The following is a 112,748-nucleotide window of genomic DNA, read 5'->3' on the forward strand; positions in this document are numbered from 1 at the left end:
TCGCTCGGCTGGTGCCTCGGTCCAGCTCGTGGCGAAGGACGGTCCGTACGCCCAGCTGCGGTTGCCCTCGGGCGAAATCCGCAACGTGGACGTCCGCTGCCGCGCCACGCTCGGCGAGGTCGGCAACAAGGACCACCAGAACATCAACTGGGGCAAGGCCGGCCGCATGCGGTGGAAGGGCAAGAAGCCCACCGTCCGCGGTGTCGCCATGAACCCCGTTGACCACCCGCATGGTGGTGGTGAGGGTAAGACCTCCGGTGGTCGCCACCCGGTGAACCCGGCTGGTAAGCCCGAAGGCCGTACCCGCCGCCGTAAGCCAAGCGACAAGCTCATCGTCCGGCGTCGTCGCACCGGTAAGAAGCGCTGAGCAGGAAGGGAGTGAAGGATGCCTCGCAGCCTTAAGAAGGGCCCCTTCGTTGACGACCACCTGCTCAAGAAGGTGGACGTTCTCAACGAGTCGGGCAAGAAGACGGTCATCAAGACGTGGTCCCGCCGGTCCACGATCATCCCGGACATGCTGGGTCACACCATTGCGGTGCACGACGGCCGCAAGCACGTCCCGGTGTTCGTGACCGAGGCGATGGTCGGGCACAAGCTGGGCGAATTCGCCCCGACCCGGACCTTCAAGGGCCACATCAAGGACGACCGGAAGTCTCGCCGCCGCTAAGGCGCCGAACTAGGAAGAGCAAGGGGAAGCAGCGATGAACGCCCGTAACGATGCTGAGGCGCAGGAGTTTCCGCGCGCCGTGGCTCGGGCTCGCTACGTCCGCGACACGCCGATGAAGGTGCGCCGCGTCGTCGAGCTCATCAAGGGACGTAACGCCCGCGAGGCCCTGGCCGTGCTCCAGTTCGCGCCGCAGGCCGCAAGTGAGCCGGTCGCGAAGGTGCTCGCCAGCGCCATGGCCAACGCCGAGAACAACCTGTCCCTGGACCCCGACACCCTCTGGGTTTCGGTGGCCTACGTGGACGAGGGTCCGACCCTCAAGCGTTTCCGCCCGCGTGCCCAGGGCCGCGCGTACCGGATCCGCAAGCGGACGTCGCACATCACCATTGAGGTGGAGTCGCGTCCGAAGAAGACCAGCGCGAAGGGAACCCGGTAGTGGGCCAGAAGATCAACCCGCACGGCTTCCGGCTGGGGATCACCACCGACTGGAAGTCCCGCTGGTACGCAGACAAGCAGTACGCCGAGTACGTCGCGGAAGATGTCAAGATCCGCAAGCTGCTCAGCAAGGGCATGGAGCGTGCCGGCATCTCCAAGGTGGAGATCGAGCGGACCCGTGACCGGGTGCGCGTCGACATCCACACCGCACGACCGGGCATCGTCATCGGTCGTCGTGGTGCCGAGGCGGACCGCATCCGCGGTGAGCTGGAGAAGCTCACCAAGAAGCAGGTCCAGCTGAACATCCTCGAGGTCAAGAACCCCGAGTCGGACGCGCAGCTCGTGGCACAGGGTGTCGCCGAGCAGCTGTCCAACCGCGTTGCTTTCCGCCGCGCGATGCGCAAGGCCATTCAGTCGGCCATGCGTTCGTCGCAGGTGAAGGGCATTCGCGTGCAGTGCGGCGGTCGCCTGGGCGGCGCCGAGATGTCCCGCTCGGAGCACTACCGCGACGGCCGCGTGCCGCTGCACACGCTCCGCGCCAACATCGACTACGGCTTCTTCGAGGCCCGCACCACGTTCGGCCGTATCGGCGTGAAGGTGTGGATCTACAAGGGCGACATCGTCGGTGGCATCTCGGCCAAGCGCGCGCTCGACGCGGCCCCGGCTCAGGCCGACCGCGCCGCCCCGCGCCGCGACCGTGGCGAGCGTCCGAACCGGGCCCGCCGCTCCGGTGCCAGTGGCACCACCGCGACGAGCACCGAGGCCGGTCGTGCCGCAGCTGACGCTTCGGCGGCCAGCGAGGCTCCGGCTGCTGCAGAGAAGACGGAGAGCTGAGTCATGCTCATCCCGCGCAGGGTCAAGCACCGCAAGCAGCACCACCCCAAGCGGTCGGGTGCTGCCAAGGGCGGCACGAAGGTCACCTTTGGTGAGTACGGCATCCAGGCTCTCGAGCCCGCCTACGTCACCAACAGGCAGATCGAGTCCGCTCGTATCGCCATCACGCGTCACATCCGTCGTGGCGGCAAGGTCTGGATCAACATCTTCCCGGACCGCCCGCTGACGAAGAAGCCGGCCGAGACCCGCATGGGTTCCGGTAAGGGTTCGCCGGAGTGGTGGGTCGCGAACGTCAAGCCGGGTCGCGTCATGTTCGAGATGGCCTTCCCGAACGAGCAGGTGGCCCGCGAGGCTCTTCGCCGCGCGATCCACAAGCTCCCGATGAAGTGCCGCATCGTTACGCGTGAGGGTGGTGAGTTCTGATGGCAGCGGGTACCACCGCTTCCGAGCTGCGTGAGCTCACCGAGGAAGAGCTCGTGCTGCGTCTGAAGGAATCGAAGGAAGAGCTGTTCAACCTTCGCTTCCAGATGGCCACGGGCCAGCTCGACAACAACCGGCGTTTGCGCACGGTCCGGCACGAGATTGCCAGGATCTACACCGTGATGCGGGAGCGGGAGCTCGGGCTCTCCGCTTCGCCGGAATCCACTGGTGAGGGTGCGGCATGACCGAAAGCAACGAAGTCCAGACCGAGAAGCGCAACGACCGCAAGGTCCGCGAGGGCCTCGTCGTGTCCGACAAGATGGACAAGACGATCGTGGTCGCGCTCGAAGACCGCAAGAAGCACCCGCGTTACTCCAAGATCATGCGCTCCACCACCAAGGTGAAGGTGCACGACGAGGAGAACGCGGCGGGCATCGGCGACCGCGTCCTGCTCATGGAGACCCGGCCTCTGTCGGCGACCAAGCGCTGGCGGCTCGTCGAGATCCTCGAGAAGGCCAAGTAGTCCTTTCTAGACAGACCGAGCCCGTCGGGTCGGAAATCCGGCGGGCCAGGAATGGTCAAGGAGCAGTAAGTGATTCAGCAGGAGTCGCGACTTCGTGTCGCCGACAACACCGGTGCGAAGGAAATCCTTTGCATCCGTGTTCTCGGTGGCTCGGGCCGTCGCTACGCGGGGATCGGCGACATCATCGTCGCCACCGTGAAGGACGCCATCCCCGGCGCGAACGTGAAGAAGGGTGACGTCGTCAAGGCCGTCATCGTTCGCACCGTCAAGGAGCGTCGTCGCGCGGATGGCTCGTACATCCGCTTCGACGAGAACGCCGCTGTGCTCATCAAGAACGACAACGAGCCGCGCGGTACCCGCATCTTCGGCCCGGTCGGCCGTGAGCTGCGCGACAAGAAGTTCATGAAGATCATCTCGCTGGCTCCGGAGGTGCTCTGACCATGAAGGTGAAGAAGGGCGACACGGTCGTCGTTATCGCCGGCAAGGACAAGGGCGCGAAGGGCAAGGTCATCATGGCCTACCCGGAGACCGGCAAGGTCCTGGTCGAGGGCGTCAACCGGATCAAGAAGCACACCAAGATCACGCAGACCCAGCGGGGCGCGCAGTCTGGTGGCATCGTGACCCAGGAAGCCCCGATCAACGTCTCCAACGTGATGGTGGTCGACTCGGACGGCAAGCCGACCCGTGTTGGTTACCGGACGAACGACGAGGGCAAGCGGGTCCGCATTTCCCGTCGTAACGGGAAGGACATCTGATCATGACCACCGCAGAGAAGATCATCCCGCGGCTCAAGACGCGCTACCGCGCTGAGATCACCGGCGAACTGCAGAAGCAGTTCAACTACGCCAACGTGATGCAGATCCCGGGCGTTGTGAAGGTTGTCGTCAACATGGGTGTCGGCGACGCCGCCCGTGACGGCAAGCTGATCGAGGGTGCCGTCAAGGACCTCTCGATCATCACCGGCCAGCGCCCCGAGGTCCGCCGGGCCCGCAAGTCCATCGCGCAGTTCAAGCTGCGTGAGGGCATGCCGATCGGCGCGCGCGTCACGCTGCGCGGCGACCGCATGTGGGAGTTCCTCGACCGTCTGCTGACGATCGCGCTGCCCCGTATCCGCGACTTCCGCGGCCTCTCGGGCAAGCAGTTCGACGGCAACGGCAACTACACGTTCGGTCTGAACGAGCAGTCGATGTTCCACGAGATCGACCCGGACGCTATCGACCGGCCTCGCGGCATGGACATCACCGTCGTCACCACCGCCACGAACGACGAGGAGGGCCGGGCGCTGCTGAAGCTCCTGGGCTTCCCGTTCAAGGAGAACTGAGTCGATGGCCAAGAAGGCGTTGATCAACAAGGCCGCGAAGAAGCCGAAGTTCAAGGTCCGGGGTTACACCCGGTGCCAGCGTTGCGGCCGCCCCCACGCGGTGTTCCGCAAGTTCGGCCTCTGCCGGATCTGCCTGCGCGAGATGGCTCACCGCGGTGAGCTGCCTGGCGTGAGCAAGTCCAGCTGGTAATTCAAAGCTCCATTACTTCGCTGTAGGCCCGCACACGACCGTCCTGTCCCTCCCTCCGGGGAGGGCAGGTCTGGACCCTGAGCCGGTGAACCGCAGCGAGAAAGGTTGACCAGGTCACCATGACGATGACCGATCCCATCGCAGACATGCTCACTCGTCTGCGGAACGCGAACTCGGCGTACCACGACAAGGTCGTGATGCCGCACTCCAAGATCAAGGCGAACATCGCCGAGATCCTCAAGCGTGAGGGCTACATCAGCTCCTACCGCGACGAGGACGGCGAAGTTGCCAAGAACCTCGTGGTCGAGCTGAAGTACGGCCCGAACCGGGAGCGCAGCATCGCCGGCCTCCGCCGCGTGTCGAAGCCGGGTCTGCGCGTGTACGCGAAGTCCACCGGTCTGCCGCGCGTGCTCGGCGGCCTCGGCGTCGCGATCATTTCGACCTCTGGCGGTCTGATGACCGACCGTCAGGCCAACAAGGCAGGCGTGGGCGGAGAAGTCCTCGCCTACGTTTGGTAAGGGGGAGTAGACATGTCGCGCATCGGTAAGCAGCCGATCATTGTCCCCTCCGGGGTCGACGTGAACATCGCGGGCCAGGACGTCAGCATCAAGGGCCCCAAGGGTCTTCTGACGCTGACGATCGCTGAGCCGATCAGCCTGGAGAAGGCCGAGGACGGCACTCTCGAGGTCAAGCGCCCGAACGACGAGCGCCGCAACCGCGCGCTCCACGGCCTGTCGCGCACGCTCGTGCACAACATGGTCGTCGGCGTGACCCAGGGTTACGAAAAGAAGATGGAAATCCACGGCGTCGGTTACCGCGTCGCGCTCAAGGGCTCTGAGCTCGAGTTCGCGCTCGGTTTCTCCCACCCCGTCAAGGTCGAGGCCCCCGCGGGCATCACCTTCGCGGTGGAGACCCCGACCCGTTTCTCCGTCTCGGGTATCGACAAGCAGCTGGTCGGTGAGGTTGCCGCCAACATCCGCAAGCTGCGCAAGCCCGACCCGTACAAGGGCAAGGGCGTTCGTTACTCGGGCGAGAAGATCCGTCGCAAGGTCGGAAAGACGGGTAAGTGACATGAGCGAGTCGACTGTTACGAAGCGCAAGCCGGTGGGCAAGGACATCTCCACCAGGCGTCGTGTTGCGAAGGCCCGTCGCCACTTCCGCCTCCGCAAGAAGGTCAGCGGCACCGCCGAGCGTCCGCGCCTGGCCGTGCACCGTTCGTCGAAGCACATCACCGTGCAGATCATCGACGACCTGAAGGGCCACACGATCGCGGCGGCTTCCTCCATGGAGGCCGACGTCCGTGCCCTGGACGGCGACAAGAAGGCCCGTGCGGCCAAGGTCGGCCAGCTGGCCGCGGCCCGCGCCAAGGACGCCGGCGTCACGGCGGTCGTGTTCGACCGCGGTGGCAACGCGTACCACGGCCGGATCGCTGCTCTGGCGGATGCCGCTCGCGAGGCGGGGCTGGAGTTCTGACAATGAAGATCACTGGAATTGAGAGGGACGCCTGATGCCAGGACGTACGCGTCGCGAAGGCGGCGGGGGCGAGCGCGGAGAGCGCCGCGACCGTCGTGACGGCGGCCGCGGCGGCGCGGCCCAGGAGAAGACCCCCCACCTCGAGCGCGTGGTTGCGATCAACCGCGTCTCCAAGGTGGTCAAGGGTGGTCGTCGCTTCAGCTTCACCGCCCTCGTGGTGGTCGGCGACGGCGACGGCATGGTCGGCGTCGGCTACGGCAAGGCCAAGGAAGTTCCCGCGGCCATCGCCAAGGGTGTCGAGGAAGCGAAGAAGAACTTCTTCCGCGTGCCTCGCATCGCCGGCACCATCCCTCACCCGATCCAGGGTGAGAAGGCTGCTGGTGTGGTCCTGCTGCGTCCGGCCTCGGCCGGTACCGGTGTCATCGCGGGTGGCGCTGTGCGCGCCGTCCTCGAGTGCGCCGGCGTGCACGACGTGCTGTCGAAGTCGCTCGGCTCCGACAACGCGATCAACATCGTGCACGCGACCGTGGCTGCCCTCAAGGGTCTGCAGCGTCCGGAAGAGGTCGCGGCCCGTCGTGGCCTGCCCCTCGAGGACGTCGCCCCCGCCGGCATGATCCGCGCTCGCGCGGGCCAGGGGGCATGACCATGGCTCAGCTGAAGATCACCCAGGTGAAGAGCACCATCGGTACCAAGCACAACCACCGCGAGTCGATGCGGACCCTCGGGCTCCGCAAGATCCGTCAGTCGGTCGTGCGTGAGGACACCCCCCAGGTGCTCGGCCTGATCAACGCCGTGCGTCACCTGGTGGTTGTTGAGGAGGTCCAGTCGTGACCATCAAGATTCACGATCTGCGTCCCGCCCCCGGCGCCAAGACCGCCAAGACCCGCGTTGGTCGTGGTGAAGGCTCCAAGGGCAAGACCGCCGGCCGCGGTACGAAGGGCACGGGCGCTCGCAAGAACGTCTCGCCGCGCTTCGAAGGTGGCCAGATGCCGCTGCACATGCGGCTCCCGAAGCTCAAGGGCTTCAAGAACCCGTTCCGCACCGAGTACCAGGTCGTGAACGTCTCCTCGATCGCTGCCTCCTTCCCGGAGGGTGGCTCGGTTGACGTTGCTGCTCTGGTCCTCGCCGGGCTGGTCCGCAAGGGCTCGCTCGTCAAGGTGCTCGGCGACGGCGATGTCAGCGTCAAGCTGGACGTCTCCGCCAACAAGTTCTCCAAGACCGCTGTGGAGAAGTTGGCTGCTGCTGGTGGGTCTTCCACCGTGGTGTGACGTTCGGTCAGAACGTGACTGAAGGGCCCCAGGACTCGTCCTGGGGCCCTTCAGCGTTTGTGGCGGGGGTCAGCTCAGCACTGGAAGCGGCGCTCAGCCGAGATCGCGCTCTTCGGGCCGGTGCCGTCCCGCCACTGCACGAGCGTGCGGTACGTGTAGTGGCCGGAGCCCGAACAGTTGAACGACGCGACCGCGCTGCCCGGACCGTTGTAGTGGGCGCGGCCGTAGACCTCCCAGGTCCAGCCGAATCGCTGGATGTAGACGTCGACGCTCTGCGGGCAGTCTCCCCAGCCCTTGCCGTGCACCCAGCCACCGCCCGAGGTGGGAGCGTCGGCGTTGTGGCAGGCCAGGATCTCCGCGGGGATGGACGTGGACGTTTCTGCCGTGGCGGCACCGGCCATCGCGGTCATGAGTGCCATCGCGGCACCCGTGGTCGCGGCCAGTTTGACGAAACGACGAGACATGGTGATTTCTCCTGTCTTTTTGGGTCGCCAGTTACGAATTGAGGCAATAGCAAACAGACCCAACGGGCGTGTTTGAAAATCCGCCCGTCCGGCGTGCTTTTGCCAACCCCGAGGAATCAGCGCACAGCTGTGCCTCGGATCAGGACGACCGCGTGTTGCCAGAGCGCATCGGGTGCGGTCTGGTTACGGGAATGTGCAAGGCAGAGCCAAGGGCGTGCACGTCAAACGGTGCACTACCGGTCTGCGCAGCCGGTTCACCAGCTATAACGGTCTGAACCCCGGTGGCAGCATCCGGCACGGGCGGTGCCACACGGCAGCGCCGACGATTGTCCTCTTGACGCGCGAACGCACGATTTGAGCCCCCCAGCCCCATACTTTCCATCTGCGGGAACGTCTCAGAACTGCCCCGTTCCCGTAAGCGAGGCTAGGGGATCTGAGAATCCGACACAACCCCCCGCTTTAATCCACGCCTAAAGCGGCCAATCTGCCGCCTGGAGAGCCGTGAGGTTGCGGAGGCCGGCCGCGGGCGGTATTTGCGGCGCGGCCGAGGGAAGACGGTCGTGTCGTGGGAGCGATCCCACGCCGATCCCCCTTGTGTCGCGGCCGGCCGCGTTGGACGAGGCCGGCATCAACTGTGTCTGGGTGAGTGCACCCGTTCGCGCTCGGCGTAATCGCTGCTCGTAGCACGGAATCAGGCAGTTCACTCGTCCGGATGGCGTAGCCGGGTAGTGAGAGATCAACCGTCAGCAACCTGTGATTGGCCACTGGGTACGACCAGGTCGAGGGGGACTGTTAGTGTTGCGGGCTGAACCCGGATGTCCTCCGGGTCGCTTGGTCGTGGCTACCTACCTCGGCCTGCCATCTACCGCATGTGCCGGTCCCTGGGGGTCGGCAACGCTCAGGAGGTTCGCGTGCTCGGCGCATTCCGCTCGGCTCTCGCGACGCCGGATCTACGCAAGAAGATCCTGTTCACTCTCGGGATCATCATTGTGTACCGGCTTGGTGCGACCATGCCCGCGCCGGGCGTGTCCTTCAAGAATGTGCGGGCCTGTGCCGAGCAACTTGAAGGCCAGAGCATCTACTCGCTGATCAACCTGTTCAGCGGCGGCGCGTTGCTGAACCTCTCCGTGTTCGCGCTGGGCATCATGCCCTACATCACCGCGAGCATCATCATTCAGCTGTTGACCGTGGTGATCCCGCGGTTCGAGCAGTTGAAGAAGGAGGGGCAGGCCGGTCAGGGCAAGCTCACGCAGTACACGCGGTACCTGACGATCGGGCTCGCGATCCTGCAGTCGACCGGTCTGGTGGCCCTCGCGGTGCGCGGGCAGCTGTTCGGTGAGTGCGACCAGGACGTCGTCCCGAACAAGGACAGCATCTTCACCCTCATCGTGCTGGTCGTCACCATGACCGCCGGTACCTCGGTCATCATGTGGCTGGGCGAGCTGATCACCGAGAAGGGCATCGGCAACGGCATGTCGTTGCTGATCTTCACCGGTATCGCGGCCCGGATCCCGGCCGAGGGCAAGAACATCTGGGACAAGGACGAAAGCCGGATCACCTTCATCCTCGTCTGCGTCGCCGCTCTCGTCATCATCGCGAGCGTCATCTACGTCGAGCAGGCTCAGCGCCGCATCCCGGTGCAGTACGCCAAGCGCATGATCGGTCGCCGCATGTACGGCGGCACCTCGACGTACCTTCCTCTCAAGGTGAACCAGGCCGGCGTCATCCCGGTCATCTTCGCCTCGTCGCTGCTGTACCTGCCGGACCTGATCGTGCGCCTGACCCAGGGGTCCTCCAACGAGACGAACTGGTTCTCGACGTTCGTCTCGACCTACCTGGTCAAGCAGTCGAGCTGGGTGCACATCGCCACGTACTTCATGCTGATCGTCTTCTTCACGTACTTCTACGTCGGCATCACGTTCAACCCGGACGAGCGTGCTGACGAGATGAAGAAGTTCGGTGGCTTCATCCCCGGCATCCGTCCCGGTCGCCCGACCGCCGAGTACCTCAAGTTCGTGCTGGGCCGCATCACGCTCCCCGGCTCGCTCTACCTCGGCATCGTGGCGATCCTGCCGAACCTGTTCCTGGACCTCACCAACGAGGGCCAGAACCAGAACTTCCCGTTCGGCGGCACCGCGGTTCTGATCATGGTCGGTGTCGGTCTCGACACCGTGAAGCAGATCGAGAGCCAGCTCATGCAGCGCAATTACGAAGGGTTCCTCCGCTAGATGCGACTCGTTCTCGTTGGCCCGCCCGGTGCGGGCAAGGGCACCCAGGCTGAGGTTCTGAGCCGCAAGCTCGGCGTGCCGCACATCTCGACGGGCGACCTCTTCCGGTCACACATCAGCAACCAGACCGAGCTCGGGCTGGAGGTGCAGAGCATCCTCGACGAGGGCGCTCTCGTGCCGGACTCCATCACGAACGAGATGGTGCGCAAGCGCTTGGCCGAGTCGGACGCGGTGGACGGGTTCCTGCTCGACGGGTTCCCGCGCAACGTCGCGCAGGCCGACAAGCTGGGTGAGTTCCTCGCTGTTGACGACCACGCGCTCGACGCGGTGCTGGAGTTCAGGGTCGACGAGGACGTCGTGGTGGAGCGGTTGCTGGCGCGCGGGCGCACGGATGACAAGGAAGAAGTCATCCGGCACCGGCAGCAGGTGTATCGCAACGAGACCGCGCCGCTGCTCGACTACTACGCGGACAAGGTCATCTCCATCGACGCGGTGGGTGACATCGGCGAGATCAGCGAGCGGGCTCTCTCGGCGCTGCACGCGCTGCGCGGCGAGAAGTGAGCGTTGGTGGACTGCTCGACCGGTTTCGCTCGGTCTTCTCAGGTACTTCAGGCAGTGAACGCATGATCGAGATCAAGACCCGCGGCCAGCTGGAGGCCATGCGCGCCTCCGGCCTGGTCGTGGCGCGCGCCCTTCGCAACGTGGTCGACGCGGTGAAGCCCGGTGTGTCCACTTGGGACCTCGACGAGATCGCCGAGCAGACCATTCGCGACGCCGGCGCCATCCCGTCGTTCAAGGGCTACCACGGCTTCCCGGCGAGCATCTGCGCGTCGGTGAACGAGCAGATCGTCCACGGCATCCCCAGCCGCAAGCAGGTGCTGGCCGAGGGTGACCTGATCTCCATCGACTGCGGTGCGATCCTCGACGACTGGCACGGCGACTCGGCCGTCACGGTCGGCGTCGGCGAACTGTCGCCCGCGGACCACAAGCTGTCCGAGGCGACCAGGCTGTCGATGCTCGCGGGCATCGAGGCCGCGGTGCCGGGCGGCCGGCTCACCGACATCTCGTTCGCCATCGAGTCCTCGGCGATCGAGTCGGGCGAGCGCGACGGCATCGAGTACGGGATCGTCGCGGACTACGGCGGCCACGGCATCGGCTCCAAGATGCACATGGACCCGTTCCTGCCGAACTTCGGCAAGCCGGGCAAGGGCCCGCGGCTCAAGGTCGGCATGGCCATCGCGATCGAGCCGATGCTCACGCTCGGCACGGACGACTCCCAGGAGCTGGAGGACGGCTGGACCGTCATCACGCTCGACGGGACCCGCGCCGCGCACTGGGAGCACAGCGTCGCGATCACCGAGGACGGTCCCTGGGTGCTCACCGCGCCCGAGGAGTGACCTGAGCTTTGCAGCAGCCCCGTTCGCCGCATGCGGTGAACGGGGTTTTTCGTTTGTCACGGCGGATACGGTGTGGGTGGCGAACGAGTTCCAATGCTTGGGGGCATTGTGCGGGTCACCCGTTTCGTCCTGTCCGCTCTGCTGATTCCACTTCCCGGCTGTGCTGTCTCCAAGCCGGCCACCGACCTCACCTACCAGGACGTCCCGGCGGACCGGATCGCCGACCGGATCTTCCTGGCCGACTCCATCGCCGCCGTCGAGCGGTGCCGGCCGCCGTTCGACGACATGCGGATCATCCGGCCGGACTTCGTCAGCCCGCCGCCACCGGCCGACGGTGGCTGTGGTGGCGAGGCCCGGGTCGCCGCCGGCCGGGAGTACGTCGCCGCGGTGACGCGGATCACGGACCTGCACGCCGCCGTGGCGCGCGAGTGGCAGGCGCGGCTGGGTTCCGGTCCGGAGGTCGCGCAGAAACGCGCGACCGACACGACGCTGCTGCACTGCCTGCGCCGGGAGGGCTTCGCCCAGCGCGGGCCCGGCGACCCGAGTCTGGAGAGCTACGGCGTCGGATCAGGGGATCTCGCGCTCGACAACGCAGCTCAGCAATGCTCTGACGACACCGGCTACGGCACCCGGATCGCCGCTCAACGCGCCCGCACGCTCAAGTCGGTGCTGGGCACGTACGAGTTCCAGATCACCGAGATCGGGAAGCTCCGGCCGCTGCTGGCGAGGTGTGCGCGGCCCCGGGACTGACCTGGCCGGGCCCGATTTGGGTTGCCGGAGTGAACTGCGTACACTGGTCAGGTGGCGCACCAGTCGCGCCGGTTCTGTCATGCCCTCGCAGGTGAGATCGAACCGGGGTGGCGCGCGCCCAAAGGTTATTATCACCGTCACGAAACGCGGAGGACATGGGCAAGAAGGACGGGGCCATTGAGGTCGAGGGCCGCGTAGTCGAGCCGCTCCCCAACGCGATGTTCCGAGTCGAGTTGGAGAACGGTCACAAGGTGCTCGCGCACATCAGCGGCAAGATGCGACAGCACTACATCCGCATCCTCCCTGAGGACCGGGTTGTCGTGGAGCTCTCGCCCTACGACCTGTCCCGCGGGCGCATCGTCTACCGCTACAAGTGACCTCCAGTAGCAGGAGATCTCAGGCGTGAAGGTCCAGCCGAGCGTCAAGAAGATCTGCGACAAGTGCAAGGTGATCCGCCGTCACGGCCGGGTCATGGTGATCTGCGAGAACCTGCGCCACAAGCAGCGCCAGGGCTGAGCAGCTCCACCACGCGCTCGTCGAGATCTTCGCCGACGCAGTAACGAGAATCTCCTCGCACCTACCGCACGCAGGGCTTCCAGTGTGCGGACACCCCCGGATTCCAGGCCGGGGCCGGGACACCGGCTGTGAGAGCAGCCGGAACGACATAGCGAGTCAGTCACCGGAATTGGGCGAGGAGCAGACCTGGAAGTAAACGACAGGAGTTAACCGCCACATGGCACGACTCGCTGGCGTCGACCTCCCCCGCGAAAAGCGGATGGAGATCGCGCTCACCTACATCTTCGGCATCGGTCGTACGCGCTCCAAGGAGCTGCTCGCCGCCACGGAGATCTCCCCGGACCTCCGGGTGAAGGATCTGTCGGACGACGACCTCGCCAAGCTGCGGGACCACATCGAGACGAACTACAAGGTCGAGGGTGACCTTCGCCGTGAGGTTCAGGCCGACATCCGTCGCAAGATGGAGATCGGCTGCTACGAAGGTCTTCGGCACCGTCGTGGCCTGCCCGTTCGCGGACAGCGCACCAAGACGAACGCCCGTACCCGCAAGGGTCCGAAGAAGACCGTCGCCGGCAAGAAGAAGGCCGGCAAGAAGTAAGACCTCGCGTCTACTGCCCTCGACTTAGGAGTTCTGTCAAGAAATGCCACCCAAGTCCCGCACGGGCGCCGGGGTCAAGAAGATCCGGCGCAAGGAAAAGAAGAACGTCTCGCACGGCCAGGCGCACATCAAGAGCACGTTCAACAACACCATCGTGTCCATCACGGACCCGCTGGGCAACGTGATCAGCTGGGCGTCCGCCGGCCACGTGGGCTTCAAGGGCTCGCGCAAGTCCACGCCGTTCGCGGCGCAGATGGCTGCCGAGAACGCCGCCCGCAAGGCCGCCGAGCACGGCATGCGCAAGGTGGACGTGTTCGTCAAGGGTCCCGGCTCCGGCCGTGAGACCGCGATCCGTTCGCTGCAGGCCGCCGGTCTCGAGGTCGGCACCATCCAGGACGTGACCCCGCAGCCCCACAACGGCTGCCGCCCGCCCAAGCGGCGCCGGGTCTGAGGCACGGGGAGGAGTAAGCACAAATGGCTCGTTACACGGGACCTGCGACGCGCATCTCGCGTCGCCTCAAGGTTGACCTCGTCGGTGGGGACCAGGCGTTCGAGCGCCGCCCCTACCCGCCCGGCCAGCACGGCCGCGGTCGGGTCAAGGAGTCCGAGTACCTGCTGCAGCTCCAGGAGAAGCAGAAGGCTCGTTACACCTACGGCGTCCTTGAGAAGCAGTTCGTCCGCTACTACAAGGAAGCGGTTCGCCGTCCGGGCAAGACCGGCGAGAACCTGCTCCAGATCCTCGAGGCTCGCCTCGACAACGTGGTGTACCGCGCGGGCCTCGCCCGCACGCGTCGCCAGGCTCGCCAGCTGGTCAGCCACGGGCACTTTCTGGTCAACGGCCACAAGGTGAACATCCCGAGCTACCAGGTGTCGAAGTTCGACATCATCGACGTGAAGCCGAAGTCCATGCCGACGCTGCCCTTCGAGGCTGCTCGCGCGTCCTTCGGTGACCGCCCGATCCCGGCTTGGCTGCAGGTCGTCTCCTCGAACCTGCGCATCCTCGTGCACCAGCTGCCCGAGCGCGCGCAGATCGACACGCCTGTCACCGAGCAGCTCATCGTCGAGCTCTACTCGAAGTGATCCTCTCGGAGGGGCGGTTCGCCGTCCCTCCGGTCGGGTCCCGCATCGGCGCGAAGGGTGTGCCGAGTGCGTTTGCCGGTCTCCGCGACCGGCGTCTTGACGGCGTCAAATAGCGGGCGTCGTTGTAGGAAGGAAGAATCCAGTGCTGATTTCCCAGCGCCCCTCGCTCGCCGAGGAAGCGGTCTCCGAGACCCGTTCCCGGTTCGTCATCGAACCGCTGGAGCCGGGCTTCGGTTACACGCTCGGCAACTCGATCCGCCGCACGCTGCTCTCGTCGATCCCCGGTGCTGCTGTCACGAGCATCCGCATCGACGGCGTGCTGCACGAGTTCACCACGGTTCCCGGGGTGAAGGAGGACGTCACCGACGTCATCCTGAACCTCAAGGAGCTCGTCGTCTCGTCCGAAGAGGACGAGCCGGTGACCATGTACCTGCGCAAGCAGGGCCCCGGTGTGGTGACCGCAGGCGACATCGTGCCTCCGGCCGGTGTCACCGTGCACAACCCCGACCTGCACATTGCCACCCTGAACGGCAAGGGCAAGCTGGAGATCGAGCTCGTCGTCGAGCGCGGTCGCGGCTACGTCCCGGCTGTCCAGAACAAGCAGGCGGGTGCCGAGATCGGCCGCATCCCCGTCGACTCGATCTACTCGCCGGTTCTCAAGGTGACGTACAAGGTCGAGGCCACGCGTGTCGAGCAGCGGACGGACTTCGACAAGCTGATTCTCGATGTGGAGAGCAAGCCCTCGATCACCCCGAGGGACGCGGTTGCCTCCGCGGGTAAGACCCTGGTTGAGCTGTTCGGCCTCGCTCGCGAGCTGAACATCGACGCCGAGGGCATCGAGATCGGCCCGTCGCCGGCCGAGGCCGACACCATCGCCGCGTTCGCGATGCCTATTGAGGATCTGGACCTCACGGTCCGTTCCTACAACTGCTTGAAGCGGGAAGGCATCCACACCGTCGGCGAGCTGGTTTCGCGCAGCGAGGCGGACCTGCTGGACATCCGCAACTTCGGTGCGAAGTCGATCGACGAGGTCAAGATGAAGCTCGTCGGTCTCGGCCTCGCGCTGAAGGACTCACCTCCTGGATTCGACCCGTCCGCCGCCGCTGCCGACTACCACTCCGGTGACACGGGCTGGGGTGCTGGTACCGGTCTGGACTCCCACGACGACGGTCAGGACTACGCGGAGACCGAGCAGCTCTGACGCTCGTTTCAGAGCAGAGGATCTCTTTAGTTACTACAGGAGCAAGCGATGCCCACCCCTACCAAGGGCCCCCGGCTCGGTGGGTCTCCGGCGCACGAGCGGCTGCTGCTCGCCAACCTGGCGACGGCGCTGTTCCAGCACGGCCGGATCAAGACCACTGAGGCCAAGGCGAAGCGGCTGCGTCCGTACGCCGAGAAGCTGATCAGCAAGGCGAAGGCCGGCGACCTGCACAACCGTCGCGAGATCATGAAGACGATCCGCGACAAGGACGTCGTGCACAAGCTGATCGCCGAGATCGGTCCGTTCTTCAGCGACCGTTCCGGTGGCTACACCCGCATCACCAAGACGCTGGCGCGCAAGGGCGACAACGCCCCCATGGCCATCATCGAGCTGGTGCAGCAGAAGCTCGTCTCCACCGAGGCCGAGGCTGCGCGCAAGACCAAGTTCGCCAAGGACGAGAAGCCGGCCGAGGCCGCCGCTGTCGTCGAGGCCGACGAGACCAAGGCCGAGGACGCTGTCGAGGTTGACGGCGAGCCGACCGCTGAGGCCGTCGAGGCCGAGGAGACCGCTGACGAGAAGGCCGAGTCCAAGAAGGACGAGTCCTGATCAGTACGTCTGCTGACGAGCCCGTCGTTCCCGCTTCCGGGGACGGCGGGCTCGTTCGTGTGCGCCTCGACCTCGCCTACGACGGGACCGAGTTCTCCGGCTGGGCTCGTCAGCCTGAGCGCCGCACGGTCTGCGGCGTCCTCGAGGACACCATGTCGATGGTGCTGCGCGAGGACGTGCAGCTGACCGTCGCCGGGCGCACCGATGCCGGGGTGCACGCCTCCGGCCAGGTCGCCCACGTTGATCTGCCGTCCACTGTGGATGTCGCAGGGCTGCCTCGCCGGCTGGCCCGGGCGTTGCCCACGGATGTGCGGGTGTTCTCCGCTCGCGAGGTGCCTGCCGCATTTGATGCGCGGTTCTCGGCGTTGCGGCGGCACTACGAATACCGGGTCTCGGATGCTGCTTCCGGAGCGCATCCGTTGCGGCGGTTGGACACGCTTGCCTGGCCGCGCCCGCTCGACGTCGACGCGATGAACGCGGCGGCGGCGTTGTTGCTGGGGGAACACGACTTTTGCGCGTTCTGCAAGCGGCGCGAAGGCGCCACGACCATCCGGGAACTGCAGCGGCTCGAGCTGCTGCGTGGTGCGGATGGCGTGATCACGGCCTTCGTGTCCGCGGACGCGTTCTGCCACTCGATGGTCCGCTCGCTCATCGGCGCGCTGCTGGCCGTCGGGGAGGGGCGGAAGGGGATCGAGTGGCCGGGGTCGCTTTTGTCGCTCCACGGGCGCGCCAGCGGGGTCACCGTGGCTCCGGCGCACGGCTTGTGCCTGGTGCGGGTGGACTTTCCTGACGACGCCGAGCTCGGGGCACGGGCTGAGGCGACTCGGAAGGTGCGGACGCTCTCTCGTTGAGCCAGTCTTCCCGGCTCGGTGCTCTTCCCGGAAAGGGAGGAGCCCCCGGCGGGGGGACCGGGGGCTCCGAGGGGTGGGACGGTTGCTCTAGATGTCCAGCGTCCACGAGTTGATGAAGCCCGTGTCCTGGCGGTAGAGGTCGCGGACCCGCAGCTGCCAGGTGCCGTTGGCGTCCTCGGTCGACACGTTCACCGGGTAGGTGGCGTTGACGTCGTCCGCGCTGTCGCCACCGTTGGAGACCTTGAGGAGCTTCACCGCGCCCGAGGGGGCGATGAGAGCGAGTTCCAGGTCACCGCGGTAGCTGTGCTTGATGGCGACCGTCACGGAGCCCGTGCCGCTGGCCTTGCCGTTGCAGTCGGCGACGGTGATCGACGACGTCACGGACGAGGCGTCCGGGATGGCCGTGTCGGTGTCGTTGGTGACGGCGGGGCACTGGCCGGGCGGGTTGCCGGGGGCGGTGCCGGTGATGTGCAGCAGCTTGTTCGGCGAGCCGGCGCCGGGGTTCGTGACGACGTCGGAGGTGGCGTTCTCCACCAGAGCGTCGCGGACCTGCTGCGGGGTCGCGGTCGGGGACGAGGCGAGGAACACGGCCGCGGCGCCCACCACGTGCGGGGTGGCCATCGAGGTGCCGCTGATGGTGTTGGTGGCTTCGTCGTTGGTGAGCCACGCCGACGTGATGTCGCGGCCGGGCGCGAAGATGTCGACGCAGGTGCCGAGGTTCGAGAATGACGAACGGCCGTCGGTGCGGTCGGTCGAGCCGACCGTGATGGCCTCGGGGGTACGGGCCGGCGACGTGTTGCAGGCGTTGCCGCCGTTGTCGTTGCCCGCCGCGAGGCCGTAGGTGACGCCGGCGGCGATGGAACGCTTCACGGCGTCGTCGACGGTCTGGTTGGCGCCGCCGCCGAGGGACATGTTGGCCACCGCGGGCTTGTTCGCCGGGTTGTTGTTGACCTGCTCGGTGACCCAGTCGATGCCGGCGATGACGCCCGCGAACGAGCCGGAGCCCGCGCAGTTCAGGACTCGGACGGCGACCAGCTTCACGTCCTTGGCGACGCCGAACTTCGTACCGCCGACGGTGCCCGCGACGTGGGTGCCGTGGCCGTTGCAGTCGGTCGCGTCGTTGTCGTTGTCGACGGTGTCGCGGCCGTGCACGGCGCGGCCGCCGAAGTCGCTGTGGCTGATGCGGATACCGGTGTCGATGATGTACGCGGTGACGCCGGCGCCCCGGTTCGGGTACGTGTAGCTGTTGTCGAGGGGGAGCGCACGCTGGTCGATGCGGTCCAGGCCCCACGACGGGGTCGGGGTCTGCGTGTCGGAAGCGTGGACTTCGCCGTCCTGCTCGACGTAGGCGACTGCCGGGTCCGCGGCGAGGAGCTTGGCCTGGGCCTCGGAGATCTGTGCGGAGAAACCGCGCAAAGCGGACTTGTAAGTGTGCTTCACCTTCGCGCTGTACTTAGCGCTGAGGTTCTCGACACTGGCCGTGCTGAAGTCCTTCAGCACGACGATGAAGTTGTCCTTGACCGCGTTGGCCGCACCGAGGTTCCGAATCTCCCCCTCGGGCGCAGCGGTGGCGGAGACGGACGACAGTGCGAGCGCTGTGCTCGCCACCAGTCCGATTCCAGCCGCTCGTCTGACCCACGATTCTCCCATAGCAGCGTGCTCCCTCGTCGCAGGGTCGTGCAGGTGAGAGTTTTCTTAGTGGCGCGGACGGATTTCGCACAAGAAGGTCCACGAAACAACCTTCGATTGGCGAATCAACAGTTTTGGGGTTTCTGTGAATTAGTTGGTGCCGCTGAGCTATGGACAAAACAATTGCGCCCCGAACGATGAACGTTCGGGGCGCAAATTCGTGAGCGTCTCAATCGCCTCGGCGTACCGCTCCGAGGATCTGCTGCTCGGTCGGGGTGGTGTACAGGCGCAGGTGCGCCCACATGTCCTGACCCATCGCGATGACCTGGTCGTCCTTCAGCTGGGTCAGCTGCTGGAACATCTGCGGCCGCAACCGCCACATCTGACCGGCCAGCTGCGCCTGCCCCATCGGGAGGCGCTGCAGCAGCACGAGGTCCGCGTTGTTCGCCGTCGACGAGGCCTGCGGGTGCAGGTACGGCAGCACGTACATGGTGGTCTGCCACGCCGCACGGGGCGGGAACAGCTCCTGCGGCACGTGACCGCCGTCGTGGATGACCAGCAGCGGCATGTCCTCGGTCGGCCGCGGCAGGTCCGCGGGCGACAGGCGGCGCAGCTGCACCAGCTGGGACGGGCGGCCGTCCGGGCCCTGGCCCGCGGCACGCACGACCGGCTGCCAGGCCTGCGGGCGGCCGGTCGCGATGATGATCCACGCGCCGGTCGCCATGGCCCGCAACGCGATCTGGCGGGCCAGGTACAGGCCACCGACGACCACCATGCGGGTCGGCGTGGGGCGCAGCACCGACACCGAGAGCGGTTCGCCCTGGGTGCCCTGGCCGAGCATCATGCCGCCGCGGTCGCCGCTGGGGCTGACCACGTCCAGCATGTTCGGCGACACCAGGAACTCCGGTGCCACGGCGCCACGGCCGCGCGAGTCGAGCAGGCGGGACGAGGTCATGCCACACCTCCCAGCGGCAGCGTCGCGGCGAGACCCGCGAGCTGCATGCCCTTCAACGGGGTCAGCGTGATGTCGAGCTTGTCGCTCAGCTTCGTCAACTGGTCGTCCGCGCGGTCCAGCTCGTTCGGCGTGCGGGCGCTCACCCGCACCAGGCCGCGCAGCGAGACCTGGCCGTCCTCACGGGACGGTGAGATCGACATCGCCAGCGTCGAGGACAAGGCGCGCACGCCGGTCAGCGAGTTCAGGTTGCCCTTCAGGCCCTTCGACGGCCAGCCGGTGATCGCGTAGCTCGCGTGACCAACGCCACCCGCGGTGACGCCGGACCACTTCTCCCGCAGCGACACGGGGTTCGTGTTGCCGACGGCAGCGGTCAGCTCGGCCGAGGAGATCGCCGCGCGCAGCAGTTCGTCCGAGTCGAGCGGGCGGATCGTCACGCCCGCGGACTCCAGGGCGTTGCGGACCCGGGACAACGCGCCGATCAGCGCGCGGTGCGCACCGACCACGCCGCCGCCACGTTCCCTGATCGCCTCGCCGCAGCGGCGCGGGTCCAGCCGCACCGTGATCCACGTGGTGCGCCGGGCCGCCGCGGGCAGCGGGCCGAGCACCTCCATGTACGAGCTCAGTGCCGGCGACGTCGGCGGGAGCGCCGCGCTGCCGGGGTAGCAGTGCCAGATCACGGTGATCGCGTCCAGGACGACGCCGCGGTCCTCCAGGCAGGGCGCCAGTGCGCCGAGCGGCAGCGACGGGGCCGAGCCGATCGCGGAGATCAGCGGCGGGGTCGGGTCGACCAGCAGCACCGCCGTCCACACGCCGTCGTGCCACGACAGCGCGAGCGGGCGGCGTTCGTGGTCGACGCCCTTCGCGATCACCAGGTCCGGGATCGCCAGCCGCAGCAACGCGACGCGCGGGTCCTCGGGACCGAGCACCTGCATCTCGTCGTCACCGGGTGTGGACTCCTGCGGTTCCGTGCGCTTCGCGGTGCGCGCGTGCGAGCGGAAGCTGAAACGGAGCCGGACGCCGATCCACTGCGTCAGCCAACGACCACGCGATCGGGTGAATGCCAGGATCAGTGCGATCAAGAGCACAGCGCCGGCGATCGAGACCGAGACGACGTTCAGCGCGCCGGCGGCGGTCTTCACACCGGCGATCGTGAGCACGAGGAGAGCGATCGCCAGACCGACCTCGATCGTCACTACGTTGGAGACCGGCAACGAGCCGAGGCTGGCACCGGAGGCTCTGCGGCGGACACGCCCGACCGGACGCGGGGGCACAGGTGCCTGCTGGCCAGGACCCGCAGGTCCCTGCGGCCGTGCCATCCCTGGGTTGGGCCGGGGCGGATGTGGAGTGGTGACGGACATCCGTTGTGGTCTCTTTCCCCTCGATGGTCGGTGGGCTTGGCGAACCGGCCCACGGAGCAACCTGCGTCCGGCTATCCTGCCGAACCGTACCGCGACTGGGAGAGCAGCGAGCCGAGAATGGCATCAACACCCACCACCAAGTCACAGGTCCAGGCCTACCGATTCGTCCTGCAGCGGATGCAGTCCGCGCTTGTCCGCAGAGACGCGGTCATGCTGCACGACCCGATGCGCAACCACTCGCGCGCGACAGCGGTGGGTGTGGTCCTCGGCGTCGTCGGTCTGCTGGGCTTCATGGTGTTCGGTCTTTTCAAGCCGTCACCGCGCCTGGACGACCAGACGCAGATCGCCATCAGCAAGGAGACCGGCCAGGTCTACGTCGTCGACGCGTCTCCCAAGAGACTCATCCCGATGACGAACCTGGCGTCGGCCCGGCTGCTCTGGTACTCGCGCAGCAACCCGGACCAGCAGCAGGGTGGCGGTGACGCACCCGGTGGCACGGCGGGCGGCACGGAGCAGCAGGCGGCCGGTGGTACGCCGAAGCTGGTGAGCGAGTCGGCGCTGGCGAACCTGCCGCGCGGCAGGCTCACCGGTCTCCCGGACGCGCCGGACGTGCTGCCGAAGCCGAACCTCCGCATCGACGCGCAGTGGTCCGTCTGCGACACGCTCGACCTGGACGAGTTCCGCGAGAACCAGGCGGCGGAGAACCAGATCAAGACCTCCGTGATCGCCGGCGTGAGCAGTGGCAACGCCGAGCTGGGCGACGAGGCCGTGCTGGTCCAGCAGCGCACGGGCGCCAAGAAGGCCTACCTGATCTACAAGAAGCCCAACAGCCTGCGTGACATCTCGTCGTCGACCGTTCGCGCGGAGATCGACCTGAAGAACGACAAGGTGCTGAACGCGCTGCGGCTGAAGGGCAAGCAGCCGCGGGCGATCAGCACGGCGATGCTGAACGCGATCCCCGAGGTCGCTCCGATGATCGCGCCGGTCATCCAGGACCAGGGCAAGCAGGCGACGTACGTCACCGAGACGAAGGTGAACATCGGCGAGGTCGTCGAGGTGAACCTGACCAACACCGCGACGTACATGGTGGCGCTCAAGGACGGCTTCCAGGAGGTCGAACAGACCGTCGGCGACCTGCTGCGCTGGTCGTACTCGAACAACCAGAAGTCGATCCCGCTCACGCCGAACGCGATCGCGGACCACAAGGACCCGTCGAGCCCGCTCAAGCTCGAGTCGTACCCGTCGAAGATCCCGACCACGCTCGAGGCGAACCCCGGCAACACGGTCCTGTGCCTGGGCTGGAAGGCCGACAACTACACGGAGCAGACCAAGGCGGAGCACACGGCCGTCACGATCGGCTCCGCGTTGCCCGGCCCGAAGGAGATGACCCCGGTCCAGCTGAACGCGGCCGGCGCGGCGGGCGAGATCATCGACCAGTTCCTGATGCTCCCGGGCAAGGCGGGCGTCGTGCGGGCCAGCCAGGGCAAGGGTGACTTCGGCACCGGTCCGGTGCAGATCATCACCGGTCGTGGTGTCCGCTACGGCGTCCCGGACGCCGGCACGGCGTCGGCACTGGGTCTCGACGGGAACTTCCCGCCGGCACCGAACCAGATCCTGAGTCTGTTGCCGATGGGACCGCAGCTCAACAAGAACGAGGCGAACCGCAGCTACGACGCGATCAAGACCACTGACGGCACGATCAAGGATCCGCAGTCCACTCAGAAGTAGCGGAACCGCTTCGGGTGCATCACCGTCGAATGCAGACAAAAGCTCCCGAAGGTGTCGTAAGGGGACAGCCGTGGCCGGTCGCATTTCCGTCGATCCCGAGTGGCTCGAGCAGTACGCCGATCGGATCGACGGCACGACGGACGATCTGAGGCGGGTGCGGGACACCATGAAGGCGTCCCCGCTGCGCCCGGAGGCGTTCGGAGAGATCGGCAGAACGCTGGGCAACGCCCAGGGCTACGCACGCGCGGCCGAGCTGCTCAACTCGCAGCTCGCCCGTGCCTGCGACACGCTCGACGCGGCGGCAAAGGGGCTGCACGCCGTGGCCAAGCAGCACGGGCACCACGACGAGGACAGCCTGCAACTGATCAAGAAGGCCGATCGGCGGTAGGGGGAGCTGTGGTGGCCAAGGACGGCAGGCAGATCGCGGCCGAGGTAGGTCCCGAGCTCGACTTCCTCTCGCAGGTGAGTCGCAAGCTCGGTGTCGTGGACCTCGTGCACGACTTCTTCGACCCACTTGTGGGTGACTGGAACGACCTGAGCGAGGAAGCCGAACGCTGGCGCAAAGCCGCGAAGGTGACCGAGGCGGTCAACAAGCACATCGCGGGGCCGCTCGGCGGCGTCGACGCGCGGTGGGAGGGCAAGGACGCCGACGCGTTCCTCGACCACATGCGCAAGGTGGGGCTCGCGGGCGGCGACATGTCCGACGCGATGAACGCGATGGCGGAAGCGCTCGAGGAGACCGCCGACGGGGTTCGCGGCATCGTGCAGGACATGGCGCACGTGCTGGCCGACGCCGCCGACTCGGTGTCCGGCACGGCGGCGTTGCCCCTGGAGGGCGATCAGCGCGCCATCAAGCACATCGAGGAGCTCAAGGACCCGGTCCGCGAGCTGTACGAGTCGGCACGGCAGGTGCTGGAGGCGTTCCTCAAGCTGTGCGACGGGGTGTCCGGTGAGGCCGGGAACTTCGCAGCGGTGCGGATGGAGCACAAGTACCCCGAGAAGAACTGGACCTACGCGCCGCCGGCCAAGCCCGAGTCCAGGACTCCGGAGCCGGCCAAGGCGTCCGACACCGCCACCGCGGGCAAGGGTGGCGGCGGTACTCCGGTCGGTGGCGGCGGTGGCGTCGGCGCCGGTGTGGGTGGCGGAGTGGGTGGCGTCGGTTCGGTCGGTGCTCCCGCCGCGGCCGCGCAGCCCATGCAGTTCGGAGGCGCTACCGGCGTCGCTGAGCCCGTGCCACCGGCGGAGAAGGGTGGTGCGGCGGCCCCTGCCGCCGCGGGCGCTGGCGGCCGTCCTGGAGGCGCGCCCGGCGGTGCCCCGATGATGGGCGGAATGGCGCCGATGATGGGCGGGCAGGGCGGGCAGCAGGGCGGCGACAAGGAGCACAAGGCCAAGATGCGGCTCACCGGCTCGATCGACGACCTGCTGGGCAAGCCCAAGAAGGCGTCGCCGAAGGTGATCGGCGAGGACTGAGCACAGAACGAAGAGGCCCCCGCTGAACAGTCAGCGGGGGCCTCTTCGTGAACGGGCTAGACAGTGCTGCCGCGCTTGCGGTTGAGCGAGTTGCGCACGAACAGCGTCAGCATCAGCAACGCGACACCGGCGCCGATGCCGGACAGCGCCACGATGATCGGCGGCCAGTCGTAACCGGCCGGTGGAGTCACCGCGGTGTTCAGCGTCTTCGGTTGCGGCGCCTTGAACCCGGCTGCCTCGGCGGGCAGCACGGCCGTCAGCGCGGCGACCGGGTTGATCATGCCGTAGCCGATCTTGTTGTCCCGTCCGGACACGTTGCCGGGGTGCAGCGCGGTCGCCTTCAGCCGCTCCATCACCTGACGGGCCTTCAGGTTCGGGAAACGCTCCCGCACCAGCGCCGTGATGCCGGAGACGTACGGCGCCGCGAAGCTGGTGCCCTTGATGTCACCGGAGGTCTGCGCGGTGACGTTCGCGTTCGTCAGGCCCTGCACGCTCTTGGGGTCGACCGAGATGATCTCCTCGCCCGGTGCGGCGATGGTGACCCACGGGCCCCAGACGCTGAAGGTCGACACCGCGCCCGAGCGGGACAGCGACGCGACGGAGATCACGTCGTCCGCGAACCACGCCGGTGACGAGACCGACTTGACCTCGGCCGGGTCCAGGTTGTTGTTCTGCTCGGCGCACCCGGCGCCGTTGTCGCTGATGTTGCCGGCCGCCGTCACGATCACGGCGTCCTCGACGTCCACGGCGTACCTGATCGCGGCCTGCAGCGCCTGGTCGTCGGGGCCGAAGCCCTTGGGCCCGCCGCAGTTCGTCAGCGAGATGTTGATGACCTGCGCGCCCGCCTTCGCCGCGCGGACGATGGCCTGCGCCAGCGTCTTCACCTTGCCCGCGGTGGCGCGCTTCTCGTTGTTCGCGTCGCCCTTGAACTCGTACCGGTCGCTGGTCTGGCGGATCGCGAGGATCGTCGCTTCCGGTGCGGCACCGACGAAGTCGCCGTCGGTCTTCTGCGCGGCGGCGACGCCGGCCACCTCGGTGCCGTGGCCGTCGCAGTCGTCCGTGCCGTTCTTGCCGCCCGAGTTGTCCACGTACTCACCGGACGGGACGACGCGGCCGCCGAAGCGCTCGTTCCGCGGGTCGACACCGGTGTCGATGATCGCGATCTTCTGGCCCTTGCCGGTCGCGAACGAGTGCGCCTGCTGGAGGTTCAGGTGGACCTGACCCCAGGGCATGTACTCGATCAGGTTCGCCTTGGTGTCCGACTCGACGCAGCCCTTGTTGGTGCGGTCGTACTTGACGTCCGGCTTGCCGTCGTCGTTCGGCGGGGCGGTGCCGGGCGGCAGCGGCGGCGGCACGGAGTTCGGCCGGGCCGCGTTCGACGCGGACGACGAAGGTTGCTGGGCGGAGGCGGTGGGTGGCAACGCCCCCGTCAGCAGCAGCAGTCCGGCGGTCGCTGCCGCCGCAGTGCGCCTCATGCCGGTCCTCATAGCGAGATCAGGCCCCTGAACACCGAGTACATGTCCATCACGGCCAGCGCCAGCGGCAGCACCGCGGCGATCAGGATCGCCTCGATGATGTCGACGGTGCGGCGCAGCGGCGGCGAGAACTTCTGGCCGGGGAACACGACGCCGAGCACCAGCGCGCCCGCGCCCAGCACCAGCAGCGTGCCGAAGACGAACGCGATGCGGTTGAACTCGGACGAGCCGATCAGCCAGCCGATCAGGATGCCGGCGCTGGCGAGCATGCCGGTGGACAGCAGTGCCACGGCCTGCGCGCCGTTCGCGTACACCCGGCCGCGCATCATCAGCACGATCGCGACGACCACGCCGTAGATCGGGCCCCAGATCGTGTCGGCGCCCGAGGCGACGATCGCGGCCAGCGCGGCCACCACACCGGTGCCGATGATCATGCCGGTCAGGTACTCGTGCGCGACGGCGGTGCGGCGCTCGATCACCGCGTACTCCGGGAAGCCGGTGTCCTCCTTGAGGTCCTCGGCGTTCGTCGGCACGACGGGCGGCGGGATCTTGGCCAGCTGCAGGGTCAGCCTGGGCAGCATGGACATCGCGGCCAGCGCCACCGCACCGGTCCCGGCGGCGACACCGGCGAGCGGGTGCTCGACGAACGTTGCGACGAGGAACGCGAGCGCGACGATCGTGCCGCTGGTCGCCGCGGCGATGAACACCGTGACCCCGTGGCCGATCAGCAGGATGCCGCCCCACGCGAAGATCATCATCAACGCCGAGGCGAGCAGCATCTTCGGGCTGAACCCGACACCGGGCACCGCGTGGAAGCCGGCGACGAACGCCATCGGCAGCGAACCGCACGCGGCGATCAGCACACCGGTCGACGCCGCCTTGTACGCCCGCGCGATGGTCGCGCCGGTGGCGAGTGCCGCGATGGCGGCGACACCACCCGCGATCGCGGCGGCGAGCCCGCTGCCCTTGCCGGCCTCGGTGATCGGGCCGGACAGGAACAGCGCCACCGCCGAGGCGATCAGTGCGAGCGCGCCCGCGAGGTGACCGAACTTCTGCGCGGTCTCCTTGGTCCACGGCCGGAACGAGTCCGGGTCGGACTCCGCGATCGCGTCGACGACGTCGTCGTACAGCGGCGGTGGCGGGTTCTCGTTGCGACGGCGCAGTTGCAGAAGCTCACCGTCCACGACGCCGAGCGAGGCCAGCGTGCGAGCCGGGTCGAGCGGGCTGTCGCCGAGCTTCGCGAGGCACCAGCCGCCGTGCCGGACACCACCGTCCGGAGTGGCCTCTCTGGCCATGTCCAGCAACATCGGCAGGAGGTCGGCCACCGCCACGTCGGCAGGCAGCGCAACGTCGATACGGGTTCGAGGTGCCACCACCGTAACCCGGCTGAACACCGTCGTACCGGTCGCCACCAGGGCCCCCTAAGTCAGATCAGCGCTTATGAACAACGGCCCGACCCTATTGGTCCACTCGGACGCGTGCCGGGCGGCCCTAGTATGGCCGCACCGGCGCCTTCCGCACGTGGTCTTCGCGGAACACGTTCGACTGGGTTTTTTTCCGACCCACCTTCGTCGCGTGCCCGGATGCGCAATAGTGTCGGTTGCTACTGGTGGCGTAACGAGAGTCGAAGAGGTGCCTGTCAGTTGAGCACGCTGCAGTTCAAGCGAACGGCACGCCTTGCTGCTCCCCGGCCTCCCGGCGGCGAGGTCCACCTCGAGCCGCCACCCGAGGTCCCCCGGATCATCCCCGGCAACATCATGATGAAGGCGATGCCCGTCGTCATGATCATCGCGTCCGTGGGCATGATGGGCATGATGCTGTTCCTCGCGCCGCGGCAGCCGGCGGCGATGATCATGCCCGGCATGATGATGATCTCGACCATCGGCATGATGGCGAGCGGCATGGGTTCTGGCAAAGGCCAGAAGAAGGCCGAGATGAACGAGGACCGCAAGGACTACCTGCGGTACCTCGGCCAGATGCGCGACCGCGCGCGCGAGGCTGCCGACGAGCAGCGCGCCGAGCGCGAGTGGGTGCACCCGGACCCGCAGATGCTGTGGTCGCTCGCCACGACCCGCCGGATGTGGGAACGCCGTCAGAACGACCCCGACTTCTGCCACCTGCGCGCCGGTCGCGGCTCGCAGCGCCTCGCGACCCGCCTGGTGCCGCCGCAGACCGGTCCGGTCGAGGAGCTGGAGCCGATCGCGACGCTGGCGCTGCGCCGGTTCGTGCGCGCCCACTCGCTCGTGCCCGAGCTGCCGATCTCCATCGCACTGCGCGGGTTCGCCGCGGTCGGCCTGCTCGGTGAGATCGAGGACCGCCGCGACGTCGCGCGCGCCCTGCTCGCCCAGCTCGTCACCTTCCACGCCCCGGACGACCTGCTGATCGCGGTCGTCAGCGCGGGCCGCACCAAGCAGCTGTGGGAGTGGGCGAAGTGGCTGCCGCACGCGCAGCACCCCACCGACATCGACGGCATCGGCCAGCGCCGCATGATGGCGAACTCGCTCGCCGAGATCGAGGCGATGCTGGACGAGAACCTGCGCGACCGGCAGCGGTTCACCCGCAACGCCCCGCCGCCGCCGGACCAGCCGCACATCGTGATCGTCATCGACGACGGCGACATCAGCCGCGAAGAGATGATCATTCTCGAGGAGGGTCTGGTCGGCGTCACGCTGCTGGACCTGTCCGAGTGCCTCGGCAACCTGACCGCCCGCCGCGGTCTGCGCCTCGTCATCGAGAACAACCAGCTGGGCGCCCGTTCCGCGAGCGGTGTGGAGTGGTTCGGCGCGCCGGACCGGCTGTCGGTCGTGGAGTCCGAGGCGCTCGCCCGCAGGCTTTCGCCGTACCGCATGGGTGCGGCCGGTGAGGCCGGTGGCGACAGCGGCGAAGACCCGTTGGCGATGAGCAACAACCCGCCGATCCTCGAGTTCATGGGCATCCCCGGCGACCCGATCACGTTCGACGTGCAGGCGGCGTGGCGGCCACGGCCGAAGAGGGACCGCTACCGCATCCCGTTCGGCATCGGCGAGCACGGCCAGTCGGTCGAACTCGACATCAAGGAAGCGGCCGAGGACGGCATGGGCCCGCACGGCCTGTGCATCGGCGCGACCGGTTCCGGTAAGTCGGAGTTCCTCCGCACCCTGGTGCTGGGCCTGCTGGCCTCGCACTCGTCGACGGCGCTCAACATGATCCTCGTCGACTTCAAGGGTGGTGCGACGTTCCTCGGTCTGGACAAGGCACCGCACGTCGCCGCGACGATCACCAACCTCGCCGGCGACCTCAGCCTGGTCGACCGGATGAAGGACGCCATCGCGGGTGAGGTGTCGCGTCGCCAGGAGGTTCTGGCGAAGGGCAACTACAAGAACGTCTGGGACTACGAGAAGGCCCGTGAGAACGGTGCCCAGATCGACCCGCTGCCGGCGCTCTTCATCTGCATCGACGAGTTCTCCGAGATGCTGACGGCGAAGCCGGACTTCATCGACATCTTCCTCCAGATCGGTCGCGTCGGCCGGTCGCTGCAGATGCACATGCTCCTCGCGTCGCAGCGACTGGAAGAAGGCAAGCTGCGCGGCCTGGACACGTTCCTCTCGTACCGGATCGGCCTGAAGACGTTCAACGCGGCCGAGTCGCGTGCGGCGATCGGTGTGCCGGACGCCTACGAGCTGCCGCCGATTCCGGGCTCCGGCTACCTGAGCGTGCAGGGCATGCCGCTGACCAGGTTCAAGGCGCTCTACGTCTCGGGCACCTACCGGCCGTCGGGCATGCAGTCCGCCGGTGAGTCGGTGGCCGTGCGCAGCGACAAGCGCCCGCGGTTCTTCGTGCCGGACTTCATCGAGATCCCGAAGGAGCCGGAGCGGCCGATCGAGCCGGTCAAGGTCGAGGCGCCGAAGAAGGAAGACGCGAACGAGCCGACACAGCTCGAGCTGATCGTCGACCGCCTCGTCGGCCAGGGCCCGCCCGCGCACGAGGTGTGGCTGCCGCCGCTCAACGAGCCGCCGACGATGGACACGATGCTGCCGCCGCTCGACGTGACGCCGGACCGCGGTCTCACGTCGCCCGGCTACGCGGCCAACGGCACGCTGCAGATCCCGGTCGGCGTGGTCGACAAGCCGTTCGAGCAGCGCCGCGACCTGCTGTGGGCGGACTTCTCCGGTGCCGCCGGTCACGGCGCGGTCGTCGGTGGTCCGCAGTCGGGCAAGTCGACGCTGCTCAGGACGATGATCGCGTCGATGGCGCTGACGCACACGCCGCAGGAGGCGCAGTTCTTCTGCATCGACCTCGGTGGTGGCACGCTCGCCTCGATGGAGGACCTGCCGCACGTCGGTGGGTTCGCCGGTCGTCTCGACGTCGACAAGGTCCGCCGCATGGTGGCCGAGCTGCAGACCCTGATCACCGAGCGCGAGCTCCGCTGGCGCGACCAGCGCATCGACTCGATGGGCGAGTTCCGCGCCCGCCGGCGCCGCGGTGAGATCAAGGACGACAACTTCGGTGACGCGTTCCTGATCGTGGACGGCTGGATGAACTTCCGCCAGGAGTTCGAGATGGTCGAGCCGCAGGTCCAGGCGCTCGCCGCGCAGGGCCTGTCCTACGGCGTGCACGTGATCGTCGGCGCGAACCGGTGGGCGGAGATCCGGCCAGCCATGAAGGACCTCCTCGGCACGCGCTTCGAGCTGCGGCTCGGTGACCCGAGCGAGTCCGAGATCGACCGCAAGGTCGCGGTCAACGTGCCGCCCGGTCGTCCCGGCCGCGGCCTGACCGGTGACAAGCTGCACTTCCTCACCGGTCTGCCGCGCATTGACACCTCGCAGGACCCGACGACGATCTCGCAGGGTGTCCAGGACCTCGACGCCAAGCTCAACCAGGCGTGGCAGGGCCCGCGTGCCCCGCAGGTCCGGATGCTGCCCGACCTGCTCGACTACGCCCAGTTCATGGCCCAGGTCCAGCAGGTCAACCCGAACCGCGGCCACCTGGTCCCGGTCGGCGTCAACGAGGACGAGCTCGCGCCGGTCTACATGGACTTCGACGCGGACCCGCACTTCTTCGCGCTGGCCGACGGCGAGTCGGGCAAGACGAACCTCCTGCGCACGATCGTCCGCGGCATCATGACGAGCTACACCTCGTCGGAGGCCCTGATCCTGCTCGCGGACTTCCGCCGCACGATGCTCGGGTTCATCGACACCGACCACCTGCTCAGCTACGCGGTGTCGGGCACCCAGCTCACGCAGAACGTCCAGGAGATCAAGGGCTCGCTCACCAAGCGCATGCCCGGCCCGGACGTGACGCAGGAACAGCTGAGGAACCGTTCCTGGTGGACCGGTCCCGACGTGTTCGTCGTGGTGGACGACTACGACCTGGTGGCCCCGCAGGGTGGTGCGAACCCGCTGCAGCCGCTGGCCGAGTTCATCCCGCAGGCCAAGGACGTCGGTCTGCACATCATCCTGGCCCGCCGCATGGGTGGTGCGTCCCGCGCGATGTACGACCCGGTCCTCGGCAAGCTGAAGGAGATCTCGGCGCCGCTGTTCGTCGGTTCCGGTTCGAAGGAGGAGGGCAACATCGTCGGCAACCTCAAGCCGTCGCCGCAGCCTCCTGGCCGGGGCACGATGGTGACCCGCAAGCACGGTCAGCAGCGCATCCAGTACGCCTGGATCTCGCCCGAATAAAGGCACTGCGTCCTCGTGGGTGGTCTCGCCGATCCGGCGGGGCCACCCACGTTTCGTTTCCGGGCAGAAAAAGTAAAAGGGCCCGCAGCCGAAGCCGCGGGCCCACCGAACAGCAGGGGACTGTCCGGTTCCCCCCAATGACCGGATTTCCTTCCTGGACGACCCACTGGGGAGGGGCGACCAGGGAGGAGGCCGACGATCGTGACACCCCCCAAACTTGCTGTTGTCACTTTCGTCGTCCGGCTGAGCACTACTTTGCCCGGTGCTGCTCACACTTCGGTCACACTGAGTCCACGCCCCTGCACTCGACGCTGCGTCACGCCGCGGAGAGGGGCGATGTGCGAGTCGAGTACCGCGTGCTGGGGCCGTTGGAGGTACTGCTCGACGGCGCCCCGGTCGGCGTTCCAGCCGGTCGATGTCGCGTGCTCCTCGCCACACTCCTGTTGCGTGCCAACGAGTTCGTTCCGCTGCACGAGATCGTCGAGCGGATGCGGGACGGATCGCCGCCGAGCGCTGGCCGGGCGGCGTTGCACATGGTCGTCACCCGGCTGCGGCAGGCGCTCGGCGCGGCCAACTGCGTGCACACCGGTGCCGGTGGCTACGCGGCCGTCGTCGAACCTGGACAGCTGGACCTGCTGCGGTTCCGCGAGCTGGTGCGGGCCGGCGACTTCGCCTCGGCGACGGGGTTGTGGCTCGGTCCCGCGCTGGCGAACGTCTCCTCGGAGGCGTTGCACCGCGACGCCGTGCCGGATCTGGTGGAGGAGCACCTGACCGCGCTGGAACGACGGATTGACGCCGACCTCGCCCAGGGCGTGGCGGCGGAGCTGGTGCCCGAGCTGCGGACGCTGTCCACACAGCACCCGTTGCGGGAGGTGTTCTGGGCGCAGCTGATGCTCGCGTTGCACCGCAGCGGTCAGCAGGCGGACGCGCTCGCCGCATTCCGCGAGGTCGTGGCCGTGCTGGACGAGCAGCTCGGCGTCACGCCGGGCCCGCGGCTGCGGGAGGCATAGCAACAGGTGCTGACCGGTGACGTGCCGGTGCACCACGTGCCGAGGCAGCTGCCGACGGCGTTGCCGCACTTCGTGGGCAGAGGACCGGAACTGGACCGGCTCGACGCCGTGCTCTCCTCCCCGGAGCGGGTCGCGGTGATCAACGGCAGCGGCGGCATCGGCAAGACGTCGCTGGCGGTGCAGTGGGCGCACCGGATGGCCGGCCGGTTCCCGGACGGTCAGCTCTACAGCGACCTGCGCGGGTTCGACCCGACCGGCGCGCCGGTGAACCCGAACAGCGCGGCCCGCGACTTCCTGCTGGCCCTCGGCGTGCCGGCCGACCAGATCCCGGTGGGCATCGAGGCGATGCTGCAGAGCTACCGGGCACTGCTGTCCCGGCGCAGCTTGCTGGTGCTGCTCGACAACGTGCGTGACCTGGCGCAGGTGCGGCGGCCCTCGGGTTCGTGCACAACGAACTCGGCCACCACGAGGAGGCGGCGATCTGGGCCGTGCGAGCCCGCGACATGTTCCTGGAACTGGTGCCGGACGAGCGCGACACGGCGGTGGCCTCGAACCGCGACACGCTCGGCAGCGTCTACCGCGCCCTGGGCCGCTACGAAGAGGCCGAGGCGAACTACCTCAGGTCCGTGGAGCTGCAGGAAGCGTTGTCCTACCGGCACTATAAGGCGGACACGCTGGTGCGGCTGGCCGACCTGAAGCTGGAACTGGGCGAGCTGGACGCGGCCCGCGGCTACTACCACGCGGCGCTCGACGTCTACGACGATCTTGGCTTCGCCAAGGCGGACGACGTGCGGGCGCGGCTGGCTCGCATCAGCTGAGAGGCCGGTCCCGCCGTGGTGAAGAGGGAGGTAACCGCGGTTGGACCGGCCACCAGAAGGGTCGCTGATGGTGCTCACACTTCGGTCACATGCTGCTTGGATCGCTTGAGGAGGGAGGACACCATGGGCGCCGAGTACCGGGTTCTCGGGCCGTTGGAGGTGCTGCTCGACGGCGCTGCGGTGTCGGTACCGGCTGGACGGTGTCGGGTGTTGCTGGCGACGTTGTTGTTGCGTCCCAACCACTTTGTGTCCGCGGACGAGCTGGTGGAGCGGCTGTGGGACGGTGAGCCGGTGGCGCCGGACCGGGCTTACAAGACCTTGCAGATGGTCGTGGTCAGGCTGCGGCAGGCGTTGGGCACGGCGAACTGCGTGCAGACCTCCCGCGGTGGCTATCGAGCTTCGGTCGATGTATCTCAGCTCGACTTGCTGCGCTTTCGTTCCCTGGTCTCTGCCGGCGATTTCGCTGCTGCCGTTGGGTTGTGGCGCGGACCGATGCTCTCGGACGTTCGGTCCGACGCGGTGCACCAGCACGACGTGCCGCCGGTGACCGAGGAGTGGCTGCTGGCGCTGGACAGGCGAATCAGTGCCGACCTGGACCGAGGTCTCGCCGCAGATCTGGTCGCCGAGCTGCGGTCGTTGACGGCCCAGCACCCGTTCCGGGAGACGTTCTGGGGTCAGCTGATGCTGGCGCTGGCCCAGTCCGGTCAGCAGGCGGCAGCCCTGGCCGCGTACCAGGAGATCCGCTCGTTGCTGGCTGACGAACTCGGTGTTGATCCAGGGGCGGAACTGCAGGCGGTGCACCAACACGTGCTGTCAGGTTCGGTGCGGGTCCGTGGCCCGGTGCCCCGGCAGCTGCCGACCGCAGTGCCGCGGTTTGTCGGACGGTCCTCTGAGCTGCGCGGCCTCAGCGATCTCGCTGGCGGCGACGCTTTGATGATCGTCGCGATCACCGGCACCGCAGGTGTCGGCAAGACGACCCTGGCTGTGCACTGGGCCCGCGGTGTTGCCGACCACTTCCCGGATGGCCAGCTCTACGTGAACCTGCGCGGGTTCGACCGTCACCGCGATCCGATGGCGCCCGGTGACGCTCTCAGTCGCATGCTCGAAGCCCTGGGCGTTCTTCCCGAACGCATCCCAGCCGACCTCGAAGCCACCTCGGCGCTGTATCGCAGCATGATCGCCGACCGTCGCATGCTGGTGGTCCTCGACAACGCCCGCGACGCCGAGCACGTCCGTCCGCTGCTACCGGGACCGTGCCCGTCCCAGGTGCTGATCACCAGCCGTGACCGCCTCACCGGCCTGATCATCACCGAGGGCATTCAGCACCTCGCGCTGGACGTGCTGAGCCACGCCGAAGCCCACGCCTTGCTGGTCGGTCGACTGGGCGCCGAGCGGGTGGGCGCCTCCGACGAGCTGATCAAGTGGTGCGGTGGTCTCCCGCTGGCCCTCGCGATCGTGGCGGCCCGTGCAGCACAGTCCCCGAGCCTGCCGCTGTCCGCGCTGGTCGCCGAACTGGCCGACGAGCGCACTCGCCTCGACACGTTGGACACCGGTGACGCGGCGACCAGCGTCCGCACCGTCTTCCAGTGGTCGTATCAGCAGCTCAGCCCAGTGACCGCGCGGATGTTCAGGCTGATCGGCGTCCATCCTGGCCCGGACATCACCGTGCCCGCCGCGAGGAGCCTGGCCGGGTTGTCCGCCGACGAGACGCGCGAGTGTCTCAGGGAACTGGTCCGCGCGAACCTGCTGGTCGAGCACGTGCCGGGCCGGTTCACGTGCCACGACCTGCTGCGCGTCTACGCCGCCGATCGCGCTGCCGCAGAGGAGCCTTCCCAGGCCCGCGATGAGGCGGTTGAGCGGATGTTCGACCACTATCTGCACACCTTGATCCACATCGATGTCGAGTTCAACGGGCGCGAGCGGTGGCTCGATCTGATGCCGAGGCCAGCGCCCCACGTGGCATCGGAGAGCTTTGTCGAACGCGATGCTGCTGATGAGTGGTTCCAGGCCGAGCGCGCGGTGTTGCGTGCGGTGCTGGCACAGAGCGATCACCATCGCTTCGACCGTCACACCTGGCAGTTGACGTGGTTCGGGTTCGACCTGATCGACAGGGATGGCCGGTGGCAGGACTGGCTAGCTGTGCTGCCACCGGCTGAACGGGCGTCAGCGCGCCTTGGCGAGGCTGACAGGGCCGCGAAGTTCGTGTTCTTCGAGGCAATAGCCTTGGGCAGGCTCAATCGCTTCGACGAGAGCGTCGAGCGCTTCGAGGCCAGCAGCCGTGCGTATGAGGCACTGGGCCGGGTGCCAGAACAGGTGCGGGCGCAGAACGGGCTTGCCTGGGCTCTGACCTTGTCGGGGAGGCCGAACGAAGCCCTGGAGATCACCCGACAGGCGCTCGAACTGCAGCGCGGTGACGCCAGCGCGACGGATGCGCGGATCGCAATGGCTGTCCAACAGGTTGCCTGGGTTCTTCTGCACCTCGGTGAGTACGCGGAAGCACTCGAGTACTGCGCCGAATGGGAGTCGCTGGCGGGGGACGAGGCGAGCGAGGGGTGGCTGGGTCAGGTGAGCTTTGTGAAGGGGCAGGCATACCTCGCGCTGGTCGACTACCCGGCTGCGCTTGCGGCAGTGAACAGGGCGTTCGAGGCTTTCCAACGGGTGGGTTCCTGGATGGATCTCAACTTCACTCGGGGGCTTGTTGGCGATGTGCACCTCGGCCTCGGCGACGTCGAGGAAGCACGCCGATGGTGGATCGAAGCTTTGATGGCCTCCGAAGTCAACCAGCACCCGTTCGCGCAAGAGCTGCGAGAAAAGCTCGCTTCACTGCCCTGACCAGGCCGGAAAGTGGTGTGCGGTGCTGGTGGCCCCCCAGGAACTTTGCCACCAGCACCGCTGGTGAGAACTCTTCCTGATGCCGCTCACACTTTGCTCACACCGCGATCACGCCCTGTTTAGACTGCCTATGACCTGGGGGGATGTGTGCGAGCCGAGTACCGCGTGCTGGGGCCGTTGGAAGTGCTCCTCGACGGCGCGCCGGTCGAGATTCCGGCCGGCCGGTGTCACGTGCTGCTCGCCGCGCTGCTGCTGCGGCCCAACCAGTTCGTGTCGGTGGACGAACTGGTCGACCAGGTGTGGGGCAGCGAACCGCCCGCCGCTGATCGCCGCGCGCGCAAGACGTTGCAGATGGTGGTGCGGCGGCTGAGGCTGGCCCTGGGCGAGGCGGACTGCGTGCTTTCCCGTCCAGGCGGTTACCAGGCCGCGGTCGATCCCGACCAGCTCGATCTGCTGCGTTTCCGCGCCTTGGTCGGCTCTGGTGACTTCGGCGCGGCCTCGGCCCTGTGGCGCGGACCGGTGCTCGGCAACGTGCCGTCCGAGCGTCTGCACCGCGACGAGGTGCCGCGGCTGGTGAACGAGCGGCTCACGGTGTTGGAGCGGCGGATCGACGCTGACCTTGAGCGCGGGTTCGCCGGTGAGCTGGTGGCCGAACTGCGGTCGCTCGTCGCCGAACACCCGCTGCGAGAGCCGTTCTGGCGGCAGCTGATGCTGGCGTTGTACCGATCGGGCCAGCAGGCCGAGGCGTTGAGCGCGTACCAGGAGGTGCGGACCAAGCTGGTCGAGGAGCTCGGAGTCGACCCCGGCCCGGCACTCCAGGAACTGCACCAGCAGATCCTGCGGGCTGAGGTGTCCCCCGGCGTACGACGGCAGGTGCCGCGCCAACTGCCGGCCGGTGTGCGGAACTTCGTGGGCCGCGCCGAGGAGCTCGCCCTGCTCGGCAAGTCGTCGGGCGTCACGGTCGTGCACGGCGTCGGTGGAGTCGGCAAGACGGCTTTGGTGCTGCGCTGGGCCCGTGAGGCGCGCGAGGACTTCCCGGACGGCGATCTCTACGTGAACCTGCGCGGCTTCGATCCCGAGGCGCAGCCGCTCGATCTGTCGGCCGCGGCCGAGATGCTGCTCATCGGGCTGGGCGTGGACGAGATCCCGGTCGGAGCGGATGCCCGGCTCGCGTTGCTGCGCACCACGTTGGTCGACCGGCGGCTGCTGCTCGTGCTCGACAACGCCGCGTCGCCGCGCCAGGTGCTTCCGTTGCTGCCGGGCGCGGCGCGTGTGCGAGTGGTGATCACCAGCCGCAACCAGCTCCGTGCGCTCGTCTCACAGCACGACGCGACCACGATCGGACTGCAGCAGCTGGAGTTCGATGCGGCGCGATCGTTGCTCGCGGCTGTGCTCGGGGAACGGAGGCTCGATGCCGACCCCGAGGCCGCGCGCGAGATCGTCGAGAGGTGCGGTGGATTGCCTCTGGCGCTTCGAGTCTTCGCTGAACGGGTGTCGCGGTTCCCGGACACGCCGCTGCGGGAGTTCGTCGATGAACTGGAAGCCGCGCGGCTCGACGCGTTGAGCGACTTCCAGGACGTCGACCTGCGCGCGGTGTTCGGCTGGTCGTACCAGGCACTCGATGAACAGTCGGCGCGGATGTTCCGCCTCCTGTCCGTGCATCCTGGACCTGACTTCGACGTCAGCGCCGCGGCCGCGCTTGCTGATGTGTCAGTCGCTCAAGCGCGCCGGCTCTTGGAGCGGCTGGTCGCAGACCATCTGGTGCAGTCGCGATCGCCGGGTCGCTACGACATGCACGACCTGCTGCGCGCTTATGCGACCGAGCTGTGCGAGCACGACGAACCAGCCGCGCTGCGAGTCATCGAGTGGTACGTCCACACCCTCGAAAACGCCGCGTTGATCGAGAACGAGCGAGCGCTGGTGCGCGCCGACGAAGTCACATCGGGTGTGGTGCCGCAGGACTTCGCCTCGCGATTCGACGCGATGGTCTGGGTCCGGCACGAGTGGGAGAACCTCCGGGAGGTCTTGTTCGCGGCCGTTGCACGCGGGTGGACACGGCTCGCACTGATGATCCCGACACACCTTGAGAGATACCTGGTCTACAACCCGACACGCTGGTCGGAGGCTGTCGACATGTTCGAGGCCGTTCAGACCTTTGGGACCGCCCGTGAGCAGGGATTTCTGCTGCTCAAGCTGGCTAGCCTCTACACCGACGTCGGACGTCTGGACGACTCGTTGACCTGCTTCGACGATGCGCTGCGGTTCGTGCGCGAGTCGGGCGAACGAACTGCCGAGGCCGCAGGGCTGATCAACCAGGCTGTTCTCTACCACCAGTTGGGCCAGCCAGAGAATTCACTCGAGAATCAACGGCGTGCAGCCGAGATCGGTGTCGAGCTCGCGGACCGGTATCTGGAGAGCATCGCTCGCGCCAACATCGGATACTTCCTCAACCTTCTCGGTCGGTTCGAGGAGGCCATCGAGGAAGCCGAACGCGCTGTCGTCGTTGTGACCGAGCTGGACGACGAGTACTTGATCGCGAGAGTGCACGCGTTGCACGGCAGGGCGCTAGTTGCCCTTGGCAGGTGCGACGAAGCGCTTGGTCGGCTCGGCCCCGCTGCCGAGACCATGGTCAAGTTCGGTGACACCTCCAACGCAGCTGAGGCGCAGGAATATCTGGGCGAGGCACTGCTTGGCGTGGATCGGCTCGAGGAGGCCGCCGTCGCGTGGCAACGTGCGATCGACCTGTGGCGTGATCTTGGCAGCGACCAAGCGGAAGAGCTCACAGCCCGCCTGGCCGACCTGAGGTAACCGGGCACAAGAGCGACAGCCCCCAGGCTGTCCGTCGCTCTCGTACCCGGCCGATCCCCACGTTGCCAAAGCGCGCTCACACTTCGCTCACACAGTCCACGATGGACGAACCGGAGAAGGCGAGATGAACGTCGAGTACCGCGTCCTCGGACCGCTGGAGGTGCTGCGCGACGGCGTACCCGTTCCGGTACCGGCCGGTCGCGGGCGCGTGCTGCTGGCGATGTTGTTGTTGCGGCCCAACCAGTTCGTGTCGGTGGACGAGCTGGTGGACCGGCTTTGGGACGGCGCACCGCCCACCGTCGACCGTGCGCACAAGACGTTGCAAATGGTCGTGCGGCGGCTGCGACTCGCGTTGGGCGACGCGAACTGCGTGCGCACGACGACCGGTGGCTATCTCGCCGAGGTCGAGGAGAGCAGCCTCGACCTGGCCCGGTTCCGGCGCCTCGCCGCCGAGGGTGAGTTCGCGGGTGCGCTGGCCTGCTGGCGCGGGGCGGTGGTCGCGGACGTCGACTCGCCGCACCTGCAGCGCGAGGACGTGCCGCAGCTCGTCGAGGAACGGCTTGTGGTGACCGGGCGGCGCATCGATGCCGATCTGGCCCGCAGGCGGGGTGCCGAGCTGGTCGACGAGCTCCGGGCACTGACCGAGGAGCACCCGTTGCGCGAGGGGTTCTGGGCGCAGCTCGTGCAGGCACTTCACCAGGCGGGCCGGCCGCAGGAGGCCCTCGAGGCGTACGAGCAGATCCGCGACCACCTCGCCGACGTGCTGGGGGTCGAGCCTGGCCAGCCGCTGCGTGAGGTGCTTGGCTCAGCGGCTCGCACCGGCGTGCCGCGTCAGCTGCCCACACCGGCCGCGCACTTCGCCGGGCGGGAACGGGAGCTGGCCCGGCTCAACGCGGTAGCCACGGGTGGTGCGGCGGTGGTGATCACCGGGATCACTGCGGGCATCGGCAAGACCGCACTGGCCGTGCGCTGGGCACACGACATCGCCGGTCGGTTCCCGGACGGTCAGCTGTACGCCGACCTGCGCGGCTTCGATCCCGCAGCGGAGGCTCCCGCCGAGGTGCTGGCCGGGTTCCTCGGTGCGTTCGGCGTGCCCGGTGAGCGCATCCCGGCCGACCTGCCGGAACGTGCCGCGCTCTACCGCAGCGTCGTCGCCGACCGCCGGGTGCTCGTGCTGCTCGACAACGCCCGTGACGTCGAACAGGTCCGCCCACTGCTGCCCGCCGGCCGGGGCTGCCTGGCCGTCGTCACGAGCCGCAACCGGTTCACCGGCCTGGTCGTCCGCGAGGGCGCGGTTCCGGTGACCTTGAACCTGCTCGACGACCAGGCCGCCGTCGCCCTGCTCACCGCCAGGCTCGGCGACGAGCGCGTGCGGTCCGAGCCAGACGCCGTCGCCGACCTCGTGGCGCGCAGTGGTGGCCTGCCGCTCGCACTCGCCGTGCTGGCCGCCACGGCGGCAGGCGATCCCGGTCTGACGCTGCGCGCACTGGCCGAAGAGATCGTGTTGAGCAGCGTGGAGTCGGTGTTCGCCGCTTGCTACCGCCGACTCGACGCCGCGGCTGCGCGGCTCTTCCGGTTGCTCGGCCTCGCAACCGGTCCGGACATCTCCCTCGATGCCGCCGCCGCGCTCGACGGCAGGCACCGCGCGGAGGTCCGCAAGTCGTTGCACGACCTCACCCGCATGCACCTGGCCAACGAACGCACACCTGCCAGGTACGCGTGCCACGACCTGCTGCGGGGGTACTCGCTCGCCAGATCAGAGGCCGAGGACACCGCCGCTGAACGCGACGAGGCCGTGCGACGCCTTCACGCCGTACTGACCTAGTTCCCCAGCTCCCGCACCAACACCCGGATCTTGTCCGTGAGCGCCGAGCGGCCGCGCTCAGCGAGGACCAACGCCTCGCGCGCGTGTGTCAGGGCTTCGTGCCGGTGTCCCGCGCGCTCGAGGATTTCTGCGCCGTGGAACAGGATCTCGGCCTTCGTCCCGCTGCTCGGGTAGGCGGGGCGTTCGGCGGAAAAGAGATCGCGGTAGACGCGCACCGCCTCGTCCAGGTCGCCCAGCCCGGCGTACGCCTGGGCGAGCGTGTCCCGTGCCGCCGGCATTGCCGAGCTCCCTGGATCGAGAGCGGCGAGCGCCGCGTTCGCGACGGTGATCGCACCGGCGTGGTCGCCTCTGCCGATGAGTGATCGGGCGAGGCTGTTCATCGACGTCGCGCGCCCGGTGTCGTTGCCGACGATCTGCCACTGCTCGACGGACTCGCGGTAGTGCCGCAGCGCCTCGTCGCGACGTCCCTGCCAGAGATAGGTGCTCGCCAGCTCGGCTTCGGTGACGGCGACGCCTCGATCGTCCCCGATCTCACGGCGGATGCGGAGCGCTTGCAGCAGCACGCGCAACGCGTCCTCGTAGTGGCGCATGTTCTTGTGCGCGACTCCCAGCGTGTGCAACGCGACGGCTTCGGCGTGCCGATCGCGCAACCGCCGGGCAGCGCTGAGCGCGATCGTGTAGATGCGGAGGTACTCGTCGGTCGATCCCAGGATCTGCAGGTAGCCCAACATGGAGTACGGCAGCTTCCACGCGTGTTCGAGGTGTTCCTCGGCCAGGGCGAACTCGCAGAGCTCGATCAACAGGTCGTGTTCCTGCCGGCACCACGTCAGCGCGACGAGCCGGTCGCCCAGCTCGACCGTCTCGACCACCGCCTCGCGTTCGGTCAGCGTCTTCTCGTGGCGATTCGGGCGAATGGCGCGTTCGGCGTTGTCCACCGAGTGCAGGTGGTGGTCGAGGAACCGCACGACCGCGTCCCGCCGCAGGTCGGCGGTCTCCTCGGCGGCGGCGCGTTCGCGGGCGTGCAGCCTGAGCAGATCGTGCTGCGCAAACCGTTGGGGCGCATGCTCTTCGACGAGATGAGCCCGTGCCAGCGTGCGCAGGAGCTTCAACGCCTGGGGACTAGGCACCCCCAGCAGCGCACCGGCGGACATCGGCGTGAAGTCGGCACGCGGCGATAACCCGAGCACCCGGAACATCCGCCGTTCCTCCGGTGCGAGTGCCGTGTAGGAGAGGTCGAACGCGGCACGGACCGCCGCCTCCTGGTCGCCGCCGATCTCCAGCTCGGCCAGCCGGTCCCCGGTGCGGAGCTGATCGACCAGATCACGCACGCCCAGATGCGGCTCACCCGCGAGCATTGACGCGGCGATGCGCAACGCCAGCGGCAGGCAGGCGCACAACCGCGCAAGTTCGGTGACGGCCTCAGTCTCTGCCCCGGCGCGATCCGCGCCGATCACCTTCTCCAGCAGCTGCACCGCCTCGTCCAGCGGCAGCACGCCCAGCTTCAGCACCTTCGCGTCGTTCAACGCCACCAGACCGCGCAGGTCGGACCGGCTGGTGATCACGACGACCGATCGGCCTCCCGCGGGCAGCAGCGGCCTCACCTGCTCTGCCGCACGGGCGTTGTCGAGCAGCACCAACACCCGCCGGTCGGCGAGCAACGACCGGTACGCACCGATGCGCTGTTCGGTCTCGTCGGGAATCTCCTTCGACCCCAGCCCCAGCCCGCGCAGCAACTGACCGAGCGCGTCGTGCGGGGTCACCGGCTCCTCGCGGTCGTAGCCACGCAGGTTGACCGCGAGCTGCCCGTCCGGGAACCGGTCCCGCACCCGGTGCGCCCAGCGAACGGCGAGGGCGGTCTTGCCGACCCCGGCCGAACCCGCGATGGCCGAGATGACGACCGCCTGCCCGGCGGTACCGGTCGGCAGCAGCCGGTCGAGCCGGGCGAGATCATCGGTGCGTCCCGTGAAGCGCGCGAGATCAGCCGGTAGCTGCCGAGGCACCGCGGTGTCCTGACCCGGTGTGCTCAACGCGGGCTCTGCCCGCAGGATCGACTGGTGCAGGCCGCGCAGCAGCCCGCCGGGATCGATGCCCAATTCGTCCGCCAGCAGCTCGCTGACCTCGCGGAACGCCTCCAACGCCGCCGCCTGCTGGTCCGCGCGGTACAGCGCGACCATCAGCTGCGCCCAGAACCGCTCCCGCAACGGGTGCGCGGCGGTCAGCGCCCTCAGCTCGGGCACCAGTTCAGCCGCCATGCCGCCGTCGAGGTCGTGCTCGATGCGCTCTTCCACCACCACGAGTCGTTCGTCGGCGAGCCGCGGCACGTCCTCGAGATGCAGGGCGTCCGAGACGACGTTCGTAAGCGCGGGGCCGCGCCACAACGCCAGCGCAGCGTGCGGGTCTTTGCCGGCCAACGCCCGGAATCGCAGAAGATCGAGGTTCTCGACGTCAGCGAGATACCCGTTCGTGGTGGTGGAAACGCAGTTCGCCGGCCCGAGCGCCTGTCTGAGCCGCGTGACGGTCATGTGCAACGTCTTCGTCACACGATCGAGGGATGGCGGCGAGCCGTCCCACAGGCGCTCAACGAGCTCGTCGACGGACACGAACTGGTTGGGCCGCAACAACAACGTCGCCAGCAGCACTCGACCTTTGCCGGCGGGCACGGTGACCGGCTCGCCGTTGTAGAGCACTTCCAGCGGCCCCAGCACCCGATATTCCGCCCCCAGCACACCCGGAGTCTATGAGGACGGCAACCCGCAGTGCCTGTCCGGCGTGCTGGATCCGGCAGGACTTCGGCACACTGTGAGTGAATGTCAAATATCTTGATCGCCGAGGTCGGAGGGGGTGATCGTTCGGTGAACGTCGAGTTCCGGGTGCTCGGCCCGCTGGAAGTGCTGCTGAACGGGGAACCGGTTTCCGTCCCGGCCGGTCGCGGCCGCGTGCTCCTGGCGACGTTGCTGTTGCGCCCCAACCAGTTCGTGTCGATCGACGAGCTCGTCGATCGGCTGTGGGACGGCGAGCCGCCGACGGTCGACCGTGCCAACAAGACGTTGCAGACGACCGTTCTGCGGTTGCGGCAGGCGCTGGGGCCGGCGAACTGCGTCCGCACGACGGCCGGTGGCTACCTGGCCGAGGTGCGACCGGGTGAGCTCGACCTGCTGAGGTTCCGTGAGCTGGTGCGGGCCGGTGACTTCGCCTCGGCGACGGAGCTGTGGCGCGGTCCCGCGCTGGCCAACGTGGCGTCGGAGTCGCTGCACCGGGATGAGGTGCCGCGCCTCGAAGAAGACCGTCTCGCGGTGCTGGAGCGGCGCATCGAAGCCGATCTGGATCGAGGTCAGGCCGCTGAGCTCGTGGCCGAGCTGAGTGCGTTGACCCAGCAGCATCCGTTGCGGGAGCGGTTCTGGGCGCAGCGGATGTCCGCGCTCTACCACGCGGGACGCCAAGCCGAAGCGCTCGAGTCCTATCGCGAGATCGCCGCGTTGCTGGCCGACGAGCTGGGGGTCGATCCGTCACCCGAACTGCGTCAGCTGCACCTCGCACTGCTCAACGGCGACGTCGCCCCGGTGGAACGGCCCAGGCAGGCGATCTGTCAGCTGCCACCCGACACCGCGAGGTTCGTGGGGCGCGAGACGCTGTTCCGCCAGGTGGAAGCCAAGCTCACCGCACCGGGCGAGAGCGTGCCGGTGCTCGTGCTGAGCGGCGCTCCCGGCGTGGGCAAGAGCGCTTTCACGATCAGGGCCGCGCACCGCCTGCGTGATCGTTTTCCCGACGGCCAGCTGTTCGTCCGGCTCAACGGCGCCGGCGCCGCACCCCGCGACCCGGCCGAGGTGCTCGGCGAGCTGCTGGTGGCCCTGGACGTGTCGGTCACCGGCATGCCCGACGGCCTGGAAGCCCGCACAGCGACCTTCCGCGCCCAGTTGGCCGACCGCAAGATGCTGGTCGTGCTGGACGACGCGGCCGGTCCTGAGCAGGTCAGGCCGCTGCTACCAGGCACTCCCGGCTGCGCCGTGCTGGTCAGCAGCCGGCAGCGCCTGGTCCAGATCGAAGGCGCGCACAGCCTGCGGCTGCCACCACTGGGCCGCGAGGACGGGTTCGCGCTGCTGGCAGGTGCCATCGGCGAGGCACGGGCGGCCACGGATCGGGCCGCTGTCAGCGCCATCGTCAACGCGTGCGGCGGCCTTCCGCTGGCCCTGCGGGTTGCCGGCGCCCGGCTCGCCGCGCGTGAGTCGTTGCCGCTGAGCTCGCTGGCCAGGCGGTTGTCGGACGAACGGCGGCGGCTCGACGAGCTGACCACAGGCGACCTGGAGATCCGGGCGACGTTCGGCCCGAGCTACGAGGCTCTGCCCGCTGACGCGGCAACCGCTTTCCGCAGGCTCGGTCTGCTCGGCGCGACCGACGTGGCGTCCTGGACCGTCGGCGTCCTCGCGGGCGGTGACGGTGAGCGGCTCGTCGAACGGCTGGTGGAGGCGAACCTGCTCGACGAGGTCGGTCTCGATGCGACCGGCGAACCCCGCTACCGCATGCACGACCTGCTGGCGGTTTACGCCGCCGAACTGGTTCGTGGGGAAGACGAGCAGGTTGTGACCACAGCCCTGCGTGACTACGTCGAGGTGCTGCTGACGCTCGCCGATGACGCGGCCCAGGACTGGTTCGCCGCCGATGACACGCCGAAGCGTCCCATCACGCGGTCAAAGGTGCTGGACTCCGCTGAGATGGACCGCCTGACCGAGAGCAGGGGGAAGTGGCTGCTCGCCGAGATGGTCAACATCGACCGCGCGATCACCTCCTGTCTGGACCACAGCTGGCTCGAGGAGGCGGAGAACCTGATGCACCGCGCCCTCGTCTACCTCGACATCTACCTCTCGCATGAGCGGATCCTGCAGTTGTGCGGACTCGTTCGAGACAAAGCACTCGCCGAAGGCCACGAGCTCATCGCCTGGCGTTCACATCTGCGGCTGACGAGTCAGCTGGTGACGAAGGGCGTCACCGAGGAGGTGCTCACCGCGTACCAGCGATGTGCGGACGGGTTCGAGGCCGTCGGTGCCGAGGCCGAGCTCGCGGTCGCGCTGGGAGCGGTGGCGTATTACACGATGCTCCACACCGGACAACCACAACTCGCGGTCGCCGAACGCGCGGTGGCCGCCGCACGCGCGAGCGGCGAGCAGCGGACTCTGGTGAGCGCGTTGCGTGAGTTGGGCACGATGCTGGCGACCGAACGGAGCTACGAGGACTCCGTCCGGGTCTTGGACGAGGCATTGGTGTTCACCCGCGAGATAGGCGATCCCAACGACCTGGCGATCGTGCTCAACCGCATCGCGTCGAGTGCCCTGGCCGACGGTGATGTCGATCGAGCGAGCGCGACGAGCCGCGAGGCGCTGGACCTGATGACCGGCCTCGGTGACGACCGGGGCACTGCGTACTGCACGGTGCTGGTTTCCCAGGTCGACCTCGCTCTCGGCGATGCGAGCGCCGCGCTGGTCGGTGCGGAGAAGGCCTTGAGCGTCTTCGAGACACTGGGTGAACGGCGCGGTTCCGTGCGCGCGCTTGCCTCGATGGCTGAGGCGGAGCTGGCGCTCGGCCTCGTCGAGAAAGTGATCGACGTGGCATCGGCGGCCCTGGAGAACTACGCCGATGCGGGCGACGCTGCTGCTGAGGAACGACTGCGGGTCGCACTGGCCGCGGCTCGCAGAAGGGCCTGATCGGTGAGCGTCGAGTTCCGGGTGCTGGGCCCGGTGGAAGTGCTCGTGAACGGCGAACCCGTCTTCGTGCCTGCTGGCCGTTGTCGGTTGCTGTTGGCGACATTGCTGTTGCGCCCCAACCAGTTCGTCTCGGTGGATGAGCTGGTTGGCCGGTTGTGGGACGGCGAGCCGCCAACCGCTGACCGCGTGCACAAGACGTTGCAGATGACCGTGGTGCGACTGAGACAGGCGCTCGGCCCGGCGAATCGCGTGCGCACGATGAGCGGCGGCTACTTGGTCGAGGTGGAACCGGGTGAGCTGGATCTACTGAGGTTCCGGGAACTGGCGCGGGCCGGTGACTTCGGTGCGGCGATCAAGCTGTGGCGCGGGCCGGCGTTCGCGAACGTGGCGTCGGAGTCGTCGCACCGGGATGAGGTGCCGCGCCTCGAGGACGAGCGTCTCGCCGCGCTGGAGGGGCGGATCGACGCGGACCTGGAACACGGCCGGGCGGCCGAGCTCGTGGCCGAGTTGAGTGCCTTGACCCAGCAGTACCCGTTGCGGGAGCGGTTCTGGGCGCAGCGGATGTCCGCGTTGTACCGCTCGGGCCGGCAGGCGGAGGCGTTGGAGTGCTATCGCGAGATCGCCGCGTTGCTGGCTGACGAGTTGGGTGTCGATCCGTCACCGGAGCTGCGTGAGTTGCATCTGGCGCTGCTCAAGGGCGAAGTGGCTCCGGTGGAGCGGCCTCGACAGGTGATCTGTCAGCTGCCGCCCGACACGGCGAAGTTCGTGGGGCGCGAAGGACTTTTCGATCAGGTGGAGGCGAAGCTCGCCGCGTCGGACGACTGCGTGCCGGTGGTGGTGCTGAGCGGCGCTCCTGGTGTGGGCAAGAGTGCGTTCACGATCCGGGTGGCGCACCGGCTGCGTGATCGGTTCCCCGATGGTCAGCTGTTCGTCCGGCTCAACGGCGCCAGCGCGGCTCCGCGTGATCTGACCGAGGTACTTGGGGAACTGCTGGTCATTCTGGGTGTTCCGCACACTGCAATGCCGGATGGTCTGGAGGCGCGCGCTGCTGCGTTTCGCGCCCAGTTAGCCGATCGCAAGATGCTGGTGGTGCTCGACGACGCAGCCGGTCCGGAGCAGGTAAGGCCGCTGCTACCGGGCACTCCCGGCTGCGCCGTGCTGGTCAGCAGCCGGCAACGTCTGGTCCAGATCGAGGGTGCGCACGGCCTGCGGGTGCCGCCGCTGGGCGCCGAAGACGGAAGCTCCTTGCTATCGAGCATCATCGGTGAGTCTCGGGCGGGTACCGACCAGGCCGCTGTCGGTGCCATCGTCGAAGCCTGCGGTGGTCTGCCGCTGGCCCTGCGGGTTGCCGGCGCCCGGCTCGCCGCGCGCGAGTCGTTGCCGCTGAGCTCACTGGCGAGGCGGTTGTCGGACGAGCGTCGTCGGTTGGACGAGTTGGCCACCGGTGATCTGGAGGTCAGGGCGACGTTCGGGCCGAGCTACGAGGCTCTGCCCGCCGATGTGGCGACCGCTTTCCGCAGGCTGGGCCTGCTTGGCGCGACCGACGTGGCGTCCTGGACGGTCGGCGTGCTCGCGGGCGGCGATGGTGAGCGGCTCGTCGAACGGCTGGTGGAGGCGAACCTGCTTGACGAGGTCGGACTCGACGCGACCGGCGAACCGAGATACAGGCTGCACGATCTGCTCGCGGTGTACGCGGCCGAGTTGGTGCGCGGCGACGACGAGCGTGTCGTGGCCGCAGCTCTGCGTGACTACGTCGACCTGTTGCTGACGCTCGCTGCCGAAGCGACCAGTCTCTGGCTCGTGACGGACGACCTGCCGCCGCGTCCTGTCACGCCGTCCAGCGCACTGGATCGCTCTGAGGTCGAGCGCCTGACCAGCCGTCCGCAGACGTGGTTGCTCGCGGAAATGATCAACTTTGACCGGGCCATCGTCCACTGTCTGGAGCACAACTGGGTCGAGGCGGCCGAGAACCTGTCGCACCGTTCGTACACCTACCTCGATACCTTCCGCCCCCACGAACGGGTCGTGGAGCTGCTCGCCCTGGTTCGAGACGCGGCATTCGCCAAGGGCGACCAGTTGATCGGGTGGCGTTTGCACTTCAAGGTGCAGTTGCAGCTCATGACGCGCGGTGTCACCGACGCGGCGCTCACCGAGCTATCGCGTTGTGCGGACTGGTTCGAGGCCGTCGGAGCTCAGGCTGAACTCGCGGTCGTGCTGGGAGCGCTGGCCTACTACAGCATGGTCCACACCGGACTCCCGCATCTGGCGATCGCAGAACGTGCGGTGGTCGCCGCACGAGAGAGCGGGGAGCGGCTCGTGCTGTTGAGCGCACTGCGTGAGCTGGGCACGATGCTCGCGACCGAAGGGCGCTACCCGGACTCGGTGCGGCTCATGGACGACGCGTTGGCGCTCAGTCGCGAGCAGGGCGAACCGCAGGAGATCTCGATGACGCTGAACCGGATCGGCACGAGTGGGTTGGCCCATGGCGATGTCGAGCGCGCGAGCGCCGCGAGCCGCGAGGCGTTGGAACTGATCGCCTCGACTGGTGAGGAACGCGGCACCGCCTACTGCACAGTCCTGGTGGCCCAGGTCGATCTGGCTCTCGGGGATGCGAGTGCCGCGTTGATCGGTGCGGAAAAGGCTCTGGACCTCTTCGAGGTGCTGGGCGAGCGGCGCGGGAGCGTGCGCGCTCTTGCTGCGATGGCTGAGGCAAATCTCAGGCTAGGTCTCGCTGACAGGGTGATCGAGGTGGCGACCGCTGCGCTGGAGAAGTACGCCGATGCGGGCGATGCCGGGGCTGAAGAGCGCTTGCGGGCCGCGTTGGCGGCTGCACGCCTGAGTGAATGACCTTTGCCATCCGTGTCGTCCGGGCGTGCCGCATCGGGTAAGCATGTGCCCGGAAGAGGGGAAGGTGCATGAGCCTGCACGTCGCGGTCGACTTCGGCACGTCGAGCACCTGCGTTGCCATTTCGGCGCACGGCCGGGAGCCGCAGGTCGTCGTGTTCGACGGCCAGCCGCTGGTCCCGTCCGCCGTGTTCGCCGCGGCCGACGGCACGTTGTTCGTCGGTCAGGAGGCCGAGCGCCAGGCTGCTGTCGACCCGGCCCGCTACGAGCCGCACCCGAAGCGCCGTGTCGACGAGGGCGAGTTGCTGCTCGGCAATTCTGTGCTGCCCGTTGTAGACGTTGTGCGGGCGGTGCTGACCCGCGCGGTCGGCGAAGCGCGACGCGTTGGCGGCGGAGCGCCGGTCGATCTGCTCGTGCTGACACACCCGGCGGACTGGGGCACCGTCCGCACCCGCGTCTTGATCCAAGCGGCGCGAGGGCTCGGCCGTGAACTGGTGCTCGTGCCAGAACCGGTGGCTGCTGCTGTCTTCCATTCAGCGAGCCACTCCATCCCCGACGGTGCTTCGCTCGCCGTGCTCGACCTTGGCGGCGGCACTGTCGACGCGAGTGTGGTGACGCGCACAGGTAAGAGTTTCCGGGTGCTCGCCACCAAGGGTGACCCGACCTTCGGTGGCGCCGACGTCGACCAGGTGCTGCTGGAGCACGTCGGCGGGCTGGTGTCAGCCAAGGACCCCGAGGCGTGGCGGCAGCTCGTCGAAGGCCGGGAGATGGCCGATCGGCGCAAGCGGCGGGTGCTGCGGCAGGACGTTCGGGGAGCCAAGGAGACGTTGTCGAGGCACGCCTACACAGATGTGCCGATGCCGCCACCGTTCCCAGACGCGCACGTGACGCGCTCTGACCTGGAACAGTTGATCACTGCGCCGCTCAGTCGGGCGGCTGCGCTGGTCGGCGCTGCTGTCAGGGACGCCGGCCTCGCTCCCCAGCAGCTTGCTGGCGTGTTCCTGGTCGGCGGGTCGAGTCGGATCCCGCTCGTGGGGCGTCTGGTGCACGAAAACACCCGTGTGGTGCCGATCAGCATCGACCAGCCGGAGACCGTGGTCGCCCGCGGCGCGTTGCGGGCAGTCAGCCTCGATCCGGAACGGACCGGGGGCGTGGCACCGCAGGGCTCGCTTCAGGCACCGCCGACGGGTGGTCCGGGGGAGGTGACCCACAACCTTCGGGTGACCGACGATGCGACCCGCAAGATCACTCGACGGATCACGCCGCCGCCCGTCGGCCAGTTCCCGTCCTCGTTCCCCTCTGCGTCGCAGCCTCTGAACAAGAAGAGCAAGGCACCGCTGTTCGTCACCATCGGTGTCGTGGTGGTGCTCGCCGCAGCCGGTGTCGGTGGCTACTTCTGGCTGAACCGCGAGAAGAGTCCGCAGCAACCGAGCGAGTCGAGCAACCAGATCGCCGTCTACGACTACAGGTTCACCCGGCCGGACGGCTGGGAGCAGACCGGCGGCGCCGCGACTGATCGACAGGTGCTTTTGCAACCGATTGACCGCAAAACTGTCGAGGGCAAACAGCCGGAAGCGCGCATTGCTGTGCAGGAGCAAACACTTCTCTACGACAGCGACAAGGATCGGGTTCGCGCGCTCACTGAACTGCGCAAGATGTACGAGGAACGCGAAAGCAAACAGGAGAAGGTCGACAACTTCACCGATAACACGATATTCGCGGGCAAGCCTGTTGTTCACTATCGCGAAGTCGTCCAGGACACCGGCGTCGACTGGTACATCCAGTTCGCGGGCAAAGTGCAGGTGAGCGTGGGTTGCCAGGCGGCGGAGACCGCGAAGGACCAGGTTCGCGCCGCCTGCGAGCAGATCGTCCGCTCGTTGGTCATCAAGTCGTAGTAGCAGCATCAGGGGAGTTGTCGATGTCCGCCAACGAAGCTCTTGGCCGGTTCCGCGCCGATGTCGGAGCCGCCGTCACCCGTGCCCGTCGTGCCGCCGGTGAGATCGGGGAACGCAACGCCAAGCTGCGGGAACGCACCCGTGATCTTGCTGTGCAGGCGCGCGAGCGTAAGGTCGAGCCTGGTGCTCAGGCCACCGCCGCCGACGTCCGCGAGGCCGCCAAGGGGTTCCGCACCGACCGCGGTCTGCCTGTCGAACAGGTTCCGGACGCAGCCGAGCTGACCACGCCGGCGCCAGCTGAGACGGTGATCCCAGAACCGCCGAACACTCTCGGTTCTGCCGCTGTCGCCGGTCCGAGTGGTCAGCTTCCCCGTGTGAGTGACGATGACGAGGACTTTTCGCAGTCGCGAATCCTCTACTGAACCCTGGTTTCACCCGGAACCGTTTACTAGAGCAACTACTTCGAAAGAAGTCGCGACAGGGTGGAACCGACGTGGCAGGGTCCTCGTCGGAAGAGGCGTACGAACCAAGAAGTACGACCTGAAGTTCTCTGAAGGGGGCACCTCTCGTGAGTCAGTTTACGGTTACCACTGCGGACCTCGACGCGCTGGCGAAGTTCATCGGCGACACCAGCGACCAGATTCAGGGCCAGGCCCGGACTGTTCGCGACGCCGCGTCGGGCGTGGCCTCTGGGTGGGCCGGCTCCGCCGCCAACGCGTTCCAGCAGCTGATGGAGCGCATGGACGACGACGTGCGCAAGCTCGACGAGGCCCTGCGTTCCATCCAGGAGCAGATCGCGAGCAGCGCCGACGTCTACGCCCGCAACGAGCAGGAGCAGGAGGAGTCGGTTCAGAGCATCTCGCACCGCCTCTGACCTCGATCCACAGCCAATCGCTCGACACATTCAGACTTACGTAGGGGAGATTAAGCAATGATCAAGGCGTCTTTTGCGGAGATCGCGGCTGCGGCCACGACGATCTCGGGTTCGTCGAAGCAGATCGACGAGCTGAACGACCAGCTCCACTCGAAGGTCACCTCCACGCTCGCGAACTGGGAGGGTGGCGCGGGTGAGGCCTACCAGGCCGCTCAGAAGAAGTGGGACGAGGCCTCCGCGGACCTGAACCGCGTTCTCGCGGCGATCGGTGTCGCTGTGCAGCAGGCCAGCGAGGCCTACCAGCAGGCCGAGCAGCAGAACCTCACCCGCTGGTGAACCCGCAGCGGTAGAGTTCGACCCTAGCTAGACCCTCGCGAGCCCCGGAACCACGTGGTCCGGGGCTCGCGTATGTCCGAGGGTGGGTCCGTTGGAGGGGCCGTTTTGGTCCCCGAGCCACCCATCCGGTATCTTCTGACGTTGTTGTGCGGTAGCTGGCGCCCGTGTGTGCCGCGCCTGTCTCGGTACCTCCGCTTGGTTCGTCCAAGATCGGTCTGGGGCAACCGCCGCAGTGACCCCAGACGCAAGTGACGACGAGGTAGATCCGTGCGCACGTACAGCCCGAAGCCCGGTGAGGTGACCCGCACCTGGCACGTGATCGACGCCCAGGACGTGGTGCTCGGCCGGCTCGCCACCCAGGCCGCGACGCTGCTGCGCGGCAAGCACAAGCCGACCTACGCTCCTCACGTTGACACTGGTGACTTCGTTGTCATCATCAACGCGGACAAGGTCGCGCTGACCGGCGCGAAGCGGGACCAGGCGTTCCAGTACCGCCACTCCGGTTTCCCCGGTGGTCTGCGCAAGCAGTCCTTCGGTGAGCTGCTGGACACGCGTTCGGACCGGCTGGTCGAGAAGGCGATCAAGGGCATGCTGCCCAAGAACCGCCTGGGCCGTCAGATCGCGAACAAGCTCAAGGTCTACAGCGGACCGAACCACCCGCACGCGGCCCAGCAGCCGCAGGCCTTCGAGATCAAGAAGATCGCCCAGTGAGCGACGAACACACCGAGGAAGTTCCTGTGACCACCCCTGAGAACGAGACCCCCGAGGTCGAGGCCGAGGTTGTCGAGGCGCCGGAGGCCGTTGAGGCTGAGGTCGTCGAGGCTGAGGCCCCTGAGGCCGAGGCCGCCGAGGCTGAGGTCGTCGAGGCCGAAGAGGCCTCCGCGCCGGTGGTCGTCGCTCCGCAGCTGAACGGCGCTGCGCACCTCGCGCAGACCGTTGGCCGCCGCAAGGAGGCCGTCGTTCGCGTTCGCCTGGTGCCCGGCACCGGCAAGTTCACGCTGAACGGCAAGACGCTCGAGGCGTACTTCCCGAACAAGGTGCACCAGCAGCTCATCAGGGAGCCGCTCGTCACCACCGAGAAGCCCGAGACCTTCGACGTGATCGCCAACCTGCGTGGCGGCGGCACCACCGGCCAGGCCGGTGCGCTGCGTCTCGCCATCGCGCGTGCGCTGATCGCCGTCGACTCCGAGGACCGCCCGGTGCTGAAGAAGGCCGGCTTCCTCACCCGTGACCCGCGGGTCAAGGAGCGCAAGAAGTACGGTCTGAAGAAGGCCCGCAAGGCGCCTCAGTACTCCAAGCGTTGATCTAACGCAGCAGCTGTACCTGCGGGAGCAGCAGTTCAACACGAACTGCTGCTCCCGCAGTGTTTTCCGGGTCTTTTAGGCCGCCTCGTAGTGTCCATTTCGGAGGATCCATGGCCCGCCTGTTCGGCACCGACGGAGTGCGTGGTCTCGCCAACGCCGATCTCACCCCCGAGCTCGCGATGTCCGTCGCCGCCGCAGCGGCACGAGTGCTCGCCGAGCACGACCATTCCCATCGTCCGGTCGCCGTCGTCGGCCGCGATCCCAGGGCGAGCAGTGAGATGCTCGACGCCGCCGTCACCGCCGGCCTCACCTCGGCCGGTGCGGACGTGCTGCGCGTCGGCGCGCTGCCCACGCCCGCCGTCGCCTACCTCGTCGCCGCGCTCGGCGCCGACATCGGCGTGATGATCTCCGCCTCGCACAACGCGATGCCGGACAACGGGATCAAGCTCTTCGCCGCGGGCGGCCACAAGCTGCCCGACGAGGTCGAGGACGAGATCGAGCAGCTCATGGGCACCGGCTTCGAGCGCCCGACCGGTGCGGCGATCGGCCGCGTGCGTGATGTTCCCGACGCCGAGACCCAGTACGTCGAGCACCTGCTCAAGGTCACCCCGCACCGCCTCGACGGCCTCAAGGTCGTCGTGGACTGCGCGAACGGCGCCGCGTCGGTGGCCGCGCCGGACGCCTACCGCCGGGCCGGCGCCGAGGTGATCGCGATCAACGCGACCCCGGACGGCCTCAACATCAACGCTGCTTGTGGCTCCACTTACCTCGACGTCGTCTCCGCCGCCGTCCGCGAGCACGGTGCCGACCTCGGCATCGCGCACGACGGTGACGCGGATCGCTGCCTCGCGGTGGACGCCGAGGGCAACACCGTCGACGGCGACCAGATCCTCGCTGTCCTCGCTCTCGCGATGCGTGACGCGGGCGAACTGTACGAGGACACCCTCGTCGCCACCGTCATGAGCAACCTTGGCCTGCACATCGCCATGCGGGAGTCGAACATCCGGCTGCGCACCACCGCGGTCGGCGACCGCTACGTGCTGCAGGACCTCAAGGCCGGCGGCTACTCGCTCGGCGGCGAGCAGTCCGGCCACGTCGTGCTGCCCGCGCACGCCACCACCGGCGACGGCCTGCTCACCGCGTTGCGCCTGATGGCCCGCATGGCCGAGACCGGCAAGTCGCTCGCCGACCTGGCCGCCGTGATGCGCCGCCTGCCGCAGGTCCTGATCAACGTGAAGGTCTCCGACAAGGCTGCGGTCGCCAAGGCCACTTCGGTCAGCGAGGCCGTCGCCGCCGTCGAGGCCGAGCTGGGCGACACCGGCCGCGTGCTGCTGCGCCCGTCGGGCACCGAGCAGCTCGTGCGGGTGATGGTCGAGGCCACCAGCCACGAACAGGCGGATTCCGCGGCGCAGCGCCTCGCGGGTGTGGTTTCCTCGGTGCACTGAGGACGGACGGGGGCCGATAGTGGCTATGAGCGTGCTGATGCTGCTGATACTCCTGGTGTTGCTGGGAGGTGTGGCCGCGGTCATCATCGCCGTGGTCTCGGCTTCGAAGAGAAACAACGCCTCGCGGCCCCCGTACCCGCCCCACCAGGGCTACCCGCAGCAGCCGTATCCGCCTCAGGGCTACCAGCAGGCACAGGGCTACCCGCAGCAGGGCCAGCAGCCGCAGGGCCACCCCCACCAGGGGCAGCAGCCGCCCGCGCAGAACGGCTGGTGATCGGCCATGGCGAACCTCGGACCCACCGAACTGATCCTGATCATGCTCGTGGTGCTGCCCGTGGTGATCATCCTCACGGTCGTGCTCGCCAAGCGGAAGAACCCGCCGCACCAGGGCTATCCGCCTCCGCCGCAGGGCCCGTACCCGCCGCAGCCACCCGATCGGCAGCCTCCGCCCGCCGCCTAGCGGTGATCGTCAGCAGGCTGCGCCGAATGGCTGTTTACTAAGGCAACCGACCTCACGGAGCTCCGGTCGCGGTATGACTCGAGCTGGCACTGTATGGCGGAACCCGATGAGGCCGAACTGCGTCAGATCGGGGACTAGGGGAGGCGAAGAATGGCTGGTTTCGGCGTACAGTCCGGCGATCTGACCAAGGCTGCGGGCACGTACGACGCCGAAGGAACGCAGTTGATCTCGATGAAGGCATCGATCACACCAGGTGTGACCGGCGCGGGATTCGGACGCAAGTTCCAGGCTGTCGCCGCCGAGTACAAGACCTTCTTCGACCAGTTCGGCACGAGCGTCGAGAAGTTCGGCAAAGAAGCGACCGGCATCGCCACCCGTCTCAAGGACGTCGCGAAGACGTACGAGTCGACCGAGGCGTCGACCTCGAGTCAGTTCAAGGGGTAACGAGTCGTGGCCGACCAGAACGAGATCAAAAAGCTCCTCGACGACCCGAACGTCACTCCGGAGACCAAGAAGCAGCTCGTCCGAGCGCTCGCCGGTGCCGGCGCACCTCAGGAAGAGGTCGAGCGCTACGGCAAGGCGAACGGTGTCGAGGTCCCTGACGACCCCAGCGTCGGCGACCACGTGGTCGGCACGCTCCTGGCGCCGATCACGTTCGGCTTCAGCGAGGGCCGCAACATCGCCAAGGAAGCCGCGCACGGCGCCTGGACGATGGAGGGCGGCGAGGCCGACAAGCTCGTCAACGAGGCGAAAGAGGAGCGCGAGCTCGGCGCCACCCAGAAGGTGCTCAACGAGCAGGGTGACGTCCCGAACAGCAACACGCTGCTCGACGCCGGTGCCCCCGGTCTGCGGTTCTTCGAGAAGTTCATCCCGATCTACGCCAAGGCCGCGCCCGCGTGCGGTCACAAGGGCGCCGCGCCCAACCTCGAGACCGACATCTACCGGAACTACGACTGGGTCCGCGACATCGACTTCGCGAAGTTCCGCGAGGACGCGCACAAGACGGGCGAGAACGCCAAGAAGCTCCAGAACCACGACAACACGCTGGGCAGCGCGTGGAACGGGCTCGGCTCGTGGGAGGGCTCCGCGGCCGATGCGGCGCGCGGCTACCACGACAAGTTCGCCGGCACTTCCAGGACGTTCGTCGGCAACGTGGGCAAGGCACCCGGTGCGATCACCGGTGGCGTGACCGCCATGCAGAAGCACGTCAAGGACTTCGCTCAGCAGATCCACGACCAGTACTCGGAGACGTGCGGTGGCCTGACCGTCGAGGCGGCCGAGACCGCGATCCGCCACGCGAACGGTGACCTCTTCGAGAACGACGGCGGCATCCTCGACTGGCTCGTTGGCGTGCCCGGCCCGATCTTCGGCGCAGTGACCGGCGCGATCTGCGGCGGGCCGCTCGGCATGCTCGCCGGGCTCGGCTGGGGCAGCTGGGTCGACAACACCCGCAACAACATCATCAACGACGCCAAGGAAAAGCTGAAGGCGCTCTGCCAGGAGTTCGACTCCAAGAAGAAGGCGTTCGACGGCTACTGCCAGGCGGTGCAGACCGGCGTCGATGCCGACTACAAGGCCATGTTCGAGGGCCTCAAGACCTCGATGGGCGGAGATCCGTTCCAGGCGGTCGGCGACCCGCCTCCGTTCACGGGCGAAGGCAAGGACGGCAAGAAGGTCCCGCCCGGTGGCGGTGGCCCTCCCGGCGGTGGCGGTCCTCCCGGTGGTGGCGGCAGCCCGCCCGGTGGCGGTGGCGCGCCGGAGATCCCGAAGCCGGAGAACCCGCTCGACAAGGACGGCGACGGCAAGCCGGACGTCCCCGGTGACACGGACGGCGACGGCAAGCCCGACGACCTCGACGGCGACGGCAAGCCTGATCAGCCCAAGCCGGAGGAGAACCTCGAGTCCGTCACGGTCAAGGCCGGCGACAACACGATCAAGGTCACGGAGCCCGACTCCAACGGGCACGTGAAGATGACGATCGACACGCCGAAGGGCGAGCCGAAGACCTACGACCTGGACTTCAGCAAGAACCCGGAAGCCGCCAAGGCGCTGATGGGCCAGAACGGCGCGCAGGCCATCACGAACATGGCCAACACGCTGACCGGCACCACCCCGTCGAACCCGACGCAGACCCCCGGCGCACCCGCCCCCGGCGGCACGCCCGCGCCGGGTGGCGGCGCTGCCCCCACCACGGGTCCGCTGGGTTCGGAGGCGAACCCGATCCCGGTCGAGGTCGGCGCCGACGGCAAGATCCACATCGAGCAGGACGGCGTGAACTTCACCGCCGAGGTCAACGCCGACACCGGCGAGATCAACCTGACCGCGGACAACGGCGACGGCACGCCCGACCAGATCGGTGTGAGCTTCGGCGAGGACGAGAACCCGGCCGCGCAGAACGGTCCCGCGGGCGGCGGGACCGACGACCTGCGGCTCGACGATCCGCTGGAGATCCCCGAGCAGGACTTCCCGAAGTCCGGCGAGGGCGAGTTCCACACGCTGCCTGCGGAGGCCGGCGTCGCGCCGATGCCGGCGATGGACCAGGGCGAGCAGCTCTGGAGCCCGCCGGGCCAGGAGCCCGCGCCGAACGTGGGCGAGCGCTTTCAGGAGTCGATGGGCCGCAGCTACATCGAGGACAACGGCATCATGCCGAACGTCGGTGAGCCCAGGGTCCCGGCCGACGGCCCGCTCTTCGCCCAGGCCTCGGACAGCACGTCGGCGTCCGGCGTCTCCTTCACCGGTGGTGGCTCCAGCAGCAGCGAGTCCGTGCTCGGCAGCTCGCCCTCGGAGAGCGTCTGGAGCGCCCCGAACTCCGACGGCAGCGGCGGCTCGTTCAACACCAACGCCTCCGAAGCCGGTCAGCCGGGGTCGGCGAGCCTGCCGTCCATGCAGGAAGCCGGCCAGGGCCAGGCCCAGGGCGGCGCGGCACCCGGCGGCATGATGGGTGGCGGCATGATGGGCGGTATGGGTGCCGGCGCCGGAGCAGGTGGCCAGCAGGGCGGCGACACCGAACGCGGTGCCAGCCAGTGGCGCACGACGGGCACGCTGTTCGACGAGGACAGCAACAACAACCCGTTGAGCGGCATGCAGACCGTGCTGGGTGACGAGCGAGGAGAGGCCGCCAACCCATGGCGATGATCGGGGAAGTGGACCCGCGCATCCAGGCGATGTTCGACGACAACCTCGCCCAGACCCGGCGTGCCACCGCCGAGGTCGCGGCGGAGCTCAAAGCCGATCAGGACCGGGTCGCCGCGGACATCAAGGCACGCGAGGAAAAGCACGAGCGCGACGTCGCCGCGGCCAAGGAGAGCGCGGAGAAGGTCGGCAAGCAGGGCGAGCCGCAGCAGCGCAAGCCGCAGTGGGAGCGTCCCGACCGCGGCGCCGGAGAGATGGCCTTCGGGCCGGAGGACGACGACGGTGGCTACCAGCCCGCACCGGCGTCCGCGCCTCCGCTTCCTCCGCCACCGCCTCCGGTCGCGCCGCCGCCTCCGGTCGCGCCGCCGCCTCCGGTCGCGCCGCCGCCTCCTGTCCGCCATCGCCGTGCGGCGCCGGTGGACGACGATGACGACCTGAGCGGCCAGACCTGGCTCAGCTGAGCGGTTTTCAGGCGGGACGCCGGCGCAGGGCGTCCCGCTGGAAGACGAGGTTCGCGCTCTTCAGGTCGCTGTCCAGCAGCTCGTCGTACATGCGCTCACCGGTCAGCACCCGCAGCAGGAACGCGGTCACGAACGCCCGGCCGATCTTGTGCGAACCGCGTTCCGCGTGGCCGTCCAGCATGAGCTCGCTCCAGTGCCGCCCCTCGGTGAACCCGAGGTGCGACGCCTTGGGCAGCAGGCGCAGCTGCACCGGACCACCCCAGGCCTGGGCGATCGCCTCGGAGTGCCCGACGGGTGGCGCGATCCGGTCCTCACCGGCTGCCAGGTGCAACCCCGGCGCACGGACGTCGCGGGCGGCGTCCAGCGCGGACGGCCGCGTCTCGGTTGCGGCCAACGTCACAACAGCCCGGACCCGGTCGGCTTCCGAGGCCGCCAGCACGGCCGCGCCACCGCCCATCGAGTGCCCTGCCAACGCGAGCCGGGCCGGGTCGACACTGATCTCCCCGGAGCCCAGTCGCACGCCGGTGCAGATGTCCAATGTGGTCAGCAGGTTCGCCGCCAGCACCCGCGCCGAGAGCAGCGGTCCACGCTCCACGGCCGGTGCCGCGGCCACCACTCCCCACGACGCCAGGTGCCGCAAAAGCCCGTGGTAGCGGCGAACGGGCTGCATCCAGCCGTGGCCGAACGCGACGGCGGGCAGGCCCAGACCGGACTGCGGCGTGAAGATCGCGCCCGGCAGGCCGACGAGCGCGAGGTCGCCGCGCAGCACCGGATGCGGGCCGGGCCTGCTGAGCTGCTCGAGTGCCTGTTTCGCGGTCAGCGTGATCACGCGGCGAGCCATGTGGTGAACCGTAGTCGATCCTGTCATCCGCACCACACCCGAGATTGGTCTACACCACATGGGCTTTTGACCTGCGGAAATGGGGTGCCCTCACTCATTAGGGTTAGCGGCGTGGTCTAGCTAGTCTGTCTTCCGTGTGCGGAATCGTGGGATACGTGGGCCATCGGTCGGCGCTCGACGTCGTGCTGGACGGGCTGAGGCGGCTCGAATACCGGGGTTACGACTCGGCGGGTGTCGCCGTCGTCGCCGGTGAGGGTCTGGCCGTGGAGCGCAAGGCTGGCCGGCTCCAGAACCTGGAGACCAGGCTCGACGAGGTGGGCCGCGACAACTTCGTGGGCACCGTTGGCATGGGACACACGCGGTGGGCGACACACGGTGCGCCGATCGACCGCAACTCCCACCCGCACCGCGACGCGACGAACCGCGTCGCCGTGGTGCACAACGGAATCATCGAGAACTTCCTGGCGTTGCGCGCCGAGCTCGAGGGTCTCGGCGTCGAGATGGCGTCCGACACCGACACCGAGACGGTCGCGCACCTCGTGGCGTTCGCGTACGGCGAGGGCGACACGAAGGGCGACCTGCCTGCCAGCGTGCGCAAGGTCGTGCGCCGCCTGGAAGGCGCGTTCACCCTCGTGTTCACGCACGCCGACGAGCCGGACCAGGTCGTCGCCGCCCGCCGCAACTCCCCGCTGGTCGTGGGTGTCGGCGACGGCGAGCACTTCGTGGCGAGCGACGTCTCCGCGTTCATCGCGCACACCAAGCAGGCCGTCGAACTGGGTCAGGACCAGATGGTCGTGATCACCCGCGATGGCTACGAGGTCACCGACTTCGACGGCGAGCCCGCCGACGCCAAGCCGTTCACGGTCAACTGGGACCTCAGCGCCGCCGAGAAGGGCGGCCACGAGTACTTCATGCTCAAGGAGATCGAGGAGCAGCCGGAGGCGCTGGCGAACACGCTGCGCGGCCACTTCGCGAACGGCCGCATCGTCCTCGACGAGCAGCGCCTCTCCGACCAGGACCTGCGTGACGTCGACAAGGTCTTCGTCGTCGCCTGCGGTTCCGCCTACCACTCCGGCCTGGTCGCGAAGTACGCGATCGAGCACTGGACGCGCCTGCCCGTCGAGGTGGAGCTCGCGTCCGAGTTCCGCTACCGCGACCCGGTGCTGGACCGCGACACGCTCGTCGTCGCCGTGTCGCAGTCCGGCGAGACCGCGGACACGCTGGAGGCCGTGCGCCACGCCCGTGCGCAGAAGGCCCGCGTTCTGGCTGTGTGCAACACCAACGGCGCGCAGATCCCGCGTGAGTCCGACGCCGTGCTCTACACGCACGCCGGTCCGGAGATCGGTGTCGCGTCGACGAAGGCGTTCCTCGCCCAGATCGCCGCGAACTACCTCGTGGGCCTGGCCCTGGCGCAGGCTCGCGGTACCAAGTACCCGGACGAGGTCGCCCGCGAGTTCCACGAGCTCGAGGCCATGCCCGACGCCGTGCAGCGGGTGCTCGGCACCGTCGAGCAGGTCCGCGCGCTCGGTCGTGAGCTGGCGGACTCGAAGGCCGTGCTGTTCCTGGGCCGCCACGTCGGCTACCCGGTGGCCCTGGAAGGCGCGCTCAAGCTCAAGGAGCTCGCCTACATGCACGCCGAGGGCTTCGCGGCCGGCGAGCTCAAGCACGGCCCGATCGCGCTGATCGAGGAGGGCCTGCCGGTCGTCGTCGTCATGCCGTCGCCGAAGGGCCGCGCCGTCCTGCACTCGAAGCTGGTGTCGAACATCAGCGAGATCCAGGCCCGTGGTGCCCGCACGATCGTGATCGCCGAGGAGGGCGACGAGACCGTGCGCCCGTTCGCCGACCACCTGATCGAGATCCCGGCCGTCCCGACCCTGTTGCAGCCGCTCATCTCGACGGTGCCGCTGCAGGTGCTCGCGGCCGAGATCGCGAAGAGCCGCGGCTACGACGTGGACAAGCCTCGCAACCTGGCGAAGTCCGTTACCGTCGAGTGAGTGAGAGGCGTCTGGCACACCGAACGCGTCAAGGCCGCTGAAGAAGAGCTCATGGCGGTGGTCCCGCCGGGCTCGTTGATGCGCAAGGCCGCGTTCGGTGTGGCCACCCACGCCCTCAGGCTTCTGCAGGGACGTCGCCGGGTCACGTTGCTGGCCGGTGCCGGCAACAACGGCGGGGACGCCCTGTGGGCCGGTTATTTCCTGCGCCGCCGCGGGGTCGCGGTGTCCGCGGTCCTGCTGTCGCCCGAGAAGGCGCATGTCGAAGGGCTGCGGGCTTTCCGGCGCGCCGGTGGCCGGATCGTCGACGAGGTCGGCAGCCCCGACCTGGTGATCGACGGGATAGTCGGGCTGTCCGCGCGGGGACCGTTGCGCCCCAACGCCGCCGCGCTCGTCGAGACCGTGCGGGCGCCGATCCTCGCCGTGGATCTGCCCAGCGGCATCGACCCGGACACCGGTGAGATCTCCGGCCCGCACGTTCGCGCGCACACCACCGTCACGTTCGGCTGTCTGAAGCCGGTGCACGCGCTGGCGGACTGCGGTTTCGTGCACCTCGTCGACATCGGGCTGCGGCCTGCCGACCCCGACTTCGTCCTGCTCGACCGATCGGACATCGCCTGGCCGGTGCCGGGACCGAACGACGACAAGTACACCCAGGGCGTCACGGGGGTGGCCGCCGGGAGCACCACTTATCCAGGCGCCGCAGTGCTGTCCACCGGTGCCGCGGTGCTCGCGACGTCCGGGATGGTCCGGTACGCCGGACCGGCCGCCGACGCGATCCGGGCACGCTGGCCGGAGGCCGTCTGCACCGGTTCGATCGGTGACGCGGGACGGGTGCAGGCCTGGGTCGCCGGACCCGGCATGGGCACCGGTCCGTCGTCACGAGAGGTGCTGAGGTTCGTGCTCGACGCCGGGGTGCCGGTCATCGCGGACGCTGATGCCATCACGTTGCTCGCGTCGAACCCGTCGCTGTGGGACGCCCGCGATCCTGACGCTTCGCTGGTCCTCACGCCGCACGACAGGGAGTTCGAGCGGTTGGCCGGACCGGTGGGCGCGGACCGCGTCGCGGCGGCCAGGAAGGCCGCTCAGCGCTTCAACGCCGTGGTGTTGCTGAAGGGGCACCGGACCGTGGTGGCGGCGCCTGATGGACGGGCGCTGGTCAACTCGGCGACGTCGTCCTGGCCTGCGACGGCCGGGTCCGGTGATGTGCTGTCCGGCATCATCGGCGCACTGCTGGCTGCCGGCGTGGACCCGTTCCTGGCGGCCGGATACGCGGCGTACGTGCACGTTCTGGCCGCCGAACTCGGCGCCGGCGGTGCTCCCGTGCCCGCATCTGGGTTGATGAACGCGATCCCGGACGCGATCAGAAGTCTTTGAGCGCTCGCTCACACCTGGTGAGCTGCGAACTCATGGCACGATGAACAGGTTATGGCCCGTTCAGAAGTGGTTGTCGACCTCGCAGCGCTGCGGCACAACGTGGCGCTGCTGGCAGGTCTTGCCCCTGGCGCGGAGACGATGGCCGTCGTCAAGGCGGACGGCTACGGCCACGGCGCGGTCGAGGTGGCGCGAGCAGCCCTGGAAGCCGGTGCGACCTGGCTCGGTTCCTGCTCCACCCAGGAAGCCCTCGCGCTCAGAGCCGCGGGCATCAGGGCACCGATCCTGGCGTGGCTCGACGCACCGGACGAGGACCTCGCCGCCGGTATCGCGGCCGACGTCGACCTGTCCGTGTCGTCGCTCTCCGACCTGCGCAGGGTCGAGGAGGCCGCCGAGGAGGCCGACGCCCGCCCGCGACTCCACCTGAAGATCGACACCGGCCTGAGCCGCAACGGCTGCCAGCCGCACGACTGGCCGGAACTGGTCGAGGCCGCGAAGAAGCACGAGGTGGTGGCCGTCTGGTCGCACCTCGCGTGCGCTGACGAAATCGGGCACCCGTCGGTGGATCTGCAGGCCAAGCGGTTCGACGACGCGTACGACGTGGCGCGGTCGCACGGCCTTGCACCCAAGCGCCACCTCGCCAATTCGGCGGCCCTGCTGACCAGGCCCGACCTGCACTTCGACATCGTGCGGCCCGGCATCGCGATGTACGGGCTGAACCCGGTGCAGACGGACCACGACCTGCGCCCGGTGATGAGCTTCCGGTCGCACGTGGCGCTCACGAAACGTATCCCCGCCGGCGAATCGGTCTCCTACGGGATGACATGGACCGCGGGGGAAGACACGACGCTGGCACTGGTGCCGGCCGGCTATGCGGACGGTGTCCCGAGAGCGCTCTCCGGCCGGATGGAGGTGCTTCTGAACGGGAAGCGCCGCCCGGTGGTCGGGCGTGTCTGCATGGACCAGATCGTCGTGGACTGCGGGAACGACGAGGTCCGCGAGGGTGCGGAAGTTGTCCTGTTCGGCGACGGGCGCCGGGGGGAACCGACGGCGACGGAGTGGGCGGAGCTGACCGGGACGATCGACTACGAGATCGTCTGCGGGATGTACCGGCCGCGGGTGCGGAGGATCTTCACATGAAGCCGGTGTGGAAGGTCGTCGGGTGGGTCGGTGGTGCGCTGGGTGCGGCCGTCGCGGGTGCTGCGGTGGCGCAGACCGCGAAGGTGTCGCACGAGCGCAAGCACGCCACCGACAGCCTCGCGGATGAGCCGTTAGGCCAGCTGCGGCCCGATCGGGAGTCGACCGTGGCCGCGGACGACGGCGTGCCGATCTCCGTCGAGGAGGTCGACCCCGGCGACGGTGGCGAGCCCGACATCACCGTGGTGCTGGTGCACGGGTTCGCGCTCGACCGCCGCTGCTGGCACTTCCAGCGCCGCGACATCGAGGAACTGATCGACCCGCGCGTGCACCAGGTGCTCTACGACCAGCGCGGCCACGGCCGATCCGGGATGTCGACGCCGGAAGGCAGCACGATCGAACAGCTCGCGCACGACCTCGACGCGGTGATTCGCTCGGTCGTGCCGGACGGGCCGCTGGTGCTCGTGGGCCACTCCATGGGCGGTATGACGATCATGGCGCTGGCCGAGCAGCGGCCGGAGCTCTTCGCGGACCGGGTGCGCGGCGTCGCGTTGATCGGCACGGCCGCCGGTGCCGTGGGTGGCGCGGGACTGCCGAAGTCCGTGCTGTCGCGGTACAACCCGGTGACGCTCGGCATCGGCCGCCTCGCCGGCATCCAGCCGGGGCTCGTCGAATGGGTCCGCAAGGGCACCAAAACCCTTACCTGGAGCGGTATCCGCGCGTTGGCGTTCGGCGACCGCAAGGTGGCACCGTCCCTGGTGGACCTGATGGAGAAGATGATCAACGGGACGACGGTGAAGGTGCTCACCGAGTTCCTGGAGACCCTGGGCACGCACGACCGCTACAAGGCGCTCGCCGGGTTGCGGCACTGCGACGTGCTGATCCTGAGCGGTGACGCGGACAAACTCACGCCGTTCTCGCACGCCGAGCGGATGGCCGAGGAGATGCCGCACGCCACCCTCGTGCGGGCCCCCGGTGCCGGGCACATGGTGATGATGGAGCAGGCTGATCTCGTCAACGACCACCTGGTCGCGCTCATCGAACGGTGCGCGGCCGATCGCGGAGAGAGTCGGAAGAAGTGGTGGCGCCGAGCGTGAAGACCGTCGAACTGCCCCTGGTGGAGGACACCGAGGAGTTCGGCCGCAAGCTGGGTGAAGTCGTGCAGGCGGGTGACCTGCTGCTGCTCGCGGGACCGTTGGGCGCCGGCAAGACCGCCCTCGTGCGCGGGCTCGCCCGCGGCCTCGGCGTGCAGGGCAGGGTGTCCTCGCCGACGTTCGTCATCGCGCGCGTCCACGAGCCAGCGGAGGGTGGCCGGGGCGTCTCCCTGGTGCACGTCGACGCGTACCGGCTCGGGGGTCACCTGGACGAGCTAGACGATCTTGATTTGGACACGGATCTCGTCGATGCCGTGGTTGCCGTCGAATGGGGCGAGGGCGTCGCGGAACGCCTGAACGAAGATCATCTGCTCATCCGGCTGGAGCGCGGAATCGACGACGTTCGCACAGCTCAATTGATCCCGCACGGCGAGTGGGGCGTGCGTAACCTGCCTGTGTGACGTTGTCTAACGCATCAGGTGATGTCCATTAAGGACAGAGCGTGACCGGCCGATGACATCCGCATGATCAAGAAGACGCTTCTCGCGACTGCTGTCATTGGTGGCGCCATGCTGGCTGCCGCGGCTCCCGCCTCTGCCGGTGACCACGACCACGGTCGTTCCGGTGGCATCAGCGTTGCCGACAACCTCTGCGCCGCGCCGTGGCAGTGGAACGGCCCGTTCTCGCTGCTGCACGAGGGCCACGCGCCCGGCTACGCCGCGTGCAACGACAACGAGGCCGGCGGCGATGCCGACATCAGCATCGCCAACAACGCCTGTCTGCTGCCGTGGCAGTGGAACGGCCCGCTGGAGATCTTCACGGTCGACCACGCGCCGTCCTACGTCGCCTGCAACGGCAACTCGGCTGGCTGATCGACGGACGTCACGGGGATGGCCGGACGAGCGCGTCGACCATCCCCGTGACTGTCCTCTTAGGCCAGTTCGCGCTTGAGCACCTTGCCCATCTCGTTGCGCGGCAGGGCCTCCAGGTAGCGCACCACTCGTGGCCTCTTGTGCGGTGAGAGCAACTTCGCCACGTGGTCACTGAGTTCTGCTGGTTCCGGCGCTTCGCCCGCTGGAACCACCCAGGCCACGATCCGCTCGCCCAGGTCGTCGTCCGGTTCTCCCGTCACCGCCACCTCGGCCACCGACGGATGCTCCAGCAGGGCGTTCTCGATCTCGCCGGCGCCGATCTTGTAGCCACCGCTCTTGATCAGGTCCGTGGCCCGCCGCCCGACGATGCGGATGTACCCGTCGGGGTCGCGCACGGCCATGTCGCCGGTCCTGAACCACCCGTCCCGCAACGCCGCCTCGGTCGCGTCCGGCCGGTTCAGGTACTCCAGGAACAGGTTCGGCCCGCGCACCTCGATCTCGCCGATGGCGCCGACGCCGACATCACCGCCCTGCTCGTCGACCACCCGCACGTCGACGCCCTCCACGGGCAGCCCGACCGCGCCCGGCCTGCGGTCGCCGTCGAACCGCACGCTGACGTTCATCAGCGTCTCGCTCATCCCGTACCGCTCGACGATGCCCTGCCCGGTCGCCTTGGCGATCCGCTCGTGGTCGCTCGCCGGCAACGCCGCGGAGCCCGAGACCAGCAGACGTGCGGTGCGGAACCGGTCGGCGAGAGCGCTGTCGTTCTCGACCGCCTCGGCGATCCGGTGGTACATGGTCGGAACGCCGAACATCATCGTGGCGCCGGTCGCCAGCTCGTGGCCGATGGCCTCGGGCGAGAACTTCACGTGCCGCACCGAGCCGCCCAGCCGCAGCGCGCCGAGGATGCCGATGCCCAGGCCGTGCACGTGGAACAGCGGCAGCCCGTGCACCAGCACGTCGTCGCCGGTCCACTGCCACGCCTTCGCGAGCGCGTCGATGTTCGAGGTCAGCGAGCGGCGGGGCAGCACCACGCCCTTCGGTGGCCCGGTCGTGCCGGAGGTGTAGATGACCAGCGCGGGCGTCTCGGGGCCGGGCTCGTCGAACGTTCCGGGGTCGCCGAACACGATCGGTTCGTCTCGCAGCACGTGGTCAGGCCGGCTGTCGGAGAGGATGTGCTCGAGTTCGCGCTCGCCGAGCTTGGGGTTCAGCGGGACGATCGCCACGCCCGCGAGCAGCCCGGCGACCACCGCGACGCAGGTCTCCGGCGTCGAGGTCGCCCAGACGGCGACCCGCGTGTGCCCGCGCAGCCGGTCCGCCAGAGTGCCCGCGGCCTGGTGCAGCTCGGCGTAGGTCAGGGACTTCTCACCGAAGCGCAACGCCTCGCGGTCACTCGGTTCAGCGAACATGGATCCAGCGTGGTCTGACTGCCTTGAGGACGCATCGGAAGTGTGGTCTGACACACGTACTACTCTGGACAATCGTGCTAGTGCTCGCCGTCGACACGGCCACCCCCGCAGTCACCGCCGGTGTGGTCGAACTCGCGCCTGACTCCCCGCCGCGCCTGCTCGCGAAGCGGGTGACGCTCAACGCCAAGGCGCACGGCGAGCTGCTCACCCCGCACATCAGCGACGCGCTCGCCGAGGCCGGCCACACGTTCGCCGACCTCGACGCCATCGTCGTAGGCGCAGGTCCGGGGCCCTTCACGGGCCTGAGGGTCGGCCTCGCGACGGCCGCCGCCCTGGGCCAGGCGCTCAACCGCCCGGTCTACCCGGTTGCCACCACCGACGCGATCGCGAAGGACGCGGCCAGCGGCCACCCGTTGCTCGTCGCCACCGATGCCCGGCGCAAAGAGGTCTACTGGGCCGCGTACGACGCCGCTGGTCGCCGCACCGACGGCCCGCACGTCGAACGGCCGCAGGACCTCGCCGAGAAGCTGCCTGGCCTGGGCGTGCGTCACGCCACCGGTGAGGGCGCGGAGATCTACCAGGAGATCCTCGGCCTGGAGCTGCTCGGGGCGAAGCACCCGAGCCCGGAGGGCCTGGTCGCCGCCGCGGCCGCCGAGGTGCTCGCCAAGGCCCGCCCGGCCGCGCTCACCCCGCTCTACCTGCGCCGGCCGGACGCCGTCGAGCCGGTCGGGCGCAAGCGGGTGACCAGGGCATGACCATCGGCACCGTCACGCTCGCGCCTCTGCAGCACGCCGACGTGCCCAAGTGCCACGAGATCGAGCTGGCGTTGTTCCCGAACGACGACCCGTGGAGCGAGAACGCGTTCCACAGCGAGCTCGACCACGGCAACTACTACATGGGCGCGTACAGCGACAACGAGCTCATCGGCTACGGCGGGCTCGCCGCGAGCCAGCACGAGGCGAGCGTCCACACGATCGCCGTGGTGCGGCACTGGCAGGGCAGGGGCGTCGGCAAGATGCTCCTCAGAAACCTGCTGACCCGCGTCGACGAGCTCGGCGTGCCGGTCTACCTCGAGGTCCGCACGGACAACGAGCCCGCGATCGCCATGTACCTGGCGCACGGCTTCGAACACCTCGGCCTGCGCCGCCGCTACTACCAGCCGTCGGGTGCCGACGCGTACACGATGGGAAGGCCTGCTCAAAGTGTCTGATCGCTTGATTTTGGGCATCGAGAGCTCGTGCGACGAGACGGGCTTCGGCATCGTCCGGCTCGGTCCGGACGGCGCGCTCGAACTGCTCGCCGACGAGGTCGCCTCCAGCGTCGAGGAGCACGCCCGCTTCGGCGGTGTCGTGCCGGAGGTCGCCTCGCGCGCCCACCTCGAGGCGCTGGTCCCCACGATGCGCCGCGCGCTGGACGCGTCGGGGGTCGAGCTCTCCCAGATCCACTCCATCGCCGTCACCGCGGGCCCCGGCCTCGCGGGCGCGCTGCTGGTCGGTGTGGCCGCCGCGAAGGCGTACGCCGCCGCGCTCGGCAAGCCGCTGTACGGCGTGAACCACCTGGCCGGCCACGTCGCCGCGGACACGTTGCAGCACGGCCCGTTGCCGCAGCGCTGCCTCGCGCTGCTGGTCTCCGGCGGCCACTCGCAGCTGCTGCTCGTCGAGGGCGGTCTGGCGAACTCGATCACCGAGATCGGGTCCACTGTGGACGACGCGGCCGGTGAGGCGTACGACAAGGTCGCGAGGCTGCTCGACCTGCCCTACCCCGGTGGCCCGCCCATCGACAAGCTCGCCAAGCAGGGCAACGGATGCGCGATCGCGTTCCCGCGCGGCCTCACCGGCCCGCGCGACGCGAAGTACGACTTCTCGTTCTCCGGCTTGAAGACCTCCGTCGCCCGCTGGGTCGAGCGCGCCGAGCGAGCTGGCGAGGAGATCCCGCTCGCGGACGTCGCCGCGTCGTTCCAGGAGGCCGTCGCGGACGTGCTGACCGCCAAGGCGATCCGTGCCGCGAAGGACCTGAAGGTCGACACGCTGGTCATCTCCGGTGGTGTCGCGGCGAACTCGCGGCTGAGCGGCCTGGCGGCCGAGCGCTGTGCCGAGGCGGGCATCGAACTGCGCGTGCCGAGGCCTCGGCTGTGCACCGACAACGGCGCGATGATCGCGGCGCTCGGCGCCCACCTCGTCGCGGCGGGCGCCAAGCCGTCCCCGATGGACCTGTCGACCAAGCCGGGCCTTCCGGTCAGCACGGTCCAGATCCACTAAACGCGGTTGAGCCCGGGGTCCCGGTCCTCGATCACGAAGGAAGCCTTCGTGGTCACCGGAGCTCCGGGCTTCGACACGTAGTCCAGGCCGCGGAAGTCCGCCCGCACTTCACGTGCGGTAAAGCGAGTGCGCACGTACCCGCGGCGGTTGTTGAAGTACTTCACGTGCGGGTTCTCCGCGAGCAACGCCGGCGTCTCGGGACGGGTCTCCGAGCCGTCACCGCCGGACGTGATCGACGTCGACACCAGTTCGGTCGCGACCGTGCGAGAAGTCGGGTCGTTCCAGCGTTCCTTCACCTCGGCCGCCCACGCCGTGTGCACGTCACCGGTTAGAACGACGGTGTTGCGCGTGTGGCAGAACCCGGCGGCCACACGGTCGCGGTTCGCGGCGTAGCCGTCCCACGCGTCCATGTTGTTGGTCTCACCGCCACCGGGCGTGAAGTCCAGCTGCGAGAAGAACACCTGCTGGCCCAAGACATCCCAACGCGCGTGCGAGCGCCGTAGTCCGTCGAGCAGCCACTTCTCCTGCTGCGCCCCGGTGATCGTCCGGGTCGGATTGAGCCGCTCCGGACACGCCTTCAGCCCGTCACCGCACGCCTGGTCGTCGCGGTACTGGCGGGTGTCGAGCATGTGGAAGTTCGCCAGCCCACCCCACTGGATCCGCCGGTAGAGCTGCAGGTCGATGCCGTTGGGCTTGTTCCTGATCGGCATGTTCTCGTGGTAGGCCTGGAACGCCGCCGCCCGCCGGGCCAGGAAGTTCGGCTGCGGGATGTTCGGCTTCTCGTAGACCTCGTCCGCCCAGTTGTTGTCGATCTCGTGGTCGTCCCAGACGACCGACCACGGCGCGACGGCGTGCGCCTCCTGCAGGTCGAGGTCGGTCTTGTACTGCGCGTGCCGCTGCCGGTAGTTGGCCAGCGTCTCGGTCTCCGGTCCCTCGTGGTCACGCGGGTTGCCGCCCGGTGCCACGTACGCGCCCTTGGTGTACTCGTACTGGTAGTCACCGAGGTGCAGCACCAGGTCGGGCTGGTCCTCCGCCAGCCTGCGGTAGGCGGTGAAGTAGCCGTGCTCGAACTGCGAGCACGAGGCGAACGCCGTCGTGAGCCCGCTGCCCAGCGCCCACGGCGCCAAGGCGGTGCGCGTGCGGCCGGTACGAGAGAGATGCCCCTCCGCAGAGAAGCGGTAGAAGTACTCGCGGCCGGGCAGGAGCCCACGCACGTCCACGTGGACGCTGTGGCCTTCTTCAGGCCGTGCGTAGGCCTTGCCGCGCCGGACGACGAGCCGGAACCGCTCGTCCAGTGCGATCTCCCACTTCACCTCGACGACGCGGGACGGCATGCCGCCCATGCCGTCCTCCGCGAGAGGGGTGGGTGCCAGGCGCGTCCACAGGACGACGCCGTCGTAGGTCGGGTCGCCGGATGCGACGCCGAGAGTGAACGGGTCGATGAGCTTTGCCGACCCCGCGCCGACGGTGGTGAGCGCAAGTCCCCCGATGAGGAGTGCGCGTCGCGTCACTCGAGTCATGGTGAGACCCTCACCCACCAGGGTGGCTATCAGGTAAACGCTTGCCTAAAGCCTGTGGAGCCCTGGAACGCGGTCCTCCACCGCGAACGACCCCTTGGTGCGGACGGGCGAGCCAGGCCGGGTCACGTAGTCCAGCCCGCGGAAGTCCGTGCGCAGCTCATCGGGCGTGAATCTGGTCAACGTGTAGCCGCGGCGGTTGTTGAAGTACTTCACGTGCGGGTTCTCGCGCAGCCACAACGGCGTCTCGGCGTACTCCTCGGAGCCGTCGCCACCGGCCGTGATCGACGTCGTCACCAGTTCCGTCGCGAGCGTTTTCGACGACGGGTCGTCCCACCGCTGCTTGACCTCCGCACCCCACGCCGCGTGCACGTCACCGGTCACCACGATCGGATTGCGCACATCCGCGAAGGCCGCCACCACCCGGTCGCGATCGGCGACGTACCCGTCCCACGCGTCCAGGAGGAACTTGTCCACGTCGCCGGGGATGTAGTCGTACTGCGAGAAGAACACCTGCTGCCCCAGCACGTCCCAGCGCGCCGACGACCCGCGGAACCCGTTGAACAGCCAGTCCTCCTGCGCGGCGCCGAGCATCGTCCGTTCGGGAGCGAGCCGTTCCGGGCAGAGCTGCAACCCGTCCCCGCAGGCCTGGTCCGTCCGGTACTGGCGGGTGTCGAGCATGTGGAACGTCGCCAGCGAGCCCCACCTGATCCGCCGGTACAGCCTCGGTGACCTGCGGATCGGCATGTTCTCGTAGTAGGCCTGGATCGCGGCGGCCCGGCGCGCGAGGAAGTTCGGCTGCGGCTTGTCGGGCAGCAGCCCCGCCCAGTTGTTGTCGATCTCGTGGTCGTCCCAGACCACCGACCACGGCGCGACGGCGTGCGCCTCCTGCAGGTCGGGGTCGGTCTTGTACTGGGCCTGCCGCTGCCGGTAGTGCGCGAGCGTCGTGGTGGTCGGCCCGGCGACGCGGCGGACGTTGCCCTGCGGCGCGACGTGGATGCCGCTCTCGTACTCGTAGGTGTAGTCGCCGAGGTGCAGCACCAGGTCGGGCTGGTCCTCGGCCAGCCGGCGATACGCCGTGAAGTAGCCGTGCTCCCACTGCGCACACGACGCGAAGGCCATCGTCAACGGCACGTGCAGCGCGGACTGGATGGGCGCGGTGCGGGTGCGGCCGGTCCGCGACAGGTGACCGAGCGCCTTGAAGCGGTAGAAGTACTCGCGGCCGGGTTCGAGCCCGAAGAGCTCCAGGTGGACGCTGTGGCCCTCCTCCGGTCGAGCCCAGGTCGAGCCGTCCTGGACCACGCGGGTGAAGCGGTCATCGTGGGCGACCTGCCACAACACCTCGATCGAGCGGGCCGGCATGCCGCCCATCCCGTCCTCGGCGAGCGGTTCGCGGGCCAGTCGGGTCCACAACACCACCCCGTCGGGTGCCGGGTCGCCCGAGGCCACACCGAGTGTGAAAGGGTCGGCCGGCCGGGCGGATGCGGCGGCCGAGAAGGCTGTGACTCCCGCCACGCCGGCGAGCAGCAGCGTGCGGCGGGTCAAGGTGGACATGCCCTGAATACGGCTCCCACCCGGTGATCGGTTCGGGGGCCTCGTTGAAGCGTTGGCACTCTCGTGGGTAGAGTGCCAAGTGCACGGCACCAGCACCGCCCCGACCCCCGCGACGGCGGGGTGGCAGGAGCCGTTCCAAACGAAACCTGCCAACGACCCGTGGAGGTCATCCCGGTGAGCGTGAACATCAAGCCGCTCGAGGACAAGATCGTCGTCCAGGCTTCCGAAGCTGAGACGACCACTGCCTCCGGCCTCGTGATCCCGGACACCGCGAAGGAGAAGCCCCAGGAGGGCAAGGTCCTCGCGGTCGGCCCCGGCCGCATCGACGACAAGGGCAACCGCGTCCCGGTCGACGTTGCTGTCGGCGACGTCGTCATCTACTCGAAGTACGGCGGCACCGAGGTCAAGTACAACGGCGAGGAGTACCTCATCCTCTCCGCTCGCGACGTGCTGGCCGTCGTCAACTAAGACGACCGGCTGACATGCCTGACGCCCCGGCGCCCCATCCCGGGGCTACCGGGGCGTTTCGCTACCCAGAGAGGCTTTGAGTTAAATGCCCAAGCAGATCAGCTTCGACGAGGACGCTCGTCGGGCTCTCGAGCGCGGCGTGAACAAGCTCGCGGACACGGTCAAGGTCACCCTTGGGCCGCGCGGGCGCCACGTCGTCCTCGACAAGAAGTTCGGTGGCCCGACGGTCACCAACGACGGTGTGACCATCGCTCGCGAGATCGAGCTGGACGACCCGTTCGAGAACCTCGGCGCGCAGCTCGCCAAGTCGGTCGCCACCAAGACCAACGACGTCGCGGGTGACGGCACCACCACCGCCACCGTGCTGGCGCAGGCGCTGGTCAAGGAAGGCCTGCGCAACATCGCCGCGGGTGCGAACCCGACCGCGCTCGGCCGTGGCATCCAGGCCGCCGCCGACGCCGTCGTGGACGCGCTCAAGGCGAAGGCCACCCCGGTCAAGGGCCGCGACAACATCGCCCAGGTCGGCACCGTCTCGTCCCGTGACGAGTCGATCGGCCAGCTGCTCGGCGAGGCCATCGAGCGGGTCGGCGAGGACGGCGTGATCACCGTCGAGGAGTCCTCGACGCTCGCGACCGAGCTCGTCATCACCGAGGGCGTGCAGTTCGACAAGGGTTACGTGTCGACGCACTTCTCGACCGACCTCGAGGCGCAGGAGGCCGTCTACGAAGACGTCCGCATCCTGCTGCACCGCGAGAAGATCTCGGCGCTGGCCGACGTGCTCCCGATCCTCGAGAAGGTCGCGGAGTCCGGCAAGCCGCTGCTGATCATCGCCGAGGACGTCGAGGGCGAGGCCCTGTCCACGCTGGTGGTCAACGCCGTGCGCAAGACCCTGAAGGTCGTCGCCGTGAAGGCGCCGTTCTTCGGTGACCGCCGCAAGGCGTTCCTGGACGACCTCGCGGTCGTCACCGGCGGCGAGGTGATCTCCGCGGAGATCGGCCTGAAGCTCGCCGAGACCACGCTCGAGCAGCTGGGCTCCGCCCGCCGCGTCGTCGTGACCAAGGACGACACCACGATCGTGGACGGCGGCGGCGCCAAGGCCGACATCGCCGGCCGCGCGGAGCAGCTGCGCCGCGAGATCGAGGCCACGGACTCCGACTGGGACCGCGAGAAGCTCCAGGAGCGCCTCGCGAAGCTCTCCGGCGGCATCGCCGTGATCAAGGTCGGCGCCGCCACCGAGACCGAGCTCAAGGAGCGCAAGCACCGCATCGAGGACGCGGTCGCCGCTACCAAGGCCGCGGTCGAGGAGGGCATCGTGCCCGGCGGTGGTTCCGCGCTCGTCCACGCCGCCAAGGTGCTGGACGGCGGCCTGGGCCTGTCCGGTGACGAGGCCACGGGTGTCGCGCTCGTCGCGAAGGCCCTGTCCTCGCCGCTGTTCTGGATCGCCGCGAACGCCGGCCTCGAGGGCGCCGTCGTGGTGAACAAGGTCCGCGAGGGAGACTGGGGCTTCGGCATCAACGCCGCCAAGCTCGAGTTCGGCGACCTGCTGGAGCAGGGCATCATCGACCCGGTCAAGGTCACGCGTTCCGCTGTCGCGAACGCCGCCTCGATCGCCCGCATGGTGCTCACCACCGAGAGCGCCGTCGTGGAGAAGAAGGTGGTGGAGCCCGCCGCAGCGGGTCACGGCCACGGGCACGGCCACGGCCACTGAGTTCTCGGACTCGAACGAAGACGGGCGGCACCTCCGAGGTGCCGCCCGTTCTTCTTTTCGGCTAGACGATTGCCAGCTGACGCTTGCGTGACTTGATGATGTGGTCGCGCTCCGATTCCGAGAGCCCGCCCCAGATTCCGTACGGTTCCTGCACTGCCAGCGCGTGTTTGCGGCACAACTCCAGCACCGGGCAGGCGAGGCAGACTGCCTTGGCACGGGCCTCCCGGCGGGATCTCGCCGGACCCCGTTCGCCGTCGGGGTGGAAGAAGAACGCGCTGTCCATACCCCGGCACGAACCGCGCATCTGCCAGTCCCACAGATCTGCGTTGGGACCGGGGAGCCTTCGGGTGTCCGCCATCGAGACCGCCTCCGTGACGACTGCTCCATTCGGCTTAACGATGATCCACCGTAGAACCGCTTCAATACTTGTTCAAGAGGCTGAAGACCCTTATCAACTGATGGGTGACGGCACGCGTGTTCGATCACTCACCGCCCGGAGTTGCCGCCACGGTCCGGTGAACGGAACATGGCTCCCGTGATGACACAGCCGGAGCAGAGATCTGCCGGTAGTCACACGAGTGAGCCCCTTCTCTCAGTGGCCGCGGTGGCCAGGCGACTCGGCGTGGCTCCCGCCACCCTTCGCACGTGGGACCGCCGCTACGGCCTCGGTCCGAGCGGCCACACCACCGGCCGGCACCGCAAGTACGGGCCGCGCGACGTGGCTCGCCTCGAACTGATGCAGCGCGCTCTTCTTCGTGGCGCCTCGTCGGCTGAGGCCGCCCGCTTCGCGCTCGACTCAAGATCGACGATGACGCACGGTGAGATTCCGGTTGCACCGTCGGGCGGCGGGCGCGGCCTGAAAATGCCCGGAGCGTCTCGTTTGGCGCGCGGGCTCGGCCGCGCGGCGGTCGCCATGGACTCCATCGCCGTCCAGGGGATGCTCGCCGACTCGCTGGCCTCCGACGGCGTGATCGCCACCTGGAACGAGGTCGTGCGCCCGGTGCTGACCGCCGTCTCCGCCCGGTGGCAGCTGTCCGGTGCCGGCGTCGAGGTGGAGCACCTGTTGAACGAGTGCGTGCTCGCGTCGTTCGTGCGTGCGACACCACTCGTCACCCTTGGGCGCAACCATCGGCCCGTGCTGCTGGCGTGCATGCCGGAGGAGAGGCACAACCTCCCGCTCTATCCGCTGGCGGCCGAGCTCGCGCATCGCGGCGTGATCGTCCGGCAGCTCGGCGCGGCGTTGCCGGTGGACGCGCTGGGCTCGGCGATGCGCCGGACCGCCCCTTCAGCGGTGCTGCTCTGGGCACAGCTGCCCCGCTACGCCGATCCGGGCGTGCTCGCCGGTCTGCCACGCACCCGGCAGCAGGTGCGGTTGTTCGTGGGTGGTCCTGGCTGGCGGCGGGGCGTGGTGACGGCGCCGGCCGAGCGGGTGGACGACCTCGCCGCCGCGGTGGCCGCCGTCGAGGCAGCGGTCACCTGAAAGACTCCTCTGGTGGAAGAGGAGCTGCGCCGGGCCGCGTTCGGTGACTCACCCGGCCGCGAGGTCTGGTCCGCGCTCTCCGCCGCCAGTCCACGCCTGCGCTGGCTCGCCGCCGTCGTCCTCGGCGGTCAGGGCCACTACGCGGCCGCGGCCACCGTGCTCGACCGGCTGCGCCTGGATCCCGACCCCGTGATCGCCTCGCTGGCCCTCTCCACCCGCGCCTCGCACCTCCGCCAGCTCGGCGCCCACCACCTCGCCCGTCCGCTCGACGGCGCGGCGCTGGCGCGCGTTCGGACCACCGGTGGTGGCGATCCGGACGGGATCGACGCGGACGGTGCCCGAACAGACGCATTGCTCGGGCTCGCCGCCGACTCGCTCGGGGCCGGACGGCTCGTCGAAGCCCGCCGTTTGCTCGCACTCGTGGGGACCACGGGCTCCTGGCGGGGTTCGGTCCGGCGGGGCTGGGTATCCGCAGAGGTTGAGCTGGCGTCCGGTCGGGCGCACGCCGCGGTGGCCCCCGCCGAGGAGGCGTACGGCGTAGCGACGAGCAGAAAGGCCCTCCGGCACGAGCTCAAGTCGGCACTCGTTCTCGGTACCTCGTTGGTCGTGTGGGGGACACCCGACGGCCTTACCAGAGGGGTTGAACTAGTCGAGTGTGAGCTAAATCACAGTGCCACGATGGGGCTTCATCCGTTGATCTGGCCGAGCGCTCTCGTCCTGGTGGGTCATGCCACCACGGTGGGCGCAGTCGCCATCGACCGGGCGACGGAGGCTCTGAGCTGCGTGTTACGGAGAGCTGATCCCGTCAGCCGTCAGGTCGCTCTTGATTCCCCGTGGGTGCCGAGTGGGCTGCTCCGTTCCGGGGAACCCCCGAATGCAGACCCTCAGACGAACTTCTTGACGGATTAAGCACCGGATCGTGTCAAGGTTGGCCCACGAGCGTCCGATAGGGGAGATGGAACGTCACTCGGCTGCAGGAAAGGAGTCCCCGTGACCACGGTCCTTATTTGCGACGACCGGCGCAGTGTGCGGGAGGGTCTCACCCGCGTGATGTCGGCTGTCCCCGGGGTTAGCCGCATCGACTGCGTAGCGCACGGTGACGAGTTGTTGGCTCGCTTTTCAAGGCAGCCGGTCGACGTCGTCCTGGTGGGAACCCAGCGCGCCGTCCCGACCGGGGTTGAAGCTACCCGTCGGCTCGTCTCCGCCAACCCGCAGGCAAACGTCATCGTGTTCGGAGCACCTGACGACGCCGGCAGCATCGCCGCCGCGATCGCCGGTGGCGCTCGCGGCTACCTGAGGTGGGACGCGTCGCGTCCAGAGCTTGTGGCAGCCCTCGCGCACACGCTCGCCAGCACCTCGGTGCCGGCACCGCGCCAGCCCTCCGACCCCGGCGTGCAGCTCACGGAGCGCGAGCTCCAGGTGCTGCGCGGCATGAGCCAGGGCAAGAGCAACGGTCAGATCGGCCGCGAGCTCTACTTGTCGGAGGACACGGTGAAGACGCACGCGCGTCGGCTCTTCCGCAAGCTCGGAGTCCGTGACCGCGCTCAGGCGGTCGCGCACGGCTTCCGGCGCGGTCTCGTCCAGTAGTTCACCTGTTAATGCGAGACCTGTGACTTGCCGCACCGGCCCCGCGTCCTCATATGCCGCATGTGGGGACGCGGGGCCGGTGGCGTGAGACGGCTCACCAGTCTGCTGGGTGATTCTTCAGGTCGCGCAAATAGCCCAGCCCGGTGACAATGTCGCCGGGCTGTACGCCGTTCGGCGTGTCGGCTGGTCACAGGGGGTGTCTATACCCCACTGATGAACAGAAGGCGCGAAGACCGGTACGGTGAGTGCAGCTGCAACGAGTCGCCGTGAGTGACTCGTGTTGTTCTATGTCGGTACGCCAACAAGTAACACCAGGGCTGTTGTCTGCGATGACCAACTTGGGGGACGGACTGGACGCCGAAGTGGGCGCGGCCGTCGACGGCGACCGCCAGGCGATCGAACGCCTGCTGGCCTCCATTCGTCCTCTGGTGGTGCGGTACTGCCGTGCCAGAGTTGGAAGGCAGGAGCGAAGCTTCGCTTCGGCGGACGATGTGGCCCAGGAGGTGTGTCTCGCGGTGCTCACGGCATTGCCCAGCTACCGCGATCAGGGTCGGCCCTTCCTCGCGTTCGTATACGGGATCGCGGCGCACAAGGTTGCCGATGCACATCGGTCTGCCGCCAGGAACCGCTCCGAGCCCGTACCCGAAGTTCCCGACGCGCCGGAGACCGAAGCTGGTCCGGAGCAGCGGGCGATGCAGGGCGAACTCTCCGATCGGATGGCTGTACTACTGCGCGTCCTGCCGGAGAAGCAGCGGGAAATACTGCTGTTGAGGGTGGTGGTCGGACTCTCTGCCGAGGAAACTGCCGAGGCGGTCGGTTCGACTCCTGGGGCGGTCCGGGTGGCGCAACATCGTGCGCTGGCTCGGCTCCGCAAATCGCTGGCAGCGGAGGAGGTGGTCTGAGTGGCCGACGAGCACGGGAAGGACGACGAGGAAGTGCGCGGACAGGACGGTAGAACCCCGCACGAACCCGTCGGAGATGATCTTTCGGCTGTGCAGGCCGATGACAGGCTCCTGGACGCCTTGGGGTCCGCGACGCCAGGTGCGGCCGGTTCCCTGGTCGACGACGAGCTGAACGCGTTGCTGCTCTCGTGGCGGCACGAGGTGGAGACGGCGCCGTTCGGCGAGCTCGTCGACACCGAGACCGCGATCGCCACGATCCAGGCTGCCCGCCCGCAGCCGGTCAGCAGGCACCGCTTCCTGATCCCGCTGGCGAGCGCCGCCGCGGTCCTGGCCATCGCCTTCACCGGCGTGAGCCTCGTGGCCCGCGACGCCCAGCCCGGCGACGCCCTCTGGGGCCTGACGCGGGTGCTCTACTCCGAGCACGCCAAGTCGATCGAAGCGGCGGCCATCGTCAAGAACGACCTCGACTCGGCCCGCCTCGCACTGCGCGAGGGCAAGGTCAGCGAGGCCCGCGAGAAGCTGGACAAGGTCGAGGCGAGCCTGGGCTCGGTGTCCACCGCGGACGGCAAGGCCGAGCTCGAGCAGGACCACAAGCAGCTCGAGAACGAGCTCAACACGAACACGTCTTCGACGTCGCCCACGACGCCGCAGCCGACCAAGCCGCAGCCGACCAAGCCCACCGAGACGTCGACGCCGCCCTCGACCCCGTCGAGCGAGCCGCCGACCTCTCAGCCGCCCGCGTCCTCGACCTCGTCGACGCCTCCGCCGCCGACGTCGAACGCCGAACCGCCGGTGGTTCCACCGCCGCCCGCGCCTGAGCCCGGGTCGGAGACGGCCGGGTCGAGCGGGAGCAACGGGCAGTCGCTGGAGCCTGGGAACTGATTTCGTGCCCAGGTGGGACGCCAAGTGAGACGCAGTGTGAACGGCCCCTGATCTTTCGAGGTCAGGGGCCGTTCACATGCTCGGGCGTTCACACGTCAGGTGGAATGTGGACGGCTTGGTTCGACGCGCCCTCGGTGGGCCACGCCTTCTCACCCGTTCCCGTCAGCGGGCGACTCGCCACCGGTGCCCGGCAGCGCGCCTCTGGCCGCTCCCGTCAGCGGGCCGACTCGGTGGCGGTCACACCGTCCGCGTACCCGCGGCAGTACTCCCAGCTGACGTAGGCGCCGGGATCCGGGTCGAAGGCGGGCTCGTGCGGCCGCATCCGGCCGTCGGCCAGCAGCTGTTCGAGTGAGGCTCGCAACAGTGCCCAATCGTGGAAGTGCGGTTCCTGGCACTCGCCGCAGTCGACGACGATGCCGCGCACCCCGCGGTGTTCGAGCAGAGCCTGGTAGACGGCGAGGTCGCTCAGGTCGCTGACCAGCTCTGTCCGTTCGTCGTCGTCCATCGGGGCGTGGTCGTGGTCGGGCTCGCCAAGAGCTCGCGCGGGGTCCTCGGGGTCCCCCGCGAAGGGGTCTGGTGGCAACGCGTCGTGCGGCACGACCCCGCACGGTACCCGCCGTACCCCCGCGGTCGTCCAGATACCATGTGTCGCACCGCCTCCGCCTGCGGAAACCCGCACTCGCAGGAGGAGGAGCGACCGCACGACGGAAGGCATGTCACCCGCTATGACCAGCGAGCTCAACGCTGACGGAGTCCCGAGCAAGTTCGCCATGCTGGGACTGACCTTCGACGACGTGCTCCTGCTGCCTGCCGAGTCTGACGTCGTCCCCAGTGGCGTCGACACGAGCACCAGGATCTCGCGCAACATCTCCCTCAAGATTCCGCTGGCCAGCGCCGCCATGGACACGGTCACCGAGGGTCGGATGGCGATCTCGATGGCTCGCCAGGGCGGCATCGGCGTGCTGCACCGCAACCTCTCGATCGAGGACCAGGCGCGCCAGGCCGAGACCGTCAAGCGGTCAGAGGCCGGCATGGTCACCGACCCGGTGACGTGCTCGCCGGACGCCACGCTGGCCGAGGTGGACGCGCTGTGCGCCCGCTACCGGATCTCCGGCGTGCCGGTCACGGACGCCAACAACAAGCTGGTGGGCATCATCACGAACCGCGACATGCGGTTCGAGCTCGACCACAGCAAGCGCGTGATCGAGGTCATGACCAAGGGGCCGCTGGTCACCGCGCAGGTCGGTGTGTCCGCCGACGCCGCGCTGGGCCTGCTGCGCCGCCACAAGGTCGAGAAGCTGCCGATCGTCGACGGCGACGGCAAGCTGCAGGGCCTGATCACGGTCAAGGACTTCGTCAAGACCGAGCAGTACCCGAACGCCACCAAGGACCCGGACGGCCGCCTGCTGTGCGCCGCCGCGGTCGGTGTGGGCGAGGACTCGTTCGTCCGCGCGATGACGCTGGCGGACGCGGGTGTCGACGTGCTGATGGTCGACACGGCGCACGGTCACTCGCGTGGCGTGCTCGAGATGGTCGCCCGCATCAAGAAGGAGCTCGGCGACTCCGCCGATGTCGTCGGCGGCAACGTGGCGACCCGGGCCGGCGCCCAGGCGCTGGTCGACGCGGGCGCGGACGGCGTGAAGGTCGGTGTCGGTCCCGGCTCGATCTGCACCACGCGGGTCGTCGCCGGTGTCGGTGTGCCGCAGATCTCCGCGATCTACGAGGCGTCGCTCGCCTGCACCCCCGTCGGTGTGCCGGTGATCGGTGACGGCGGCATCCAGTACTCCGGCGACATCGCCAAGGCCATCGCGGCCGGCGCGTCCGCCGTGATGCTCGGCTCGCTGCTCGCGGGCACCCAGGAGGCGCCCGGCGACCTGATCCTGGTCAACGGCAAGCAGTTCAAGACCTACCGCGGCATGGGCTCGCTGGCCGCGATGCAGTCGCGCGGCGACGCCAAGTCGTTCTCGAAGGACCGCTACTTCCAGGACGACGTGCTCAACGAGGACAAGCTCGTCCCCGAGGGCATCGAGGGCCGCACGCCGTTCCGCGGCCCGCTGTCGCAGGTCGTGCACCAGCTCAACGGCGGTCTGCGTGCGGCCATGGGCTACACGGGTTCCCACACGATCGCCGAGCTGCAGAACCAGCAGTTGGTGCGCATCACCGCGGCGGGCCTGAAGGAAAGCCACCCGCACGACATCACGATGACCGTCGAAGCCCCGAACTACACAACCCGTTAGGGTCTGTCGGCCGTTCAAGAGCTCTGGAGAGGAACAACAGGTGCGCGATCTGGTCGAGATCGGCATGGGCCGGACCGCGAGGCGGGCCTACGAGCTGGACGACATCGAGATCATCCCGTCCCGCCGGACGAGGTCGTCGAAGGACGTCTCCACCACGTGGCAGATCGATGCCTACCGCTTCGACATCCCGCTGATCACCCACCCGACGGACGCGATCGTGTCGCCGGGCACGGCGGTCGCGGTCGGCGAGCTCGGTGGCCTCGGTGTGCTGAACGCCGAGGGTCTCTGGGCTCGGCACGCCGACGTGGACGAGGCGCTGTTCCGCCTCGTGCAGGCGACCGAGGACAACGAGGACCCGGCGGCACCCGTGAAGGTGCTGCAGGAGCTGCACGCGGCCCCGCTGCGGATGGACCTGATCGCCGAGGCGATCAAGCAGATCCGCGAGTCGGGCGTCACGGTGGCGGCCCGCGTCAGCCCGCAGCGCGCTGCCGAGCTGACCCCGGACCTGCTGGCCGCGGGCGTCGAGATCCTGGTCGTGCAGGGCACGATCATCTCGGCCGAGCACGTGTCGCGTGACGGCGAGCCGCTGAACCTGAAGTCGTTCATCGCGGACCTCGACGTCCCGGTGATCGCCGGCGGTGTCGGCGACTACCGCACGGCCATGCACCTGATGCGCACCGGCGCGGCGGGTGTGATCGTCGGCTACGGCTACTCGCCGGGCGTCACCACCACGGACACCGTGCTGGGCATCGGCGTGCCGATGGCCACCGCGATCGCCGACGCCGCGGCCGCGCGCCGTGACTACCTCGACGAGACCGGCGGCCGCTACGTGCACGTCATCGCCGACGGTGGTGCGATGACCTCGGGCGACGTGGCGAAGTCCATCGCCTGCGGTGCCGACGCGGTCATGCTGGGCGAGCCCCTCGCCGCCGCGACCGAGGCGCCCGGCCAGGGCCTGTACTGGACGGCGGCCTCCGCGCACCCGTCGGTGCCGCGCAGCCTGGTCGCCGAGGCCGTGGACCAGGAGCTCGACCTGCGCAAGCTGCTGTTCGGGCCGTCCGCGGACCCGCGCGGCGTGACGAACCTGTTCGGCGCGCTCAAGCGGGCCATGGCCAAGACCGGGTACTCCGACCTCAAGGAGTTCCAGAAGGTCGGCCTGACGATCCGCGGCTGATCGGATCCCAGAGAAGAAGATCACTGCGAAGGGCGCGCTCCTGCGGGGGCGCGCCTTTCTGCTTTGCTGGCAGGGTGCCGCTCGTCGACATCACCTACGCACCCCACGTCCCGCACGCCGCACTGAAGGAACTCGCCGCGATGCTGCCGCACGCCGTTTCGGTCGCGGTCGAATGCCCGGAAGAGCCCTACGACGGCGACCTTCGAACAGGCGACGTGGAACTGCGGTTCCACCCCAACGGCCCGTTCGACACCAGTGGCATGGACGTGGTGGTCGAGGTGCGCTCCAAGTGGTTCGAGAGCAGGGCCGCCAACCGCCAGGAGCGCGTGGACGACCTGTGCGAGGCGATCGAGGCGGCCACCGGCCTGGACGACATCGGCGTCTACCTCAGCCTCCCGGTCGCGGCCTGGGCACAAAGCTGATCTTGCAACCGGCCGGGGGCCTCGCGCGTCCTCACAAGCATGGACTTGGACACCCTGTTCGCCGACAGCAGCAACAACAGCAGTGATGTGGACACGATCGACTCGGACGCCGAGGTCCTGGAGGTCGAGGAGCTGCCGGAAGCGCCCGAGGAGGGCATCGGCTGGATGGCCCTGGTCCTGTTCATCTGCGGTGGCCTGGTCATCACCGCGCTGGTCGTGGCGTTCATGGTGTGGGTCATCGAGGGCCTCGTCCTCTGAACCGCGCCCTCTGAACCGATCGGGGACTAGGCGTTACCGGAAGTAACGCCTACTCTCCGGTTCATGGGTGAACTCGCCGGTAACTTCGATGTCGTCATCGTCGGCTCCGGGTTCGGCGGGAGCGTCGCCGCGCTCCGGCTGACCGAGAAGGGCTACCGCGTCGCCGTGATCGAGGCCGGCCGCCGGTTCGCCGACGACGAGTTCGCCAAGACCAGCTGGGACCTCCGCAAGTACCTGTGGGCGCCGCAGCTCAAGTGCTTCGGCATCCAGCGCATCCACCTGCTGCGCAACGTGATGGTGCTGGCCGGTGCGGGCGTCGGCGGCGGCAGCCTCGTCTACGCCAACACGTTGTACCGGCCGCTCAAGCCGTTCTACGAAGACCGGCAGTGGGCGCACATCACCGACTGGCAGGACGAGCTGGAGCCGTTCTACGACCAGGCGAGCCGCATGCTGGGCGTGGTCACCAACCCCACGACCACCCCGAGCGACGTCGTCATGCAGAAGGTCGCGAAGGACATGGGCGTCGAGGACAGCTACCACCCGACGCCGGTCGGTGTGTTCTTCGGCGAGCCGGGCAAGCCGGCCGAGGACCCGTACTTCGGCGGTGCCGGGCCCACCCGCACGGGCTGCACCGAGTGCGGCAGTTGCATGTCCGGCTGCCGGGTCGGGGCGAAGAACACCCTGGTCAAGAACTACCTCTACCTCGCGGAGCAGCTCGGCGCGAAGGTCTTCCCGCTGACCACGGTCACCAGGCTCACCGAGCGCGACGGCAGCTGGACCATCGACACGAAGCAGACCGGCGGCCGCGGCAAAGCCACGTTCACCGCAGGTCAGGTCGTGCTGGCCGCGGGTACGTGGGGCACCCAGCAGCTGCTGCACAAGGCGAAGGCCACCACGCTGCCGAAGATCTCGACGAAGCTCGGCGAGCTCACCAGGACCAACTCGGAGTCGATCATCGGCGCCGCACGCTACTCGGTCGACCCCGACAACGACTTCACCAGGGGCGTCGCGATCACGTCGTCCATCCACCCGGACGAGATCACGCACATCGAGCCCGTCCGGTACGGCAAGGGCAGCAACGCCATGGGCATGCTGCAGACCCTCGCGACGGACGGTGCGGCGAGCACGCCCAGGTGGCTGCAGTTCATCAAGGAAGCCATCAAGCACCCGCTGAAGCTCCTCAGGCTGCTCAGCGTGCACCGGTGGAGCGAGCGGACCGTGATCCTGCTGGTGATGCAGAGCCTGGACAACTCCATCACCACGTTCCTCAAGCGCGGCAAGCTCAGCAGCAAGCAGGGCCACGGCGAGCCGAACCCGGCGTTCATCCCGGCGGGCCACGAGGCGAACCTGCTGGCCGCCAAGCACATCGGCGGCATGGCCGGTGGCACGTGGGGCGAGCTGTTCAACATCCCGCTGACCGCGCACTTCATCGGGGGTTGCGCCATCGCGTCCACCGAGCAGGACGGCGTGATCGACCCGTACCACCGCGTCTTCAACTACCCCGGTCTGTCCGTTGTGGACGGTGCGGCGATCAGTGCGAACCTCGGGGTGAACCCGAGCCTCACGATCACCGCGCAGGCCGAGCGGGCGTTCTCGCTGTGGCCGAACAAGGGTGAGCAGGACCAGCGGCCGGAGCAGCACCAGGCCTACAAGAGGATCAACCCGACGAAGCCGAAGAACCCGGCGGTGCCGGAGCAAGCTCCAGCCGCATTGCGGTTGCCGATCGTGAAGGCGTCCTGACACGGTGGAGGTATGGCCAAAAAGCCGCCGAAGAAGCCATTCGCCTCCAGCGCCGACCTCGCTCCGAAGGACGAGGTGTTCGTCGAGCTCGCCGAGGGCGTCTACACCCTGACCGCCGAGGGCGACCCCAACGTCGGGGCGATCGAGGCCGAGGACTTCCTGATCTGCTTCGAAGCGCGCGCCACACCCGCGGCCGCGCGTCGGTGGCTCACGACACTGCGCAAGCACACCAAGAAACCCGTCCGGTACCTCGTGCTCAGCCACTACCACGCCGTGCGCACGCTCGGCGCCAGCGCGTTCGACGCGCAGGAGATCGTCGCGCACGAGATGACACGCGTGCTGATCGCCGAACGCGGCCAGCAGGACTGGGCCAGCGAGTACGGGCGCATGCCGCGGCTCTTCGAGCAGCCGGAGGAGATCCCCGGCCTCACCTGGCCGACGCTCACGTTCTCCGACCGCATGACGATCCCGCTCGGCGACGAACGCGGCGACCTCGTGCTGCAGCACCTCGGACGCGGCCACACGGCGGGCGACATCGTGGCGTGGCTGCCTCAGCAGCGCATCCTCTTCGCCGGTGACCTGGTCGAGTCGCAGGCCGCCCTCTACACCGGTGACGCGTTCCACGACGAGTGGGCGACGTCCACTTTGGACGAGATCGGGGACCTCGGCGCCGAGGTCCTGGTCGGCGGGCGGGGCAAGGTCGCGCGCGACCGCTTCGAGGTCGAGGCGGCGATCAACCAGAGCAGGCACTTCCTGAACGAGCTGCGCCGCACGGTCGGTGGCGTGCACGGCGAGGGCGGCACCCTCAAGCAGGCCTTCCAGCTGGCGCACAAGACGCTCGAACCCAGGTACGGGCGCTGGCCGATCTTCGAGCACTGCCTGCCGTTCGACGTGAAGCGCTACTGGGACGAGTGCGACGGCAAGGACTGGCCGGAGATCTGGACCGCGGAACGCGACCGCGCCGTCTGGGACGCATTGCAATGACGGTGCTCGTCGTCGGCGCCGGACCGGTCGGACTCACCGCGGCACTCTTCCTGGCCCGCGCCGGCGTGCCGAGCGTCGTCCTGGAAGCGGCCGGGCACCGAGCGTTGACCGGCAGTCGCTCGATCTGCGTGCAGCGCGACGTCCTGGAGATCCTGGAGCGGATCGGCGTCGGTCAGGCCGTGGCCGACGCCGGGGTCACCTGGTACACCGGCCGCACGTACCACCGCGACCGCGAGGTGCTGACCCTGACCTTCCCGGAGGCCAAGGGTTTCCCGCCGTTCGTGAACACCCCGCAGACCGTCGTGGAGCAGCTGCTGGAAGAACGCGTCCGCGCCGAGCCGTTGATCGAACTCCGCTACGGGCACGAGGTCACCGGCCTCACCCAGGACGACGACGGAGTGTCCACTCAGGACGGAATCAGGGGAACCCACTGCATCGCCGCGGACGGCGCGCACTCGACGGTCAGGCGGCTGCTGAACATCCCGTTCGACGGCTTCTCGTTCGACGACCGGTTCATCATCGCGGACGTCCGCGTCGACCTCGGCTTCGAGACACCGGAACGCCGCTTCTACTTCGACCCGCCGTGGAACCCCGGCCGCCAGGTCCTGCTGCACCCGCAACCGAAGGGCGTCTGGCGGATCGACTGGCAGGTCCCCGGCGACGTCCGGCTCACCGACGACCACATCCGCGCCATCGTCGGCGACCAGCCGTACGAGGTGGTCTGGGAGTCCACGTACCGCTTCCACCAGCGCCGCGCCCAGACGTTCCGCCGCGGCAGGGTGCTGCTCGCGGGCGACGCGGCGCACGTCATGAGCCCGTTCGGCGCGCGTGGCCTGAACTCGGGGATCTGCGACGCGGACAACGCTGCGTGGAAGATCGCCGCCGACCGCAGGGGCGAGGCGGGCCCGCGCCTACTGGAGTCCTACAACACCGAACGCGGTGCCGCCGCCGACGAGAACCTGCGCATCACCGGCGACACCATGCGCTTTCTGGTGCCGGGCAACGAAGAGGAACACGCACGCAGGCAGAAAGCGCTCGAGTCCGGCGAAGGGATCGACTCGGGTCACCTGTTCACGCCGTTCTCCTACGAGAACTCCCCGCTGACCACGGACGGCGGCGAGCTCATCGCCGGATCCCGCACCGCCGGCCCCGGCTTCGGCGTCAGGGACGGCCGGTTGATCAGACCGGACGGGCACGTCGCCGGGAACGACGACGAGGGAACAAGGCGCCGTGCCCTCGGCTGGTGACTGGGCAGCTCTGCGGGCACGACTCGGCGACCGGCTCGTGCTGCCGCAGGACGTTGGCTACGACCGCCTTCGGCTGCCGCACAACACCGTTTACGCGCACCGAAGGCCAGCGGCGATCGCCCGTTGCACCAGGCCGGAGGACGTCCAGGCTTGCCTGGAATTCGCTTCGCACCAACGAATCCCGATCGCCGCGCGCAGCGGCAAACACAGCTACGCGGGCTATTCGGCACCAGAGAACGGCCTGGTCGTCGATCTCCGCGGCATGTCCGGCGTGCAGGTCAGCGGCAACTCGGTCCGCATCGGCGCGGGCGCGCACATGCTTGAGGTCTACGAGGCGATCAGCGCTGCGGGACAGGCACTTCCTGCCGGAACCTGCCGTTCGGTCGGCATCGGTGGCCTGACGCTCAGCGGCGGCATCAGCGTGATCGGCCGCAGGTACGGCCTCACCTGTGACCACCTGACCAGCGCCACGATCGTCACACCGGACGGCTGTCTCCGGACGGTGAGCGCGCACGAGGAACCGGACCTGTTCTGGGCGTTGCGCGGCGGTGGTGGCGGCAACTTCGGCATCGTCACGCAGTTCACCTTCCGCACGGACCCCGCGCCGGACCTCGCGGTGTTCAGCGCGACGTTTCCGGCGGGCTCGTCGGCGGACGTGTGCGACGCCTGGCAGGAGTGGATCGGGGACCTCCCGGACGAGCTCTGGTCCGGCTGCGGCGTCCGGGGAGGCAGTCCGCCGGAGGTCGAGCTCTACGGCACGTACGTCGGCCCGGCGAAGGATCTGCACCGGTTGCTCGACCGGCTGCCGACCGGTGAGCGGACCGTGTGGGAGATGAGCTACCTGGAGGCCATGCACCACTTCGCGGGTGCGGCTGAAGAGGGCGCGGCGTACGTCGCGTCGTCGCGGATGCTGCGCCGGCGCGTTCCCGGCGCGCAGGTCGCGACGTTGCTGGACGGGCAACGGGACGCGTCCGTCCAGTTCGACTCGTTCGGCGGCGCGATCGGCCGGGTCGCGCCGGACGCGACGGCGTTCCCGCACCGCGATGCCATCGCGAGCGCCCAGACCTACGTCAAGGTGATCGACCGGACCGAAGCGGAATCGCGCCGGGTGCTCGCCTCGCTGCGGGACGGGCTCGGCGCGGGCACCACGGGGTACGTGGGCTACATCGACCCGGAGATGCCCGACTGGCCGGCCGCCTACTACGGCCGCAACCTCGCGCGACTCAGGGAAGTCGCGCGCCGCTACGACCCGGACCGCGTGCTGGCGTTCCCCCAAGGGCTATAGCTGGATCCCGGTCAGCACCGTCACGCGTTCCTCGGTGAAGTCCTCCATCGCCGACCGCACGCCCTCACGTCCGGTGCCCGAGCCCTTCACGCCGCCGTAGGGCATCTGGTCGGCGCGGTAGGACGGCACGTCACCGATGATCACGCCACCGACCTCGAGCTCGGCGGCCGCCGAGAACGCCACCTGCACGTCGCGGGTGAACACCCCGGCCTGCAGCCCGTACTTGGTGTCGTTGGCCTGCGCGAACGCGTCCTCGACGCCGTCGGCCACGGAGACCACGAGCACCGGCCCGAAGATCTCCTCGGTCCACACCTTCGCGTCGGCGGGCACGTCGGTCAGCACGGTCGGCTCGACGGTCGTCCCGGTCCGCTTGCCGCCGAGCAGCACCCGTGCGCCCGCGTCGGCGGCCATGTTGACCCACTCCTCGACGCGCCGTGCGTTGTCCTCGTCGATCAACGGCCCGACCTCGACCTCGGGGTCGTGCGGGTCGCCGGTCTTCAACGCGCTGACGGCGTCGACCAGCTTCGGCACGAACTCGTCGGCCTGCGAGCGGTCGACGATCACCCGCTGCACCGCGATGCACGACTGCCCGGCCTGGTAGTTGCCGAACGTGGCGATGCGCTGCGCCGCGTGGTCCAGATCCGTCCAATCAGGACAGATGATCGCGGCCGCGTTGCTGCCGAGCTCCATGACGACGTGCTTGCGCGGCGCGGCCTCCATCAGCGACCAGCCGACCTTCGTGGAGCCGGTGAACGAGATGACGGGCAACCGCTCGTCACGAACCAGCGCGTCCATGTCCTTGCCGCGCACGGGAAGGATTGAGAACGCCCCCTCCGGCAGCTCGGTCTCGGCCAGGATCTCGCCCAGCAGCAACGCCGACAGCGGTGTCGCCGACGCGGGCTTCACGATCACGGGCGCACCCACCGCGAGCGCAGGCGCGACCTTGTGCGCCACCAGGTTCAGCGGGAAGTTGAACGGCGCCACGGCCAGCACCGGCCCGCGCGGCACGTGCCGGACGATCGCCATCCGCCCGACACCGTTCGCGTCCGTGTCGAGCCGCTGCAGCCCGCCGGTGAACCTGCGCGCCTCCTCGGCGGCGAACCGGAACGTGTTGACCGCCCGGGAGACCTCGATCTCGGCCCACTTGAGCGGTTTGCCGTTCTCCGCGGTGATCGTCTCGGCGATCTCCTCCGCCCGCTCCGCCAGGGCCTGCGAGACCTGCAGCAACGCCGCCGCCCGCACGTGCGCGGGTGTTCGCCGGAACTCACGCGCCACCGCGTGAGCCGCCGCGACCGCACGCTCCACCTGATCCCTGCCCGGCACGGCGACCGAGGCCACCTCCGTGCCGTCGAACGGGTGGAGGACCTCTAACGCCTGCTCGCCCTGTTCGGGGCGGCCGGCGACCCAGCACGGCCTGGGTTGCGGCGTGAACGCGTCCATGGGATCACGTTAAGCCCTATTGGCCTGCACGTACTCGGCGAGTTCCCGGTAGTGCTCGTCGTGGCGTTCCGCGCGTTGCAACACGAACGCCGGATGCTCCCGAATCGTGCGAATCATGTCCTCCAGCCGGGTGAGCACGTGGTCGGCGTTGTACTCGCACCCGTAGGTCTCGCAGAACAGCCGAGTGCGCCGTTCGCGGTCGTCTGGCAGTGCGAGCACGAACTGGATGATCGCCCAGCTGACGTCCCACCAGCGCGGACCAGGGTGCGCGCCGTCCCAGTCGAAGACGCCGACAGGTCGCCCATCCGTGAAGACGATGTTGTACGGCGCGAAGTCGCCGTGCAGCACCACCTCGACGGGCTCCCGGGCCGGGAACTGCCACCCGTTCAGCGGCTGTGTTTGTTCGCGCGTAACCCGTGCATGAGCGGTGAACTCCCCGGAGGGAAGCGCTGGCCGCGCAGTTTGTGGCCAAGCGACCAGCGGTGCCGTCGCGTCGTGCAGCCGGCGCAGCAGCAGCGCGGATTCGACCAACGCGGAGTCGCCCGAAGGAGGCACGTGGCCAACGTCACCGGGCAGGTAGCTGAGCAGCTCGTGCTCGGCGGAGAGCCCGAGCGGAACCGGTGCGATTCCCAGCGGTGCCAAGCGCCGCAACAAATCGTGCACCCGAGGCGCCCACGGCCCGGCCGGCCTGCGCACCGCCTCACCCACCCTGAACACCTGGTTCAGCCCGCCACCGGTCAGCAGTTCACCGTCCACGCATGAGATCCTTGGCGACGTGTCCGACACCAGCAACCGCCCTGTTCTCGTCGTCGACTTCGGCGCCCAGTACGCGCAGCTGATCGCCCGCCGCGTGCGCGAGGCCCAGGTCTACTCCGAGGTGGTCCCGCACACCGCGACGGTGAGCGAGATCCTCGACAAGAACCCGCTGGCCATCGTGCTGTCCGGTGGCCCGTCGAGCGTCTACGCCGAGGGCGCGCCGCAGATCGACCCGAAGCTCTTCGAGACCGGCGTCCCGGTCTTCGGCATCTGCTACGGCTTCCAGGCGATGGCCCGCGCACTTGGTGGCGCGGTTGAACAGACCGGCACCCGCGAGTACGGCCGCACGGACCTGAGCGTCCCGGCCGAGGGCGGGTCCCTGCACCAGGAGCTCCCGACGAGCCACCCGGTGTGGATGAGCCACGGCGACGCCGTCACGAAGGCGCCGGAGGGCTTCACCGTCACCGCGACCAGCGAGGGCGCCCCGGTCGCCGCGTTCGAGGACACCGAACGCCGTTTCGCCGGCGTGCAATACCACCCCGAGGTGCACCACTCGCCGCACGGCCAGGAGGTGCTGCGCCGGTTCCTGCACGAGATCGCGGGCATCCGTCCGCAGTGGACCACCTCGTCCATCGTGGACGAGCAGGTCACCCGGATCCGCGAGCAGATCGGTGACCGCAAGGCCATCTGCGCGCTGTCGGGCGGTGTCGACTCCGCGGTCGCGGCCGCGCTGGTTCAGCGTGCCATCGGTGACCGCCTCACCTGCGTCTTCGTCGACCACGGCCTGCTGCGCGCCGGCGAGCGCGCCCAGGTCGAGCGCGACTACGTGGCCGCCACGGGCATCAACCTGATCACCGTCGACGCCCGCGAACGCTTCCTCAACGCTCTCGCCGGCGTCACGGACCCGGAGGAGAAGCGCAAGATCATCGGCCGCGAGTTCATCCGCGTGTTCGAGCAGGCCGAGCGCGACCTCAAGGCCGAGGGCGACTACGGCTTCCTGGTCCAGGGCACGCTCTACCCGGACGTCGTCGAGTCCGGCGGCGGCACGGGCACCGCGAACATCAAGTCGCACCACAACGTCGGCGGTCTGCCGGACGACCTGCAGTTCGAGCTGGTCGAGCCGCTGCGCGCGCTGTTCAAGGACGAGGTGCGCCGCGTCGGCACCGAGCTGGGCCTGCCAGAGACGATCGTGCAGCGCCAGCCGTTCCCCGGCCCCGGCCTCGGCATCCGGATCATCGGCGAGGTCACCCAGGACCGGCTCGACACGCTGCGCCAGGCCGACGCCATCGCGCGCGAGGAGCTGACCGCGGCGGGCCTGGACCGCACGATCTGGCAGTGCCCGGTCGTGCTGCTCGCGGACGTCCGCAGCGTCGGCGTGCAGGGTGACGGCCGGACCTACGGCCACCCGATCGTGCTGCGCCCGGTGTCGTCCGAGGACGCGATGACTGCTGACTGGACGCGCCTGCCGTACGAGGTGCTGGAGCGGATCTCGACCCGGATCACCAACGAGGTGGCCGAGGTCAACCGCGTGGTGCTGGACGTGACGTCCAAGCCGCCGGGCACCATCGAGTGGGAGTAACTGTTTGGCGGGAAAAGCACGTTCGGGCCATCTAGCGGCCCGAACGTGCTTTTCGCGCCATTTAGCGGGAGCGGCGGCGGAGCGAGTTGGTCAGCAGGACCAGGCCGACCAGGATCGCCGTTCCCCCGAGCGCCCACCGGAAGTCGAACCAGAACGCTCCGTTGCTCAGCACGTAGCCCGCCATCAGCAGCCCGCCGAGCCCGAAGATCAAGCCGAACAGGTCGATCCGCCTGCGCATCGGTGCCTCAGTCTGCTCAGCCACGGATCACCCTCACTTCTCCGACGCCGGCCCGCACGTCGAGATCGATCTTCAAGCCGCCTTCGCCGTTGTTCCCGAGATCGTTGCCGTCGACCCGCACCTCGCTGCCCTCAGCCCTCCGGTCGAGGCAGTTGATGTCGCCGATCGAGGTCGCCTGGCAGAGGAACTTCACGTCGGCGCCATCCGGCACGTGCACGATCACCTCGCCGAGGTCCACGTCGATCGCGGTCTTCACCTCGCCCGAGTCCGGCAGGTGCCGCAGGTTGAGCTCCACGCTGCCGACACCCATGTCGTAGCCGGACTTCACGTCCGAGAGCGACGTCGGTGTGTACGACACGCTGCCCATCCGCGACGGCCCGTCGAAGCCGACCGCCGTCAGGCCGAAGCCGATCACCGACAGCGGCACCAGGAGCCAGGCCAGCCAGCGGCCGCCACCGGCGAACGCGCCGATCAGCATCCCCGCCGCCAGCACCGCGATCGTCAGCCCGACGATGTGCGGCGCGGTGAACCACGAGGAGAACTGGCCCGCGATCCCCGATCCGATCAGCACGATCGTCGCCACGCCCAGCGTCGCCAGGCCGATCCGCGGCTTGCGTTGCCGGCGAGCAGGCGGTTGCGGTGTCGGCATCGGGGTCGGTTCCGGCAGGTCCCACGCGAACGGGGCCGCGCCGAGCGGGTCCCACGCTGGTGCCCCCGGCACCGGTGGCACCAGCGGGGGCTCGGCGAGCGTCGTCGCCGGCGCCAGGTGCCCGCGGTTCTTCTGCAGCAGGTAGATGCCCGCGACCGCGGCGGCGATCGTCACCACGACCTGGAACCCGCCGCTGCCGAACGTGAAGGCGAACGCGGGGAACAGCATGAACCCCAGCAGCACTGTCTGCGCCTGCGACATGGAGCTGTGGCCCTTGTTGATCAACGCCTCCAGTGGCGAGACCTGGTCACCCTCCTCCGGCAGCAGCAACCAGCCGGCCAGGTAGAGCGGCAGACCCACGCCCCCCGACAACGTCAGGGCGACGAACGCGATCCGCACGATCACCGGGTCGATCTGATACCGCAGCGCGATGCCGGTGGCGACGCCGCCGAGCTTGCGCCCTTCCTTCGGCCGCACCGGGCGGTGGGCCCAGAACTCTTTCAGCGTGTCCGCCACGCCGGCCAGTGCCTTCTCAGTCCCGCTCACGATGACAAGGTTGCTCTCCGCGGCGCCTGCCCACATCAGGGACCAGCCCTGATTCAGGGAACCGGGGTCATCCCTGATGAACAACTCGGTCAGACGTGTGACGATCGGTTGGTGAGTGCACGCATTGAGCCGATGCGCCGTAGACGCACCGGCCGGGTGGTCGCGGGCGTCGCGAGCGGACTGGCGGATCACCTCGGCGCACCGGTCTTCTGGGTGCGCGCGGTCTTCGCCGTGTTCGCCGCGTTCAGCGGGGTCGGGATCATCGCCTACGCGTTGCTCTGGATGTTCGTCCCGCAGTCGGCGGTGGCGGAACCGGAGACCGAGACGGACCGCAAGGAGTGGCAGCAGGCCGTCGGCCTGGCCGCCCTGGGGCTGGGCGTCGCGATGTTCACCGGCCTGATCGGCAGTACCGCCAGTGGCTGGGTGACCGGCCCGATCGCCGTCGCACTCGTGGGCGCCGCCGTCGTGTGGCGTGAAGCAGATGAAGCGCAACGACGCCGCTGGAAGGACGGGGCGCTCGGCGCGGGGAAGAAGTCGGGTGTCGTGCGGACGATGGCGGGGGCGGCGCTGGTCGCGGCGGGGGTCGCCGCGTTCCTGGTGTCGCAGGACTCCATCCAGAACCTGCCTAGCGTCTCCCTCGCGGTGCTGGCCACGCTGGTCGGTGTCGCGGTCCTGACCGTGCCGTTGTGGATGCGGCTGGTGCGTGACCTGGACGCGGAACGCCGGGCGCGCATCCGCACCGAGGAACGCGCCGAGATCGCCGCCCACCTGCACGACTCCGTGCTGCAAACGCTTGCTCTCATCCAGAAGCAGGCCGAGTCGTCCCGCGAGGTGAAGCGCCTGGCCCGCAGCCAGGAGCGCGAGCTGCGCAACTGGCTCTACGGCCGTGAGGTCGGGCAGCAGGCGCACTCCATCAGCATCGCGATCGCGCAGGTGTGCGCGGAGGTGGAGGACGACTTCGCGATCGCCGTCTCCCAGGTCGTGGTCGGCGACTGCGAGCTGGAGGACGGGATGTTCGCGCTGGTCCAGGCGACCAAGGAGGCGGTGGTCAACGCGGCCAAGCACGCCGGGGTCAGCGAGGTCAGCGTCTACGCCGAGGTCGAGCCGGAGAAGGTCACGGTTTTCGTGCGGGACCGGGGCAAGGGCTTCGACCCGGACGCCGTGCCGGAGGACCGGCATGGCCTCGCGGGCAGCATCCGGGGGAGGATGGACCGGCACGGCGGGGAGGTGCGACTGCGCACGGCCCCCGGAGAGGGGACCGAGGTGCAGCTCGAGATGCCGAGGAAGACGGAGGCCAGGACATGAGCGTCAGGGTGTTCCTGGTGGACGACCACGCGTTGTTCCGCGCGGGCGTGCGGGCCGAGCTCGACACCATCACCGACGAGGTGGAGGTGGTCGGCGAGGCGGGCAGCGTCGGCGAGGCGGTGGCGGGCATCGCGCACCACAAGCCGGACGTGGTGCTGCTGGACGTGCACATGCCAGACGGCGGTGGCGCCGAGGTGCTGCGGCAGATCCGCACCAAGATCCCCGAGGTCACGTTCCTCGCGCTGTCGGTGTCCGACGCGGCCGAGGACGTCATCAACGTCATCCGGGCCGGCGCCCGCGGCTACGTGACCAAGACGATCTCCAGCCAGGAGCTGGTCAAGGCGGTCGTGCGGGTCAGCGAGGGGGACGCGGTGTTCTCGCCACGGCTTGCCGGGTTCGTGCTGGACGCGTTCGCGGACCGGCCGGGTGCCGCGCCGATCAGCGACCCCGAGCTCGACCTGCTGACGCCGCGGGAGCGGGACGTCCTGCGGCTGCTCGCGCGCGGCTACGCTTACAAGGAGATCGCGTCCGAGCTGTTCATCAGCGTGAAGACGGTGGAGACGCACGTGTCGAGCGTCCTGCGGAAGACCCAGCTCTCCAACCGGTACGAGCTCTCCCGCTGGGCCACGGATCGCAGACTGGTCTGAAGGGTTCCTGGGGGATTTGATCAAAAAGGTCGCTCGCGGCGCGACCGAGGTGCTCGCGCCGTGGGTCTGGGTGATTCTGCTGCCGTTCGCGGTTGCTGCTGCGACGGAGAACGTCTGGAAGACGCTGCTGTGGGGGTTCGTGGTCGCCGTGACGGCGTCCGTCATCCCGATGGCCGTCATCGTCCGCGGCGCGCGCAAGGGCAAGTGGGACGGCCACCACGTCACGAACCGCGAGGGGCGGTTGGTGCCGCTGGTCACGGCGGGTGCCTCGCTCACGGCCGGCACGGTGATCATGATCTTGGGCGACGCGCCCAGGAGCATGCTCGCGCTGGCCGGCAGCATGTTCGCGTCGCTGATCGTCAGCATGGCGATCACGTTCGGGCTGAAGTGGAAGATCTCGCTGCACGCGGCGGTGGCGTGGGCGGCCGTGGTGACGCTGGCGATCGTCTACGGGCCGTGGCTGCTGCTGATCGCGCTGCCCGCCGCGCTGGTCGCGTGGTCGCGGGTCGAGCTCGGTGACCACACGACGGCGCAGGTGCTGGCGGGGTCGGCGATGGGCGTGATCGTGGGCGGCGGCAGCTTCTGGCTGCTCACTTCATCTGTGTAGTGCTGACGATCTTCATCTGGTTGTTCACGTTGGCGACCTCGATCTCGTAGCTGCCGCCCTGCTTCTCGCCCTTGTCCGTCTGCATCGCGAGGTTCACGGTGACGACCCAGTTCGGGCCGTGCGACCGGATGGGCACGGTGGACAACGAGCACTGCAGCGAGCTGTAGCCCTTCCAGCGGGTCACGTAGTTGTCCTGCGGCTCGCTCGCCCGTTCCCAGAGGTTCTGCCACGCCCCCTCGGGGTTGCCCGGCAGCTTGGCGTAGTGCTCCTGGACGAACCCGGCCGCCTCGCTCGCGGAGAAGAAGACCGGCGTCTGCTGGAAGTCGGCGTGGTTGACGGGGGTGCCGCCGCCACCCCGGGTGCCGTTCCAGTACGCGGCGGCCGAGCCGCCCGCGATCGCCAGCGCCGCGACGACGCCGAGGATCACCAGGATCCGGCGGTTCGGTGCCTTGCGCTTCTTCTGCACGGGGATGACCAGCGGCTGGGACGGCTGCGGCTCTCCTGCCAGCAGGTCGGCGGCCTCCTGCGCGGTCGGCCGCTCCTTCGGGTCGATCGAGAGCAGGCGGTTGAGCAGGGGCGTGAGCTCGCCCGCGTTCTTGGGGTCGCGCAGCTGCCCGCTGGCGGCCCGGTAGAGGAGGCCGAAGCTGTTGTCGCTCGGCCCGAAGACGGACTCGCCCTCGATGGCCGTGTAGATCGTGGCGCCGAGCGAGAAGACGTCGGAGGCGGCGTCGGGGTGTTCACCGCGTGCCACCTCGGGTGCGAGGTAGGCGGGGGTGCCCGAGATCACGCCGGTCTCGGTCATCGTGCCGTCACCCGCGGACTTGGCGATGCCGAAGTCGGTGATCTTGACCGTGCCGTCGTCGCCGATCAGGACGTTGCCCGGCTTGATGTCGCGGTGCACGAGGCCCGCGCTGTGCGCGGCGGCCAGAGCCGACGCGACGAACCCGCCGATGCGCGCCGCCTGGGCCGGCTTGAGCGGCCCCCTCTCGGCGATCAGGGCCGAGAGGCTCTGGGACGGCAGGTACTCCATGACGATCCACGGCTCTTCGTCGTCGCTGCCCACGACGTCGAACACCGCGATCGCGTGCGGGTGATGCAGCCGAGCCGCGTTGCGCGCCTCTCGCATCGCCCGCTGGTGGTCACCGGTGATGAGCTGCTTGACCGCGACCTCGCGTGCCAGCACCTCGTCCCGCGCCCGCCAGACCACCCCCATCGCTCCGCTGCCGACGCGCTCCAGCAGCGTGTAGCGGCCCCCGATGGTTGTCACACCCCGAGAGTAATCAATAACGGAGACGAGCTTGTGAGGTTCCCGCTCGAACACCGCGAACGTCACCCCTGATGGTCCCCGGTGACGAGCTGGTCGGCCGCGACTTCGCGTGCCGGCACCTCGCCCCGCGCCCGTGAGACCACCCGCGGGACTAGTCGATCGTGGAGACGAGCTTCTGCAGTTCCCGCTCGAAGTCGATCCAGAGGTCTTCCTCGCCGGGCTGGACGATGTCGTAAGAGCTGTCCAGGAACGCCGCCACGTCCTCGGCGAGGGCGCTGAGGATGGCGAACCCGGTCGGCGCGTTCAGCTCGACCAGGACGCGCTCAGGGTCGTCGGAGGCCGGGCGGACGAGGATGTCGCCCTCACCGGACGGGGTCAGCAGGCCGTCGGCCAGCAGGTCGCGGGCGAACATCCACTCCACCCGCCCGGAGCCCGTGTGGAAGACGACGGCGACCGCGTACGGGTCCTCCGCGTCGTAGACGAGCTCAGCCCGCACCGGCGCTGGAGGTGCGCCGGGCGCCAGTAGCTGAAAAGTCGTCTGCGCCGTGACCTTCAGGTTCTCGTTGTTCATGTCGATGTCCTTCCCAGGCTGGTCTCCACGTCCGCTCACAAAGAGGAGACGGCCAAGGAGCCCGATAAGGACGCGATTCGTCTTCGAACCATCCTATTGGGGGAGACGTGCGTCTCACCGTTCAGCGTTTGACCAGGTCGCGCGTCTCGTTTGGTGAGACGGTCTGACCAGCCGAGACGGACCGACGACGGGTCAGCGCGACGCCGAGAAGCACCACGAGCATGCCCGCGACGACCCTTGCGTTGAGTTGCTCTCCCAGGAAGATCGCTCCAAGGAGTACCGAAACCACGGGCAACAGGTAACCGACCGTAGTCGCCGTGGTGGCGCCCTCGTCCGCGATGACGCGGTAGTTGAGGATGAACGCGACGCCGGTGCCGAAGACGCCGAGGATGATCACGGCGGCGATGCCGACCCAGTGCAGGTGCAGCGGCTGCAGGCCGCCGAACGGCGTCGCGAGGATGAGCAGGCCCATCGCGGTGGTCAGCTGCATGGCGGCGAGCTGCGTCGAGCTCGCGCCCGTGTTGACCAGGTAGCGGCCGGCGTAGGTGTAGCCGATGGCGTAGCTCGCGGCGCCCACGAGGCACAGCACCGCGCCCCAGCTGGCGATGCTGTTGGCCTGCTGCCACGGCGCGAAGATCAGCAGCACGCCGGCGAAGCCGAGGCCCAGGCCGAGCATGCGGACCAGGTTGCTGACCTTCTCGGTGCCGAGCACGAGGCCGATGGCCAGCGCGAACAGCGGCGTCGTGGAGTTGAGCACCCCGGACACGCCCGAGTCGACCGTCTGGCCGCCGAACGCGAAGAGCGTGAACGGGATGGCGCTGCCGAACAGCGCCACGAAGAGCATGTGGCCCCAGATCCGCCGGTCGCGGGGCAGTGACATCTTCGCCACGGCGAGCACGGCGAACAGCACGAGCGCCCCGAAGAACGTCCGCACGAGCGAGATCTGCAGAGGAGCGAGGCTCCCCAGTGCGAGCTTCATCCACAGGAAGCTGGATCCCCACAGCAGGGCGAGCACGCCCATCCTGATCAACGTTCCGCGCTGGTTCACAGGTCAACCATGCGTCCTGCGACTCGTAATTACAATTTAATTGTTGTGCAGAACCTTTAAGCTGAGCTGTAAGGTTGAGGCATGCTGGACGTGCGACGCATGCAGGTGCTCAGGGCGGTCGTGACCACGGGTTCCATCACCGCGGCCGCGACGAACCTCGGCTACACCCCGTCCGCGATCTCGCAGCAGGTCGCGGGCCTGGAGAAGCAGGCGGGCCTGCCGCTGCTGGAGCGCGTCGGCAGGGGCATCCGGCCCACCGCGGCCGGGCGGCTGCTCACCGAGCACGCCGGCCGCCTCGCCGAGCAGCTCGCCGAGGCTGAGAGCGCGCTCACGGCGTTGCGGAACGGCTGTGCCGGCACGTTGCGCGTCCGCTACTTCGCGACGGCCGGTGCCGCTCTGGTGCCGCCTGCCGTGGCGCAGTTCCGGGCCGAGCGCGCCGGGGTCGAGCTCGACCTGAAGCTCACCGAGCCCACCGACCCGTTCGAGGAGCTCGCCGCCGGCCGCGCGGACGTCGCGATCACCGTGCTGGAGCCGGACGAGCCCGCACCGGAGGGCATGGTCTCGCGGCACCTGCTCGCCGACCCGTTCTTCGCCGTCCTGCCCCGCGGCCACGCGCTGTCCCGAAAGCGCGTCATCGATCTCGGCGAACTGGCCGACGAGCCGTGGGTCTACGCGGACTGCGGGGCCTCTGGGCCGTGCAAGGACCTGGTGTCGAACGCGTGCGCGGGCGCGGGGTTCTCCCCGAAGGTCGCCGTGGAAAGCGACGACTACGCCACCGCGCAGGGATTCGTGGCCGCCGGGCTCGGCGTCACCATCATTCCCCGGCTCGGCCTGGGATATGCGCATCCTGGCGTTGTCCTGCGCAAGCTCCGCAATCCCGAGCCGGTGCGGCACATTCACGTCGTGTACCGCGAGGAAGCCGCGTGGAATCCCGCTGTGGTGGCTTTGGCGGAAGCGTTGGAGAAGGCCGCGCGGGCCAGCTGACCTGCGCGGTTCTCAGTATCCCTGGGCCGGGCCGAGCAACTTGTCGCTGTGCAGCAGGAAGTTCGGGCTGGCCCACTGGAACGAGATGCCGCGGCGTTCCGTGGTCTTGCCACCGGTCTTCTTGGTGTACTCGACGTCGACTTCCCAGTAGAAGCCTTCTTTTTCGCTGGCGTTCAGGACCTTGGCTTCCTTGATGCCCGACCAGAAGGTCTGGAATCCGCTGTAGCCGCCGGGGTAGCTGCCCTGGAAGTTGGCGTTGCCGAGCTTCCAGGCCTCTTCCGGCGAGCCCGGGGCCGTGCCGAAGTACTCGTTCAGGAAGGCCCGCATGTCCTCCGGCTGGGGCTGGCTGGTCCACTGACCGGCCTTGCCCGCGGACTTCGGCTGCGTCGTCGGGTTGTTGCCGTTGCTGCCCGGCGTCTGGACCGCGGTGTTGCCGCCGGCGTTGTTGTCCGAGCCGCCGCCGTCGTTGTTGTTCGAGATCATGCTCGCGAACATGATGCCGATCACCGCGGCCGCCACGATGGCGAGTGCGGTGTAGACGGTCGACTTCTTGCTCTTGGACGACGACGACTGCGACACGGGCTTCGGGCGCTGCGAGTACTGGGGTGCGGCGGCCGGGCGGTGTTGCTGCTGAGCCTGTGGCTGCTGCTGGATCGGGCGCGGCGGCGTGTGCAGGTCCACCCGCGTCGCCGGCGGCGGCGTGGAGGAGATGGGGCGCGTCGCGGCCGGCTGCGCCTGCTGCACCGGGGCACCGCGCCACGACGGCGGGTGGGTCGGCGCGACCACGGCGGGGGTGAAGGCGGGGGCGGCCTGGCCGTTGGCGACGGCGGCGAGCGCGTCGCGGGCCTCGGCCATGGTCGGGCGGTCTTCCGGCTCCGCGCGCAGCAGGCGCATCAGCAGCGCGGTCAGCGGGCCGGCGTTGCGCGGCGGGTCGACCTTGCCGGAGGCCACCTTGTGCAGCAGCGCGATGGTGTTCTCGCTCAGGCCGAACGGGGGCACGCCCTCGATGGCCGCGTACAGCGTCGAGCCGAGGGAGAACACGTCGGACGGCGAGCCGGGGTCGTAGCCCTTGGCGACCTCGGGTGCGAGGTAGGCGGGGGTGCCGGCGAGCATGCCCGTCGCGGTGACCGTGACGTCACCGGTCGCGCGGGAGATGCCGAAGTCGGTGATCTTGACGGTGCCGTCGTCGCCCAGCAGGACGTTGCCCGGCTTGATGTCGCGGTGCACGATGCCGGCGTTGTGCGCGGCGGCCAGTGCGGAGGCGACCTGCATGCCGATCGACGCCACGTCGCGCGGCGGGAGCGTGCCACGTTCGGAGAGCACCGCGGAGAGGCTCTTGGACGGCAGGTACTCCATCACGAGCCACGGCTGGCTGTCGTCCTCGGCCACGTCGTAGACGGCGACCGCGTGCGGGTGCTGCAGGCGCGCGGCGATGCGGCCCTCCCGCATGGCTCGTCTCTTCGCCTCGTCCGTGTCGGACTCGGCGAGACCGGGCTGCAAGAGCAGCTGCTTGACCGCGACGGTGCGGTGCAGGCGTTCGTCGTGTGCCGTCCAGACGACGCCCATGGCGCCGCTGCCGATCCGCTGGCTCAATCGGTAGCGACCAGCGACCAATCGGCCATCGTCGGTCACAGTTGCTCCCCGCTGTGCGGTCACTTGCTCTCTGTTCAACGGCTGATCACACCTTCGGGTTCAGATCACCCAAAGGTGCGGGTACCCACCTTACGAGATTTCTACTACGTAACAGCGCTTAGCCCTGCTAGGTCGTCGTGGTCGTCGTCGTAGTGGTCGTCGACGACGATGGCTTCGACGGAGGGGTCGTCGTGGTGGTCGTAGTAGTAGTCGTGGTGGTCGTAGTTGTAGTCGTCGTAGTGGTAGACGTCGTTTCGCGCGTTGTCGTTGCCTCGGACGTGGTGGTCGTCACCACGGGGCTCGACGACGTCGTCGGCGCTGACGACGAGGTGCTTGCCGGCGGCGCGGACGGCGTCTCACGATCCTTGTTGAAGACGCCCAGCGCGACCATCAAACCGCCGATGACCAGCAACAACGCCAGGACCACCGCGGCCACCACCAGCGGCCGGTTGTCCTGCTGCCTGCTGGCGGGCGCCATCGGCGGCGCCGTCCGCGGCGGCGAAGTACGTGGCACCGGACGAACCACGCGGGTGCGATCGGGCGCCACGATAGTCGTCGGGTCGGGCCCCGCCGGCACCGGCAGACCGCTGAACGACGGAGACCGTCCGTGGGAGATCGCGTTGAGCAGCTCGCGGGCCTGCCCCATGGTCGGCCGGTCGTCCGGCTCGTAGTTCAGCAGGTACAGCAGCGTGTCGGCGAGCGGGTGGTCGACGGTCGGCGGGTTGATCCGCCCGGCCGCGACGGCGTGCAGAACACCCAGAGTGTTCTCGCTCACTCCGTAGGGTGGCTCGCCCTCCATCGCGGCGAACAGCGTGGATCCGAGCGAGTAGACGTCCGAGGCCGGCGTCGGGTCCTGGCCGCGCGCGATCTCCGGCGCGAGGTAGGCGGGCGTGCCGGCGATCAGGCCGGTCTTGGTGACGGTGATGTCGTCGCTGGCCCGCGAGATGCCGAAGTCGGTGATCTTGACGATGCCGTTCTCGGCGATCAGCACGTTGCCGGGTTTCACGTCGCGGTGCACGATGCCCGCCGCGTGCGCCGCGGACAGCGCGGCCGCGGCCTGGGCGCCGATGCTGGCCACCTCGACCGGGTCCATCGGCCCGCCCTCGGCCAGTGCGTCCGCGAGGCTGTACGACGGCAGGTACTCCATGACCAGGCACGGGACGCCGTCTTCCTCGACGACGTCGTACACGGCGATGGCGTTCGGGTGGTGCAGCTTGGCGGCGATCCGGCCCTCGCGCATGGCGCGCTGGATCGCCTCGTCCTGCTCGGCCACGTCCAGGCCGGGCGCCAGCAGCAGCTGCTTGATGGCGACCTCGCGGCCCAGCCGTTCGTCCTGGGCGCGCCAGACGATGCCCATCGCACCGGAACCGATGCGGTCGATGAAGCGGTAGCGGTCGGCGATCAGACGTCCGTCCGAGGTGTCGGACGTCGTCACGAGACCACTCCGGTGGTGCTCGAGAGTGCCATCCGGTCGCGCGGCGAAGGGGAGACCGCGGCTGCGGCAGCAGGTCCCACGCTCGTGCTCCTCGTGCGGTAGTCAGCGGTCGTCCGGAATGCCCGCACAGGGTACCCCTGCCGTGGGCGGATGCTGAGCTACCGGTTGCGCCTCAGTTCGCCGGGGCGAAGAAGTCGAAGGAGCCGACGGTGTCGCCCACGGTGTTCAGCACCGGGTCGAGGAGGCCGAGGTCCACGCTGACGTCGACCGGGTTGGACGGCGTGGGCAGCGGGTTCGAGCTGGGCGGGGTGTTGCTGCTCGGCGGGTTGGCCGTGGACGAGCTCGGCGGCGGAGGCGTCTGGCTCGACGGCGGCGTGCTCGGCTGGCTGGGCGTGGTCTCCGGCTGCGAGGACGGCGTGCTGGCCGTCGGCGTCTCGGAGGTGGGGTTCTGGGTCGGCTGCTGCGTCTGGGTCTGCTGCGTCGGACGCTGCTGCTGGACGTACGGGGCGACGCGAGTGGTCGGGTCCGTCGTCGGGTCGGCCTGCTGCGTCTCGGTCGCGTCCTGCTCCGGCGTCTTGTTCGACGGCAGCTTCACGACGCCATCGGTGCCGGCGGTCGCGCCGCGGGCCTGGGCGCGCTCGTCGAACCGGACCTCGGCGAGCGGGCGGTCGTCCGGCGAGGTCAGCCACGAGGAGGCGGCGAACGCGACGGAGCCGCAGAGCACGACGCCACCGCTGGCCGCGACGGCCAGCTTGCCGACGGTGAACCCGCCGCGCTGCGTGTCGTCGGAGCGGCCTTCACGGCGCAGCAGCTCGGTGATGTGCAGCTCCTTGGCGGGCTGCTTCTTGGGCTTGCTGCCCGGCGCCTTGACCGACTTGAACTTGATCGTCGGCTCGAACGCCTCGGGGGTGATGTCGTCGGTGATCACCGGGATCGGCATGGTCTCCGCCTCGCGGCGTGCGATCAACTCGGCGACGGACAGCTGTCCGGTCGACTCAGCCGAATCGCTCAGCCGCCGACGATGGTCCTCAATCGACACCGCTCGTTCACCCTTCCAAGTTCGCTCATGCGCACTGGCGGGAACATGGATACCGAATCGTGACCGGAGATGTAACCCCTTTGGGGGAAGTTCCACGAATAAAACAGTGTTTCCGCGACGAGCGGTCACCGTTCGACTGCGAACGGCGATCCCAGTTGGGTGCGGCCTAACTCCGTTGCGCCGAAAGGACCTCGGTGCCGATGATCCGCGGCTGGGTCGTGTCGGTCAGCCAGAAGAGCTGTTCGAGGCGCAACCAGCTGCCGTTGAGCTCCTGCATCGACACCACCGCGAGCACCGAGCCGTCCTGGCGCAGCGACGTCTGGTCGACGTTCACCGTCTTGATCATTCCCCAGGACTCGACGAACTCCTTCGGGTCCGTACCGACCAGGTCCGGTGACAGCAGCTTGGCCGCCGAGTTCGGCTTCGTGGTGAGCAGCTCGTAGAACCGGCGCACCACGTCGACCTGCGGCTGCGGGCCGATCGAGACCTCGGGCGTCGTCGGTTCCGGCGTCTCCAGCAGCAGCGCGGGCGGCTTCGGCATCGGCGTGTCCTGCTGGGTCTGCAACGGCGTGTGCTCGCTCGGCAGCTGCGCGGACAGCACGTCCGGACGCAGCGCGCTCGCGCCGGACAGCGCGATCAGGCGTTCGGAGACCGGGATGCCGGTGTTCGCCGGCCGCTTGCCCGCGAGGATGGCGGCGCCCGCGACGGACGACACCAGCACGATCGCACCGGTAAGCAGTCCGGCGACCTTCGCGGCGCGGCTCTTCTTCGGGGGACGGCGGCGACGGCCGGGGACGATCGGCATCGGCATCGTCAACTCGGCCAGACCGGTCGGACCGAGCAGCGATGTGACGAGTGCGTCGGTGGCGGCTTCCTCGTTGGACGGGATGCGCATCGGGCTCGGCTGCTGCTTGATCAGCTCAGCCACGCTGATCGATCCGGCGCGGGTGTGCCGCCGGCCGGTCGTCGCGGGACGCTGCACTGCTCTGGTCCTCCGTACGTTCCGTGGTCACCAGAAGACGTACCGTGGCCTCACGCGGCAACGCCAGCTTCTCGGCCGACTTCAGTCGTTCGTGGCGTTGGGCGGAGCTCAGGATTCGCTCGAAGGTGCTACTTATTACGGTCGGTAACTCAGGCCGTGACCTTTAGCCACGCCGGCGAGGTTCAGCCTCCGAGTTTCAACCGTTCACCGTTGATCAGCGGGAGCTCACCGAGCGTGAAGCTCAGCTCGCGCTTCTCCGTGGTGACCGAGCCGTCCTTCTTCGTCACCTGCAGCAGGCTCACGGTGAGGCCCTTGCTCGGGTCGACCACGATCTCCTTCACCTCGATCAGCGAGATGTCGGCGAGCCGGCCCTCGAGCAGCGCGTCGGCGTTCGAACGCACGGTGTCCGTCGTCATGGCGAGCGCGGTGTCCGCGTTCGTCGCCATCTCGCGGTAGAAGTGCTCGGTCCGCTGGGCGATCTTGGCGCCGTCCACGACGGGCGCCTGGGTGACCGGGATCGTCGTGATCACCGGCGGTGCGGAACCGGAGGGTTTGACGCTTGTGGCGGAGCCGCTGCCGGGCACGCTGGTACCGGTGCCCGGCACCGGGTAGCCGCGGCCGGTGCCGGCCGTCGTCGGTCTGGTGCCGGTGGCCGACGGGCTGCTGCCGCCCGTGGGCAGCGCGGAGATCAGCGGCACGTCCGCCGGGTAGCCCGGCAGGCCGATCGTCTCCACCGCTCCGCTGCCGCCGACGAGCTTGGCCGCGGCGACGCTCAGCCCGACGAGCACGAGCACCGACGAGACGACGGCGAACCAGGCCGCGCGCTTCCAGGTGCGCGGCGGCGTGACCGAGGCGGGCACCAGGCCGATGTTGAACTTCCGCAGCCCGTCCGTGTCCTGCAGCGGGTCGATCTGGCGGCGGCGGGGTAGCGGGATGCGATCGCCCCCGACGACGGGGCTCACCTGTGCGGCAACGTCGTCGACACGATGTTTGCCCGGCTGTTCGTCCATTCCCGACACCCCTCTGCGACGCAATCAGCGTAGGGCCGTCCGGAGGTACCGATCCAACCTGAAGGGCTAATTCAAGACGAGTGACACCCGGAAGTGTGAAGTTTCTACCTCGGCGGGAGTTGCGCTTGACCGCTGTTCAGTTGCTTGTGCGTCTTCTGCACGCCGTTGATGGCGATCAGGCCGCTGCCGCCCGCGATCAGCGCACCGATCACGTCCGCGCTGGTGCTGTCGCCGCCCGTGATGAGCAGACCGATCGCCGCACCGGCGGTGGCGATGATCGCGGTCTTCCACCTGGTGCGGACGAACTGCGCCACGGGCGCGCCGGCCAGGCCCTTCTTGTTCGCGGCCGAACCGAGCATGGCCAGGTAAGCGTCGTGCGCCAAGGCGGCGAGCAGGCCTGCGATGGCGATCAGTGCGGCGATGATGCCCATGTGTCCAGTGTGCCTGCAGAATTTTTCGGTGGACCATCCGTGATCGCCCTGATATCCGAGTGTCGTGGACATGTTCTGGCACGACGACTGCCTCGAGCACGACGCCGGCGAGGGCCTCTGGGAGCTGCCCGGCTCCTGGCCGTGGCTGGACGTGGCCGAACCGCACCCGGAGAACGCCGCGCGGCTGCGCACGTTCCGGCACGCGCTGAGGCACGGTCCGGTGGCGTCACATCTAACGTGGCACGAGGGGCGGCACGCGTCCGTTGATGAGCTCCTGCGCGTGCACACGGCGGAGCACCTCGACTCGTTGCGTGTGTCCACGCGTGTGCCGCTGGATGTGAACACGGTCGTGGGGCCCGAGACGTGGCGTGCGGTGTGCGCGGCGGCGGGGACTTCGTTGGCCGCGCTGGAGTCCGGTGCGCCGCTGGCCTACGCGCTCGTGCGGCCGCCCGGTCACCACGCGCAGCCGTCGATGGCGGACGGGTACTGCTTCGTGAACAACGCCGCGCTGGTGGCGGAGACCGCGCGGCGGCAGGGGATGCGGGTCGCCGTGCTGGACTGGGACGTGCACCACGGCAACGGCACGCAGGAGGTGTTCTACGACCGGCCCGACGTGCTGACCATCTCGGTGCACATGAGGCACGGGTCGTGGGGGACGAACCATCCGCAGACCGGTGCGCCGTCGGAGGTGGGCGCGAACGGGCGGAACGTGAACATCGAGCTGTCTTTGGGTGCGGGCGACACGGCTTATCTGCGCGCGCTGGACGAGATCGCGTTCCCGCTGCTGCGTGAGTTCGCCCCGGATCTGCTGGTGTGCGCGTCCGGGTTCGACGGGTCGGCGTTCGACCCCAACGGGCGGCACAACCTGACGGCGGCGGGCTACCGGGAGATCGGACGGCGGGTGGCGGCGTCCGGGCCGCGGGTGGTGCTCACACAGGAGGGCGGCTACCTGCGCGGATACGCCGCGTTGTGCCTGCACGCGCTGGTCGAGGGCCTGCTGCGGCTGCCGGAGCCGTTGCTCGAGGATCCGCTGGCCTACGTGCCGGACGACGCCCAGCTCGTGGATGTGGACTTCGCACGCGTGTATGAGGCGCTGAAGCCTTTTTGGCCCGGCGTGCTCTGACGCCGGGCCCCAGGGCGTGCCGTCTACCTGCCGAGCGGGCCGCGGCCCATCTTCAGCAGGATCATCGCGAGGTCCTTGCCCTCAGGACCGAGCGGCCGGTAGCGGTTGAGCACGTCGATCTCGCGGTTGTGCACGATCTTCGTGCCGCCGGCCGCCATCCGGGCCGCACCGATGATCTTGGATACCTCGACGCGGCGTTGCACGAGGCGCAGTATTTCCGCGTCCAGGTGGTCGATCTCCTGGCGCAGGTCGTTGATGTCCGGTTCGGTGGTGGTGTCCATCGTTTGGTGCCTCTCGACTCTTCGAGTCCTGGCCCGGCAGCAGCGAAGCCCCGGGGTCCGAGGACTCCGGGGCTTCGTGGTGGCTTTTCAGCGCTAGACGACCACGGGAGCCGGAGTCCGGATCCCGTAGAAAAACTCGAAGAACGTCACGCGCACGTTTACAGTGTTGCACAGAACCCGCGGTAGCCGCCAAGCCGCGCGGGTGAGAGGGCTCACCAGGTGAGACGCTCCGGTGCGAAGTTGCGTCGTCTGACGTACCGCACGGCCGTGGCAGGCCCATACAGTCGTCGCGTACTCGATCTGAGACCACCAAAGGGGTCACTGTGAAGTACGTACTGCGGGTTGCTGCTGCTCTCGCGCTGTGCGCCATGTCAGCCACAACCGCCGCGTCCGCTCCCGCCGAGCACGACGTCCTGGATGCGGAGCACGCCTTCGCCACCGTCGACCTGGTCGCCGGCAAGGGCTGGATGACCGTGCCAGACCCCGGCAACCGCTGGGGAACCAGGGGCGGCATCTCCGGTCAGTTCCACGTCGACATCACCAACTCGGCCGGGCACGACGAGCGAGGCCTGTCCGTCTTCGTCTCCCTCCCGACCTACTACCTCGACGTCACGGGGTACGAGGGTGAGGACTGGAACTGCCAGGACGTGAACGACGGCGCCGGCGCCGAGGGCCTCAGGTGCACGCAGAACCACCTCATCGTGCACGAGGAGGCCTGGCCGCGGCTCACGGTCTTCACGCGGGCTCGATCCGAGTACTACAAGGACACCATCGACGTCTATGCCGACGCCGGTGGCCACAGGACGGTGCACGCGGGGACCGCGTTCCTGATCGACACCAGCACCTGATCGATTTCCGAACAAAAACTGGGGATGACGTTGAGGAAGTACGTACTCGGGGTGGCCGCTGCCCTCATGCTGTCGGCCGCCGCTGTTTCACCTGCCCAGGCGGAGCCCGGCTTCGCCTCGATCGAGCTCACGCGGGTCGACGGCTGGGTCCAGGCCGGACCGGACTACTGGGCCATGAGGCAGAACACGCCGGGCTCGTTCGCGGTCGACATCACCAGCCAGGCCGGCCACGACGAGCAGGGCCTGTCCGTCTTCATCTCGTTCCCGACGGACAACCTCGAAGTCACCGGCTACGAGGGTGACGACTGGACGTGCTGGGACGTGAACGAGGGTCTTGGCGCCGAGGGCATCAGGTGCACGCAGCCGCACCTCATCGTGCACGGCGAGGCGTGGCCGACCCTGGAGGTCTACACGCTCACCATCAGGGACCACACAGACAGCATCGACGTGTACGCCGAGACCGACGGCCACCAGGCGCACGCCACGCAGCCCTACTCGGTCAGCTCTCCGCTCTGATCTCCGCTCTGACGGATCCACGGTCGGGCGGTACAGGTTTTGTCGGTGCCGCCCGGTACCGTGGATGAACGATGAGCGCCTTGTTCGACTTGCCTTCAAGTCCCCCCGTTTCCCGCGCGGGTCACCTGCTCGACGATCTGAACCCCGCGCAGCGCCGTGCCGTCGAGCACGCCGGTTCGCCACTGCTAGTGGTGGCGGGCGCCGGCTCCGGCAAGACGCGTGTCCTCACCAGGCGGATCGCGTATCTGCTCGCGGAACGTGACGTGCATCCGGGCCAGATCATGGCCATCACGTTCACGAACAAGGCCGCCGCGGAGATGAAGGAGCGCGTCGCCGACATGGTGGGCGCACGCGCCCGTTCGATGTGGGTGTCGACGTTCCACTCGATGTGCGTCCGGGTCATGCGCCGCGACGCGAAAACCCTTGGCATGTCGTCGAACTTCTCGATCTACGACAGCGACGACACGCGCAGGCTCATCACGCTCGTCGCCCGGGATCTGGACCTCGACCCGAAGAAGTACGCCGCCCGCACGCTCGCGGTGCACATCTCGAACCTCAAGAACGAGCTCATCGACGCCGAGACCGCCACGGCCCAGGCCACGAACGACCTGGAGCGCCGCGTAGCCGAGGTCTACACCGTCTACCAACGGCGCCTGGGCGAGTCGAACTCGCTCGACTTCGACGACCTGATCATGAAGACGGTCGAGCTCCTGCAGGCGTTCCCGGACGTGGCCGAGCACTACCGCCGCCGCTTCCGGCACGTGCTGGTCGACGAGTACCAGGACACGAACCACGCGCAGTACACCCTGGTGCGCGAGCTGGTCGGCAAGGCAGGCGGCGAACTCCCGCCGGCCGAACTGTGCGTGGTGGGTGACGCGGACCAGTCGATCTACGCGTTCCGCGGCGCCACCATCCGCAACATCGTGGAGTTCGAGCGCGACTACCCGGACGCCACCACGATCCTGCTGGAGCAGAACTACCGCTCCACGCAGAACATCCTGACGGCCGCGAACGCCGTGATCTCCCGCAACCCGAACCGCCGCGCCAAGACGCTCTGGAGCGACCTGGGCGAGGGCGAGAAGATCGTCGGCTACGTAGCCGACAACGAGCACGACGAGGCCGCGTTCGTGGCCAACGAGATCGACAGGCTGGTAGACGGCGGCGAGGTCAACAACTCCGAGATCGCCGTCTTCTACCGCACGAACAACCAGTCGCGAGTCTTCGAAGAGATCTTCATCCGCCTGGGCCTCCCGTACCGAGTGGTAGGCGGCGTCCGCTTCTACGAGCGCCGCGAAGTCCGCGATGCCCTGGCATACCTGCGAACCCTGGCCAACCCAGAAGACACGGTCTCCCTGCGCCGCATCCTGAACGTCCCGAAGCGAGGCATCGGCGACCGAGCAGAAGCCTGCGTCTCCGCCTACGCAGAACGCGAACGCATCAGCTTCGCCGCAGCCCTCCGCGAAGCGGTGGAAGACCGCGTCCCGATGCTGAACCCCCGCTCCCGCAACGCAATCGCGGGTTTCGTGGAAATGATGGACCAGCTGGGCGAGATGGTCGAACGCGAAGACGACGTGGCCGACATCCTCGAAGCCGTCCTGGAAAAGACCGGCTACCGCACCGAGCTGGAAGCCAGCGAAGACCCCCAGGACCACACCCGCGTAGAAAACCTGAACGAGCTGGTGACGGTAGCCCGCGAGTTCACCGAACTGGAACTCCCAGAGGGCGCCGACCCGGTCCCCTCCCTCCCAGCCTTCCTGGAGCGAGTCTCCCTGGTGGCAGACGCCGACTCGATCCCAGACGCAGAGTCCGACGGCGTGGTGACCCTGATGACCGTCCACACCGCCAAGGGCCTCGAATACCCAGTCGTCTTCAGCACGGGTTGGGAAGACGGCGTGTTCCCGCACATGCGAGCCCTAGGCGACCCGGCAGAACTGGCCGAAGAGCGCCGCCTGGCCTACGTGGGCATCACCCGAGCCCAACGCCGCCTGTACCTCTCCCGAGCCCTGGTCCGCTCAGCCTGGGGCCAGCCCTCGGCAAACCCGGCCTCCCGCTTCCTGGGCGAGATCCCCGCAGACCTGCTCGACTGGCGCCGAGTGGAACCCTCCCGCTCCGCCCCAGCAGCAGCCACGACCTGGAACCGCTCAGCCTCCGGCGGCATAGCCTCCCGCGGCCTGTCCCGCCCAGCCCCAGGCAAGGCGGGCTGGAAGGACGCCCCAGCTATGAAGCTGGAGGTAGGCGACCGCGTAACCCACGACAAGTACGGCCTGGGCCGAGTGGTGGCGGTAGACGGAGCGGGCCTGAGGGCCACAGCAACGATCGACTTCGGCGGCTCCGGCACGGTCCGCCTGATGCTGATCGGCAGCGTCCCGATGACAAAGCTCTAACCCAGCCCAAGCACACGCTCCCCGCGCAGCAGAACCAGAACTCGCGGGGACCTAAGCGACGCCGCATGCGAGCCACCCGCGACGGCGAAGACATCCCAGTTGCTGGGGATGTCAAGCGGCGGTTGTGTTGGTGTGGTGTGCCCAGGCGGTGGTCTCGTCGTAGTGGGTGTGGGTTTTG

Annotated in this window: 111 protein-coding genes and 1 pseudogene (1 of these 112 running past the window's edge); 85 read left to right on the top strand and 27 right to left on the bottom strand. The window is 68.6% G+C overall.

Annotated elements, in window-relative coordinates:
• The 17 genes from rplB to rplO form a co-directional block, all read left to right on the top strand.
• Positions 1-367: the 3' portion of a 50S ribosomal protein L2 gene (rplB, locus tag ACIA8G_RS25550; protein WP_030478299.1), read on the top strand. Its footprint begins 467 nt before the window's first position; only the last 367 of its 834 coding nucleotides appear in the window; its start codon lies beyond the left edge, outside the window; it ends in the stop codon at positions 365-367.
• Positions 368-385: 18 nt separating this feature from the next.
• Entirely contained in the window at positions 386-667 is a 282-nt protein-coding gene (rpsS, locus tag ACIA8G_RS25555) for a 30S ribosomal protein S19 (protein ID WP_015105260.1), read from the top strand.
• Positions 668-701: 34 nt separating this feature from the next.
• Positions 702-1,100 (top strand): 50S ribosomal protein L22, encoded by a 399-nt coding sequence (gene rplV, locus ACIA8G_RS25560; protein ID WP_166044658.1) that lies wholly within the window; start codon positions 702-704, stop codon positions 1,098-1,100.
• The gene (rpsC, locus tag ACIA8G_RS25565; RefSeq protein ID WP_396421157.1) at positions 1,100-1,933 is read left to right on the top strand and encodes a 30S ribosomal protein S3; all 834 of its coding nucleotides are present in this window, start codon (positions 1,100-1,102) and stop codon (positions 1,931-1,933) included. The genes rplV and rpsC overlap by 1 nt, the downstream gene beginning before the upstream one ends.
• 3 nt (positions 1,934-1,936) lie before the next feature.
• A complete protein-coding gene (gene rplP / locus ACIA8G_RS25570) occupies positions 1,937-2,356 on the top strand; it encodes a 50S ribosomal protein L16 (protein WP_030478303.1) in 420 nt (139 codons plus the stop codon).
• The gene (rpmC, locus tag ACIA8G_RS25575; protein WP_086669033.1) at positions 2,356-2,598 is read left to right on the top strand and encodes a 50S ribosomal protein L29; all 243 of its coding nucleotides are present in this window, start codon (positions 2,356-2,358) and stop codon (positions 2,596-2,598) included. Before rplP ends, rpmC begins: the two co-directional genes overlap by 1 nt.
• Positions 2,595-2,876: a 30S ribosomal protein S17 gene (gene rpsQ / locus ACIA8G_RS25580; RefSeq protein ID WP_065915974.1), complete on the top strand. Its 282-nt coding sequence runs from the start codon at positions 2,595-2,597 to the stop codon at positions 2,874-2,876. The genes rpmC and rpsQ overlap by 4 nt, the downstream gene beginning before the upstream one ends.
• Before the next feature lie 69 nt (positions 2,877-2,945).
• On the top strand, positions 2,946-3,314 hold the full coding sequence (rplN, locus tag ACIA8G_RS25585) for a 50S ribosomal protein L14 (protein ID WP_396421158.1): 369 nt from the start codon (positions 2,946-2,948) through the stop codon (positions 3,312-3,314).
• Between the two features lie 2 nt (positions 3,315-3,316).
• Complete coding sequence (gene rplX / locus ACIA8G_RS25590) at positions 3,317-3,631, top strand: 50S ribosomal protein L24 (RefSeq protein ID WP_382451374.1); 315 nt, start codon at positions 3,317-3,319, stop codon at positions 3,629-3,631.
• 2 nt (positions 3,632-3,633) lie between these two features.
• Complete coding sequence (gene rplE, locus ACIA8G_RS25595; protein ID WP_396421159.1) at positions 3,634-4,197, top strand: 50S ribosomal protein L5; 564 nt, start codon at positions 3,634-3,636, stop codon at positions 4,195-4,197.
• A 4-nt stretch (positions 4,198-4,201) separates the two neighbouring features.
• Positions 4,202-4,387: a type Z 30S ribosomal protein S14 gene (locus ACIA8G_RS25600; RefSeq protein WP_030473455.1), complete on the top strand. Its 186-nt coding sequence runs from the start codon at positions 4,202-4,204 to the stop codon at positions 4,385-4,387.
• A 119-nt stretch (positions 4,388-4,506) separates the two neighbouring features.
• Entirely contained in the window at positions 4,507-4,905 is a 399-nt protein-coding gene (gene rpsH / locus ACIA8G_RS25605) for a 30S ribosomal protein S8 (protein ID WP_396421160.1), read from the top strand.
• A 12-nt stretch (positions 4,906-4,917) separates the two neighbouring features.
• Complete coding sequence (rplF, locus tag ACIA8G_RS25610; protein WP_396421161.1) at positions 4,918-5,457, top strand: 50S ribosomal protein L6; 540 nt, start codon at positions 4,918-4,920, stop codon at positions 5,455-5,457.
• 1 nt (position 5,458) lies between these two features.
• Positions 5,459-5,860: a 50S ribosomal protein L18 gene (gene rplR, locus ACIA8G_RS25615; protein WP_396421162.1), complete on the top strand. Its 402-nt coding sequence runs from the start codon at positions 5,459-5,461 to the stop codon at positions 5,858-5,860.
• A 34-nt stretch (positions 5,861-5,894) separates the two neighbouring features.
• Positions 5,895-6,503, top strand: a complete 609-nt coding sequence (gene rpsE / locus ACIA8G_RS25620) for a 30S ribosomal protein S5 (RefSeq protein ID WP_396421163.1) — start codon at positions 5,895-5,897, stop codon at positions 6,501-6,503.
• A gap of 2 nt (positions 6,504-6,505) precedes the next feature.
• Complete coding sequence (gene rpmD, locus ACIA8G_RS25625; RefSeq protein ID WP_030478313.1) at positions 6,506-6,691, top strand: 50S ribosomal protein L30; 186 nt, start codon at positions 6,506-6,508, stop codon at positions 6,689-6,691.
• On the top strand, positions 6,688-7,128 hold the full coding sequence (gene rplO / locus ACIA8G_RS25630) for a 50S ribosomal protein L15 (protein ID WP_396421164.1): 441 nt from the start codon (positions 6,688-6,690) through the stop codon (positions 7,126-7,128). Before rpmD ends, rplO begins: the two co-directional genes overlap by 4 nt.
• 74 nt (positions 7,129-7,202) lie before the next feature.
• Here rplO and ACIA8G_RS25635 read toward each other — a convergent pair whose 3' ends face one another.
• Positions 7,203-7,592 carry a hypothetical protein gene (locus tag ACIA8G_RS25635; RefSeq protein WP_396421165.1) on the bottom strand — a complete coding sequence of 130 codons (390 nt, stop codon included), beginning with the start codon at positions 7,590-7,592 and terminating at the stop codon, positions 7,203-7,205.
• Positions 7,593-8,503: 911 nt separating this feature from the next.
• Between ACIA8G_RS25635 and secY the strand changes: the two genes are divergently transcribed.
• The 12 genes from secY (at position 8,504) to truA (ending at position 16,819) form a co-directional block, all read left to right on the top strand.
• On the top strand, positions 8,504-9,820 hold the full coding sequence (gene secY / locus ACIA8G_RS25640; protein ID WP_396421280.1) for a preprotein translocase subunit SecY: 1,317 nt from the start codon (positions 8,504-8,506) through the stop codon (positions 9,818-9,820).
• Positions 9,821-10,381 carry an adenylate kinase gene (locus ACIA8G_RS25645; RefSeq protein WP_396421166.1) on the top strand — a complete coding sequence of 187 codons (561 nt, stop codon included), beginning with the start codon at positions 9,821-9,823 and terminating at the stop codon, positions 10,379-10,381. It begins immediately after the preceding gene.
• Positions 10,382-10,443: 62 nt separating this feature from the next.
• On the top strand, positions 10,444-11,217 hold the full coding sequence (map, locus tag ACIA8G_RS25650) for a type I methionyl aminopeptidase (protein WP_396421167.1): 774 nt from the start codon (positions 10,444-10,446) through the stop codon (positions 11,215-11,217).
• A gap of 93 nt (positions 11,218-11,310) precedes the next feature.
• On the top strand, positions 11,311-11,967 hold the full coding sequence (locus tag ACIA8G_RS25655; RefSeq protein ID WP_396421168.1) for a hypothetical protein: 657 nt from the start codon (positions 11,311-11,313) through the stop codon (positions 11,965-11,967).
• 155 nt (positions 11,968-12,122) lie between these two features.
• The gene (gene infA / locus ACIA8G_RS25660; RefSeq protein WP_005166804.1) at positions 12,123-12,344 is read left to right on the top strand and encodes a translation initiation factor IF-1; all 222 of its coding nucleotides are present in this window, start codon (positions 12,123-12,125) and stop codon (positions 12,342-12,344) included.
• Positions 12,345-12,369: 25 nt separating this feature from the next.
• Positions 12,370-12,483 carry a 50S ribosomal protein L36 gene (gene rpmJ, locus ACIA8G_RS25665; RefSeq protein ID WP_010148647.1) on the top strand — a complete coding sequence of 38 codons (114 nt, stop codon included), beginning with the start codon at positions 12,370-12,372 and terminating at the stop codon, positions 12,481-12,483.
• A 217-nt stretch (positions 12,484-12,700) separates the two neighbouring features.
• A complete protein-coding gene (gene rpsM, locus ACIA8G_RS25670; protein ID WP_396421169.1) occupies positions 12,701-13,081 on the top strand; it encodes a 30S ribosomal protein S13 in 381 nt (126 codons plus the stop codon).
• Positions 13,082-13,124: 43 nt separating this feature from the next.
• Positions 13,125-13,532 (top strand): 30S ribosomal protein S11, encoded by a 408-nt coding sequence (gene rpsK, locus ACIA8G_RS25675; protein ID WP_030478320.1) that lies wholly within the window; start codon positions 13,125-13,127, stop codon positions 13,530-13,532.
• A 23-nt stretch (positions 13,533-13,555) separates the two neighbouring features.
• Positions 13,556-14,161 (top strand): 30S ribosomal protein S4, encoded by a 606-nt coding sequence (gene rpsD / locus ACIA8G_RS25680; RefSeq protein WP_090074346.1) that lies wholly within the window; start codon positions 13,556-13,558, stop codon positions 14,159-14,161.
• Between the two features lie 142 nt (positions 14,162-14,303).
• The gene (locus tag ACIA8G_RS25685) at positions 14,304-15,362 is read left to right on the top strand and encodes a DNA-directed RNA polymerase subunit alpha (protein WP_396421170.1); all 1,059 of its coding nucleotides are present in this window, start codon (positions 14,304-14,306) and stop codon (positions 15,360-15,362) included.
• Between the two features lie 48 nt (positions 15,363-15,410).
• Positions 15,411-15,968 (top strand): 50S ribosomal protein L17, encoded by a 558-nt coding sequence (rplQ, locus tag ACIA8G_RS25690; protein ID WP_396421171.1) that lies wholly within the window; start codon positions 15,411-15,413, stop codon positions 15,966-15,968.
• 59 nt (positions 15,969-16,027) lie between these two features.
• Positions 16,028-16,819, top strand: a complete 792-nt coding sequence (gene truA / locus ACIA8G_RS25695; RefSeq protein WP_396421172.1) for a tRNA pseudouridine(38-40) synthase TruA — start codon at positions 16,028-16,030, stop codon at positions 16,817-16,819.
• Between the two features lie 87 nt (positions 16,820-16,906).
• On the opposite strand, the gene ACIA8G_RS25700 is transcribed toward truA, so the two are convergent.
• The 3 genes from ACIA8G_RS25700 to eccE form a co-directional block, all read right to left on the bottom strand.
• Entirely contained in the window at positions 16,907-18,469 is a 1,563-nt protein-coding gene (locus tag ACIA8G_RS25700; RefSeq protein ID WP_396421173.1) for a S8 family peptidase, read from the bottom strand.
• A gap of 208 nt (positions 18,470-18,677) precedes the next feature.
• Entirely contained in the window at positions 18,678-19,403 is a 726-nt protein-coding gene (locus ACIA8G_RS25705; protein ID WP_396421174.1) for a hypothetical protein, read from the bottom strand.
• A complete protein-coding gene (gene eccE / locus ACIA8G_RS25710) occupies positions 19,400-20,614 on the bottom strand; it encodes a type VII secretion protein EccE (RefSeq protein WP_396421175.1) in 1,215 nt (404 codons plus the stop codon). The genes ACIA8G_RS25705 and eccE overlap by 4 nt, the downstream gene beginning before the upstream one ends.
• A 264-nt stretch (positions 20,615-20,878) precedes the next feature.
• Here eccE and eccB point away from each other — a divergent pair, with 264 nt between their 5' ends.
• From eccB to ACIA8G_RS25725, 3 genes are all read left to right on the top strand, one after another.
• Positions 20,879-22,489: a type VII secretion protein EccB gene (gene eccB / locus ACIA8G_RS25715; RefSeq protein WP_396421176.1), complete on the top strand. Its 1,611-nt coding sequence runs from the start codon at positions 20,879-20,881 to the stop codon at positions 22,487-22,489.
• Between the two features lie 70 nt (positions 22,490-22,559).
• Positions 22,560-22,877 (top strand): hypothetical protein, encoded by a 318-nt coding sequence (locus ACIA8G_RS25720; RefSeq protein ID WP_396421177.1) that lies wholly within the window; start codon positions 22,560-22,562, stop codon positions 22,875-22,877.
• 11 nt (positions 22,878-22,888) lie between these two features.
• Positions 22,889-23,959, top strand: a complete 1,071-nt coding sequence (locus ACIA8G_RS25725) for a hypothetical protein (protein ID WP_396421178.1) — start codon at positions 22,889-22,891, stop codon at positions 23,957-23,959.
• A 56-nt stretch (positions 23,960-24,015) separates the two neighbouring features.
• On the opposite strand, the gene mycP is transcribed toward ACIA8G_RS25725, so the two are convergent.
• Together mycP and eccD are read right to left on the bottom strand one after the other, a co-directional pair.
• Positions 24,016-25,434 (bottom strand): type VII secretion-associated serine protease mycosin, encoded by a 1,419-nt coding sequence (gene mycP, locus ACIA8G_RS25730; RefSeq protein ID WP_396421179.1) that lies wholly within the window; start codon positions 25,432-25,434, stop codon positions 24,016-24,018.
• Positions 25,435-25,442: 8 nt separating this feature from the next.
• Positions 25,443-26,846 carry a type VII secretion integral membrane protein EccD gene (eccD, locus tag ACIA8G_RS25735; RefSeq protein ID WP_396421180.1) on the bottom strand — a complete coding sequence of 468 codons (1,404 nt, stop codon included), beginning with the start codon at positions 26,844-26,846 and terminating at the stop codon, positions 25,443-25,445.
• Between the two features lie 231 nt (positions 26,847-27,077).
• Here eccD and eccCa point away from each other — a divergent pair, with 231 nt between their 5' ends.
• The 6 genes from eccCa to ACIA8G_RS25765 all read left to right on the top strand — a co-directional run bounded on the left by eccCa (position 27,078) and on the right by ACIA8G_RS25765 (position 40,384).
• Complete coding sequence (gene eccCa, locus ACIA8G_RS25740; protein ID WP_396421181.1) at positions 27,078-31,091, top strand: type VII secretion protein EccCa; 4,014 nt, start codon at positions 27,078-27,080, stop codon at positions 31,089-31,091.
• A 338-nt stretch (positions 31,092-31,429) separates the two neighbouring features.
• The gene (locus tag ACIA8G_RS25745) at positions 31,430-32,101 is read left to right on the top strand and encodes a BTAD domain-containing putative transcriptional regulator (RefSeq protein WP_396421182.1); all 672 of its coding nucleotides are present in this window, start codon (positions 31,430-31,432) and stop codon (positions 32,099-32,101) included.
• Positions 32,102-32,544: 443 nt separating this feature from the next.
• Positions 32,545-32,919, top strand: coding sequence for a tetratricopeptide repeat protein (locus tag ACIA8G_RS25750; RefSeq protein ID WP_396421183.1), 375 nt, complete (start codon positions 32,545-32,547; stop codon positions 32,917-32,919).
• 123 nt (positions 32,920-33,042) lie between these two features.
• A complete protein-coding gene (locus ACIA8G_RS25755; protein ID WP_396421184.1) occupies positions 33,043-35,751 on the top strand; it encodes a BTAD domain-containing putative transcriptional regulator in 2,709 nt (902 codons plus the stop codon).
• Between the two features lie 147 nt (positions 35,752-35,898).
• Positions 35,899-38,559, top strand: a complete 2,661-nt coding sequence (locus ACIA8G_RS25760) for a BTAD domain-containing putative transcriptional regulator (protein WP_396421185.1) — start codon at positions 35,899-35,901, stop codon at positions 38,557-38,559.
• A gap of 124 nt (positions 38,560-38,683) precedes the next feature.
• Entirely contained in the window at positions 38,684-40,384 is a 1,701-nt protein-coding gene (locus ACIA8G_RS25765) for a BTAD domain-containing putative transcriptional regulator (RefSeq protein WP_396421186.1), read from the top strand.
• On the opposite strand, the gene ACIA8G_RS25770 is transcribed toward ACIA8G_RS25765, so the two are convergent.
• On the bottom strand, positions 40,381-43,110 hold the full coding sequence (locus ACIA8G_RS25770; protein ID WP_396421187.1) for a BTAD domain-containing putative transcriptional regulator: 2,730 nt from the start codon (positions 43,108-43,110) through the stop codon (positions 40,381-40,383). The two genes, ACIA8G_RS25765 and ACIA8G_RS25770, sit on opposite strands and share 4 nt — an antisense overlap.
• An 81-nt stretch (positions 43,111-43,191) precedes the next feature.
• On the opposite strand from ACIA8G_RS25770, the gene ACIA8G_RS25775 reads away from it, so the two are divergent.
• The 14 genes from ACIA8G_RS25775 (at position 43,192) to ACIA8G_RS25840 (ending at position 58,831) form a co-directional block, all read left to right on the top strand.
• Positions 43,192-46,080 carry a BTAD domain-containing putative transcriptional regulator gene (locus ACIA8G_RS25775; protein WP_396421188.1) on the top strand — a complete coding sequence of 963 codons (2,889 nt, stop codon included), beginning with the start codon at positions 43,192-43,194 and terminating at the stop codon, positions 46,078-46,080.
• 3 nt (positions 46,081-46,083) lie between these two features.
• A complete protein-coding gene (locus ACIA8G_RS25780) occupies positions 46,084-48,927 on the top strand; it encodes a BTAD domain-containing putative transcriptional regulator (protein WP_396421189.1) in 2,844 nt (947 codons plus the stop codon).
• 68 nt (positions 48,928-48,995) lie between these two features.
• The gene (locus tag ACIA8G_RS25785; protein WP_396421190.1) at positions 48,996-50,819 is read left to right on the top strand and encodes a type VII secretion-associated protein; all 1,824 of its coding nucleotides are present in this window, start codon (positions 48,996-48,998) and stop codon (positions 50,817-50,819) included.
• Between the two features lie 23 nt (positions 50,820-50,842).
• Positions 50,843-51,241 (top strand): hypothetical protein, encoded by a 399-nt coding sequence (locus tag ACIA8G_RS25790; protein WP_396421191.1) that lies wholly within the window; start codon positions 50,843-50,845, stop codon positions 51,239-51,241.
• Positions 51,242-51,387: 146 nt separating this feature from the next.
• Positions 51,388-51,693, top strand: a complete 306-nt coding sequence (locus ACIA8G_RS25795; RefSeq protein WP_396421192.1) for a WXG100 family type VII secretion target — start codon at positions 51,388-51,390, stop codon at positions 51,691-51,693.
• A gap of 57 nt (positions 51,694-51,750) precedes the next feature.
• Entirely contained in the window at positions 51,751-52,029 is a 279-nt protein-coding gene (locus ACIA8G_RS25800) for a WXG100 family type VII secretion target (protein WP_396421193.1), read from the top strand.
• Positions 52,030-52,296: 267 nt separating this feature from the next.
• Entirely contained in the window at positions 52,297-52,740 is a 444-nt protein-coding gene (gene rplM, locus ACIA8G_RS25805; protein WP_396421194.1) for a 50S ribosomal protein L13, read from the top strand.
• Between the two features lie 26 nt (positions 52,741-52,766).
• On the top strand, positions 52,767-53,333 hold the full coding sequence (gene rpsI / locus ACIA8G_RS25810) for a 30S ribosomal protein S9 (protein WP_396421195.1): 567 nt from the start codon (positions 52,767-52,769) through the stop codon (positions 53,331-53,333).
• Positions 53,334-53,443: 110 nt separating this feature from the next.
• Positions 53,444-54,778 carry a phosphoglucosamine mutase gene (gene glmM, locus ACIA8G_RS25815; RefSeq protein ID WP_396421196.1) on the top strand — a complete coding sequence of 445 codons (1,335 nt, stop codon included), beginning with the start codon at positions 53,444-53,446 and terminating at the stop codon, positions 54,776-54,778.
• A 37-nt stretch (positions 54,779-54,815) separates the two neighbouring features.
• Positions 54,816-55,052, top strand: coding sequence for a hypothetical protein (locus tag ACIA8G_RS25820; RefSeq protein WP_396421197.1), 237 nt, complete (start codon positions 54,816-54,818; stop codon positions 55,050-55,052).
• Between the two features lie 6 nt (positions 55,053-55,058).
• Positions 55,059-55,238 (top strand): hypothetical protein, encoded by a 180-nt coding sequence (locus tag ACIA8G_RS25825; protein ID WP_396421198.1) that lies wholly within the window; start codon positions 55,059-55,061, stop codon positions 55,236-55,238.
• 150 nt (positions 55,239-55,388) lie between these two features.
• Positions 55,389-55,682 carry a WXG100 family type VII secretion target gene (locus tag ACIA8G_RS25830; RefSeq protein WP_396421199.1) on the top strand — a complete coding sequence of 98 codons (294 nt, stop codon included), beginning with the start codon at positions 55,389-55,391 and terminating at the stop codon, positions 55,680-55,682.
• 6 nt (positions 55,683-55,688) lie between these two features.
• Positions 55,689-58,373, top strand: a complete 2,685-nt coding sequence (locus ACIA8G_RS25835) for a hypothetical protein (protein WP_396421200.1) — start codon at positions 55,689-55,691, stop codon at positions 58,371-58,373.
• Complete coding sequence (locus tag ACIA8G_RS25840; protein ID WP_396421201.1) at positions 58,364-58,831, top strand: hypothetical protein; 468 nt, start codon at positions 58,364-58,366, stop codon at positions 58,829-58,831. The genes ACIA8G_RS25835 and ACIA8G_RS25840 overlap by 10 nt, the downstream gene beginning before the upstream one ends.
• A gap of 7 nt (positions 58,832-58,838) precedes the next feature.
• Here the strand turns inward: ACIA8G_RS25840 and ACIA8G_RS25845 are convergent, their stop codons facing one another.
• Positions 58,839-59,672: a dienelactone hydrolase family protein gene (locus tag ACIA8G_RS25845; RefSeq protein WP_396421202.1), complete on the bottom strand. Its 834-nt coding sequence runs from the start codon at positions 59,670-59,672 to the stop codon at positions 58,839-58,841.
• Positions 59,673-59,806: 134 nt separating this feature from the next.
• Here ACIA8G_RS25845 and glmS point away from each other — a divergent pair, with 134 nt between their 5' ends.
• From glmS to ACIA8G_RS25875, 6 genes are all read left to right on the top strand, one after another.
• Positions 59,807-61,666 carry a glutamine--fructose-6-phosphate transaminase (isomerizing) gene (gene glmS, locus ACIA8G_RS25850; protein WP_396421203.1) on the top strand — a complete coding sequence of 620 codons (1,860 nt, stop codon included), beginning with the start codon at positions 59,807-59,809 and terminating at the stop codon, positions 61,664-61,666.
• Entirely contained in the window at positions 61,667-63,040 is a 1,374-nt protein-coding gene (locus ACIA8G_RS25855) for an NAD(P)H-hydrate dehydratase (RefSeq protein ID WP_396421204.1), read from the top strand. It begins immediately after the preceding gene.
• A gap of 51 nt (positions 63,041-63,091) precedes the next feature.
• Complete coding sequence (gene alr / locus ACIA8G_RS25860) at positions 63,092-64,177, top strand: alanine racemase (protein WP_396421205.1); 1,086 nt, start codon at positions 63,092-63,094, stop codon at positions 64,175-64,177.
• On the top strand, positions 64,174-65,271 hold the full coding sequence (locus tag ACIA8G_RS25865) for an alpha/beta fold hydrolase (protein WP_396421206.1): 1,098 nt from the start codon (positions 64,174-64,176) through the stop codon (positions 65,269-65,271). Before alr ends, ACIA8G_RS25865 begins: the two co-directional genes overlap by 4 nt.
• Positions 65,268-65,729 carry a tRNA (adenosine(37)-N6)-threonylcarbamoyltransferase complex ATPase subunit type 1 TsaE gene (gene tsaE, locus ACIA8G_RS25870; RefSeq protein ID WP_396421207.1) on the top strand — a complete coding sequence of 154 codons (462 nt, stop codon included), beginning with the start codon at positions 65,268-65,270 and terminating at the stop codon, positions 65,727-65,729. Before ACIA8G_RS25865 ends, tsaE begins: the two co-directional genes overlap by 4 nt.
• Before the next feature lie 63 nt (positions 65,730-65,792).
• Positions 65,793-66,140 carry a hypothetical protein gene (locus ACIA8G_RS25875; protein WP_396421208.1) on the top strand — a complete coding sequence of 116 codons (348 nt, stop codon included), beginning with the start codon at positions 65,793-65,795 and terminating at the stop codon, positions 66,138-66,140.
• Between the two features lie 59 nt (positions 66,141-66,199).
• Here ACIA8G_RS25875 and ACIA8G_RS25880 read toward each other — a convergent pair whose 3' ends face one another.
• On the bottom strand, positions 66,200-67,549 hold the full coding sequence (locus ACIA8G_RS25880; protein ID WP_396421209.1) for an acyl-CoA synthetase: 1,350 nt from the start codon (positions 67,547-67,549) through the stop codon (positions 66,200-66,202).
• Positions 67,550-67,623: 74 nt separating this feature from the next.
• Between ACIA8G_RS25880 and tsaB the strand changes: the two genes are divergently transcribed.
• The 3 genes from tsaB to tsaD are packed head-to-tail and all read left to right on the top strand — an operon-like array spanning position 67,624 to position 69,807.
• Positions 67,624-68,304: a tRNA (adenosine(37)-N6)-threonylcarbamoyltransferase complex dimerization subunit type 1 TsaB gene (gene tsaB / locus ACIA8G_RS25885; protein WP_396421210.1), complete on the top strand. Its 681-nt coding sequence runs from the start codon at positions 67,624-67,626 to the stop codon at positions 68,302-68,304.
• Positions 68,301-68,759, top strand: coding sequence for a ribosomal protein S18-alanine N-acetyltransferase (gene rimI / locus ACIA8G_RS25890; RefSeq protein WP_396421211.1), 459 nt, complete (start codon positions 68,301-68,303; stop codon positions 68,757-68,759). The genes tsaB and rimI overlap by 4 nt, the downstream gene beginning before the upstream one ends.
• A complete protein-coding gene (gene tsaD, locus ACIA8G_RS25895) occupies positions 68,752-69,807 on the top strand; it encodes a tRNA (adenosine(37)-N6)-threonylcarbamoyltransferase complex transferase subunit TsaD (protein ID WP_396421212.1) in 1,056 nt (351 codons plus the stop codon). The genes rimI and tsaD overlap by 8 nt, the downstream gene beginning before the upstream one ends.
• Here tsaD and ACIA8G_RS25900 read toward each other — a convergent pair.
• Positions 69,804-71,327, bottom strand: a complete 1,524-nt coding sequence (locus ACIA8G_RS25900; protein WP_396421213.1) for an alkaline phosphatase D family protein — start codon at positions 71,325-71,327, stop codon at positions 69,804-69,806. The genes tsaD and ACIA8G_RS25900 overlap by 4 nt on opposite strands.
• Before the next feature lie 45 nt (positions 71,328-71,372).
• Positions 71,373-72,878, bottom strand: a complete 1,506-nt coding sequence (locus ACIA8G_RS25905) for an alkaline phosphatase D family protein (RefSeq protein ID WP_396421214.1) — start codon at positions 72,876-72,878, stop codon at positions 71,373-71,375.
• Positions 72,879-73,052: 174 nt separating this feature from the next.
• Between ACIA8G_RS25905 and groES the strand changes: the two genes are divergently transcribed.
• Both groES and groL read left to right on the top strand, forming a co-directional pair.
• Complete coding sequence (groES, locus tag ACIA8G_RS25910) at positions 73,053-73,346, top strand: co-chaperone GroES (RefSeq protein WP_053737364.1); 294 nt, start codon at positions 73,053-73,055, stop codon at positions 73,344-73,346.
• Positions 73,347-73,431: 85 nt separating this feature from the next.
• Positions 73,432-75,054, top strand: a complete 1,623-nt coding sequence (groL, locus tag ACIA8G_RS25915) for a chaperonin GroEL (protein WP_396421215.1) — start codon at positions 73,432-73,434, stop codon at positions 75,052-75,054.
• A 61-nt stretch (positions 75,055-75,115) separates the two neighbouring features.
• Here the strand turns inward: groL and ACIA8G_RS25920 are convergent, their stop codons facing one another.
• A complete protein-coding gene (locus ACIA8G_RS25920; protein WP_396421216.1) occupies positions 75,116-75,412 on the bottom strand; it encodes a WhiB family transcriptional regulator in 297 nt (98 codons plus the stop codon).
• 237 nt (positions 75,413-75,649) lie between these two features.
• Here ACIA8G_RS25920 and ACIA8G_RS25925 point away from each other — a divergent pair, with 237 nt between their 5' ends.
• The 5 genes from ACIA8G_RS25925 (at position 75,650) to ACIA8G_RS25945 (ending at position 79,905) form a co-directional block, all read left to right on the top strand.
• A complete protein-coding gene (locus ACIA8G_RS25925; protein ID WP_396421217.1) occupies positions 75,650-76,534 on the top strand; it encodes a MerR family transcriptional regulator in 885 nt (294 codons plus the stop codon).
• 12 nt (positions 76,535-76,546) lie between these two features.
• Positions 76,547-77,443, top strand: coding sequence for a hypothetical protein (locus ACIA8G_RS25930; RefSeq protein ID WP_396421218.1), 897 nt, complete (start codon positions 76,547-76,549; stop codon positions 77,441-77,443).
• 81 nt (positions 77,444-77,524) lie between these two features.
• On the top strand, positions 77,525-78,121 hold the full coding sequence (locus ACIA8G_RS25935; protein WP_030471988.1) for a response regulator transcription factor: 597 nt from the start codon (positions 77,525-77,527) through the stop codon (positions 78,119-78,121).
• Between the two features lie 329 nt (positions 78,122-78,450).
• Positions 78,451-79,023, top strand: coding sequence for a sigma-70 family RNA polymerase sigma factor (locus tag ACIA8G_RS25940; RefSeq protein ID WP_030471987.1), 573 nt, complete (start codon positions 78,451-78,453; stop codon positions 79,021-79,023).
• Complete coding sequence (locus tag ACIA8G_RS25945; protein ID WP_396421219.1) at positions 79,024-79,905, top strand: anti-sigma-D factor RsdA; 882 nt, start codon at positions 79,024-79,026, stop codon at positions 79,903-79,905. It begins immediately after the preceding gene.
• A gap of 214 nt (positions 79,906-80,119) precedes the next feature.
• Here ACIA8G_RS25945 and ACIA8G_RS25950 read toward each other — a convergent pair whose 3' ends face one another.
• Positions 80,120-80,503 (bottom strand): DUF5319 domain-containing protein, encoded by a 384-nt coding sequence (locus ACIA8G_RS25950; RefSeq protein ID WP_396421220.1) that lies wholly within the window; start codon positions 80,501-80,503, stop codon positions 80,120-80,122.
• 127 nt (positions 80,504-80,630) lie between these two features.
• On the opposite strand from ACIA8G_RS25950, the gene guaB reads away from it, so the two are divergent.
• From guaB to ACIA8G_RS25990, 8 genes are all read left to right on the top strand, one after another.
• Positions 80,631-82,142 (top strand): IMP dehydrogenase, encoded by a 1,512-nt coding sequence (gene guaB, locus ACIA8G_RS25955; RefSeq protein WP_396421221.1) that lies wholly within the window; start codon positions 80,631-80,633, stop codon positions 82,140-82,142.
• A 40-nt stretch (positions 82,143-82,182) separates the two neighbouring features.
• Positions 82,183-83,316, top strand: a complete 1,134-nt coding sequence (locus tag ACIA8G_RS25960) for a GuaB3 family IMP dehydrogenase-related protein (protein WP_396421222.1) — start codon at positions 82,183-82,185, stop codon at positions 83,314-83,316.
• 74 nt (positions 83,317-83,390) lie between these two features.
• Positions 83,391-83,738, top strand: coding sequence for a hypothetical protein (locus tag ACIA8G_RS25965; RefSeq protein WP_396421223.1), 348 nt, complete (start codon positions 83,391-83,393; stop codon positions 83,736-83,738).
• 39 nt (positions 83,739-83,777) lie between these two features.
• Positions 83,778-83,996 (top strand): hypothetical protein, encoded by a 219-nt coding sequence (locus ACIA8G_RS25970; protein WP_396421224.1) that lies wholly within the window; start codon positions 83,778-83,780, stop codon positions 83,994-83,996.
• Between the two features lie 63 nt (positions 83,997-84,059).
• Complete coding sequence (locus ACIA8G_RS25975; RefSeq protein ID WP_396421225.1) at positions 84,060-85,736, top strand: FAD-dependent oxidoreductase; 1,677 nt, start codon at positions 84,060-84,062, stop codon at positions 85,734-85,736.
• Between the two features lie 12 nt (positions 85,737-85,748).
• Complete coding sequence (locus tag ACIA8G_RS25980) at positions 85,749-86,720, top strand: MBL fold metallo-hydrolase (protein ID WP_396421226.1); 972 nt, start codon at positions 85,749-85,751, stop codon at positions 86,718-86,720.
• Positions 86,717-87,967, top strand: a complete 1,251-nt coding sequence (locus ACIA8G_RS25985; protein WP_396421227.1) for an FAD-dependent monooxygenase — start codon at positions 86,717-86,719, stop codon at positions 87,965-87,967. The genes ACIA8G_RS25980 and ACIA8G_RS25985 overlap by 4 nt, the downstream gene beginning before the upstream one ends.
• Positions 87,951-89,252, top strand: a complete 1,302-nt coding sequence (locus ACIA8G_RS25990; RefSeq protein ID WP_396421228.1) for an FAD-binding oxidoreductase — start codon at positions 87,951-87,953, stop codon at positions 89,250-89,252. The genes ACIA8G_RS25985 and ACIA8G_RS25990 overlap by 17 nt, the downstream gene beginning before the upstream one ends.
• Here ACIA8G_RS25990 and ACIA8G_RS25995 read toward each other — a convergent pair.
• Both ACIA8G_RS25995 and ACIA8G_RS26000 read right to left on the bottom strand, forming a co-directional pair.
• Positions 89,247-90,692: an aldehyde dehydrogenase family protein gene (locus tag ACIA8G_RS25995; protein WP_396421229.1), complete on the bottom strand. Its 1,446-nt coding sequence runs from the start codon at positions 90,690-90,692 to the stop codon at positions 89,247-89,249. The genes ACIA8G_RS25990 and ACIA8G_RS25995 overlap by 6 nt on opposite strands.
• A 9-nt stretch (positions 90,693-90,701) precedes the next feature.
• A complete protein-coding gene (locus ACIA8G_RS26000; protein ID WP_396421230.1) occupies positions 90,702-91,448 on the bottom strand; it encodes an aminoglycoside phosphotransferase family protein in 747 nt (248 codons plus the stop codon).
• A gap of 19 nt (positions 91,449-91,467) precedes the next feature.
• Between ACIA8G_RS26000 and guaA the strand changes: the two genes are divergently transcribed.
• A complete protein-coding gene (guaA, locus tag ACIA8G_RS26005; RefSeq protein WP_396421231.1) occupies positions 91,468-93,027 on the top strand; it encodes a glutamine-hydrolyzing GMP synthase in 1,560 nt (519 codons plus the stop codon).
• 61 nt (positions 93,028-93,088) lie between these two features.
• On the opposite strand, the gene ACIA8G_RS26010 is transcribed toward guaA, so the two are convergent.
• Positions 93,089-93,289 (bottom strand): hypothetical protein, encoded by a 201-nt coding sequence (locus ACIA8G_RS26010; protein WP_396421232.1) that lies wholly within the window; start codon positions 93,287-93,289, stop codon positions 93,089-93,091.
• Positions 93,282-94,460 (bottom strand): PspC domain-containing protein, encoded by a 1,179-nt coding sequence (locus tag ACIA8G_RS26015; RefSeq protein ID WP_396421233.1) that lies wholly within the window; start codon positions 94,458-94,460, stop codon positions 93,282-93,284. Before ACIA8G_RS26015 ends, ACIA8G_RS26010 begins: the two co-directional genes overlap by 8 nt.
• 132 nt (positions 94,461-94,592) lie before the next feature.
• Between ACIA8G_RS26015 and ACIA8G_RS26020 the strand changes: the two genes are divergently transcribed.
• From ACIA8G_RS26020 to ACIA8G_RS26030, 3 genes are read left to right on the top strand one after another with little or no spacing between them, the layout of a single operon-like run.
• Positions 94,593-95,765, top strand: coding sequence for a PspC domain-containing protein (locus ACIA8G_RS26020; protein ID WP_396421281.1), 1,173 nt, complete (start codon positions 94,593-94,595; stop codon positions 95,763-95,765).
• On the top strand, positions 95,762-96,412 hold the full coding sequence (locus ACIA8G_RS26025; protein WP_112262282.1) for a response regulator transcription factor: 651 nt from the start codon (positions 95,762-95,764) through the stop codon (positions 96,410-96,412). The genes ACIA8G_RS26020 and ACIA8G_RS26025 overlap by 4 nt, the downstream gene beginning before the upstream one ends.
• 16 nt (positions 96,413-96,428) lie before the next feature.
• The gene (locus ACIA8G_RS26030; RefSeq protein WP_396421234.1) at positions 96,429-97,019 is read left to right on the top strand and encodes a hypothetical protein; all 591 of its coding nucleotides are present in this window, start codon (positions 96,429-96,431) and stop codon (positions 97,017-97,019) included.
• On the opposite strand, the gene ACIA8G_RS26035 is transcribed toward ACIA8G_RS26030, so the two are convergent.
• The 3 genes from ACIA8G_RS26035 to ACIA8G_RS26045 form a co-directional block, all read right to left on the bottom strand.
• Entirely contained in the window at positions 97,003-98,286 is a 1,284-nt protein-coding gene (locus ACIA8G_RS26035) for a protein kinase (protein ID WP_396421235.1), read from the bottom strand. The genes ACIA8G_RS26030 and ACIA8G_RS26035 overlap by 17 nt on opposite strands.
• A 151-nt stretch (positions 98,287-98,437) precedes the next feature.
• Positions 98,438-98,857: an SsgA family sporulation/cell division regulator gene (locus tag ACIA8G_RS26040; protein ID WP_396421236.1), complete on the bottom strand. Its 420-nt coding sequence runs from the start codon at positions 98,855-98,857 to the stop codon at positions 98,438-98,440.
• 121 nt (positions 98,858-98,978) lie between these two features.
• Positions 98,979-99,905 carry a DMT family transporter gene (locus ACIA8G_RS26045; protein WP_396421237.1) on the bottom strand — a complete coding sequence of 309 codons (927 nt, stop codon included), beginning with the start codon at positions 99,903-99,905 and terminating at the stop codon, positions 98,979-98,981.
• An 81-nt stretch (positions 99,906-99,986) separates the two neighbouring features.
• Between ACIA8G_RS26045 and ACIA8G_RS26050 the strand changes: the two genes are divergently transcribed.
• The gene (locus ACIA8G_RS26050) at positions 99,987-100,889 is read left to right on the top strand and encodes a LysR family transcriptional regulator (protein WP_396421238.1); all 903 of its coding nucleotides are present in this window, start codon (positions 99,987-99,989) and stop codon (positions 100,887-100,889) included.
• Between the two features lie 12 nt (positions 100,890-100,901).
• On the opposite strand, the gene ACIA8G_RS26055 is transcribed toward ACIA8G_RS26050, so the two are convergent.
• The 6 genes from ACIA8G_RS26055 to ACIA8G_RS26080 all read right to left on the bottom strand — a co-directional run bounded on the left by ACIA8G_RS26055 (position 100,902) and on the right by ACIA8G_RS26080 (position 107,418).
• On the bottom strand, positions 100,902-102,521 hold the full coding sequence (locus tag ACIA8G_RS26055; protein ID WP_396421239.1) for a protein kinase: 1,620 nt from the start codon (positions 102,519-102,521) through the stop codon (positions 100,902-100,904).
• A 127-nt stretch (positions 102,522-102,648) separates the two neighbouring features.
• Positions 102,649-103,956, bottom strand: coding sequence for a serine/threonine-protein kinase (locus ACIA8G_RS26060; RefSeq protein ID WP_396421240.1), 1,308 nt, complete (start codon positions 103,954-103,956; stop codon positions 102,649-102,651).
• Positions 103,957-104,128: 172 nt separating this feature from the next.
• Positions 104,129-104,995 carry a hypothetical protein gene (locus tag ACIA8G_RS26065; protein WP_396421241.1) on the bottom strand — a complete coding sequence of 289 codons (867 nt, stop codon included), beginning with the start codon at positions 104,993-104,995 and terminating at the stop codon, positions 104,129-104,131.
• Positions 104,996-105,161: 166 nt separating this feature from the next.
• Positions 105,162-105,977, bottom strand: coding sequence for a hypothetical protein (locus ACIA8G_RS26070; protein ID WP_396421242.1), 816 nt, complete (start codon positions 105,975-105,977; stop codon positions 105,162-105,164).
• A gap of 182 nt (positions 105,978-106,159) precedes the next feature.
• Entirely contained in the window at positions 106,160-106,987 is an 828-nt protein-coding gene (locus ACIA8G_RS26075) for a hypothetical protein (protein WP_396421243.1), read from the bottom strand.
• A gap of 104 nt (positions 106,988-107,091) precedes the next feature.
• Entirely contained in the window at positions 107,092-107,418 is a 327-nt protein-coding gene (locus ACIA8G_RS26080) for a hypothetical protein (RefSeq protein ID WP_396421244.1), read from the bottom strand.
• A gap of 70 nt (positions 107,419-107,488) precedes the next feature.
• Here ACIA8G_RS26080 and ACIA8G_RS26085 point away from each other — a divergent pair, with 70 nt between their 5' ends.
• The gene (locus ACIA8G_RS26085) at positions 107,489-108,541 is read left to right on the top strand and encodes a histone deacetylase (RefSeq protein WP_396421245.1); all 1,053 of its coding nucleotides are present in this window, start codon (positions 107,489-107,491) and stop codon (positions 108,539-108,541) included.
• 23 nt (positions 108,542-108,564) lie between these two features.
• On the opposite strand, the pseudogene ACIA8G_RS26090 reads toward ACIA8G_RS26085, so the two are convergent.
• Positions 108,565-108,861, bottom strand: a pseudogene (locus ACIA8G_RS26090) (chorismate mutase); the annotation flags it as partial.
• A 284-nt stretch (positions 108,862-109,145) separates the two neighbouring features.
• On the opposite strand from ACIA8G_RS26090, the gene ACIA8G_RS26095 reads away from it, so the two are divergent.
• The 3 genes from ACIA8G_RS26095 (at position 109,146) to pcrA (ending at position 112,570) form a co-directional block, all read left to right on the top strand.
• Complete coding sequence (locus ACIA8G_RS26095; protein WP_396421246.1) at positions 109,146-109,670, top strand: hypothetical protein; 525 nt, start codon at positions 109,146-109,148, stop codon at positions 109,668-109,670.
• A gap of 24 nt (positions 109,671-109,694) precedes the next feature.
• Positions 109,695-110,186 (top strand): hypothetical protein, encoded by a 492-nt coding sequence (locus tag ACIA8G_RS26100; protein ID WP_396421247.1) that lies wholly within the window; start codon positions 109,695-109,697, stop codon positions 110,184-110,186.
• A gap of 71 nt (positions 110,187-110,257) precedes the next feature.
• Positions 110,258-112,570, top strand: coding sequence for a DNA helicase PcrA (gene pcrA, locus ACIA8G_RS26105; protein ID WP_396421248.1), 2,313 nt, complete (start codon positions 110,258-110,260; stop codon positions 112,568-112,570).
• Positions 112,571-112,748: the final 178 nt, after the last annotated feature.

Origin of the sequence: Lentzea sp. NPDC051213 (assembly GCF_044455585.1) — a bacterium.
GTDB lineage: Bacteria > Actinomycetota > Actinomycetes > Mycobacteriales > Pseudonocardiaceae > Lentzea.

Coding starts and splice junctions, on each gene's coding strand:
- rpsS (WP_015105260.1), top strand. CDS start 386: ATGCCTCGCAGCCTTAAGAAGGGCCCCTTCGTTGACGACCACCTGCTC.
- rplV (WP_166044658.1), top strand. CDS start 702: ATGAACGCCCGTAACGATGCTGAGGCGCAGGAGTTTCCGCGCGCCGTG.
- rplP (WP_030478303.1), top strand. CDS start 1,937: ATGCTCATCCCGCGCAGGGTCAAGCACCGCAAGCAGCACCACCCCAAG.
- rpmC (WP_086669033.1), top strand. CDS start 2,356: ATGGCAGCGGGTACCACCGCTTCCGAGCTGCGTGAGCTCACCGAGGAA.
- rpsQ (WP_065915974.1), top strand. CDS start 2,595: ATGACCGAAAGCAACGAAGTCCAGACCGAGAAGCGCAACGACCGCAAG.
- rplX (WP_382451374.1), top strand. CDS start 3,317: ATGAAGGTGAAGAAGGGCGACACGGTCGTCGTTATCGCCGGCAAGGAC.
- rplE (WP_396421159.1), top strand. CDS start 3,634: ATGACCACCGCAGAGAAGATCATCCCGCGGCTCAAGACGCGCTACCGC.
- ACIA8G_RS25600 (WP_030473455.1), top strand. CDS start 4,202: ATGGCCAAGAAGGCGTTGATCAACAAGGCCGCGAAGAAGCCGAAGTTC.
- rpsH (WP_396421160.1), top strand. CDS start 4,507: ATGACGATGACCGATCCCATCGCAGACATGCTCACTCGTCTGCGGAAC.
- rplF (WP_396421161.1), top strand. CDS start 4,918: ATGTCGCGCATCGGTAAGCAGCCGATCATTGTCCCCTCCGGGGTCGAC.
- rplR (WP_396421162.1), top strand. CDS start 5,459: ATGAGCGAGTCGACTGTTACGAAGCGCAAGCCGGTGGGCAAGGACATC.
- rpsE (WP_396421163.1), top strand. CDS start 5,895: ATGCCAGGACGTACGCGTCGCGAAGGCGGCGGGGGCGAGCGCGGAGAG.
- rpmD (WP_030478313.1), top strand. CDS start 6,506: ATGGCTCAGCTGAAGATCACCCAGGTGAAGAGCACCATCGGTACCAAG.
- ACIA8G_RS25635 (WP_396421165.1), bottom strand. CDS start 7,592: ATGTCTCGTCGTTTCGTCAAACTGGCCGCGACCACGGGTGCCGCGATG.
- ACIA8G_RS25645 (WP_396421166.1), top strand. CDS start 9,821: ATGCGACTCGTTCTCGTTGGCCCGCCCGGTGCGGGCAAGGGCACCCAG.
- map (WP_396421167.1), top strand. CDS start 10,444: ATGATCGAGATCAAGACCCGCGGCCAGCTGGAGGCCATGCGCGCCTCC.
- ACIA8G_RS25655 (WP_396421168.1), top strand. CDS start 11,311: ATGCTTGGGGGCATTGTGCGGGTCACCCGTTTCGTCCTGTCCGCTCTG.
- infA (WP_005166804.1), top strand. CDS start 12,123: ATGGGCAAGAAGGACGGGGCCATTGAGGTCGAGGGCCGCGTAGTCGAG.
- rpsM (WP_396421169.1), top strand. CDS start 12,701: ATGGCACGACTCGCTGGCGTCGACCTCCCCCGCGAAAAGCGGATGGAG.
- rpsK (WP_030478320.1), top strand. CDS start 13,125: ATGCCACCCAAGTCCCGCACGGGCGCCGGGGTCAAGAAGATCCGGCGC.
- rpsD (WP_090074346.1), top strand. CDS start 13,556: ATGGCTCGTTACACGGGACCTGCGACGCGCATCTCGCGTCGCCTCAAG.
- rplQ (WP_396421171.1), top strand. CDS start 15,411: ATGCCCACCCCTACCAAGGGCCCCCGGCTCGGTGGGTCTCCGGCGCAC.
- ACIA8G_RS25700 (WP_396421173.1), bottom strand. CDS start 18,469: ATGGGAGAATCGTGGGTCAGACGAGCGGCTGGAATCGGACTGGTGGCG.
- ACIA8G_RS25705 (WP_396421174.1), bottom strand. CDS start 19,403: ATGACCTCGTCCCGCCTGCTCGACTCGCGCGGCCGTGGCGCCGTGGCA.
- eccB (WP_396421176.1), top strand. CDS start 20,879: ATGGCATCAACACCCACCACCAAGTCACAGGTCCAGGCCTACCGATTC.
- mycP (WP_396421179.1), bottom strand. CDS start 25,434: ATGAGGCGCACTGCGGCGGCAGCGACCGCCGGACTGCTGCTGCTGACG.
- ACIA8G_RS25755 (WP_396421184.1), top strand. CDS start 33,043: ATGGGCGCCGAGTACCGGGTTCTCGGGCCGTTGGAGGTGCTGCTCGAC.
- ACIA8G_RS25765 (WP_396421186.1), top strand. CDS start 38,684: ATGAACGTCGAGTACCGCGTCCTCGGACCGCTGGAGGTGCTGCGCGAC.
- ACIA8G_RS25775 (WP_396421188.1), top strand. CDS start 43,192: ATGTCAAATATCTTGATCGCCGAGGTCGGAGGGGGTGATCGTTCGGTG.
- ACIA8G_RS25785 (WP_396421190.1), top strand. CDS start 48,996: ATGAGCCTGCACGTCGCGGTCGACTTCGGCACGTCGAGCACCTGCGTT.
- ACIA8G_RS25790 (WP_396421191.1), top strand. CDS start 50,843: ATGTCCGCCAACGAAGCTCTTGGCCGGTTCCGCGCCGATGTCGGAGCC.
- ACIA8G_RS25800 (WP_396421193.1), top strand. CDS start 51,751: ATGATCAAGGCGTCTTTTGCGGAGATCGCGGCTGCGGCCACGACGATC.
- glmM (WP_396421196.1), top strand. CDS start 53,444: ATGGCCCGCCTGTTCGGCACCGACGGAGTGCGTGGTCTCGCCAACGCC.
- ACIA8G_RS25820 (WP_396421197.1), top strand. CDS start 54,816: ATGCTGCTGATACTCCTGGTGTTGCTGGGAGGTGTGGCCGCGGTCATC.
- ACIA8G_RS25825 (WP_396421198.1), top strand. CDS start 55,059: ATGGCGAACCTCGGACCCACCGAACTGATCCTGATCATGCTCGTGGTG.
- ACIA8G_RS25830 (WP_396421199.1), top strand. CDS start 55,389: ATGGCTGGTTTCGGCGTACAGTCCGGCGATCTGACCAAGGCTGCGGGC.
- ACIA8G_RS25840 (WP_396421201.1), top strand. CDS start 58,364: ATGGCGATGATCGGGGAAGTGGACCCGCGCATCCAGGCGATGTTCGAC.
- ACIA8G_RS25845 (WP_396421202.1), bottom strand. CDS start 59,672: ATGGCTCGCCGCGTGATCACGCTGACCGCGAAACAGGCACTCGAGCAG.
- alr (WP_396421205.1), top strand. CDS start 63,092: ATGGCCCGTTCAGAAGTGGTTGTCGACCTCGCAGCGCTGCGGCACAAC.
- ACIA8G_RS25865 (WP_396421206.1), top strand. CDS start 64,174: ATGAAGCCGGTGTGGAAGGTCGTCGGGTGGGTCGGTGGTGCGCTGGGT.
- ACIA8G_RS25875 (WP_396421208.1), top strand. CDS start 65,793: ATGATCAAGAAGACGCTTCTCGCGACTGCTGTCATTGGTGGCGCCATG.
- ACIA8G_RS25880 (WP_396421209.1), bottom strand. CDS start 67,549: ATGTTCGCTGAACCGAGTGACCGCGAGGCGTTGCGCTTCGGTGAGAAG.
- rimI (WP_396421211.1), top strand. CDS start 68,301: ATGACCATCGGCACCGTCACGCTCGCGCCTCTGCAGCACGCCGACGTG.
- ACIA8G_RS25900 (WP_396421213.1), bottom strand. CDS start 71,327: ATGACTCGAGTGACGCGACGCGCACTCCTCATCGGGGGACTTGCGCTC.
- ACIA8G_RS25905 (WP_396421214.1), bottom strand. CDS start 72,878: ATGTCCACCTTGACCCGCCGCACGCTGCTGCTCGCCGGCGTGGCGGGA.
- groL (WP_396421215.1), top strand. CDS start 73,432: ATGCCCAAGCAGATCAGCTTCGACGAGGACGCTCGTCGGGCTCTCGAG.
- ACIA8G_RS25920 (WP_396421216.1), bottom strand. CDS start 75,412: ATGGCGGACACCCGAAGGCTCCCCGGTCCCAACGCAGATCTGTGGGAC.
- ACIA8G_RS25940 (WP_030471987.1), top strand. CDS start 78,451: ATGACCAACTTGGGGGACGGACTGGACGCCGAAGTGGGCGCGGCCGTC.
- guaB (WP_396421221.1), top strand. CDS start 80,631: ATGACCAGCGAGCTCAACGCTGACGGAGTCCCGAGCAAGTTCGCCATG.
- ACIA8G_RS25970 (WP_396421224.1), top strand. CDS start 83,778: ATGGACTTGGACACCCTGTTCGCCGACAGCAGCAACAACAGCAGTGAT.
- ACIA8G_RS25975 (WP_396421225.1), top strand. CDS start 84,060: ATGGGTGAACTCGCCGGTAACTTCGATGTCGTCATCGTCGGCTCCGGG.
- ACIA8G_RS25980 (WP_396421226.1), top strand. CDS start 85,749: ATGGCCAAAAAGCCGCCGAAGAAGCCATTCGCCTCCAGCGCCGACCTC.
- ACIA8G_RS25985 (WP_396421227.1), top strand. CDS start 86,717: ATGACGGTGCTCGTCGTCGGCGCCGGACCGGTCGGACTCACCGCGGCA.
- ACIA8G_RS25995 (WP_396421229.1), bottom strand. CDS start 90,692: ATGGACGCGTTCACGCCGCAACCCAGGCCGTGCTGGGTCGCCGGCCGC.
- ACIA8G_RS26020 (WP_396421281.1), top strand. CDS start 94,593: ATGCGCCGTAGACGCACCGGCCGGGTGGTCGCGGGCGTCGCGAGCGGA.
- ACIA8G_RS26025 (WP_112262282.1), top strand. CDS start 95,762: ATGAGCGTCAGGGTGTTCCTGGTGGACGACCACGCGTTGTTCCGCGCG.
- ACIA8G_RS26040 (WP_396421236.1), bottom strand. CDS start 98,857: ATGAACAACGAGAACCTGAAGGTCACGGCGCAGACGACTTTTCAGCTA.
- ACIA8G_RS26050 (WP_396421238.1), top strand. CDS start 99,987: ATGCTGGACGTGCGACGCATGCAGGTGCTCAGGGCGGTCGTGACCACG.
- ACIA8G_RS26075 (WP_396421243.1), bottom strand. CDS start 106,987: ATGGACGAACAGCCGGGCAAACATCGTGTCGACGACGTTGCCGCACAG.
- ACIA8G_RS26080 (WP_396421244.1), bottom strand. CDS start 107,418: ATGGGCATCATCGCCGCACTGATCGCCATCGCAGGCCTGCTCGCCGCC.
- ACIA8G_RS26085 (WP_396421245.1), top strand. CDS start 107,489: ATGTTCTGGCACGACGACTGCCTCGAGCACGACGCCGGCGAGGGCCTC.
- ACIA8G_RS26100 (WP_396421247.1), top strand. CDS start 109,695: ATGACGTTGAGGAAGTACGTACTCGGGGTGGCCGCTGCCCTCATGCTG.
- pcrA (WP_396421248.1), top strand. CDS start 110,258: ATGAGCGCCTTGTTCGACTTGCCTTCAAGTCCCCCCGTTTCCCGCGCG.